Annotated in this window: 133 protein-coding genes, 6 pseudogenes and 1 riboswitch (2 of these 140 only partly in view); of the genes and pseudogenes, 107 read left to right on the forward strand and 32 right to left on the reverse strand. The window is 38.9% G+C overall.

Annotation, left to right across the window (positions count from 1 at the left end):
- The 4 genes in view from SPPN_RS13100 to sdaAB are tightly spaced (at most 49 nt apart) and all read right to left on the reverse strand, a layout consistent with a single transcriptional unit that may run on beyond the window.
- Positions 1–154: the start of a hypothetical protein gene (locus SPPN_RS13100; RefSeq protein ID WP_000693201.1), read on the reverse strand. The gene continues 239 nt to the left of window position 1, outside the view; 154 of the gene's 393 nt are visible here — the first part of the coding sequence; its start codon is at positions 152–154; its stop codon lies beyond the left edge, outside the window.
- 49 nt (positions 155–203) lie between these two features.
- The gene (locus tag SPPN_RS00990) at positions 204–836 is read right to left on the reverse strand and encodes an HAD hydrolase-like protein (RefSeq protein ID WP_000200873.1); all 633 of its coding nucleotides are present in this window, start codon (positions 834–836) and stop codon (positions 204–206) included.
- A gap of 21 nt (positions 837–857) precedes the next feature.
- Positions 858–1,730, reverse strand: coding sequence for an L-serine ammonia-lyase, iron-sulfur-dependent, subunit alpha (gene sdaAA / locus SPPN_RS00995; RefSeq protein WP_000500037.1), 873 nt, complete (start codon positions 1,728–1,730; stop codon positions 858–860).
- An 8-nt stretch (positions 1,731–1,738) separates the two neighbouring features.
- Positions 1,739–2,410, reverse strand: a complete 672-nt coding sequence (gene sdaAB / locus SPPN_RS01000; RefSeq protein WP_000838912.1) for an L-serine ammonia-lyase, iron-sulfur-dependent subunit beta — start codon at positions 2,408–2,410, stop codon at positions 1,739–1,741.
- A 241-nt stretch (positions 2,411–2,651) separates the two neighbouring features.
- Between sdaAB and apf the strand changes: the two genes are divergently transcribed.
- Positions 2,652–3,239: an aggregation-promoting factor gene (gene apf / locus SPPN_RS01005; RefSeq protein WP_000836442.1), complete on the forward strand. Its 588-nt coding sequence runs from the start codon at positions 2,652–2,654 to the stop codon at positions 3,237–3,239.
- A 50-nt stretch (positions 3,240–3,289) separates the two neighbouring features.
- On the opposite strand, the gene SPPN_RS01010 is transcribed toward apf, so the two are convergent.
- Positions 3,290–4,153 (reverse strand): helix-turn-helix domain-containing protein, encoded by an 864-nt coding sequence (locus SPPN_RS01010; protein ID WP_001268181.1) that lies wholly within the window; start codon positions 4,151–4,153, stop codon positions 3,290–3,292.
- A gap of 527 nt (positions 4,154–4,680) precedes the next feature.
- On the opposite strand from SPPN_RS01010, the gene SPPN_RS01015 reads away from it, so the two are divergent.
- The 11 genes from SPPN_RS01015 to argH all read left to right on the forward strand — a co-directional run bounded on the left by SPPN_RS01015 (position 4,681) and on the right by argH (position 15,315).
- On the forward strand, positions 4,681–5,082 hold the full coding sequence (locus SPPN_RS01015) for a hypothetical protein (protein ID WP_000732159.1): 402 nt from the start codon (positions 4,681–4,683) through the stop codon (positions 5,080–5,082).
- Positions 5,083–5,155: 73 nt separating this feature from the next.
- A complete protein-coding gene (locus SPPN_RS01020) occupies positions 5,156–5,947 on the forward strand; it encodes a hypothetical protein (protein WP_000385027.1) in 792 nt (263 codons plus the stop codon).
- On the forward strand, positions 5,934–6,740 hold the full coding sequence (locus SPPN_RS01025; RefSeq protein ID WP_000713604.1) for a hypothetical protein: 807 nt from the start codon (positions 5,934–5,936) through the stop codon (positions 6,738–6,740). Before SPPN_RS01020 ends, SPPN_RS01025 begins: the two co-directional genes overlap by 14 nt.
- Positions 6,741–6,753: 13 nt before the next feature.
- Positions 6,754–7,401: an ATP-binding cassette domain-containing protein gene (locus SPPN_RS01030; RefSeq protein ID WP_049779943.1), complete on the forward strand. Its 648-nt coding sequence runs from the start codon at positions 6,754–6,756 to the stop codon at positions 7,399–7,401.
- A gap of 296 nt (positions 7,402–7,697) precedes the next feature.
- Positions 7,698–8,285 (forward strand): hypothetical protein, encoded by a 588-nt coding sequence (locus SPPN_RS01035; protein WP_001108790.1) that lies wholly within the window; start codon positions 7,698–7,700, stop codon positions 8,283–8,285.
- A gap of 295 nt (positions 8,286–8,580) precedes the next feature.
- Positions 8,581–8,865, forward strand: coding sequence for a lactococcin 972 family bacteriocin (locus SPPN_RS01040; protein ID WP_001230167.1), 285 nt, complete (start codon positions 8,581–8,583; stop codon positions 8,863–8,865).
- Positions 8,866–8,919: 54 nt separating this feature from the next.
- Positions 8,920–11,028 carry an amino acid ABC transporter permease gene (locus SPPN_RS01045; RefSeq protein WP_014017180.1) on the forward strand — a complete coding sequence of 703 codons (2,109 nt, stop codon included), beginning with the start codon at positions 8,920–8,922 and terminating at the stop codon, positions 11,026–11,028.
- Entirely contained in the window at positions 11,025–11,666 is a 642-nt protein-coding gene (locus tag SPPN_RS01050) for an ABC transporter ATP-binding protein (protein WP_000571325.1), read from the forward strand. The genes SPPN_RS01045 and SPPN_RS01050 overlap by 4 nt, the downstream gene beginning before the upstream one ends.
- Before the next feature lie 206 nt (positions 11,667–11,872).
- Positions 11,873–12,679 (forward strand): ABC transporter substrate-binding protein, encoded by an 807-nt coding sequence (locus SPPN_RS01055; RefSeq protein ID WP_001038474.1) that lies wholly within the window; start codon positions 11,873–11,875, stop codon positions 12,677–12,679.
- A 16-nt stretch (positions 12,680–12,695) separates the two neighbouring features.
- Positions 12,696–13,892: an argininosuccinate synthase gene (locus SPPN_RS01060; RefSeq protein ID WP_014017181.1), complete on the forward strand. Its 1,197-nt coding sequence runs from the start codon at positions 12,696–12,698 to the stop codon at positions 13,890–13,892.
- A gap of 28 nt (positions 13,893–13,920) precedes the next feature.
- Positions 13,921–15,315, forward strand: a complete 1,395-nt coding sequence (gene argH, locus SPPN_RS01065) for an argininosuccinate lyase (protein WP_000164984.1) — start codon at positions 13,921–13,923, stop codon at positions 15,313–15,315.
- Positions 15,316–15,600: 285 nt separating this feature from the next.
- Here the strand turns inward: argH and SPPN_RS01070 are convergent, their stop codons facing one another.
- On the reverse strand, positions 15,601–16,464 hold the full coding sequence (locus SPPN_RS01070; protein ID WP_001268175.1) for a helix-turn-helix domain-containing protein: 864 nt from the start codon (positions 16,462–16,464) through the stop codon (positions 15,601–15,603).
- Between the two features lie 649 nt (positions 16,465–17,113).
- On the opposite strand from SPPN_RS01070, the gene SPPN_RS01075 reads away from it, so the two are divergent.
- The 7 genes from SPPN_RS01075 to SPPN_RS01100 all read left to right on the forward strand — a co-directional run bounded on the left by SPPN_RS01075 (position 17,114) and on the right by SPPN_RS01100 (position 20,722).
- Positions 17,114–17,725, forward strand: coding sequence for a hypothetical protein (locus SPPN_RS01075; protein WP_000733992.1), 612 nt, complete (start codon positions 17,114–17,116; stop codon positions 17,723–17,725).
- 411 nt (positions 17,726–18,136) lie between these two features.
- Entirely contained in the window at positions 18,137–18,346 is a 210-nt protein-coding gene (locus SPPN_RS13695) for a hypothetical protein (RefSeq protein ID WP_000680079.1), read from the forward strand.
- The gene (locus tag SPPN_RS13105; protein ID WP_153299949.1) at positions 18,336–18,488 is read left to right on the forward strand and encodes a hypothetical protein; all 153 of its coding nucleotides are present in this window, start codon (positions 18,336–18,338) and stop codon (positions 18,486–18,488) included. The genes SPPN_RS13695 and SPPN_RS13105 overlap by 11 nt, the downstream gene beginning before the upstream one ends.
- Before the next feature lie 7 nt (positions 18,489–18,495).
- Complete coding sequence (locus tag SPPN_RS01085) at positions 18,496–18,699, forward strand: hypothetical protein (RefSeq protein WP_000525455.1); 204 nt, start codon at positions 18,496–18,498, stop codon at positions 18,697–18,699.
- The gene (locus tag SPPN_RS01090) at positions 18,696–19,598 is read left to right on the forward strand and encodes a hypothetical protein (protein ID WP_000984724.1); all 903 of its coding nucleotides are present in this window, start codon (positions 18,696–18,698) and stop codon (positions 19,596–19,598) included. The genes SPPN_RS01085 and SPPN_RS01090 overlap by 4 nt, the downstream gene beginning before the upstream one ends.
- 183 nt (positions 19,599–19,781) lie before the next feature.
- Positions 19,782–20,087, forward strand: coding sequence for an SPAR17_0115 family bacteriocin-like peptide (locus SPPN_RS01095; protein WP_000424423.1), 306 nt, complete (start codon positions 19,782–19,784; stop codon positions 20,085–20,087).
- A 332-nt stretch (positions 20,088–20,419) separates the two neighbouring features.
- Positions 20,420–20,722 (forward strand): hypothetical protein, encoded by a 303-nt coding sequence (locus tag SPPN_RS01100; protein WP_000424403.1) that lies wholly within the window; start codon positions 20,420–20,422, stop codon positions 20,720–20,722.
- A gap of 245 nt (positions 20,723–20,967) precedes the next feature.
- On the opposite strand, the gene SPPN_RS01110 is transcribed toward SPPN_RS01100, so the two are convergent.
- Positions 20,968–22,134 (reverse strand): tyrosine-type recombinase/integrase, encoded by a 1,167-nt coding sequence (locus tag SPPN_RS01110; protein WP_000704674.1) that lies wholly within the window; start codon positions 22,132–22,134, stop codon positions 20,968–20,970.
- Between the two features lie 354 nt (positions 22,135–22,488).
- On the opposite strand from SPPN_RS01110, the gene SPPN_RS13700 reads away from it, so the two are divergent.
- Positions 22,489–22,635 carry an antA/AntB antirepressor family protein gene (locus tag SPPN_RS13700; RefSeq protein ID WP_001864274.1) on the forward strand — a complete coding sequence of 49 codons (147 nt, stop codon included), beginning with the start codon at positions 22,489–22,491 and terminating at the stop codon, positions 22,633–22,635.
- A gap of 435 nt (positions 22,636–23,070) precedes the next feature.
- On the opposite strand, the gene SPPN_RS01120 is transcribed toward SPPN_RS13700, so the two are convergent.
- Positions 23,071–23,739 (reverse strand): Fic family protein, encoded by a 669-nt coding sequence (locus tag SPPN_RS01120; protein WP_000222520.1) that lies wholly within the window; start codon positions 23,737–23,739, stop codon positions 23,071–23,073.
- Positions 23,740–23,875: 136 nt separating this feature from the next.
- Positions 23,876–24,391, reverse strand: a complete 516-nt coding sequence (locus SPPN_RS01125) for a helix-turn-helix domain-containing protein (RefSeq protein WP_001080843.1) — start codon at positions 24,389–24,391, stop codon at positions 23,876–23,878.
- A 206-nt stretch (positions 24,392–24,597) separates the two neighbouring features.
- Between SPPN_RS01125 and SPPN_RS01130 the strand changes: the two genes are divergently transcribed.
- The 24 genes from SPPN_RS01130 to SPPN_RS11575 all read left to right on the forward strand — a co-directional run bounded on the left by SPPN_RS01130 (position 24,598) and on the right by SPPN_RS11575 (position 38,390).
- On the forward strand, positions 24,598–24,798 hold the full coding sequence (locus SPPN_RS01130) for a helix-turn-helix transcriptional regulator (protein WP_000040967.1): 201 nt from the start codon (positions 24,598–24,600) through the stop codon (positions 24,796–24,798).
- A gap of 14 nt (positions 24,799–24,812) precedes the next feature.
- Positions 24,813–25,442, forward strand: a complete 630-nt coding sequence (locus SPPN_RS01135; RefSeq protein ID WP_000424673.1) for a Rha family transcriptional regulator — start codon at positions 24,813–24,815, stop codon at positions 25,440–25,442.
- A gap of 274 nt (positions 25,443–25,716) precedes the next feature.
- Positions 25,717–25,890, forward strand: coding sequence for a hypothetical protein (locus SPPN_RS01140; protein ID WP_000075008.1), 174 nt, complete (start codon positions 25,717–25,719; stop codon positions 25,888–25,890).
- A 154-nt stretch (positions 25,891–26,044) separates the two neighbouring features.
- The gene (locus SPPN_RS01145; protein ID WP_000517976.1) at positions 26,045–26,452 is read left to right on the forward strand and encodes a hypothetical protein; all 408 of its coding nucleotides are present in this window, start codon (positions 26,045–26,047) and stop codon (positions 26,450–26,452) included.
- Positions 26,453–26,632: 180 nt separating this feature from the next.
- The gene (locus SPPN_RS01150; RefSeq protein WP_000559698.1) at positions 26,633–27,142 is read left to right on the forward strand and encodes a hypothetical protein; all 510 of its coding nucleotides are present in this window, start codon (positions 26,633–26,635) and stop codon (positions 27,140–27,142) included.
- A gap of 1 nt (position 27,143) precedes the next feature.
- The gene (locus SPPN_RS01155; RefSeq protein ID WP_001003765.1) at positions 27,144–27,359 is read left to right on the forward strand and encodes a hypothetical protein; all 216 of its coding nucleotides are present in this window, start codon (positions 27,144–27,146) and stop codon (positions 27,357–27,359) included.
- Complete coding sequence (locus SPPN_RS01160; protein WP_000122740.1) at positions 27,356–27,652, forward strand: hypothetical protein; 297 nt, start codon at positions 27,356–27,358, stop codon at positions 27,650–27,652. Before SPPN_RS01155 ends, SPPN_RS01160 begins: the two co-directional genes overlap by 4 nt.
- Positions 27,630–27,971, forward strand: a complete 342-nt coding sequence (locus SPPN_RS01165) for a hypothetical protein (protein ID WP_000058847.1) — start codon at positions 27,630–27,632, stop codon at positions 27,969–27,971. The genes SPPN_RS01160 and SPPN_RS01165 overlap by 23 nt, the downstream gene beginning before the upstream one ends.
- Complete coding sequence (locus SPPN_RS01170) at positions 27,964–28,236, forward strand: hypothetical protein (protein WP_000492134.1); 273 nt, start codon at positions 27,964–27,966, stop codon at positions 28,234–28,236. Before SPPN_RS01165 ends, SPPN_RS01170 begins: the two co-directional genes overlap by 8 nt.
- The gene (locus SPPN_RS01175; protein ID WP_001264266.1) at positions 28,233–28,748 is read left to right on the forward strand and encodes a hypothetical protein; all 516 of its coding nucleotides are present in this window, start codon (positions 28,233–28,235) and stop codon (positions 28,746–28,748) included. Before SPPN_RS01170 ends, SPPN_RS01175 begins: the two co-directional genes overlap by 4 nt.
- Positions 28,741–30,264 (forward strand): DNA primase family protein, encoded by a 1,524-nt coding sequence (locus SPPN_RS01180; RefSeq protein WP_001087516.1) that lies wholly within the window; start codon positions 28,741–28,743, stop codon positions 30,262–30,264. Before SPPN_RS01175 ends, SPPN_RS01180 begins: the two co-directional genes overlap by 8 nt.
- A gap of 328 nt (positions 30,265–30,592) precedes the next feature.
- Entirely contained in the window at positions 30,593–30,760 is a 168-nt protein-coding gene (locus SPPN_RS13350) for a hypothetical protein (protein ID WP_000865232.1), read from the forward strand.
- 81 nt (positions 30,761–30,841) lie between these two features.
- Positions 30,842–31,000, forward strand: coding sequence for a DUF2292 domain-containing protein (locus SPPN_RS11570; RefSeq protein ID WP_014017183.1), 159 nt, complete (start codon positions 30,842–30,844; stop codon positions 30,998–31,000).
- Positions 31,001–31,083: 83 nt separating this feature from the next.
- Positions 31,084–31,683: a hypothetical protein gene (locus tag SPPN_RS01185; RefSeq protein ID WP_049779946.1), complete on the forward strand. Its 600-nt coding sequence runs from the start codon at positions 31,084–31,086 to the stop codon at positions 31,681–31,683.
- Positions 31,683–31,913: a hypothetical protein gene (locus SPPN_RS01190; RefSeq protein WP_000650801.1), complete on the forward strand. Its 231-nt coding sequence runs from the start codon at positions 31,683–31,685 to the stop codon at positions 31,911–31,913. Before SPPN_RS01185 ends, SPPN_RS01190 begins: the two co-directional genes overlap by 1 nt.
- 63 nt (positions 31,914–31,976) lie before the next feature.
- Positions 31,977–32,243 carry a hypothetical protein gene (locus SPPN_RS01195; RefSeq protein WP_000252561.1) on the forward strand — a complete coding sequence of 89 codons (267 nt, stop codon included), beginning with the start codon at positions 31,977–31,979 and terminating at the stop codon, positions 32,241–32,243.
- 50 nt (positions 32,244–32,293) lie between these two features.
- Positions 32,294–32,635: a hypothetical protein gene (locus SPPN_RS01200; protein WP_000035040.1), complete on the forward strand. Its 342-nt coding sequence runs from the start codon at positions 32,294–32,296 to the stop codon at positions 32,633–32,635.
- Entirely contained in the window at positions 32,622–32,870 is a 249-nt protein-coding gene (locus SPPN_RS01205) for a hypothetical protein (protein ID WP_000644290.1), read from the forward strand. The genes SPPN_RS01200 and SPPN_RS01205 overlap by 14 nt, the downstream gene beginning before the upstream one ends.
- A gap of 126 nt (positions 32,871–32,996) precedes the next feature.
- The gene (locus tag SPPN_RS01210) at positions 32,997–33,389 is read left to right on the forward strand and encodes a hypothetical protein (RefSeq protein ID WP_000417884.1); all 393 of its coding nucleotides are present in this window, start codon (positions 32,997–32,999) and stop codon (positions 33,387–33,389) included.
- 303 nt (positions 33,390–33,692) lie between these two features.
- A complete protein-coding gene (locus tag SPPN_RS13705; protein ID WP_044011930.1) occupies positions 33,693–33,842 on the forward strand; it encodes a hypothetical protein in 150 nt (49 codons plus the stop codon).
- Positions 33,843–34,339: 497 nt separating this feature from the next.
- The gene (mnmA, locus tag SPPN_RS01220) at positions 34,340–35,461 is read left to right on the forward strand and encodes a tRNA 2-thiouridine(34) synthase MnmA (RefSeq protein WP_001282951.1); all 1,122 of its coding nucleotides are present in this window, start codon (positions 34,340–34,342) and stop codon (positions 35,459–35,461) included.
- A gap of 140 nt (positions 35,462–35,601) precedes the next feature.
- Entirely contained in the window at positions 35,602–36,057 is a 456-nt protein-coding gene (locus SPPN_RS01225; protein WP_000193612.1) for an NUDIX hydrolase, read from the forward strand.
- A 9-nt stretch (positions 36,058–36,066) separates the two neighbouring features.
- Entirely contained in the window at positions 36,067–37,980 is a 1,914-nt protein-coding gene (mnmG, locus tag SPPN_RS01230; RefSeq protein WP_000220961.1) for a tRNA uridine-5-carboxymethylaminomethyl(34) synthesis enzyme MnmG, read from the forward strand.
- Between the two features lie 203 nt (positions 37,981–38,183).
- Positions 38,184–38,390 (forward strand): hypothetical protein, encoded by a 207-nt coding sequence (locus SPPN_RS11575; protein ID WP_080564645.1) that lies wholly within the window; start codon positions 38,184–38,186, stop codon positions 38,388–38,390.
- On the opposite strand, the gene rnjA is transcribed toward SPPN_RS11575, so the two are convergent.
- Together rnjA and SPPN_RS01240 are read right to left on the reverse strand one after the other, a co-directional pair.
- Positions 38,327–40,006, reverse strand: coding sequence for a ribonuclease J1 (rnjA, locus tag SPPN_RS01235; protein ID WP_000331962.1), 1,680 nt, complete (start codon positions 40,004–40,006; stop codon positions 38,327–38,329). The genes SPPN_RS11575 and rnjA overlap by 64 nt on opposite strands.
- 1 nt (position 40,007) lies before the next feature.
- Positions 40,008–40,241 carry a DNA-dependent RNA polymerase subunit epsilon gene (locus SPPN_RS01240; RefSeq protein WP_000639571.1) on the reverse strand — a complete coding sequence of 78 codons (234 nt, stop codon included), beginning with the start codon at positions 40,239–40,241 and terminating at the stop codon, positions 40,008–40,010.
- 184 nt (positions 40,242–40,425) lie between these two features.
- Between SPPN_RS01240 and SPPN_RS01245 the strand changes: the two genes are divergently transcribed.
- The 3 genes from SPPN_RS01245 to SPPN_RS01255 all read left to right on the forward strand — a co-directional run bounded on the left by SPPN_RS01245 (position 40,426) and on the right by SPPN_RS01255 (position 41,426).
- Entirely contained in the window at positions 40,426–40,659 is a 234-nt protein-coding gene (locus SPPN_RS01245) for a hypothetical protein (protein ID WP_001200005.1), read from the forward strand.
- An 84-nt stretch (positions 40,660–40,743) separates the two neighbouring features.
- Positions 40,744–40,977, forward strand: coding sequence for a hypothetical protein (locus SPPN_RS14380; protein WP_000234806.1), 234 nt, complete (start codon positions 40,744–40,746; stop codon positions 40,975–40,977).
- A 233-nt stretch (positions 40,978–41,210) separates the two neighbouring features.
- Positions 41,211–41,426, forward strand: a complete 216-nt coding sequence (locus SPPN_RS01255; protein ID WP_000282480.1) for a hypothetical protein — start codon at positions 41,211–41,213, stop codon at positions 41,424–41,426.
- A gap of 322 nt (positions 41,427–41,748) precedes the next feature.
- Here SPPN_RS01255 and cibB read toward each other — a convergent pair whose 3' ends face one another.
- Together cibB and cibA are read right to left on the reverse strand one after the other, a co-directional pair.
- Positions 41,749–41,901: a fratricide two-peptide bacteriocin subunit CibB gene (gene cibB / locus SPPN_RS01260; RefSeq protein WP_000974045.1), complete on the reverse strand. Its 153-nt coding sequence runs from the start codon at positions 41,899–41,901 to the stop codon at positions 41,749–41,751.
- Position 41,902: 1 nt separating this feature from the next.
- The gene (cibA, locus tag SPPN_RS01265) at positions 41,903–42,088 is read right to left on the reverse strand and encodes a fratricide two-peptide bacteriocin subunit CibA (protein ID WP_000180841.1); all 186 of its coding nucleotides are present in this window, start codon (positions 42,086–42,088) and stop codon (positions 41,903–41,905) included.
- 177 nt (positions 42,089–42,265) lie between these two features.
- Here cibA and tsaB point away from each other — a divergent pair, with 177 nt between their 5' ends.
- The 9 genes from tsaB (at position 42,266) to SPPN_RS01305 (ending at position 49,085) form a co-directional block, all read left to right on the forward strand.
- Entirely contained in the window at positions 42,266–42,949 is a 684-nt protein-coding gene (gene tsaB, locus SPPN_RS01270) for a tRNA (adenosine(37)-N6)-threonylcarbamoyltransferase complex dimerization subunit type 1 TsaB (RefSeq protein ID WP_000865700.1), read from the forward strand.
- The gene (gene rimI, locus SPPN_RS01275) at positions 42,946–43,383 is read left to right on the forward strand and encodes a ribosomal protein S18-alanine N-acetyltransferase (RefSeq protein WP_000569846.1); all 438 of its coding nucleotides are present in this window, start codon (positions 42,946–42,948) and stop codon (positions 43,381–43,383) included. The genes tsaB and rimI overlap by 4 nt, the downstream gene beginning before the upstream one ends.
- Complete coding sequence (tsaD, locus tag SPPN_RS01280; RefSeq protein WP_000655057.1) at positions 43,373–44,383, forward strand: tRNA (adenosine(37)-N6)-threonylcarbamoyltransferase complex transferase subunit TsaD; 1,011 nt, start codon at positions 43,373–43,375, stop codon at positions 44,381–44,383. Before rimI ends, tsaD begins: the two co-directional genes overlap by 11 nt.
- A 104-nt stretch (positions 44,384–44,487) precedes the next feature.
- The gene (locus SPPN_RS01285; protein WP_000570718.1) at positions 44,488–45,351 is read left to right on the forward strand and encodes an XRE/MutR family transcriptional regulator; all 864 of its coding nucleotides are present in this window, start codon (positions 44,488–44,490) and stop codon (positions 45,349–45,351) included.
- A gap of 289 nt (positions 45,352–45,640) precedes the next feature.
- Positions 45,641–45,808, forward strand: coding sequence for a hypothetical protein (locus SPPN_RS14280; RefSeq protein ID WP_014017185.1), 168 nt, complete (start codon positions 45,641–45,643; stop codon positions 45,806–45,808).
- A gap of 66 nt (positions 45,809–45,874) precedes the next feature.
- A complete protein-coding gene (locus SPPN_RS01290; RefSeq protein WP_000516539.1) occupies positions 45,875–46,543 on the forward strand; it encodes a CPBP family intramembrane glutamic endopeptidase in 669 nt (222 codons plus the stop codon).
- A gap of 148 nt (positions 46,544–46,691) precedes the next feature.
- The gene (locus SPPN_RS01295) at positions 46,692–47,918 is read left to right on the forward strand and encodes an MFS transporter (protein ID WP_000862438.1); all 1,227 of its coding nucleotides are present in this window, start codon (positions 46,692–46,694) and stop codon (positions 47,916–47,918) included.
- Between the two features lie 158 nt (positions 47,919–48,076).
- Positions 48,077–48,772, forward strand: coding sequence for an AzlC family ABC transporter permease (locus tag SPPN_RS01300; protein ID WP_000659732.1), 696 nt, complete (start codon positions 48,077–48,079; stop codon positions 48,770–48,772).
- The gene (locus SPPN_RS01305; RefSeq protein WP_000253927.1) at positions 48,762–49,085 is read left to right on the forward strand and encodes an AzlD domain-containing protein; all 324 of its coding nucleotides are present in this window, start codon (positions 48,762–48,764) and stop codon (positions 49,083–49,085) included. Before SPPN_RS01300 ends, SPPN_RS01305 begins: the two co-directional genes overlap by 11 nt.
- An 18-nt stretch (positions 49,086–49,103) precedes the next feature.
- On the opposite strand, the gene SPPN_RS14125 is transcribed toward SPPN_RS01305, so the two are convergent.
- Positions 49,104–49,229, reverse strand: coding sequence for a hypothetical protein (locus tag SPPN_RS14125; RefSeq protein WP_054394526.1), 126 nt, complete (start codon positions 49,227–49,229; stop codon positions 49,104–49,106).
- A gap of 112 nt (positions 49,230–49,341) precedes the next feature.
- Here SPPN_RS14125 and SPPN_RS01310 point away from each other — a divergent pair, with 112 nt between their 5' ends.
- The 19 genes from SPPN_RS01310 (at position 49,342) to SPPN_RS11600 (ending at position 69,641) form a co-directional block, all read left to right on the forward strand.
- Complete coding sequence (locus tag SPPN_RS01310) at positions 49,342–50,172, forward strand: amino acid ABC transporter substrate-binding protein (RefSeq protein WP_000724930.1); 831 nt, start codon at positions 49,342–49,344, stop codon at positions 50,170–50,172.
- A 153-nt stretch (positions 50,173–50,325) separates the two neighbouring features.
- Positions 50,326–51,180 (forward strand): MetQ/NlpA family ABC transporter substrate-binding protein, encoded by an 855-nt coding sequence (locus tag SPPN_RS01315; protein ID WP_000694496.1) that lies wholly within the window; start codon positions 50,326–50,328, stop codon positions 51,178–51,180.
- Between the two features lie 99 nt (positions 51,181–51,279).
- Positions 51,280–52,653, forward strand: a complete 1,374-nt coding sequence (locus SPPN_RS01320) for a M20 family metallopeptidase (RefSeq protein WP_000231812.1) — start codon at positions 51,280–51,282, stop codon at positions 52,651–52,653.
- Positions 52,646–53,707 (forward strand): methionine ABC transporter ATP-binding protein, encoded by a 1,062-nt coding sequence (locus SPPN_RS01325; protein ID WP_000085649.1) that lies wholly within the window; start codon positions 52,646–52,648, stop codon positions 53,705–53,707. Before SPPN_RS01320 ends, SPPN_RS01325 begins: the two co-directional genes overlap by 8 nt.
- A gap of 1 nt (position 53,708) precedes the next feature.
- Positions 53,709–54,401, forward strand: a complete 693-nt coding sequence (locus tag SPPN_RS01330) for a methionine ABC transporter permease (RefSeq protein ID WP_000444649.1) — start codon at positions 53,709–53,711, stop codon at positions 54,399–54,401.
- 130 nt (positions 54,402–54,531) lie between these two features.
- The gene (locus SPPN_RS01335; protein WP_001180344.1) at positions 54,532–55,299 is read left to right on the forward strand and encodes a helix-turn-helix domain-containing protein; all 768 of its coding nucleotides are present in this window, start codon (positions 54,532–54,534) and stop codon (positions 55,297–55,299) included.
- Positions 55,300–55,614: 315 nt separating this feature from the next.
- Positions 55,615–55,929, forward strand: coding sequence for a YdcP family protein (locus SPPN_RS01340; RefSeq protein WP_000420682.1), 315 nt, complete (start codon positions 55,615–55,617; stop codon positions 55,927–55,929).
- A 15-nt stretch (positions 55,930–55,944) separates the two neighbouring features.
- Positions 55,945–56,331, forward strand: a complete 387-nt coding sequence (locus tag SPPN_RS01345; protein ID WP_000985015.1) for a YdcP family protein — start codon at positions 55,945–55,947, stop codon at positions 56,329–56,331.
- A 28-nt stretch (positions 56,332–56,359) separates the two neighbouring features.
- Complete coding sequence (locus tag SPPN_RS01350; protein ID WP_000813488.1) at positions 56,360–57,745, forward strand: FtsK/SpoIIIE domain-containing protein; 1,386 nt, start codon at positions 56,360–56,362, stop codon at positions 57,743–57,745.
- Positions 57,746–57,922: 177 nt separating this feature from the next.
- Positions 57,923–59,128, forward strand: coding sequence for a MobT family relaxase (mobT, locus tag SPPN_RS01355; protein ID WP_000398284.1), 1,206 nt, complete (start codon positions 57,923–57,925; stop codon positions 59,126–59,128).
- Positions 59,129–59,170: 42 nt separating this feature from the next.
- Positions 59,171–59,392 (forward strand): hypothetical protein, encoded by a 222-nt coding sequence (locus SPPN_RS01360; RefSeq protein WP_001009056.1) that lies wholly within the window; start codon positions 59,171–59,173, stop codon positions 59,390–59,392.
- A gap of 116 nt (positions 59,393–59,508) precedes the next feature.
- A complete protein-coding gene (locus SPPN_RS01365) occupies positions 59,509–60,006 on the forward strand; it encodes an antirestriction protein ArdA (RefSeq protein WP_000342539.1) in 498 nt (165 codons plus the stop codon).
- Positions 60,007–60,094: 88 nt separating this feature from the next.
- On the forward strand, positions 60,095–60,487 hold the full coding sequence (locus tag SPPN_RS01370; RefSeq protein WP_000723888.1) for a conjugal transfer protein: 393 nt from the start codon (positions 60,095–60,097) through the stop codon (positions 60,485–60,487).
- Positions 60,471–62,918, forward strand: a complete 2,448-nt coding sequence (gene tcpF, locus SPPN_RS01375) for a conjugal transfer ATPase TcpF (protein ID WP_000331160.1) — start codon at positions 60,471–60,473, stop codon at positions 62,916–62,918. Before SPPN_RS01370 ends, tcpF begins: the two co-directional genes overlap by 17 nt.
- A gap of 2 nt (positions 62,919–62,920) precedes the next feature.
- A complete protein-coding gene (locus SPPN_RS01380; protein ID WP_014017187.1) occupies positions 62,921–65,098 on the forward strand; it encodes a CD3337/EF1877 family mobilome membrane protein in 2,178 nt (725 codons plus the stop codon).
- Entirely contained in the window at positions 65,095–66,096 is a 1,002-nt protein-coding gene (locus tag SPPN_RS01385; protein ID WP_000769868.1) for a bifunctional lytic transglycosylase/C40 family peptidase, read from the forward strand. Before SPPN_RS01380 ends, SPPN_RS01385 begins: the two co-directional genes overlap by 4 nt.
- Positions 66,093–67,028, forward strand: coding sequence for a conjugal transfer protein (locus tag SPPN_RS01390; RefSeq protein WP_001224320.1), 936 nt, complete (start codon positions 66,093–66,095; stop codon positions 67,026–67,028). Before SPPN_RS01385 ends, SPPN_RS01390 begins: the two co-directional genes overlap by 4 nt.
- Before the next feature lie 407 nt (positions 67,029–67,435).
- On the forward strand, positions 67,436–69,355 hold the full coding sequence (gene tet(M), locus SPPN_RS01395; RefSeq protein WP_000691743.1) for a tetracycline resistance ribosomal protection protein Tet(M): 1,920 nt from the start codon (positions 67,436–67,438) through the stop codon (positions 69,353–69,355).
- 118 nt (positions 69,356–69,473) lie between these two features.
- Positions 69,474–69,641 (forward strand): cysteine-rich KTR domain-containing protein, encoded by a 168-nt coding sequence (locus SPPN_RS11600; protein WP_000336323.1) that lies wholly within the window; start codon positions 69,474–69,476, stop codon positions 69,639–69,641.
- A gap of 59 nt (positions 69,642–69,700) precedes the next feature.
- Here SPPN_RS11600 and SPPN_RS01405 read toward each other — a convergent pair.
- A pseudogene (locus SPPN_RS01405) lies at positions 69,701–69,838 on the reverse strand (XRE family transcriptional regulator); the annotation flags it as partial.
- Between the two features lie 283 nt (positions 69,839–70,121).
- On the opposite strand from SPPN_RS01405, the pseudogene SPPN_RS14285 reads away from it, so the two are divergent.
- From SPPN_RS14285 to SPPN_RS01425, 5 genes and pseudogenes are all read left to right on the forward strand, one after another.
- Positions 70,122–70,205, forward strand: a pseudogene (locus SPPN_RS14285) (MLS leader peptide); the annotation flags it as partial.
- A 48-nt stretch (positions 70,206–70,253) separates the two neighbouring features.
- Entirely contained in the window at positions 70,254–70,337 is an 84-nt protein-coding gene (locus SPPN_RS01410) for a 23S rRNA methyltransferase attenuation leader peptide (protein ID WP_001814874.1), read from the forward strand.
- Between the two features lie 124 nt (positions 70,338–70,461).
- Positions 70,462–71,199 (forward strand): 23S rRNA (adenine(2058)-N(6))-methyltransferase Erm(B), encoded by a 738-nt coding sequence (gene erm(B) / locus SPPN_RS01415; protein WP_001038796.1) that lies wholly within the window; start codon positions 70,462–70,464, stop codon positions 71,197–71,199.
- 354 nt (positions 71,200–71,553) lie between these two features.
- On the forward strand, positions 71,554–72,108 hold the full coding sequence (locus SPPN_RS01420) for a recombinase family protein (RefSeq protein WP_000576157.1): 555 nt from the start codon (positions 71,554–71,556) through the stop codon (positions 72,106–72,108).
- A gap of 3 nt (positions 72,109–72,111) precedes the next feature.
- The gene (locus tag SPPN_RS01425; protein WP_001240982.1) at positions 72,112–75,030 is read left to right on the forward strand and encodes a Tn3 family transposase; all 2,919 of its coding nucleotides are present in this window, start codon (positions 72,112–72,114) and stop codon (positions 75,028–75,030) included.
- Positions 75,031–75,103: 73 nt separating this feature from the next.
- Here the strand turns inward: SPPN_RS01425 and SPPN_RS01430 are convergent.
- A pseudogene (locus SPPN_RS01430) lies at positions 75,104–75,325 on the reverse strand (helix-turn-helix domain-containing protein); the annotation flags it as partial.
- A 504-nt stretch (positions 75,326–75,829) separates the two neighbouring features.
- Here SPPN_RS01430 and SPPN_RS01435 point away from each other — a divergent pair.
- The 7 genes and pseudogenes from SPPN_RS01435 to SPPN_RS14130 all read left to right on the forward strand — a co-directional run bounded on the left by SPPN_RS01435 (position 75,830) and on the right by SPPN_RS14130 (position 80,518).
- A complete protein-coding gene (locus SPPN_RS01435) occupies positions 75,830–76,252 on the forward strand; it encodes a sigma-70 family RNA polymerase sigma factor (protein WP_000804885.1) in 423 nt (140 codons plus the stop codon).
- Positions 76,249–76,479 carry a helix-turn-helix domain-containing protein gene (locus SPPN_RS01440; RefSeq protein ID WP_000857133.1) on the forward strand — a complete coding sequence of 77 codons (231 nt, stop codon included), beginning with the start codon at positions 76,249–76,251 and terminating at the stop codon, positions 76,477–76,479. The genes SPPN_RS01435 and SPPN_RS01440 overlap by 4 nt, the downstream gene beginning before the upstream one ends.
- A gap of 460 nt (positions 76,480–76,939) precedes the next feature.
- On the forward strand, positions 76,940–77,143 hold the full coding sequence (locus tag SPPN_RS01445; protein ID WP_000814511.1) for an excisionase: 204 nt from the start codon (positions 76,940–76,942) through the stop codon (positions 77,141–77,143).
- A gap of 81 nt (positions 77,144–77,224) precedes the next feature.
- Positions 77,225–78,442 (forward strand): tyrosine-type recombinase/integrase, encoded by a 1,218-nt coding sequence (locus tag SPPN_RS01450; protein WP_001291561.1) that lies wholly within the window; start codon positions 77,225–77,227, stop codon positions 78,440–78,442.
- Positions 78,443–78,929: 487 nt separating this feature from the next.
- Positions 78,930–80,174 (forward strand): MFS transporter, encoded by a 1,245-nt coding sequence (locus SPPN_RS01455; protein WP_044011931.1) that lies wholly within the window; start codon positions 78,930–78,932, stop codon positions 80,172–80,174.
- A gap of 16 nt (positions 80,175–80,190) precedes the next feature.
- A pseudogene (locus SPPN_RS01460) lies at positions 80,191–80,415 on the forward strand (hypothetical protein); the annotation flags it as partial.
- The gene (locus SPPN_RS14130; RefSeq protein ID WP_257379697.1) at positions 80,393–80,518 is read left to right on the forward strand and encodes a hypothetical protein; all 126 of its coding nucleotides are present in this window, start codon (positions 80,393–80,395) and stop codon (positions 80,516–80,518) included. The pseudogene SPPN_RS01460 and the gene SPPN_RS14130, both read left to right, overlap by 23 nt.
- A gap of 92 nt (positions 80,519–80,610) precedes the next feature.
- Here SPPN_RS14130 and SPPN_RS01465 read toward each other — a convergent pair whose 3' ends face one another.
- Positions 80,611–81,180, reverse strand: coding sequence for an MptD family putative ECF transporter S component (locus SPPN_RS01465; RefSeq protein ID WP_000415697.1), 570 nt, complete (start codon positions 81,178–81,180; stop codon positions 80,611–80,613).
- 134 nt (positions 81,181–81,314) lie between these two features.
- Here SPPN_RS01465 and SPPN_RS01470 point away from each other — a divergent pair, with 134 nt between their 5' ends.
- From SPPN_RS01470 to nrdI, 5 genes are all read left to right on the forward strand, one after another.
- The gene (locus SPPN_RS01470; protein ID WP_000532349.1) at positions 81,315–81,929 is read left to right on the forward strand and encodes a YesL family protein; all 615 of its coding nucleotides are present in this window, start codon (positions 81,315–81,317) and stop codon (positions 81,927–81,929) included.
- Positions 81,907–83,577 carry a histidine kinase gene (locus tag SPPN_RS01475; protein ID WP_080564646.1) on the forward strand — a complete coding sequence of 557 codons (1,671 nt, stop codon included), beginning with the start codon at positions 81,907–81,909 and terminating at the stop codon, positions 83,575–83,577. The genes SPPN_RS01470 and SPPN_RS01475 overlap by 23 nt, the downstream gene beginning before the upstream one ends.
- A gap of 11 nt (positions 83,578–83,588) precedes the next feature.
- The gene (locus SPPN_RS01480; protein ID WP_000278885.1) at positions 83,589–84,875 is read left to right on the forward strand and encodes a response regulator transcription factor; all 1,287 of its coding nucleotides are present in this window, start codon (positions 83,589–83,591) and stop codon (positions 84,873–84,875) included.
- Positions 84,876–84,935: 60 nt separating this feature from the next.
- On the forward strand, positions 84,936–85,469 hold the full coding sequence (locus tag SPPN_RS01485) for an ABC transporter permease (protein ID WP_000729016.1): 534 nt from the start codon (positions 84,936–84,938) through the stop codon (positions 85,467–85,469).
- Between the two features lie 77 nt (positions 85,470–85,546).
- The gene (nrdI, locus tag SPPN_RS01490) at positions 85,547–86,017 is read left to right on the forward strand and encodes a class Ib ribonucleoside-diphosphate reductase assembly flavoprotein NrdI (RefSeq protein ID WP_014017189.1); all 471 of its coding nucleotides are present in this window, start codon (positions 85,547–85,549) and stop codon (positions 86,015–86,017) included.
- 285 nt (positions 86,018–86,302) lie between these two features.
- On the opposite strand, the gene SPPN_RS01495 is transcribed toward nrdI, so the two are convergent.
- The 4 genes from SPPN_RS01495 to SPPN_RS01510 all read right to left on the reverse strand — a co-directional run bounded on the left by SPPN_RS01495 (position 86,303) and on the right by SPPN_RS01510 (position 88,908).
- Positions 86,303–87,565 (reverse strand): NRAMP family divalent metal transporter, encoded by a 1,263-nt coding sequence (locus SPPN_RS01495; protein ID WP_000075792.1) that lies wholly within the window; start codon positions 87,563–87,565, stop codon positions 86,303–86,305.
- Between the two features lie 46 nt (positions 87,566–87,611).
- Positions 87,612–87,941 carry a hypothetical protein gene (locus SPPN_RS13715; protein ID WP_049779867.1) on the reverse strand — a complete coding sequence of 110 codons (330 nt, stop codon included), beginning with the start codon at positions 87,939–87,941 and terminating at the stop codon, positions 87,612–87,614.
- A 71-nt stretch (positions 87,942–88,012) separates the two neighbouring features.
- Positions 88,013–88,471, reverse strand: coding sequence for a DUF3021 domain-containing protein (locus SPPN_RS01505; RefSeq protein WP_000743999.1), 459 nt, complete (start codon positions 88,469–88,471; stop codon positions 88,013–88,015).
- On the reverse strand, positions 88,468–88,908 hold the full coding sequence (locus SPPN_RS01510; protein ID WP_007284769.1) for a LytTR family DNA-binding domain-containing protein: 441 nt from the start codon (positions 88,906–88,908) through the stop codon (positions 88,468–88,470). Before SPPN_RS01510 ends, SPPN_RS01505 begins: the two co-directional genes overlap by 4 nt.
- 205 nt (positions 88,909–89,113) lie before the next feature.
- Here SPPN_RS01510 and mutL point away from each other — a divergent pair, with 205 nt between their 5' ends.
- Positions 89,114–91,063 (forward strand): DNA mismatch repair endonuclease MutL, encoded by a 1,950-nt coding sequence (mutL, locus tag SPPN_RS01515; protein WP_000018207.1) that lies wholly within the window; start codon positions 89,114–89,116, stop codon positions 91,061–91,063.
- 324 nt (positions 91,064–91,387) lie between these two features.
- Here mutL and ribH read toward each other — a convergent pair whose 3' ends face one another.
- From ribH to ribD, 4 genes are read right to left on the reverse strand one after another with little or no spacing between them, the layout of a single operon-like run.
- On the reverse strand, positions 91,388–91,855 hold the full coding sequence (gene ribH, locus SPPN_RS01520) for a 6,7-dimethyl-8-ribityllumazine synthase (RefSeq protein ID WP_001099497.1): 468 nt from the start codon (positions 91,853–91,855) through the stop codon (positions 91,388–91,390).
- Positions 91,856–93,061, reverse strand: a complete 1,206-nt coding sequence (locus tag SPPN_RS01525; RefSeq protein WP_007284770.1) for a bifunctional 3,4-dihydroxy-2-butanone-4-phosphate synthase/GTP cyclohydrolase II — start codon at positions 93,059–93,061, stop codon at positions 91,856–91,858. It lies immediately after the preceding gene.
- A gap of 19 nt (positions 93,062–93,080) precedes the next feature.
- The gene (gene ribE / locus SPPN_RS01530; protein WP_000493848.1) at positions 93,081–93,716 is read right to left on the reverse strand and encodes a riboflavin synthase; all 636 of its coding nucleotides are present in this window, start codon (positions 93,714–93,716) and stop codon (positions 93,081–93,083) included.
- Entirely contained in the window at positions 93,701–94,801 is a 1,101-nt protein-coding gene (ribD, locus tag SPPN_RS01535) for a bifunctional diaminohydroxyphosphoribosylaminopyrimidine deaminase/5-amino-6-(5-phosphoribosylamino)uracil reductase RibD (protein WP_001284090.1), read from the reverse strand. The genes ribE and ribD overlap by 16 nt, the downstream gene beginning before the upstream one ends.
- A 133-nt stretch (positions 94,802–94,934) precedes the next feature.
- Positions 94,935–95,049, reverse strand: a riboswitch (FMN riboswitch).
- A 156-nt stretch (positions 95,050–95,205) separates the two neighbouring features.
- Here ribD and ruvA point away from each other — a divergent pair.
- The 6 genes and pseudogenes from ruvA to SPPN_RS01570 all read left to right on the forward strand — a co-directional run bounded on the left by ruvA (position 95,206) and on the right by SPPN_RS01570 (position 97,426).
- Positions 95,206–95,799, forward strand: coding sequence for a Holliday junction branch migration protein RuvA (ruvA, locus tag SPPN_RS01540; RefSeq protein WP_000273402.1), 594 nt, complete (start codon positions 95,206–95,208; stop codon positions 95,797–95,799).
- Positions 95,800–95,808: 9 nt separating this feature from the next.
- Positions 95,809–95,994: pseudogene (locus SPPN_RS01545) on the forward strand (DNA-3-methyladenine glycosylase I); the annotation flags it as partial.
- 187 nt (positions 95,995–96,181) lie between these two features.
- Positions 96,182–96,427, forward strand: a complete 246-nt coding sequence (locus SPPN_RS01555) for a hypothetical protein (protein WP_001813542.1) — start codon at positions 96,182–96,184, stop codon at positions 96,425–96,427.
- A complete protein-coding gene (locus tag SPPN_RS01560) occupies positions 96,424–96,759 on the forward strand; it encodes a DinB/UmuC family translesion DNA polymerase (RefSeq protein WP_000806926.1) in 336 nt (111 codons plus the stop codon). Before SPPN_RS01555 ends, SPPN_RS01560 begins: the two co-directional genes overlap by 4 nt.
- 12 nt (positions 96,760–96,771) lie before the next feature.
- A complete protein-coding gene (locus SPPN_RS01565) occupies positions 96,772–97,140 on the forward strand; it encodes a hypothetical protein (protein ID WP_000567222.1) in 369 nt (122 codons plus the stop codon).
- The gene (locus SPPN_RS01570) at positions 97,127–97,426 is read left to right on the forward strand and encodes a DUF5960 family protein (protein ID WP_001072467.1); all 300 of its coding nucleotides are present in this window, start codon (positions 97,127–97,129) and stop codon (positions 97,424–97,426) included. The genes SPPN_RS01565 and SPPN_RS01570 overlap by 14 nt, the downstream gene beginning before the upstream one ends.
- A 117-nt stretch (positions 97,427–97,543) precedes the next feature.
- On the opposite strand, the gene msr(D) is transcribed toward SPPN_RS01570, so the two are convergent.
- The 3 genes from msr(D) to SPPN_RS01585 all read right to left on the reverse strand — a co-directional run bounded on the left by msr(D) (position 97,544) and on the right by SPPN_RS01585 (position 100,801).
- Positions 97,544–99,007 carry an ABC-F type ribosomal protection protein Msr(D) gene (gene msr(D) / locus SPPN_RS01575; RefSeq protein ID WP_000420314.1) on the reverse strand — a complete coding sequence of 488 codons (1,464 nt, stop codon included), beginning with the start codon at positions 99,005–99,007 and terminating at the stop codon, positions 97,544–97,546.
- 20 nt (positions 99,008–99,027) lie between these two features.
- Complete coding sequence (mef(A), locus tag SPPN_RS01580; protein ID WP_000417519.1) at positions 99,028–100,245, reverse strand: macrolide efflux MFS transporter Mef(A); 1,218 nt, start codon at positions 100,243–100,245, stop codon at positions 99,028–99,030.
- Between the two features lie 385 nt (positions 100,246–100,630).
- The gene (locus tag SPPN_RS01585) at positions 100,631–100,801 is read right to left on the reverse strand and encodes a hypothetical protein (protein WP_000873143.1); all 171 of its coding nucleotides are present in this window, start codon (positions 100,799–100,801) and stop codon (positions 100,631–100,633) included.
- 543 nt (positions 100,802–101,344) lie between these two features.
- Between SPPN_RS01585 and SPPN_RS01590 the strand changes: the two are divergent.
- Positions 101,345–101,782 (forward strand): annotated as a pseudogene (locus SPPN_RS01590) (DNA-3-methyladenine glycosylase I); the annotation flags it as partial.
- A gap of 84 nt (positions 101,783–101,866) precedes the next feature.
- On the opposite strand, the gene SPPN_RS01595 reads toward SPPN_RS01590, so the two are convergent.
- From SPPN_RS01595 to SPPN_RS01610, 4 genes are all read right to left on the reverse strand, one after another.
- Positions 101,867–102,130, reverse strand: a complete 264-nt coding sequence (locus SPPN_RS01595; RefSeq protein ID WP_000166114.1) for a SemiSWEET family transporter — start codon at positions 102,128–102,130, stop codon at positions 101,867–101,869.
- Positions 102,131–102,235: 105 nt separating this feature from the next.
- Entirely contained in the window at positions 102,236–103,270 is a 1,035-nt protein-coding gene (locus SPPN_RS01600; RefSeq protein ID WP_000626028.1) for a S66 family peptidase, read from the reverse strand.
- A gap of 313 nt (positions 103,271–103,583) precedes the next feature.
- Complete coding sequence (locus tag SPPN_RS01605; RefSeq protein WP_000078022.1) at positions 103,584–104,267, reverse strand: DUF1129 domain-containing protein; 684 nt, start codon at positions 104,265–104,267, stop codon at positions 103,584–103,586.
- A gap of 11 nt (positions 104,268–104,278) precedes the next feature.
- Positions 104,279–105,223, reverse strand: a complete 945-nt coding sequence (locus SPPN_RS01610; RefSeq protein WP_000815629.1) for a magnesium transporter CorA family protein — start codon at positions 105,221–105,223, stop codon at positions 104,279–104,281.
- Positions 105,224–105,354: 131 nt separating this feature from the next.
- Between SPPN_RS01610 and uvrA the strand changes: the two genes are divergently transcribed.
- The 7 genes from uvrA to SPPN_RS01645 form a co-directional block, all read left to right on the forward strand.
- A complete protein-coding gene (uvrA, locus tag SPPN_RS01615; protein ID WP_001152847.1) occupies positions 105,355–108,186 on the forward strand; it encodes an excinuclease ABC subunit UvrA in 2,832 nt (943 codons plus the stop codon).
- A complete protein-coding gene (locus tag SPPN_RS01620) occupies positions 108,179–109,240 on the forward strand; it encodes a M24 family metallopeptidase (protein WP_001042864.1) in 1,062 nt (353 codons plus the stop codon). Before uvrA ends, SPPN_RS01620 begins: the two co-directional genes overlap by 8 nt.
- A 131-nt stretch (positions 109,241–109,371) precedes the next feature.
- On the forward strand, positions 109,372–109,770 hold the full coding sequence (gene spx, locus SPPN_RS01625) for a transcriptional regulator Spx (protein WP_000591165.1): 399 nt from the start codon (positions 109,372–109,374) through the stop codon (positions 109,768–109,770).
- 65 nt (positions 109,771–109,835) lie between these two features.
- Positions 109,836–110,405, forward strand: coding sequence for an SP0191 family lipoprotein (locus SPPN_RS01630; RefSeq protein ID WP_000725131.1), 570 nt, complete (start codon positions 109,836–109,838; stop codon positions 110,403–110,405).
- Positions 110,406–110,491: 86 nt separating this feature from the next.
- Complete coding sequence (locus SPPN_RS01635) at positions 110,492–110,758, forward strand: IreB family regulatory phosphoprotein (RefSeq protein WP_000507059.1); 267 nt, start codon at positions 110,492–110,494, stop codon at positions 110,756–110,758.
- Between the two features lie 3 nt (positions 110,759–110,761).
- Positions 110,762–111,181 (forward strand): Holliday junction resolvase RuvX, encoded by a 420-nt coding sequence (gene ruvX / locus SPPN_RS01640; RefSeq protein WP_001808830.1) that lies wholly within the window; start codon positions 110,762–110,764, stop codon positions 111,179–111,181.
- 15 nt (positions 111,182–111,196) lie between these two features.
- Positions 111,197–111,484: the 5' portion of a DUF1292 domain-containing protein gene (locus SPPN_RS01645; RefSeq protein ID WP_000017620.1), read on the forward strand. The gene runs 18 nt beyond the window's last position; the window shows 288 of its 306 coding nt (coding positions 1–288); the start codon lies at positions 111,197–111,199; its stop codon lies off the right edge, out of view.

Consider the following 111,484-nt stretch of genomic DNA (forward strand, 5'->3'; position numbering starts at 1 on the left):
CCACCTCAAAACGGTGTTTTGAGCTGACTTCGTCAGTTCTATCCACAACCTTAAAACAGTGTTTTGAGCTAACTTCGTCAGTTCTATCCACAACCTTAAAACAGTGTTTTGAGCAGCCCGCAGCTAGTTTCCTAGTTTGCTCTTTGATTTTCATTGAGTATTACTTCATTTTCTTCTGAAATGGAGTTGTTACCCAGTCTATGCTATTGAAAATACGCCAAAACTTCTAAGGGTTTGTGGGCGATATAATCAGGCTGATAGTTGAGCAAATCTGCTTGCTCTCCAAATCCCCAAGTGACGGCCAATTTCTGAATGCCTGTTTCTTGAGCTCCAAGCATATCAAACTTGGTATCTCCGATGATGATGGCTTGTTGAGGGACTAGTTGATGTGTCTGCAAGGCCTGGCGAATGACATCTGCCTTATGAGGTGCTTCAGGGCTGGAACCATAGATGCCATCAAAGAAATGATGGATTCCCAAGTTTTTAGTCATGTCTTGAGCGATTGGAGTATTTTTTGTCGTGGTGATGTAGAGTGGATAACTGCTTGATAACTCCTCAAGCAAGTCTATAATCTGAGGAAAGAGTTGAGCTTCATAGATGCCTTTTGCCTTATAGTAAGAACGATATATCTGCACGGCTTCAGAAATTTGGTCTTTGGACAGGCAGGTCGCAAAACTACTTTCGAGAGGTGGTCCCATAAAACCACGAATCGTTTTGGCATCAGGGCTAGGCACCTCCAGCTCTTTAAAGGTATGGGTAAAGGCATTGTGAATCCCGATAGAACTGTCAACGAGGGTTCCATCCAGATCGAAAAAGATAGCTGTGATAGAGGTCATGGTTTCTCCTATTTGATAAGCTTATTCTCCGAAAATTTCTTTTTGGAGGCGACGACCAGTTGGGGTAGCAGCTAGTCCACCTTCAGCTGTTTCACGGAAGGCAGTTGGCATGCTTGCTCCTACTTGGTACATGGCATCGATCACTTCATCCACAGGGATTTTAGATTCGATACCTGCCAAGGCCATGTCTGCTGCGATGAAAGCAAAGCTAGCTCCCATGGCATTACGTTTGACACAGGGAACTTCGACCAAACCTGCAACAGGGTCACAGATGAGGCCTAGCATATTTTTAATGACAAAGGCAATAGCTTGACTGGCCTGATAAGGTGTTCCACCTGCAGCCAGAGTCAAGGCGGCAGCACTCATAGCAGAGGCTGAACCAACTTCAGCTTGACACCCACCCTCAGCACCTGAGATGGAGGCATTGTTTGCGATGACTAGTCCAAAGGCACCAGCAGCAAAGAGGAAATCCAATTGTTGCTCGTGGCTGAGGTCTAATTTTTCAATAGCAGCAGTGAGAACGGATGGCAGACAACCAGCACTTCCAGCGGTTGGAGTGGCACAGACCAAGCCCATTTTGGCATTGTGTTCATTGACTGCGATGGCATTTCGGGCAGCCGAGAGAATCGTATAATCTGACAGAGTTTTTCCGTTTTCGATGTAGTGATCCAATTTGGCAGCATCTCCACCTGTCAGGCCACTACGAGATTTATTTTCATTGAGGCCAAGTTGGACAGAGGCTTTCATAACTTCCAGATTGCGTTCCATGAGAAGGAAGACTTCTTCACGTTCGCGACCGGTCAATTCAAACTCTGTTGTAATCATGAGTTCTGCGACATTTCCTTGAAAGTCCAGATCTGCTTGCTCGACCAATTCTTTGATAGAATAAAACATGCTTCCTCCTATTTAAAGAAATTGACATTGTGGAGATGAGGGATTTTTCGAATTTCTTCGATAGCCTCATCACAGTTGCGACTGTCAACTTCGATAATCATAATGGCTTTTTCACCAGCTTTTTCACGAGTGACATTCATCTGGGCGATATTGATACCATAGCGGGAAAGCGCCTCTGTAACAAGGGCAATCATACCTGGAATATCTTGATGAACGATGATGATAGTCGGTGTATTCATATTGAGAGAGACGGCAAAACCATTGAGTTCGGTTACCTGAATATTTCCTCCACCGATAGAAATACCAGTTACGCTGATGGTCTTGTGAGCATTTTTGACGGTAATTTTAGTGGTGTTTGGATGAGGAGCATTGCTGTCTTTCTGAATGGTCCAGACAATCTTGATACCGCGCTTGTGGGCAATCTCCAGACTATTTGGGATTTCAGGATCATCTGTATCCATGCCTAAAATACCTGCAACAAGGGCTAGGTCTGTTCCGTGACCACGATAGGTCTTGGCAAATGAGTTAAAAAGTTGGAATTCAACTTCTGTCGGAGTATCATCAAAAATGGAAGAGACAATCTTCCCAATACGAACAGCACCAGCGGTATGGCTACTAGATGGGCCAATCATAACTGGTCCGATGATATCAAAGACAGATTGAAAACGAAGTGATTTCATCAGTTTCCCCTTATAAAAATTCTTATCTCTATTATATCAAAGAATGAGGGTCTTGACTTTAATTGTGGATGAAAACCTTTCTAATACCTCAAATAGCATAAAAATAGTATCTTTTATGACAAAAAACACCTTATTTAGGGAAATAAAAAATAATTTTGTAATATTTCTACATAAAAGTGTCAAGAAACGGTAATATTTAAAGGGTATGATAGAACTATAGAAAGAAGGAGAATTTTCGAATATGAAATCAATAACTAAAAAGATTAAAGCAACTCTTGCAGGAGTAGCTGCCTTGTTTGCAGTATTTGCTCCATCATTTGTATCTGCTCAAGAATCATCAACTTACACTGTTAAAGAAGGTGATACACTTTCAGAAATCGCTGAAACTCACAACACAACAGTTGAAAAATTGGCAGAAAACAACCACATTGATAACATTCATTTGATTTATGTTGATCAAGAGTTGGTTATCGATGGCCCTGTAGCGCCTGTTGCAACACCAGCGCCAGCTACTTATGCGGCACCAGCCGCTCAAGATGAAACTGTTTCAGCTCCAGTAGCAGAAACTCCAGTAGTAAGTGAAACAGTTGTTTCAACTGTAAGCGGATCTGAAGCAGAAGCCAAAGAATGGATCGCTCAAAAAGAATCAGGTGGTAGCTATACAGCTACAAATGGACGTTATATCGGACGTTACCAATTAACAGATTCATACCTGAACGGTGACTACTCAGCTGAAAACCAAGAACGTGTAGCAGATGCCTACGTTGCAGGACGTTACGGTTCATGGACTGCTGCTAAAAACTTCTGGCTTAACAACGGCTGGTATTAAGAAATAACGAACAGAATAATATGAAAAGGTCGAGGAAATCCCTCGACTTTTTATATTTCCTTCGGTTGAGAATAGATCTCTACTTCTTTTTTGAGATGAGACAGCATAGAAGTTTCCTCGGTCAGCTCTAGAAGTGAGAAACCTTTTTGGATAAGTCTAGCGTCATCCCTACAAATCCCGATACGGACATAGCAGATAGCAAGTCTATCGTAGTGCTTCTTTTTCTTGGCATCCTCTAGTAAAGTATAGCAGATTTGTTGACACATGTTTTTGTCTTGATGGTATAAGTAAATGGTGGACAGATTGAGTAGGATTGCCATTCGTAAGTCATATAAATGTTGGTAGTTTTTATAGACTTCCAAGCGTTGCAAGATTTTTCCAGTGATGAGATGGAGGTGTTCAATGGGAAAGCTGAAAAGAATGGTATTGAGGATTTTTAGGTCATTTTCATACCATGTATCTTGTTTTTCAATTTTTTCCCAAAGCTTTTTGATAGTCTGTTTTACTTGGTCTGACAGTTGCTCTGTACCATGTTGACGGATATGAATGACAACTTCCAGCATATCCCTGATCTCTTCTATAGAGAGGTCATGATGGGTCTTGAGATAGTTTTGGCATTTTTGAAATAGTTTTTCGAGTTCACTAGTCCCTAGGATTGAGCTCATATTGAGATAGGTTTGCATGATTTCTGTTCGTTGGCTTGGTTGATAGAGATGGCAGATATAGTCAAACTCTTCAAAACTCATATTGATTTGCTGGAGAAGAAACTCCATATTTTCATATTTGGGAGTTGCTTTACCGCCTTCAATCTTTGATAGGCTGGTTCTTGAGAGGACATTTCCACAGACCTCTTCTTGGGTCAAGCCTTTTGACTCGCGTATTTCTTTATAGACCTTTCCGAAATCATAACGCATAATTTTCTCCTTTTCGTGAAAAAAGTTAACAAATAATAAAATCTAGTTAAAAATATTGTATCATAGTAACAGGAATAGTAAAAAAGAAAACTAAAATAATGTGTGAAAAAAGTTAACTAATTTTAAAATAGAATAAAGAAGAGGTATACTATAGATACAAAATATGGATAGGAGGGAAAAAGTATGAATAAAAAAGTTTTTCGCTTTTTAGTTGTTCTTGCTTTCTTATTTAGCATTGCTACGGTTTTCCCATGGAAATGGCCGATATAATGCGCTAGTTGCAAAAATGAAAGGAAGATGAGTCCAATGGATTATTTAGTAATTACATAAGATTTTCTGTGAATGTTAATTTCGTTTTAAGGTAGTTATTCTATAAATTTGAATTCATTATAATTTTGATTTTTAGTTTATCATATTTGGTTTCACAGGAAGTATATCATATCCCAAATTAAAGAAAACAACACAATACAACATGTTTTTCATTTTGTATTGTGTCGTAAGTGGAGCGAAAGGATTGGATTGTAATAATGAAAAAACTAGATACTAAAACAAAGTTATTTGCAAGTATATGTGCTACGTTAATGATTGGTGCAATGGCTGTCTCTGCTAGAGAAATTTCGGACTACGATATGATTATGCCGAGATTCGGAGGTCGTACAGTGACTGACTCATTATATAAAACAAATCAATCAAGAGGAGTAAATAATAATACATCAATCGGTGGTGGTTATACAATGCACTGTGCTATTTTTAGAGGTGACGCTCAAATGACACGTACATATTCTTCAGGCAGTGGAGATAGGATTTATTTGAATTATAATAGTCCATCAGATGCAGAAGGATCTAATCTTAGATTGGGTGGATGGACAGGGTTCGCAACATATGTTAAAGTTCAAACCAGCGGTTCGTGGAGTCCTGATGAGTATTAAGAGCTAGAATATAGGTTTGTATATTTGGGGGTGAGCATGTTCGCTCATCCCATTTGTTTTATAGGAGAGAAGTATGGATTACAAGGTCAGTATATTTTTAAAAGGGATGAAAAATAAGCAATTCTTTTTAGCAATATTAATTATTTTAACTTCTATGATATTTTCTGTAAGTGCATTTATTGAAGAGGGGATGGAGTATTTTTTTAATCATGATTATATTGTGGTATTTTTACAAGGTTATAATGGTGATAGGTCGTTGTTAATAGTTTTGGCACCTCTTATTGCAACAATTCCTTTTGCGTCACAGCATATCGAAAATAGAAAAAGTGGAATAATGAAATATATTATATCAAGGATGGGATATAAACAGTATTTTAATTCTATTTTTATAATCAATGGATTCATATCATTTACAACATTTATTTTTGGAATGTTATTATTCTTGATAATGTCAATTTTATTTTTTAATAGAAGTATAAATATGGATGCTTATTATGCAATAACAAAAGTTTCTATTTATGAATCAGCAGTGAGGACATCCCCGTTATTTTATGTAGTAATAATCATTTTACATTGTTCCTTTGTTGGCGTTGCATATAGTAGTGTTGGATTGGCGATGTCATATTTTATTAAGAGCAAATTTGTTGCATGGTTATCCCCATTTATTTTAACGACAATAGGATCATTGTTTGCTATGTTTTTAGGTCTTACTAAAATTGAACCAATGGCAATTTTTGATGTTTCAAGAGTAAAAGGAATAAGCATAATATTTGTTTTTGTATATTTGATACTTGTAGTAGTAATATCATATTGGATGTCGTATAAAAAATTTAAAAGGGATATAGAAACTGATGAAGAAATTTAAAGAATTAAAAAATAAAGAAGATTTTTATATAGGTTTTATATATTTATTAGTGGCTTTTGCTATATTAGCAAATTTTAGTCAGCTGATAGTATTGAAATATAAATTTGGGAATTTTCATTTTGGTGAGCTGATTCTTATCATGTTTAATGATTCCTATACTGGATATTTCACATTTCCGTTTTTATTAGCTTTCATAATGATGCTACAAAGCCCAGTTGAACAAAATATATTTTTTGTACTAAGTAGGTATTCAAGTAGAAATGATTTTTATAGAAATAAGCATTTCAAAATTTTGAAAAGTGTGATTTATTATGTGGTTAGTATTTGTATATTTTCCACTATAGTAGGAATAGGAGATTCTAACTTTGGCATCGGCATTTCAACAGCCACAAAAAAATTTTCAGAAACGTATTTATTTGGAAATTTTGAAACGAATATCGTAATTTATGAGATAGGGAAGATAATAATTTTACAAGGATTGTTGCTATATTTCTTTTCCCTGCTCCATGCACTTTTAACACAGTTTAGAATATCACAATCGTTAGTATTTGTTATCTATACGGGCACTTTGATTGTAATGGCGGGTTCAACATTGGGCTTGTTAGGAGAACATCTGAGACCATTTTCATTGTTTTCTATTTCCGGTTCAGTATATGGTTACGGTATAAATTTCATTGGTAGATGTGGGATATTGGTATTTGTTGATGCAATGTTAGTTCTATTAAATTTTAAAATATTTGAAAATAAAGATATTACATTACCTAAAGGAAGTAAGCAGTATCAAGATGAGTAAGGAGTTGAAACGTATGGATTGTATAAAAGTAGATCATCTTTCAAAAACATTTGGGAAAAAGTGTGTTATAGATGATGTTAGTTATGTTTTTGAATCAGGTAAAATATATGGAATTATAGGAACCAATGGATGCGGGAAAAGTGTATTATTTAAAATGATTTCAGGACTAATGAAACCTACTACGGGTAAGATTACAGTTGGAAGTGTAATTGTTGGTGAAAATGGCTCTATGCCACTTGATGTAGGCTTACTTATTGAACATCCAGGATTTTTGTCTAGTCTAACTGCATTAGAGAATTTAGAGCAATTAGCTACAATCAAAAATAAAATTACTAAGAAAGAGATTGAGGAAGTATTGAATAAGGTAGATTTATATCAGGATAAAGATGTAAGAGTAAAAAATTATTCATTAGGTATGTTACAAAGGTTAGGGATTGCCCAAGCATTGATGGAAAATCCTAAGATTTTACTCCTAGATGAACCATTTAATAGTATGGACTATGAAGGTGTAGAAGAACTTAGAAAAATAATTAAGAGTTATGCTCGAAAGAATCATATTACTATGTTGGTCACATCTCACAATAAAGAGGATATTGAAGTATTATCTGATATTGTTCTTGAATTGAAAAATGGTAAATTAGTTGAGATATCTAACTTTTAGTAATGGTAGGTGGCTAACTTTATTATAGACCTTCCCGAAATCATAACGCATGATGTACTCCTTTTTGTGAAAAAAGTTAACAAATAATAAAATCTTAGCAAAAATATTGTATAATAGTAATATAGAAAGTAAGGGAGAAAACTAAAATAAGTTTAAGTAGTACTATGATGTAGCTAGAAAAGAAAGAATTCTAGCTTGATACAATATTACCAGTCTTATTTAAAGTTGTTATGGAACTATTTTCAAAATAGATAGGCCTCTTCTTTAGGCAGAAGCGTGAATCAGGAGGTTAAGTGATGAACTACAATTTAAAATATCTTTTATCAGGAATATTTGTCCTAGCCTTTATAGGTTTCCTAGTCTGGATGCGTTATTTTAATCAGAAGAAGGAAGAAGAGCATTCGGATGTGTCTTTTGAAGCGAGGTTAGATAGTGAGGTCAAGGACTTATATAAACAACTAGGATTGGGTGAGGAGCCTCATTATTTCTTAGCGTATCGCTACCTACATCCTTGGTTTGATTTGGCGATTTTACCACCAACAGTTGAAATTTTCTTAACTAAAATAGCGCTGGTGATGGTAACTCCAGATGAACTACTGATAAGAAATCTTGGGAATGGGATGACTTTCACAAGTGAGCATCATCGTGATTTGCGGCAAGGACTTATCCGCATTCCAAAATCAGAGATGAAAGAATTTGAGATTCGTAACTGGAAAAAATTTTTTGTATTTGGCGATTTTTTGACAATTAAAACAAGCCAACATAGCTATTATTTACAGGTTAGAGATGATGGACTTCAAAAAGGAAGTCTTTCTACCAAACATTTCTCAGACTTGAAACGACAAGATTTTCTAGGATTATTAACAGATAAAAGAACATTCTGATCGACAATTGCCCTAGTTGTTTATTGTAAACTTTACAAATTTGGCTTGTAATTTTTTTATAAAATTCACTTCAATTACTTGACAGTTATTATATTTTCGCTTATAATAATATAGATAAAAGGATGGGATAGGAGTTTAAAAATTTGAAAACGCTATCCATGTTGTTTATTGGGCTGATTCTTGAGTAATAGTTAGAGTGTGCTTAATACTACTCTGGTTGTTCAAAGACCTGATACAGAAGAGAACCATTCTCCTAGTTAAGAGTAAGTTCGTTGTTTAAAAATGAAATGAGATAGTGAGAAAATTAGTTAAAATTGGTGTTGCATCTTTAATGGTATGTAGTATACTTGCTTCTACAAGTGTTTTGGCAGTATGGGTTGATGGTGGTCAATGGAACTATGGAGTAGGATGGTCAGGAAATTTTGGTTATTCTGATTATTTACATTCTACTCGCTCTCATACAGCAACTGTTAAAGATGGAAATAAATTCTCTAAGGATCGTGCAGAAGCTGAGGCATGGGCTCGGGCTTCAATCTTCAAATTCCCACCAACGGGAATGGAATATTTCTATGGATTTTAATTAAAATTCTCCCTCCCCTTTTGGAGAGGGAGTTTCTTTACGGGAGGTATCTCTATGAAAAAAATCAGTCATCTTTGTATGCTCTTGCTCTTGCTGTGTACTACGTTTTTTGCCCTGAATGTAAATGTTACACGAGAAATAGTGCGGATTCAGGAGATGGGCAAGACAACTTATTCATTTGACTTGTACTTGAAAGATGTCACTAAACCGACAGAAACGATTCTCCAATTTTTTGAAGAGGTTGCAAGTCAAGACAAGGTCTCTATTATCAAAGTAGATAATGGCGATGAGGCCGTTAAGGCTGGTGTTTTTGATAAGGAAACCTTCCCCTATCAGGAGTTCGGTCTGACTTCTCTTGATTTTTCAAAGAATGAGAAGGGAGTCTACAGTAACCAGAACCTTCCCAATAATCTAGGAACCATTCCCACCTTTTTAAAGGTGAAACTCATTCGACTCCAGACCTTCCAATCTTATATTGAGGATAAATCCCATACTGTAAATGGGCGCTACATGATTACCTCCAGCAAAGAGATAGATCGCGATACCATTCTACAAAAGTGGAGTGATTTTTTCCAGATAGATAAGACGATTTTATTAGAACCCACTTACCGAAGTCAGGTTGGAGTGCTAAATCAAGAGTTGTTACTATCTATCATTATCTTTTTCTTGGCAATCTTGCTTGTGATTTTAATGACAGTTTATCAGCCGATGATGGAGATGAAACGAGTGGGGGTTCAAAAGTTACTTGGTTTCCAAAGTAGAGCGATTTTAGCTGGTTTTGTAAAGACTAATTTTTATCTTCTCTTGGGTGGAAGTCTTATCATTGACTTGGGACTATTTTTAGTGCTGGACTACAGACCAAAACTTCTGTTTCCAAGTTTACTCTTATCCCAATTTCTGCTTTTACAGTTGTATTTGTTCATCAGTTGGCTGACCTACCTGATGATTCAGAAAATGACAGTCAGCTCCATGTTGAAAGGTTTTTCATCTGTCAAACTTGGTCTCATCTTCAATTATGTGATGAAAATAGGGACAACTATTTTACTGACGGCCTTACTGATTGGGGTAGGTAGAAGTCTAGAACAAGAAAACAAAGAACTTGCTTATCAGCAACAGTGGGTAAGCCAAGGCAATTACCTGACCTTAGAAACCTTCAAACTCAATGATAATCTGTGGCAAGAAGAGCTAGCAGGGTCAGGGAAATCTACAGATTATTTCTACCAATTTTATCAAGATTTGCTAGCAAAAACACAAGTAAACTATGTGCGAAGTACGAGTCTTCCTATCAAACCAGTCATCAAAGCTGAACAAGTACAGCAGTACCAACTGCCTGATAAGGTAGATGTTTACTATGCAAACCGTCAATTTTTAGAGAGTAAGGGCTTCAAGTTACCAGATACCGGCACTAAAAAGGTGATTTTGTTGCCAATCAGTGACAAAGGACAAGAAGGCAAGAATCAGTTCTTGGGAAAATCCATCGCCTATCTTTCTATGAGGTATGAAGATCAGCAAAAGCAAAGGGTAGAAGATATGGATGTAGAAATTGCCTACTATGAAGGAGATTGGTCTTTCTTCCCTTATAATAATGAGCGAAAGGAAAATCTCCACAATCCAATCATTAGTCTGGTAAATGATCAAGACATGATGTGGGAAGAAAAGACTCACTTGTCAACGACAGGTTTAAACAACCTGATGAAAGTTGAAAATACAGAACAAAATCAAAAAGTGATTACAGAGTTAGTCGATAACTTATCTGATGGTAGCTATTTAAAATTTTCATCGATTCAAGCAATTCAAGAGGGGATGGTTGATACCTATCGGGATTCTGTTCGTAATTTTAACGTTCTTTTTGCCTTATTTGCTCTTCTCAGTATGATTGTCTCCTACTTCTTACTAGTAACAACTTTCTTATTGAAGCGCAGGGATATCATTACCAAGAAGTTTATGGGGTGGAAACTAGTCGATCGCTACCGTCCTCTCTTAGTTCTGCTCTTGCTGGGCTATAGTCTGCCTCTTCTAGTCTTGATTTTCTTTGCCCATGCGCTCTTGTCACTCCTACTTTTTGCAGGTTTTACATGTTTGGATATACTATTTGTGCTAGGCTTGGCTTCTAGGATGGAGAAAAGAAGTCTAGTAGAATTATTGAAAGGGGGCATCTTATGATTGAGTTGAAAAATATTACCAAAACCATTGGAGGAAAAGTGATTTTGGATAACTTATCTCTCAGGATTGATCAGGGGGATTTGGTAGCCATTGTTGGAAAAAGTGGTAGTGGTAAGTCGACCTTGTTAAATTTATTAGGTTTGATAGATGATGATTATAGCGGACGGTATGAGATTTTTGGTCAGACAAATCTAGCGGTCAATTCTGCCAAGTCACAAACAATAATCCGTGAACATATCTCTTATCTATTTCAAAATTTTGCCCTGATTGATGATGAAACGGTCGAGTACAATCTCATGCTGGCGCTGAAATATGTGAAATTGTCTAAGAAAGACAAACTCAAAAAGGTGGAAGAGATTTTAGAGAGAGTAGGTTTGTCAGCTACTTTGCATCAAAAGGTCTCCGAGTTGTCTGGTGGCGAACAACAACGAATTGCAGTTGCTAGAGCCATCTTAAAACCCAGCCAGCTGATTTTAGCCGATGAGCCGACAGGTTCGCTGGATCCTGAAAATAGAGATTTGGTCTTGAAGTTTCTCTTAGAGATGAATCGAGAAGGGAAAACAGTCATTATCGTGACCCACGATGCTTATGTAGCCCAACAATGTCATCGTATCATTGAATTGGGCGAGGGAAAATGAGTTCGTTCAGCTTCTTTTGACTGGCTGAATACTCATGTTTTTCAGAGAGAAATAGCATAAATACGCCTAGGAATGACATTTTTATGTAGTATTTCTAGGTTTTTTTGTTTCAAATTGAAAAAATTTTCAATTTAGGCTTGACAAATGATGAGTATGGGAGTATTATTTATACAACCAAAAAGAATAAACATAAAGGAGGCTTTGTTATGAATAAGATGAAGAAGGTGTTGATGACGATGTTTGGTTTAGTGATGCTCCCCCTACTATTTGCTTGTAGTAACAATCAATCGGCTGGAATTGAAGCTATCAAGTCCAAAGGAAAATTGGTTGTAGCCCTCAATCCAGATTTTGCTCCATTTGAATACCAAAAAGTGGTTGATGGGAAAAATCAGATTGTGGGTTCAGATATCGAATTAGCCAAGGCTATCGCAACAGAACTAGGTGTCGAATTGGAACTATCTCCCATGAGTTTTGACAATGTACTGGCTAGTGTTCAATCAGGAAAAGCCGATCTTGCCATATCTGGTGTTTCTAAGACAGATGAACGGAGCAAGGTGTTCGATTTTTCAACTCCCTACTATACTGCAAAAAATAAGCTCATTGTCAAAAAATCTGATTTAGCCACTTATCAGTCTGTAAACGACTTGGCGCAGAAAAAGGTCGGAGCGCAGAAAGGTTCGATTCAAGAGACGATGGCGAAAGATTTGCTACAAAATTCATCCCTCGTATCTCTGCCTAAAAATGGGAATTTAATCACAGATTTAAAATCAGGGCAAGTGGATGCCGTCATCTTTGAAGAACCAGTTGCCAAGGGATTTGTGGAAAATAATCCTGATTTAGCAATCGCAGACCTCAATTTTGAAAAAGAGCAAGATGATTCCTACGCGGTCGCCATGAAAAAAGATAGCAAGGAATTAAAAGAGGCAGTCGATAAAACCATTCAAAAGTTGAAGGAGTCTGGAGAATTAGACAAACTCATTGAGGATGCCTTTAAAGCGTCCATTGAAAAATAGAAAGAAGGAAAAGAATATGAGTAAAGAAAAAGTAATTTTGGCCTATTCTGGCGGTTTAGACACATCAGTTGCTATTACCTGGTTAAAGAAAGATTATGATGTTGTTGCAGTCTGTATGGATGTGGGTGAAGGGAAAGACTTAGATTTCATCCATGATAAGGCTCTTAAGGTTGGGGCAGTAGAATCTTATGTCATTGATGTTAAGGACGAATTTGCTACAGATTATGTGCTAGTGGCTCTTCAGTCACATGCCTACTATGAACAAAAGTACCCCTTAGTATCTGCCTTGAGCCGCCCTCTTATTTCTAAAAAATTGGTTGAAATCGCGCATCAGACAGGAGCGACTACAATTGCTCATGGTTGTACAGGTAAGGGGAATGACCAAGTACGTTTTGAAGTATCGATTGCAGCCTTGGATCCCAATTTAAAAGTGATTGCGCCAGTTCGTGAATGGAAATGGTCTCGGGAGGAAGAAATTCATTATGCCAAGGAAAATGGGGTGCCTGTTCCTGCTGACCTTGACAATCCCTACTCTGTCGACCAAAATCTTTGGGGACGTGCCAATGAGTGTGGTATTTTGGAAAATCCATGGAATCAGGCTCCAGAAGAAGCCTTTGGTATCACAACTTCTCCAGAGCAAGCTCCAGATACGCCAGAGTACATTGATATTGAGTTTAGTGAAGGCGTTCCAGTTTCCCTTAATGGAGAAGGGTTAAAATTGGCAGATTTGATTCAAAAACTCAATGAAATAGCTGGGAAACATGGGGTCGGACGGATTGATCACGTGGAAAATCGTTTGGTTGGGATTAAATCAAGAGAAATCTATGAGTGCCCAGGGGCAGTGACCCTGCTGACAGCTCATAAGGAAATTGAGGACTTGACGCTTGTGAGAGAAGTAGCTCATTTTAAACCAATTATAGAAAATGAATTATCAAATCTCATTTATAATGCTTTGTGGTTTAGTCCGGCTACGCAAGCCTTGATTGCTTATATTAAAGAAACTCAAAAAGTTGTCAATGGGACTGCAAAAGTTAAACTCTATAAGGGGAGCGCTCAGGTCGTGGCTCGGAAATCACCAAATTCTCTTTACGATGAAAATTTGGCGACGTATACCAGTGCAGATACCTTTGACCAAGATGCGGCTGTTGGCTTTATTAAGTTGTGGGGACTTCCAACCAAGGTTTATTCTGAGGTTCAAAAAAGCGCCAAATAGGGCGATTGGATAGAGAGGTGGATGTGATATGACTAAGAATACAAAATTATGGGGTGGTCGCTTTGAAGGTACTGTCGAAGACTGGGTAGAGCGCTTTGGTGCGAGTATATCTTTTGACCAGAAATTAGCAAAATTTGATGTGATTGGTTCCTTAGCCCACGTTCAGATGTTGGGTCAGACGGGCATTTTGAGTTTGAATGAGTCAGAAAAGATTCAAGAAGGCTTGAAAGAGCTTTTAGAAGAGCTAGAGGCAGGCCAACTTGACTTTGATATCGGAAACGAAGATATTCATATGAATATGGAAGTGTTACTGACAGAAAAAATTGGTCCCCTTGCAGGGAAGCTACATACAGCTCGTTCTCGAAATGACCAAGTTGCGACAGATATGCACTTGTATCTCAAGGAGCAACTAGGTCATGTCCTAGATAAACTGGCTCATCTCAAGGGTGTTTTATTAGACTTGGCGGAAAATCATGTGGAGACGATTATGCCGGGCTATACCCATCTGCAACATGCCCAGCCTATTAGTTTTGCCCATCATCTGATGGCTTACTACAATATGTTTCAAAGAGACAGTGAACGTTTTGGATTTAACCAGAAGCATACAGATCTATGCCCTCTAGGTGCGGCAGCTTTGGCAGGGACGACTTTCCCCATTGATCGCCAATTGTCTAGCGATTTGCTGGAGTTTAAGCAACCTTATACAAATTCTTTGGATGCTGTTAGTGACCGCGATTTTATCTTAGAATTTCTATCAAATGCCAGCATACTCATGATGCATATGAGCCGTTTTTGCGAAGAAATGATCAATTGGTGTAGCTTTGAGTACCAATTCATTACCTTGTCAGATACGTTTACAACAGGTTCCTCTATTATGCCCCAAAAGAAAAATCCAGATATGGCTGAGTTGATTCGAGGAAAGACTGGTCGAGTTTATGGGAATCTGTTTGGACTATTGACAGTCATGAAGTCCTTGCCTTTAGCTTATAATAAGGATTTGCAAGAGGATAAGGAAGGAATGTTTGACACGGTCGAAACGATTTTAAATTCCCTTGATGTATTGGCAGGTATGTTATCTAGCTTACAGGTAAATAAGGAAAAAATGCAAGAGTCTACAGAGAAGGACTTTTCAAATGCGACTGAGTTGGCAGATTATTTGGCAGGGAAAGGTTTGCCATTTAGAGAAGCTCATGAGGTTGTGGGAAGATTAGTGTTAGACTCTATCAAGTCTGCTAAAAATATTCAAGATTGGAGTCTGGAGGAATTGCAAACCTATCATTCCCTCATTGCTGAGGATATCTATGTCTACTTGCAACCTAAAACTGCTGTTCAAAGACGAAATTCCTTGGGAGGTACAGGGTTTGACCAAGTGAAATACCAAATTGCAGTCGCTAAGAAAGCGAATGAAGCTAAAAAGTGCTAGATTGATAGGTTCAGAATAAGAGGTTGGTCGATTGACAGCCTCTTTCTTGTCGTTAAAAAAGTGAGATATATTGACTTTTGAAAAAAATGTCATAATTGAGTTGGGATAAACGTAAAAGTCATACTTTCTCGTTAAATCGTTCGGCGATTCATGGTGACATGGACACGTAGTAGTAAGCAAACTATGTGGCTTGGCAGAGCTAAAAACTTCGGGATTAACAATGGCTGGTATTAAGAACTAACGAACAAATAATATGTAAAGAGTCGAGGAAATCCCTCGGCTTTTTTATCTTTCCTTCGCTTGGTAATAGATCTCTACTTCTTTTTCGAGATGAGACAGTATAGAAGTTTCCTCGGTTAGCTCCAGAAGGGAGAACCCTTTTTGGATAAGTTTAGCATTATCTGTACAAATCCCAATACGGACATAGCAGATAGCCAGCCTATCGTAGCTTTTCTTATTCTTGGCGTCCTCTAGTAAAGTGTAGCAGATTTGCTTACACATGTTTTTATCTTGAGTGTATAGATAGAGTGTGGAAAGGTTTAATAGAATTGTCATTCGCAAGTCATATAAATGTTGATAGTTTTTATAGACTTCTAGGCGTTGCAATATTTTTCCAGTGATGAGATGGAGGTATTCAATGGGAAAACTGAAAAGAATGGTATTGAGGATTTTTAGGTCACTCTCATACCATGTATCTTGTTTTTCAATTTTTCTCCAAAGTTTTTTGACAACCTGTTCTGCGTGATCTGATAGTTCACCTGCCCCGTGTTGACGGATATAAATGACAACTTCAAGCATATCTCTGATTTCTTCTATAGGGAGATCGTGGTGGGTCTTGAGGTAGTCTTGGAATTTTTGAAATAAATTGACAAGATCGCTGGTCCCGATAATGGAACGCATATTGAGATAGGTTTGCATAATCTCTGTGCGTTGACTTGGTTGATAAAGTTGACAGATATATTCAAACTCTTCAAAACTCATATTGATTTGACGGAGAAGAAATTCCATATTTTCATATTTTGGGGTTGTCTTGCCACTTTCGATTTTTGATAAGCTGGTTCTTGAGAGAACACCCCCACAGACCTCTTCTTGGGTCAGCCCCTTTGACTCACGTATTTCTTTATAGACCTTTCCGAAATCATAACGCATGATTTTCTCCTTTCTGTGAAAAAAGTTAACAAATAATAAAATCCTATTAAAAATATTGTATCATAATAACAGGAATAGTAAAAAAGAAAACTAAAATAATGTGTGAAAAAAGTTAACGTAATTTTAAAATAGAGTAAAGAAGAGGTATACTATAGATATAAAATAAAGATAGGAGGAAAAAGTATGAATAAAAAAGTTTTTCGCTTTTTAGTTGTTCTTGCTTTCTTATTCAGCATTGCTACGGTTTTCCCATGGAAATGGCCGATGTGATGAGTTCGTTTTTAATAAAGAAGGAAGGTGAGTCCAATGGATAATTTAGTGATTGCATAAGATTTTCTGTGAATGTTAATTTTGTTTTAAAGTAGTTATTCGATAAATTTGAATTAATTATAATTTTGATTTTTAGTTTATTACATTATTTCATAGAAGTTTTAATAAATAATAATATTAAAATATGTGTATTGTAAATGGGATAATAAAGACGATATTAGTTATAGTAGATTAACTCTATAAAGTAAATTACCATAAATAACTGAAATCAATCGTTTTCAATATTCGATTTGAATAATACTTGTTTCTTGTTTTGATACACAATATAAACTTAGCGTTGCTTATTTTGTTAGATTTTTTAAGAATTATGGAGAATAACATGAAAAAATTAATAACATCATCTATAGTAGCATTATCATTATTTGGAGCAGTGGCTCCAAATAATGATAATGCATCTACGATTTCTAATATAAGTAGTTCAGATAAGGTGGATGAATTTACTTCCGCAGATATAAATATAATTACAAATTACGGACAGTATTCATATGATAAAAAATTGACAGAAGTTGCTTTGAAATTAGAAAATTATTTTTCGAAAAATGAATATGGAGATCCAGTTTTATACGCAACTAAAGAACAGTTAATGGAAGACTTAGAGATTACTGAGCAGGAAGCTGAAGATATATTATCTATTGCAGAATTAGATGTGAGAAAAACTCAATTTAGAGGATTTGTCGGTTTGTATATTAATCTTGGTCCTAAAATTAGAAGTATGAATGGATGGGCTGCTGCGGCTTTTGCAGGTGGCTATTTTGGTTGGTATGCTAAGGAATTAGCAGCGGCAGGACCGTGGGGAGCTGGTGTTGCTGCGCTTGTAACAGCTTCTGCTGCAGCATTAGCTAAATGGGGTGTTGAAAATGGTGTAACTGTCTTGCATCTAGGAGATCACATACCTGGCATTAGTTTGTCTTATAACGTGTATATCCCATAATATGACTCATTTAAAATTTTATATCAAATCTGTTCTTAGTTCATTGGTATTTTTTATCCTTTTAATTTTTTTTATTAAAAATATATATTATCCTGCTTTAAAGATAACTATTGAAGTTATTCTGACATTTTCGATAGGTAGTCTTTGTTATTCTATTTTTTGTAAAACAAATCATGCTGCTTTTCTGCCAATCTCGGTTGTTTTATTTCTGCTGACTCTCTATTTGCTGGGAGGATAGTGTTTTAGTAGGAACTTTGTCAGTTTGCATTTTTCTCTTGTGGGAATGCTACCATTGAAATCTTAGTAGCATTAAGTGGAGTAAATTTGCTGTCAAGATTTTTCAAAAAAAAGAGAAGTAAATAGATTTGTTAGTGGATTGTTAAGACGAAAGGTAAAATTGGGATATTTAAAATGAAACATTTTTTTGCTGGAATTGGTGAAATTCATTTTTTGTCATTTTTATTATATCCAATCACTAGTCCAATAATTGGACTAGTGATTGGATATACTAAAATAAATCTAATAAATTCTATTATTATAGCTCTTGGTATGATATTGACATTAATTTTGGTATTATCAAGAGTGTATAGAAAATATTTTTATAGAGACGATGATGACTAAAGTTGTTATCAATAAAGCAGGTTTTGCAACTTCTGCTATTAACAGATTTGCAACTTGGATGTCAATTGGTGATGCAATCACAACAATTTGGGCAAATAATGATATTCATCGCAGAGATCTAAACTTAAACGACTTAAGGTGATTGTAAAATGGGTATGAAAATTGAAAAAATTTTTGTTATTGTATTTTTGGCATTTCTACTAATTTCCTCTGTAACTTTTTTAGCATATGATCATGTTGATGAGGAACTAAAGAAATTAATCATTATGATTAATTTAATATTTTTGATTTTAACCATAGCAATGATAGTTTATGCAAAATTAAAAAAAGATAAGGGTGCTGTAAAATTATGATGCGTAAACTAATTGTTTTCTTACTAATGCTTCCTTTTTTAGGCTTGTGGTTAGAGTTGCATGTCTTAGTGAATAACTTGCCATTGAATTTAGAAATTCCCCTTGATTTTGTTATCAGTATGGGTCTTACTTTCTGTAGCTTGATTTTCTCAAAAATAGTTTTAGACCTAGTATATGCATTGAAAGATGTATACAAGAAAGAAGGTCTTATTACAATTTTTCCTTTTATTTTTACAGGAAAGAAGAAAGTAAATGTGCGATTCTCACCCTATTTTTCATTCCACCGTAAAAGTTTGTCTGCTGATGATTTAAAATCGAGGATTATATGGAGTTTTATTCTTGAAATAGCTATTATTCTAGTATTTATTTTAAAAATTCCTTCTGCCCTCATCGTGCTTACTACAATATTTTTTTGGAATATAATGGATATCAACCATATCGTTTTTAATAAGACGGAATTTCTTTTCAATCAAAATAAATGGCAAAAAGAAGATTCGTTTGACAGGGATTTGAGCAATACTTTAAAGGATAAAATACAAAAATCAGAGCTAAATTATTCTGACTTAATGTGTATTCTGCTGTATGATGCGATTAACCAATCTACCTTTTTAACGGATAGCGAGATCTTTGAGGATATTTTGAAAAAAATCGAAGATTCTCAGAACACCCTTCTGTGTACAGGTCTTGCCGAGTTACTGCTGTATGAGATTTCTATTAGTAACAATAATAACTGGCAAGAAAAGATTGATAAAATTAGAATACGGCTCATCAGAATCAATCAACTAGATTTTTTCTATTATACAAGTTGGTTAAGAAATAATTTTAATTTCTGTATGAATAGAGAGTATGATAAGATAAAATCACGAAGGATATTGATTAGTAATAAGAAGATAATCTAGATTCATACTGTTCGTACAACAAATGAAATAATTTCAACTAATTAGGTTTGCAAATCTGTTCATCTATAGAATATGATTAGGCAAAAAAGTATCTTATCTAGGTAACTAAGTGCTATAAACAAAGTCGATGCTCACTTGTTAGGAAACTATCCTAACCATGCTTAATAAAAAAGGAGAAAACAAATGGAACTCGTATTGCCAAATAATTATGTTGATCTTGAACAAGAAGAGATGATGTATCTTGATGGCGGAGAACCAATGTCAATTTCGGCCATTGTTGCCTTGGCTATCACAATTGGTGGCGCATCGTATAGCACAGGATATGTGTTAGGAGAAAGAGTCTACTATTCAGGATATAAAAACTCTGATTATCAAAAAAATAAGTGGGGTATTAGGGGAGCAATGCTGGTTGCATTTGGAGCAATAGGTGCAATAGTTATGCTCGGTTTTGAAAATAGATACTATGCTTTGGTTACTGGTAGAGGATAAAATGTTAAGAGTAATAGTAGTTATTCAATCTTTAGTAATAATACTGCTTGCTGTTGCTTTATTATTATCTCGGAAAAACTTTGATTCGTTAAATGTTGTTCTTATAATGATGATCGTATCACAATTGTTGTTATTAGTATATTTGATAAAATTAGGGAATCAGTGATTAGCTGTTATTTGAATTAAGTAAACTGTTAAGCTTCAAGCAGTAACTGGTTTTAAATATTTAAAATAAGATAAAGGAAGGAAGTCTAATTTAGGTAACTAAACAAAGCCTGCGATCACTTGTTAGGAAACTATCCTAACCATGATTAATAAAAAAGAGAATTTTGATGGAACTCGTATTACCAAACAACTATGTTGCTATTGAGCAAGAAGAGATGATGTATCTTGATGGTGAAGGGTGGCTTGCCTTGCTTTGTGGAGGTGTAGGTGGTGTCGCAAGCGGAATAGCAGGAGCTATAACTGGAGCGGCAGCTGGTGCAGCACTAGGGACAATAACCTTACCAGTTATTGGTACAGTTAGCTATGCATTCATTTTAGCTACTTGTGGTGCAGCAACAGGTTATATGTCAGGCTATATTACCGGCTATAATTTCGGTAGGATATTGGAAAGTAATTTAGGCTGGGACTAGTTATGAAAGATAAAAAAGTACAACTATTTGCGACTATAGTATTTATTATGAATCTATTATTAGCTATCGTGAGTTTATTTGATACTAGTATTTTTAAGCATGTTTTCCTTATAGTGAGCTATCTGGTAATCATGTTTGCCTTTCTTATGAGAAATGTGCTTTATTTCAAGTATGACGTGCAAAGCCTTTGATATAGCTACTTTTCACAATTGAGCTAATGGATTTTTAAACTTTTTGTGGACTTTTTAAGAACTTTTTAATTTTTCAATGGCTTTTTCATAAAATGAAGTAGCGTTTTTCTTGTTGTCTTTGGACAAGTGGCTATAAGTATCCATGGTTATTGATATTTGAGAATGCCCTAGCCTTGTTTGTATTTCTTTGTAAGGCAGTCCAGCATTGAGTAAGATACTAGCGTGAGTATGGCGGAAGGCGTGGAACGTTAAACGAGGGCACTCAGAAAGTTTTAAATGTTTCTCAAGTCTTGACCTAAGCGCCCTAGCGTCTCTATATTCGTCAAAGGAATTAGAAAATACTTTTTTATAAGTCAAGCCTATTTCTCTACCAACTTGCGCTTGTCTATTTTTGTAAAGCCGCAGCATGAGCACCGTCTTATTATCCAAGTCAATCATTCTAACGCTTGATTTTGTTTTAGGGGTAGTGACTTCTTTTTCACAGTTTAGAGTCTTATTTACGTCTAGTGTACCGTTTTGTAAGTCAATATCAGACCATTTGAGGGCTAAACATTCACGAATGCGCAAACCAGTCGCTAAAAGCGTCTTATACAGCACTGTATCGTAGAAATTTTTGTAAGTATTAGGCAACCGATCCAGATAATTTAAGAATTTTTTTAAGTTATCATCATCCAGATATTTTAGTTTTTGCCCTTCTTTTGCCTTACGACGTGGGACGATAATATCACGGGCAGGATTGAAAGGGATAACTTGCAAGGATACGGCGTATTTAAGTATGCGTTTATTTAACGAGTTAAGTTGCGGATATTCTTGGTAGCCTTTTCCTAGTTGATTGTACTCTTTTGCCCATTGATTAACTTGCTTTTGAATAACTGGGGGTGTTAGCTTATCTAGTTTGTAGTCTCCAAAGGCTGGAAGTAGATAGTTTTTTAGTCTACTCTTGATTATTGTAAGGGTTGCCTTTTTGACCGTATGGCAGTATGTTTCCAGCCAATTCTCCACCAGTTCGGCGTAAGTCTTTATCTCAACTGCTTTATATACTGTAGAACCGTCTTTTTCAAAGTCGATTTGAGCCTGTAGCGCTTTGGCTTTGAGTTCTCTCTTGGTTCGCCCTGATATAGTCGTCTTGACTTTCTTACCTGTTACGGTATCGATACCAAGGTAGACGCTAGAGCGATAGACTGTAGACCCGTCTTTTTTGGTGTATTCTGTTATTTTCATGGTTTTACTCCTTTTTCCATCAGCAGGCAAGCAATTAGAAAAGATTTTGAGTTTATACCATGCGAGGGACTACGAGAATGCCCCTATTTTCGATTTTAAGCAGTCAGATGGTAAATTGTACCAGAATATGAAACAAGGCGGATATGGGGCTTATATGAGCTTGTTTGTGATGGGTGTTTTTGATATAATGTTTTCGCCCCCTCAATTTAGAGAAGGGAGGTGTTATATATGCTAGAGTTGTTTTCCCTTTTTCTAGCTCCGTTACTTGTTAACGTCTTATCTGAGCTTTTCAAGTTATAGATAAAGAGACGTAGCAAGTAGCATTTAACCCTTTAAACAGAAAATCAAGATTTTTTGCATCTCAAAAATGAGCAGCAAACAGGACGAGGGGGTCACAACAAAGTTGACCACATCATCAAGCTAGACATGGCCAAGGAAATTGCTATGATCCAGTGGGAGAGTAGCAAAAAACCCCATCGCTGTAACGGTGGGGCTTTTTAGTTACATATGCTAGAAGCACTGTTTTTCCCTTTATGCTTTCATTCTAGCATACAAGCCCCAATATTTCAAGAGTTTTATTTTTTTTGATATTGTTTAGAGCGCTTTAAGCGTTCCTAAAATGCCGAAGTGTTGAAAATCGTCTAAATTATACCGCATTATACTGCATTAGAGAGTTATAGCCTAATGAGCGTGAGAAATGCCGTCATTCGCTTTTTAAATGCAAGAGTGGTATAATAATAGCGTAGACTAAGAGGTTTGAAAAAGTCCAAGTTCTTAAAATCTAGCATGATTTTCATCCCCAAACCTCAATTACTAAGCGTTTTTGGTGGTTTATTTAGTCTTATTCTCGGTATTATCGCCTGAATCTTTCCCGTTATTTCAGTTCAGGCGATATTAGACAAGTTGTCAGTAGCTAGCTTGTCTTTTTTTGTTGCTTTAAAACTGTTTTTTTCGTATTCTTTCGTAGTCCAGTGACTTTTTGAAGAGGTCAGCTAGTCCAGTTACGTCTTGATTTGCGAGGAGTTCCATATAATGCGCCCTTGAGTCTTTTGGGATGATGATAGGAGCGTTTAGATACTTCATAGCCAAGTACATAAGTATCAGGCGACCGGTACGACCGTTACCATCGCTAAATGGGTGAATCCGTTCAATCTGGATATGGGTGTCTGCTAAAATCTTTAATACTTCTTTTTCATTCTGAGCATGCTCCAAACGATAAGCAGTATTATCCGCCCATTGTGTCATCAAGTAGGGCGTTTCTGCTGGGCTAGCCGTTTGAAATTCCGCCCCGATAATGGCATTTTGAACTTGCTTAAATTGTCCGCGATCATGTTGCAGCCTATCCACTAATAAGGCGTGAAAATCTTGAACCAGCCCCACAGTAAGGGCTTGATGGTTTGCCAATGAGTCCAAGAGATAAGAAAAGGCTTGTTTATGGTTTTCAATCTCATAAAACTCACGAATACTTTTGCCGTTGCGTGGTAAGGTGCTTTCTAAGATAATGCTGACGGTTTCGGGTAGAGAGATAGTATTCCCTTCGATACCGCTAGAATGGTAGGCCATGCGTACCAGTATATCGTCCAGATAGTTTTGTGAGTAGGTCATAATTCTCCTTTCTATTTGTCACTTTTGCCCATTTTTGCGCTTTAGTCTGTAAATCGGCTTTCTATTCTTCAAATTTCCCCGTTTTTGCACAATAGACCCATGGGATGGGGTTGCTATTGGCGAATGTGGGGGAGTTTTATTTTCCTCTCATAGCTAATAATTCAATAGTTTTACCTATATTTTCTTGCTCAGTTTCTGTTAGTATGCTCCATAAAGCTATAAATTTTTGTAATCTAGCAGGGAGAAATAGAAACGAGCTATAAAAGTCTTCACGGTGCTTTACAACTATTTCGGGAGGTACGGCAGTATTTTTATAGCTTTCACAAAATTGTTTATCAATATACTCATAAAAATCTTTTGTTCTTTCTCCGATTAGCTCTTTTATCTCTTGAGTGAGGAATGTTTCAACATCAGGATAGTTTGAAAAAATTGTTTTATCCAATGCTTTTTCTAATTCTCTATACTCACTATACCCCAACAGATATCCAACGCTTACCCCGAAGAAGTCAGCTAGTTGCTGAGCTTTTTCTGGTTTTATTTGGCGTTCCTCGTTTTCCCACCGCAATATGGTGATTTTAGATATAGAAATTTTATCAGCTAATCCTTGTTGGGTTAGCCCTTTTTGTTTTCTCAGTTCTTTCAATCTATTCATAATTTATCACACCTTTCAAAGATGATTATATCTGATTTTTAGAAAAGTATCAAGAAATGATACAAAAAAATCTAAAAAACAGTTGACAATTAACCAAAATGGATATATAATAAAACACAAGTTATCCAAATCGGATACCACCTCCTCCAGCCTTTCACACTTTCAATCTATTCATGGAGGGGGATTTTTTAGAAAGGGGGAAACCTATGAGCAAACTACGAGGCTATCGAGTTATGTTAGGACTAACTCAGCAACAAATGGCGGACAAGCTAAAAATTTCTTTGCAGTCGTACAACAACAAAGAATTAGGTAAAACGCCATTCAATGACAAAGAACGTTTAGCGATTAAGTCAATGGTTGCAGAAATCAAATCAGATATAACCATAGATGGACTATTTTATAGCTAGAAAGGAGCAAAAACATGGAACTGGTTTACATGGACGGCAAGAAAGAGCCGTATACTACGAGTGCAATCATAGCTGAATGTGCTGAAGTTAAACACGATACAGTGCAAAGCTTAATAAGAAATCATCAAGAGGATTTTGAAAGCTACGGAATAATCGGATTTGAAATCCGTAAATTAGATGGGCGAGGGCGACCAATGAAAATCTATCGCTTGAATGAGCAACAAGCGACCTTGCTGATCACTTATCTAAAGAATACTGAACCTGTACGGCAATTCAAAATGAACCTAGTCAAAGCATTTTTTGAAATGCGTGAGGAACTTTCTAAGTTCCGTATGCAGAGGGCGCTAGAAAAGCCAAAAAGAAAAACACTGCATGACAGCATTGAGAATTGGGAACAAGCCCCAAAGCACGCGCATAGCACCATGAACAACCTGCTACTAAAAGCAGTAACCGACAGGAACGCTAAGCAGTTAAGGGAAGAACGTGGGGGCTATAATGGCATTGATAGCTTGACCAGTGACGAGCTGGAGCAATACCAGGCTTTTGAGGATATGGTAATAGCTATGATTGGCTTGAATATGAGTTACCAAGAAATCAAGGCTATGGCATTCAGAAATAAAAATACACGCCAAAGAAGCGCGTGAGAGCAACAAAAAAAGGCTTAGCAATAACCACACCGCAGAGCCTTTAACACTAACACTAAAACGAATTTAACAAAAAGCAGGCAAGCTATTATCAAAGAGGTTTTAGTAAGATTTATACCTAGATTATAGCATAATACAGCGGTTTCCGCTAGTACATTGAAAATAAAATAAGGTACGCTGGGAAGATTTTAAATTTTTTTCGGTTTAGGGGTTGACATTATACCGTGCATAAGTATATAATAAAAAGCACGGGCAAAAGTAAAGGAGTGATATAATGAGCCCAAGAACAGGAAGACCTATAAAGGGGAATGCTAAGCGTGATAAACGATTAGAGGTTAGACTGACAGCAGACGAATATAACGAAATTCAAGAAGTTGCTGACAGTTTGAATATTTCTAAAGCTGACACGATAGTTAAAGGCATTCAACTTTTAAAGTCACAAAAATAAAAGAAGCCTGCTACGTTCTCAACCGACCAAAGCGATAACGTAACAGACTCAGCCCCCACGAATGAGGTACGTAAATATCTTATCATGCGTACTCTTATTTGTCAAACACAGAAATAGAGTGCGCTTTTTGCGTACCCAAAAAATGAGGGAAACAATGGGAAAACAAGTATTTACACAAGAAATACTAAGAAACATACAAGAAGAAAATGGAATCATCACAGTAGACTTAATACTAGACGCTTTACCAACTTGGTCAGAAAAAGCCATCAAGGGACGTTTATCAAATTGGCGTTACCGTAAAGTTATTGACTACAGGGTAGAAGATGGGGAATTTAGTGAGATTTTCCTACTAAAAAGCAAGCAGGAGACAAAACAAGAGATCAGCGCCGAGCAACGTTTGAAGATGGATTTATATTTCAGACAAGTTTTAGCCTTAACTGGAATCATTGAGTCAAACACCAGTAAGGACAACGACAAGACCAAGGCGATTGAATTGCAACAGAAAGCAATGCGAGCAATACCAGATGACATCTATAAAGAGTTGTCAGAGATTTATGAGTAAATAGCAAAACTAAGAAAAACTAATAAAACCGAAGAGCAGGCAAGCAATTAGAAAAGGTTTTGAAAAGCATAGAGCGCCAACTCTTTAAACTGGTACTTTCTCACGCTTTCAACTTGGCGACTCTGAGTGTGAGGATATCCTGTATAAGAAACGATAATTAAAAGGTCAACGGAGGAAAATATGATAGCAGATAAATTAGAAGCTATTTCAACAAATTTAGAAGAAATACAAGAAATTCTTGTAGGAAATGGAACTGCATTAGCTAAAAGGGAAATCAGTAAAGTATTGAACGACTTAGACGATATTTATAATGAACTAACTAGCACAGAATACCATGAACAACAGGAAACACTCAAGGAACAGACGGAAAGGATGAAACAGAGAGTAGTATCTGAGGTAATAGGAGAATTAGAGTGGAGAGAATATTCATATTATAAAAATTTTTGGGGGGATATGGATCTTTTAAAATGCCTTTCTAATTTTGATGGATTTCTTTTCATAAGCACATACCTAGCGGAAATAACCAAAGAGAATGACTATCCTATGGATAAAAACCAAGTATTAAATTACGTCTGGGAACTTTTGGCAATTGATATTGCAAAGAAAAAACGAGATAAAAAGAACCTCTTGGGCTTATGGACAAGTTCGATTGAGTACACCCGTGGAATGATGATTTATGAGGAACACTGACATGAACGAACTAGATTTGACCAATACACAGGCTGCTGTCTTAATCGTGGTATTGATTGGCTTACTACTTTATCTAAACCACCGAGACCGTAAAAAAAGCGCCCAAATAGAGCGAGAAAACCAACAGACGATAGAAACACCTAGCGAGGATTTAAACCCTGATTATGGGCGATATATCCAGCTTGCAGGGGTAAGAGTTTACGGAGGGATGAAATGAGTTACACAGTGAAGATATACCTTGATAGTGAAAAAATACCAGATGAACCTTATTTTACAAAAGATATTTTTCTAGCTACGTGTATGGACAATGCAACAAAGTTAGCTGTAACTATGGGCTTGTTGACAAAACAAGCGTTGGATTCAGAGGCTGAGACAGCTATCTTGAAAACCTTGGATACAATCATAGAGACTCAAAAAGCTATTTTGCAAGGGGTAGCGAGCGGACAAATAACCTTTGTAAATAAAAGTAAAGGAGAGGAGGAACTGGATGAGCCTATCAGAGAACGATAAACGAGTATTAAGATTAATCAAGGTAGGGGCTGAGAACTCCATAACAGGGTCAGAAATTAGCCTGACAACCAAGCTAACAGAAAGAACTGTACGTGACATTATCAAGCGTCTAGTAGTTAAGCACAACATCCCTATTGTAGGGGTTAGATGCGGCGTTTTTAGTGGGTACTTTATTCCAGCGAATAAAGGCGAGTTACTAGATGGCGCTAAGGCTTTTTACAACCAAGTACAGGAGGAGAGCAAGCGCCTAGCGGTGTTGATGAATAGCGACCTAGAAAGCTACAAAGAAACCTTGAAGGAGGTGGGCGGATATGTTTAGCCTAAGCCGAGAAAGCGAGCAAGACCTAGCGCATGGCATTCTGGAGGTAGTGGAAAGATACCTGGAAGCGCATGAGAAAGCACCGCCAAGATTGACCAAGTTAATAAATAGGATTGAACTCAAAGAAGAGTTAAAAATTAGTGACAACACGCTGAATAAGTGGGAAAGTCAGGGTTTAAGACGCTATCAACCGCCAGACGATGGTTCAAGAATGATTTACTATTTAGTGACCGACATCTGGAAGTTTCTGGGGGTGGATGAATGAGAGTGCTTGAGTTAATTCTATCCGCTGAAAAATTACCTTTGTTTGGCTTTCTCAAGTCTAGCCCAACCCAAGTTTGGAAGAATGGCAATCACTATAAATTTATCTATTTTGAGCCAATAGGCGAGGGTTTGACGGCTTTTCACTACAAAGGCTTGTATGTGGTAGTTAAAGACGAAAGCGAGGAAGTAAAGGGCTGGGAATTGGCCAGAGATTTAGAGATAGGTTTGTCCAGTCCTAACTTGCTGACGATCCTGAAAGATTTAGAGGTAAACAAATTGACCGAGCAACGGCAGGGGCTTGGAGTGGAGTTAAAGGGTTGGATTTTTGACCTGATTTGTAACGGGATTTATACCAGATATGAGACTTCGCTTTTTGTCCGACTGCTATTTGTGAATGGCTACAGTTTTAGCCAGTTAGTGGACTTGTTTTCTGCAATCGTTAAACGCAAAGACCTAGCAAGCTATTTCCTAGAAGTAGCAACAAAATTCTATAAGGAGGTGGCTTTTGAATAGCAATGACATTGTAAATAAAATCATTGAAGAGAATCAGCAGCATGAACCCACTAAGGCAATAGAAGAATCAGAAAGCTATCTGAAAACCTTTAAAGGGGTACAAGGCTTTTTATTCAACGTATGTAAGAATCTTGGGGAAGATAGACCATCTAAATCTTTGGGGGTTGCTGACTTTCTTAGAAAGTATATCCGATTTGTGAGAATCAGACCAGAAGCGCAGGGACAGAAAGCGCCCTTATATTTTTATCATCCTGATAAGGGAATCTGGATAGAAGATAACGAGTTACTTCAAGATTTAATTTCAACCATTCAACCAGATACGACAGAAAAACAAGCCTTTGATACGATTTACAAAATCGCTAGACGTAGCCCGTTAAAGTCTATTCAAAATGATTATACGGTTATCGGAAATCAGCTATATAACGCTAGTAAAGAAACATTTGAACCTTTAACACCTAGCATTATTGTAACTAGAAAAATCCGTACAAGGTACGACCCAGAAGCCTATGAGCCTACTTTATACGGTTGGAAGCCCAGCAAGTGGCTTGCTGAATTGTTTGATAACGACCAAGAATTATATGATCTGGCTATTCAGATTATTAAAGCAACTATCACAGGTAGAACCCTAAAAAATATCTTTTGGCTTTATGGCGAGGGTGGAACTGGTAAAGGAACCTTTCAGCAGCTGCTTATTAACTTGGTAGGCATGGAGAACGTCGCAAGTCTCAAGATGACTGAGTTTGACAAAAGCCGTTTTTCTACCTCCATTCTGTTAGGTAAGAGTTTGGTTATTGGGGACGATGTACAAAAGGACGCAGTTATCAAAGATACGTCAAACATGTTTAGTCTTGCGACTGGTGACATTATGACTATAGAGGATAAAGGAAAACGCCCTTACAGTCTACGCTTGAATATGACTATTATCCAGTCATCCAACGGCTTACCAAGAATGAACGGGGACAGGTCAGCGATTGACAGGCGGTTTAAGATTCTACCATTTACCAAGGTCTTTAAAGGGAAACCAAACAAGGCAATTAAAGACGACTACATCAACAGGAAGGAAGTATTGGAGTATTTCACACGCCTAGCCCTTGAGACACCGACAAAGGACATCACACCAGAGAAATCAAAGGAGATTTTGCAAGAATACCATGAGGATAACAATCCAGTTATTGCTTTTGTATCTTCATTCTTTACTGATGATCTATCAAGTGAGTTTTTACCTAATGATTTTGTTTTCCATAATTGGAAAGGATTCATAGAATATTATGGAGTGAAGCTACACAAGACAGAAATGGGGTTGCATAGAGAAATTAAAAGCAATCTACCAAGCTGGATAACGGTAGGACAGAAAACAATACCAGCAGGGAGACAACTTCACATTGGTTTCTATCCGCACGAAGATTCAGCACCTTACGCACATCCATATTTTAATGGCAGGGAAAAACCTGAACAACGAAAAAAAGCTAAAAATGAACGGGGGTATTTTAATGGCAGAGCGAAAAGGAAGAAATAAGTTATACACTTTATACACTTGATAAAAAAGTGTGGGAGCTGAAACCCCTAGAGCGCCAAGGACTTTAGACGCTTATACACTTTATACGGTAGGTTTTTTCTTTTACAGTATTAAGCGCTAATTTCTCGTAAATTATATAAACTAGTGTATAAAGTGTATAAAGCGTATAAAACAGGACTTAAACCCTTGATATGACAGGCTTTTAATTTTATACACTTCGAAAATAAAGTGTCTAAAATTTTCGATAAGTGTATAAAAAACATAGATAAAAATGGCAAAAATAAGCTAGTTTACATAATTTATCTTAAAATAAAGAAAGGATAACAACATGAAAGTTAAACTATTTGAATATACTAGACGATGGGAAAAAGAAGACTTTGAGAAAGAGATCAATGACTTCATGGCAACTGTTGAAGTGCTGGACGTTAAATTTTCTGGTACATCATCTAGTGAACCTTTTAATTCAGTAGCTACCGTATTGGTATTATACAGATAATAAAATGGGGTAGATAGTACCGACCCCCTTGCAATGGTGTAACTACTAGTGACACCCTTAAAACAGATGAAAGGATAACGAATGGAGATACAAAATGGCTTTATTTATTTCAAAAGTTATGGTATAATAAAATTGTTAGAGATTCCAAGATTTGGGAGTATCACGCTTAAAATACAAGACGGCGAGATTGTCTCCAGCGTGGAATCTAAAACAATAATATTTAAAAAGAATACTGACTGAAAAAATCAGAGGTATAGCATAAAGTGGAGCAATCTATTTTGGCTATGTCTCTTTTGTTTTTGGGAAGATTGGAGGAAAAAGAAATGCCAACATTGCAAGAAGTGAAAAACCAGATGGACAAAGTACGGACTCAATTAGAGATTTTTGATCGCTTTGATGAGGAAATCAAGAAAGCAGAAAAAGAAGTTAAGGATATCAAATCCAAGAAAGCAGATGTACAAACATTTGAAGATTTTCAAGCTATTAACGTAAAAGAAAAGTATATTGCTGATATGAAAGAGCAAAGAACAAAACTTGAGAAAGAACGGATTGACTCAATCGTAGCAGACGCTAGAAAAATTAATGCATCAGGTTATTTAGGAACTGCATTAGAGCAAGATGAAACAGTGAAGCGCCAGCGCCAAGAAATCAAGCAGAAATCTATTGAGCTTTTGGAATTGATTGCAAATTATAACGAAAATTACAAAAATACTGCTGAAAGATTGGCGGATGAGGTAAGAGAAACAGGTATCGAAGAGTTATTTGACCGCCTGAATACATCCCCAGAATATAGTGGAGTAAGTAAGCCTTACATTTATAGTGGTGTAGCTGGTTATATGGGAAGCCAATACCGCTATTTAGATCCGAGTGATGATTTGGCGTATTTTGTGAATCGTATTAACTATTTTGAAGGAGAACAATAATGAAAGATGAACATAAACAACTATTTCAAGAAATCGAAGAAGAGAAGAGACAAGCTGACTTACTGCAAGGACTTGCCAAGAACGTAGAAAGTATTTCAAAATCTTATGAAGAGGAAGCTGTGACCCTTGAAGAGTTTAAAGCTATGGGCTACAAGCGTAGACATGAACTATTTGAGAAAGATAAAGCCCTGTATGATAAGCTACTAGGCAAGGAAAAACGCGGTTTGTGATGTGGAGGGGAGCAATCCCCTTTTTTTACATAAATCAGACAGAATTACACACGAGGTAGGGGAATGGTTAGAAGTTCAAAAGCAAGACTAGAAAAGTTAGAAGAGTATGCTGGAAAGATGGAATATGCAACAACTGATGAATGTATATCTTTATATGTGGATTGTTTAAGATTTGCTTTTCAGCAAGATGAAATAAAGATAGATATGGATGATTTTATTAAAACACCATTTAAAGATATTAAGCTAGCAGACTATAAGAAATCAAAAAAACGTATGGATGAACTTAGGGAAATGACTGGGATAAGTGAGTTTTCAGAATTAGAGCAATAAAGCGAGGTGAACAGTATTTGACAGGATTAAGCAGAAAAAAAGAAATATTTATGGCCAATTATCTCATGACTGGGAATGTAAAAAAAGCTAGTGAATTAAGTGAGATTACCAGAAAGACGGCTTACAATTACTTGAACGATGCAACCTTTAAGAGAATTTACCGTGAAAGACGTAGCGAACAACTTAAAGAAGCGACTACACTTTTACAGAATGCAAGCGTTGAGGCGGTAAACGTGTTGAGGGAAATCATGCTTGATAAGACAGTAAGCCCGTATGCTAGACAACAGAGCGCCCAGAGCGTTTTAAACATGGCTTATAAAGCAGTTGAAATGGTTGAGGTAGTGGAGCAATTAGAAGTATTAGAGGCTAAGATACTAAATGAAGGCGATTAAAAACCGTTTAAATAAGTTGAATAAGTTAGCTGTGATTGATGAAGTCGATACCGTGTTTTTGACGCAGATTGATACCGGACATTTTGAGGTAAGATATAGGATAGGTGGAAAAAATTCCAAAGATATTATAGAAGTCTATCCGACAAAAGAAGCAGCAGAAGAAGGTATTTCACGAATTAAAGATACAAAAGGATTGCGGATATTCTGGGATAATATAGGTTTTTGTGATGATTAGAGCTTTTCAGTTATCAATCAGATAAGGAGAATATCCTTGAACGCCGAGAAAACGCAAAAAAAGCCAGCACAGCTGACTCCTTTGTGATATTCCGATAAAAATATTATATCATAAAGGAGCGAACTAATGGAGCTGGATAAGTTTAAAACGATGATGAACGTAAGAGAGCGGATGACTTACTTTCTACGTTTCCAGAGGATGGCAGGAAGTGAAAACCAAGTTACGATAGATGAAGAGGCTTGGAAACTTGTCTTACCTGATCAGTGGCATTTGAGCGGCGAGCATGAAAAAGCAATCCGTGAGGGATTGGAAATATTCGCCAACGACATCAATAAGATAGAGAACAAGCGAGCCAGAAAATACTTTATTATCCATTATTGCTACATGAGAAAGAAAACTATAAGCGAATGCGTAGAGATGGCAGGTACTAGCTCCACTAGCTACCACCGATACAAACAGATAGCCGTCTTAAACTTTGCGAGAATCCACCAGAACGGAGAGCTAGAAGTGTATAAGTAAGTGTATATCATCTTGATAGGATATTTTGCCCTATCGTCTTTATCGTGTTATAATATACCTATCAGCAATCAGCAATAAAAAAAGCACGTTTGACCGTGCTAGTTTCTTGCCTGCTGAACTCGTCATTTATTGCCCTTTTTGAGGGGCTTTTTTTGTGGACTTTTTGAGAATTTTTAAGACCTTTTAATGATATTTAATCAAATGTGATTTTTCAAAAAATCAGTAATATCAAGGGTTTAGACACTTTAATGAATCTTAAAAATTTGTCATCTCTATTTTTATCTATATTGTTGCTAATACTCAATGAAAATCAAAAAGCAAACTAGGAAGCTAGCCGCAGGTTGCTCAAAGCACTGCTTTGAGGTTGTAGATGAAACTGACGAAGTCAGTAACCATACCTACGGCAAGGTGAAGCTGACGTGGTTTGAAGAGATTTTCGAAGAGTATCTTTAGTCCAGTATAAATACATTCAATCACGGAATAATGGAAGGTAAGTATAGGATATTTTATGTGCCTATTCAATCATGGGCATCTTTATCGATTACCATTTCATTTTCGGCTTAGAAAAGAAAGGACAAGGTTAAAACAATTTCTTCAATAAAGGAGTCAAGATTGGCTCCTTTCCTTGTCTTCTCTAACCAAGCATGTTATAATGAATACTGCTCAAGCGACCTTCAATCGTTAAAGCACACACGACCTTCAATCGTGAACTAGTCATTTCGTTTATCTTTTATTACGTCGTTAACTCGAAATGAGATTCAAGCTGAGCTTGTCTGATTTATAACCTCAATCAGTCTCCCAGACTAATTGAGCGAACTCAAGTTATGCCTGCGACTCGTTGCCTAGTCCTAAAAGCAAACGAAAAGACTATACTCGAAGAAATTCTATTGAAAGTCATAGTAAATAGAATTTTGAGGGGTATAAATAAACGAATAGATGGGAGACTTACCATGAGTGATAACTCTAAAACACGTGTTGTTGTGGGGATGAGTGGTGGTGTTGATTCGTCGGTGACGGCTCTTTTGCTCAAGGAGCAGGGCTACGATGTGATCGGTATCTTCATGAAGAACTGGGATGACACAGATGAAAACGGCGTCTGTACGGCGACCGAAGATTATAAGGATGTGGCTGCGGTGGCAGACCAGATTGGTATTCCTTACTACTCTGTCAATTTTGAAAAAGAGTACTGGGACCGCGTTTTTGAGTATTTCCTAGCGGAATACCGTGCAGGGCGCACGCCAAATCCGGACGTTATGTGCAACAAGGAAATCAAGTTCAAGGCCTTTTTGGACTATGCCATGACCTTGGGGGCAGACTATGTAGCGACTGGGCATTATGCTCGAGTGGCGCGTGATGAGGACGGCACTGTTCACATGCTTCGTGGCGTGGACAATGGCAAGGACCAGACCTATTTCCTCAGCCAACTTTCGCAAGAACAACTTCAAAAAACCATGTTCCCACTAGGACATTTGGAAAAGCCTGAAGTTCGAAAACTAGCAGAAGAAGCAGGCCTTTCGACTGCTAAGAAGAAAGACTCGACAGGGATTTGCTTTATCGGAGAAAAGAACTTTAAAAACTTCCTCAGCAACTACCTGCCAGCTCAGCCTGGTCGCATGATGACTGTGGATGGTCGCGATATGGGCGAGCATGCAGGTCTTATGTACTATACAATCGGTCAGCGTGGCGGACTCGGTATCGGTGGGCAACACGGCGGTGACAATGCCCCTTGGTTCGTTGTCGGAAAAGATCTAAGCAAGAATATTCTCTATGTAGGACAAGGATTCTACCATGATTCGCTCATGTCAACTAGCCTAGAAGCCAGTCAAGTCCACTTTACTCGTGAAATGCCAGAAGAGTTTACGCTAGAATGTACGGCTAAATTCCGTTACCGTCAGCCTGACTCTAAGGTGACCGTCCATGTCAAAGGAGACAAGGCAGAGGTCATCTTTGCGGAACCACAACGCGCGATTACACCAGGACAGGCAGTTGTCTTTTACGATGGCGAAGAGTGTCTAGGTGGTGGTTTGATTGACAATGCTTACCGCGATGGACAAGTTTGTCAGTACATTTAGATTGACAAATTTTCTCAATTTGCTACAATAATAACAGCAATAGAAATGATGGTCAAAGCTCATGGATGTTGCAGGCTTTTTTGTCCTGCACTTCTTTGTAGTTTTGACTGTTTTTGTGTCGTTTAAGGGAAAGGACAAGAATGACTCAACAAGACTTTCGGACAAAAGTAGACAATACGGTTTTTGGTGTTCGGGCGACAGCTTTGATTCTTCAAAATCGCAAGCTTCTAGTCACCAAAGACAAGGGCAAGTATTACATTATCGGCGGTGCGATTCAAGTTAACGAAAAAACGGAAGACGCGGTAGTCCGTGAAGTGAAGGAAGAACTGGGTGTTAAATCTCAAGCTGGGCAGCTAGCTTTTGTGGTTGAAAATCGTTTTGAAGTGGACGGCGTTTCCTATCACAATATCGAGTTTCATTATCTGGTGGATTTGCTTGAAGATGCCCCGTTGACCATGCAGGAAGATGAGAAAAGGCAGCCCTGTGAGTGGATTGACTTGGATAAGCTCCAGAATATCCAGCTAGTTCCAGCCTTTTTAAAAACAGCCCTACCAGATTGGGAAGGCCAACTAAGACACATTCATCTTGAGGAATAGGAGAGAAACATGACTTATCATTTTACTGAAGAATACGATATTATTGTAATTGGTGCGGGACACGCTGGGGTTGAGGCTTCCTTGGCCGCTAGCCGTATGGGCTGTAAGGTCCTGCTTGCGACCATCAATATTGAAATGCTGGCTTTCATGCCTTGTAATCCCTCTATCGGTGGTTCTGCCAAGGGGATTGTCGTGCGTGAAGTCGATGCCCTCGGTGGCGAGATGGCCAAAACCATTGACAAGACTTACATCCAGATGAAGATGCTTAACACAGGGAAGGGGCCAGCCGTCCGTGCCCTTCGTGCGCAGGCTGATAAGGAACTTTACTCTAAGGAAATGCGCAAGACGGTTGAAAATCAAGAAAATCTGACCCTTCGTCAAACCATGATTGATGAGATTTTAGTGGAAGACGGCAAGGTTGTCGGTGTGCGTACAGCTACCCATCAAGAATATGCTGCTAAGGCTGTTATCGTGACGACAGGGACGGCCCTTCGTGGGGAAATTATCATCGGAGATCTCAAGTACTCATCAGGCCCTAACCACAGCCTAGCTTCTATTAACCTTGCTGATAATCTCAAGGAACTGGGACTCGAAATTGGTCGTTTCAAGACAGGGACGCCTCCACGTGTCAAGGCTTCTTCTATCAATTATGATGTGACAGAGATTCAGCCAGGAGACGAAGCGCCAAATCACTTCTCATATACTTCACGTGATGAGGACTATGTCAAGGATCAAGTGCCATGCTGGTTGACCTATACCAATGGTACCAGTCATGAGATTATCCAAAACAACCTCCACCGTGCGCCTATGTTTACAGGTGTGGTCAAGGGAGTGGGCCCTCGTTACTGTCCGTCGATTGAGGACAAGATTGTGCGCTTTGCAGACAAGGAACGCCACCAACTTTTCCTAGAGCCAGAAGGGCGCAATACAGAGGAAGTCTATGTCCAAGGCCTCTCAACCAGTTTACCTGAAGATGTGCAACGTGAGCTGGTTCATTCTATCAAAGGTTTGGAAAATGCAGAGATGATGCGAACAGGTTATGCCATCGAGTACGATATGGTCTTGCCACACCAGTTGCGTGCGACTCTGGAAACCAAGAAAATCTCCGGACTTTTCACTGCTGGTCAGACTAATGGAACGTCAGGTTATGAAGAGGCAGCAGGCCAAGGGATTATCGCTGGGATCAATGCGGCTCTGAAAATCCAAGGTAAACCTGAGTTGATTTTGAAGCGCAGTGACGGTTATATCGGGGTGATGATTGATGACTTGGTGACCAAGGGAACGATTGAGCCTTATCGCCTTTTGACCAGTCGTGCTGAATACCGCCTCATTCTCCGCCATGACAATGCTGATATGCGTTTGACTGAGATGGGCCGTGAGATTGGTCTTGTGGATGATGAACGCTGGACTCGCTTTGAAATCAAGAAAAATCAATTTGAAAATGAGATGAAACGCCTAGACAGCATCAAACTCAAGCCAGTCAAGGAAACCAATGCCAAGGTTGAGGAGATGGGCTTCAAGCCGTTGACAGATGCAGTGACAGCCAAGGAGTTCCTTCGCCGTCCAGAAGTTTCTTACCAAGATGTGGTGGCCTTCATCGGACCAGCTGCAGAGGACTTGGATGACAAGATTATCGAATTGATTGAAACAGAAATCAAGTACGAAGGCTATATTTCCAAAGCCATGGACCAGGTTGCTAAGATGAAACGTATGGAAGAAAAACGCATTCCAGCCAATATTGATTGGGATGATATTGATTCTATCGCAACCGAAGCTCGTCAGAAGTTCAAACTCATCAATCCAGAAACCATCGGTCAAGCCAGCCGTATTTCGGGAGTAAACCCAGCAGATATTTCTATTTTGATGGTGTATCTGGAAGGTAAAAATCGTAGTATTTCTAAAACTCTTCAAAAATCAAAATGATACGTCGTCGGCTTCTTACGAATGAGTTCAAAGCTTGGCTTTGATTCATCTCCGACCTCCCATAGTTCCCCGAACTATGGGAGCTAACTCAAGTTATGCATTTTCCTAGCCTTCTGGTCTGATTTTCATTGAGTTTTAATCTCAAAAGAAAGCATAGAGAAAAACAGCTCCGAAGACGGGGCTGTTTTGTTGACTTGTACTCAATGAAAATCAAAGAGCAAACTAGGAAGCTAGCCGTAGGTTGCTCAAAGCACTGCTTTGAGGTTGTGGATAGAATTGACGAAGTCAGTAACCATATATACGGCAAGGCGAAGCTGACGTGGTTTGAAGAGATTTTCGAAGAGTATTATTCTTCATCTGGTGTGAGGATCATCGGGATGATAATCGGTTCACGTTCGGTATTTTCATAGAGGAAGGGGCGAATAGCGTTGACAATGGCACCATTGACAGATTGCACGCTAGCATCCTTGTTTTTCAGTGCGATACGAATGGCATTGAAGAGGATACGCTGGCTTTGGCGAATCAGGTCGCCAGACTCTCTCATGTAGACAAAGCCTCGGCTGAGGATGTCTGGACCAGATAGAATCATCTGCGACTTGAAGTCAACAGTTGCGACTGCTAAAACGACACCGTCTTCAGATAGATCACGACGGTCTTTGAGGACAGCTGCGCCGATTTCACCGATACGATTTCCATCGACATAGATGTCTTGGGCGTTGAAATGACCTGCAATACGAGCTGAGTCAGCAGTAAGGGCAAGCACATCACCATTACTCATGATAAAGATATTGTCCTTCTCAACACCAGTATCCACTGCTAGTCCAGCATGGACTTTTTGCATGCGGTATTCACCGTGGACAGGCATGAAGTATTTTGGCTTAATCAAGCGGAGCATGAGTTTTTGCTCTTGCTGGCCACCGTGTCCAGATGTATGGATATTGTTCACTTTACCGTGGATAACTTCGACACCAGCTTCAGAAATGATGTTAATCAGCTTGTTGACGCTAGTCGTATTTCCAGGGATTGGGCTTGAAGAGAAGATAACGGTATCACCGGGTTGGAGTTGTACCTGACGGTGGGTTCCGTTGGCGATACGAGAGAGGGCTGCCATAGGCTCGCCCTGACTACCTGTACAGAGGATCAGAACCTCGCCAGCAGGGTAGTCTTTGATTTCATTTGGCTCGATAAAGGTTCCCTTAGGAGCTTTGATGTAGCCAAGGTCGATTCCGTTGACAATGGCCTTTTCCATAGAACGACCAAAGACCGCAATCTTACGTCCAGTCTTAACAGCAGCTTCAGTTGCTTGCTGGAGACGGAAGATATTTGAGGCAAAGGATGCAAAGATGATACGTCCTTCAATGCCTTGGATAATCTTCATGATGGACTGACCAACGACTTTTTCAGAGTTGGTAAAGGTTGGCACTTCTGCATTTGTTGAGTCAGACAGAAGACAAAGCACGCCTTCTTCACCAAGGGCAGCCATACGATGCAAGTCTGCAGGTTCTCCAACTGGAGTAAAGTCGAACTTGAAGTCGCCCGTACAGATGATTTTTCCTTGCGGAGTATGAATGACAATTCCCAAAGGCTCTGGAATAGAGTGAGTCGTTCTAAAGAAAGTTGCCTTGAGATTTTTAAAGGTCAACTCAGTGTTGTGGTTTATTTCGTAAAGTTTGGCGTTGCGCAAGAGGCCGTGTTCTTCGAGTTTCCCACGGATCAAAGCCAAGGCAAGTGGTCCAGCATAGATAGGGACATTTGCTTGCTTGAGCAGGAACGGAATCCCACCAATGTGGTCCTCGTGTCCGTGTGTGATTAAAACAGCCTTGACGCGGTCGATATTGTCCACGATGTATGAGTAGTCAGGAATGACATAGTCGATACCCAGCAAGTCATCTTCTGGGAATTTAATCCCAGCATCGACGATGATAATCTCATCTTGGTATTCAATTCCGTATGTATTTTTCCCGATTTCTCCCAGACCACCGATGGCAAAAACGCCGACTTCTTCAGGTTTAAGAGTGTAGGCCATATTAGAACTCCGTAATTTCGAAGGCGCCAGTTTCTTTTTCGTAATCTAGCAATTTGTCAGACAAGAGTTCGATATACTCGATATTGTACTCTGGGCGATTTTCTTCGACAAGTTGGCGAGCAGCGATACGGCCCTCAAGTTCTGAGTTGGCATCGATGTCTAGGTATAGTGCGCGTGTTGTTTCACGACGTGGGCTACGTTCTTTTGTTTCTTGATAAAAAACTTTGTAAATCATATAGTTCCTTTCTATTTTACAGGTCAGCTTATTCCAAACTTTTAGCATAGATTTGCTTGATTTCATTCCATTTTGTGTCTAGATTGACCTTGATTCGTTACAATTATTTCAATTATACCACAAAATGAAAAATTAGTAAAAGACGGAAACGAGAAAGTCATGGGACGATTTCTTTGGTAAACGCTTGCAATATCAAAAAGTATATGCTATAATAATAGAAAGAAATAGTATAAGCTGGAAAGGAAATAATTCGGAAACTATATTGTTTAGTGCTATTGATATTATGTTTAACTTTATAGATACTTCTGAATTGGATAAAGTTACCGAATTGAATGAACATGCTTTCCCTGTAGTTAGATTAGATAAAGCAGAGGAGCTTGGTTTAGATAATGAAGCTTTGGAGGTAGGCGTGTTTTAAACGAAATCGTAACGGATATAGAGACTAACGGAGAGTCAACTGATTTGGCTAGAATGGATCGCTCTCTTTTTCCTATAGGCTCTTATGGTAATTATTGTGGTTATGGGAAATAATGGATATTCTATTCCAGCTATTGATGATTTAGATATGGCTTGTTTCTATCATGATAAGTGTTTTAAGGGATTTTTAGCAGATAATAGAAGTTGCAATGCCGCATTCCTAATAAGATTATCTCCTATTGTAGCAAATAATGCTTGGAATACAACTAAAGGAGCATATGCAAGAGCAGCTGTGGTTCTATTTTCTAGATTCGTATAAGACCAAGTTTTTGTAAAATATGAGTTGTTACGTAAAAGTGTTGATATGAGTATTGGTGTCTATGAACAGAATCTTATCTTATAAGTTTTAACTTATCTTTTAAGGTTTCTGTTTATAGGCGCTTGTAGATGTGTTTATGTCTTTAAAAAATATATTTGCGATATTAAAAATGGATACTTATGCAATATTTCACTTTACTTATTAAGATAAATTTAAACTAAGGAGGTTGCTCTATGTATAACTTATTTGCTTTTGCTATCGGAGCTCGCTTGGTAGCTTTTATTGTTTTTGTTGCTTGCGTTTATGCGGGTAATCTTCTATTTACCAAACTGGAACGACGACAAACCAAGTTCTTGTGGAAAATTACCTTTGTGACTCTCTACTCGCTTTTTCTTCTCCTCGTAACCTATGTCGTTTGGTTTGTATTTTACTTTGGATTAAATGCTTAGATGCCCTGCTCATGCTGGGGCGTTTTTGTTTGGTGGCAAAAGATAGTAAATTTATGACACGAAAATTCCACCCCATCTATCAAGATGAGGTGGTCTTTGCATTTTTCTAAAATGACATGACAATGGAATTTTCAGAGCTTATTATTTTTATGGGAGTCATTGTTCTGCTCAAAAATAGAGTTGAAGCATAAAAATAAAACAATACAAACAGATAGATCAATTGGTAAAGGGATAGTAGTCATGTTTAAATCATTGAGAATGCTGAGTAAACTGTAAGAGATGAAGACAATAAAATTTATCCTTCTAAAAATGTGTTTCTTATCTAGCATGACTTACCAAACTTTTTACGAAGGTCTTTTCCAATGGTATAAGCTGCCATAAATAAAGCGATACCAACACCTACACCAAAGCCACCCTTTATTTCTTGCAATTCCTTAGTAGAAATTTCACAATAGTTGTTCAAATCTTTCATCATATTAATCTCCTCCTAAAAAATAACCAGCTGCCAAACCAGAACCTATAAGTGCTGTTCCACCTGCAATAGCTTTCCAAGATACTGCTACTCCAAAGATAACCAAGGGAGCGAGACCGCCATCAATATCTGATAATTCATTTTCAGATAAGGATAAAAATTGATTGTCAAGAACGTCAAAATTTGTCATTGAACTTTCCTCCTTTTTTCTTGTTCACTTTTATATTCGTAAAAGAAAAGGAAAAGTGAACATTTTTTTAAATTATTTTTAGTTAAGTGAGGGCACTCTTGTTTGGGGATAAAGAAAATTCCCATGTGCCAGCTTTTGTAGTATAATAGTAAGCAGACAAAAAGATAGGAATGTGTTATGAAAGTATTAGCTTTTGATACGTCTAGCAAGGCTCTTTCTCTGGCTATTTTAGAGGACAAGCAGGTTCTTGCCGAGACGACGATTAATATCAAGAAAAATCACAGCATTACCCTTATGCCTGCCATCGATTTTTTGATGGCAAGTTTGGATTGGACACCCAAGGATTTAGACCGAATCGTGGTGGCGGAAGGACCAGGTAGCTATACAGGCTTGCGAATTGCGGTAGCAACTGCCAAGACCTTAGCTCATACCCTGAACATCGAGTTGGTTGGTATGTCGAGTCTCTTGGCTCTGGTGCCCTACCAACAAGAAGGTTTGTTTGTCCCCTTGATGGATGCGCGTCGCAATAATGTTTATGCAGGATTTTATGAAAATGCCAAACCTGTCATGCCAGAAGCGCACTTACCCTTTGAGCGAGTGATTGAGTTAATCAAGGGCGCTAGTCAGGTAACCTTTGTCGGAGAAGTTGTCCCCTTTGTTGAGCAGATTCAAAAACACTTGCCAAGGACTAATTTCAAAGAAACCCTGCCTAATGCAGCCAATCTTGCTCTTTTGGCCTGGGACAAGGAAGCAGACTCCTTACACGACTTTGTGCCTAACTACCTCAAGCGTGTCGAGGCTGAGGAAAACTGGCTCAAGAACCATACCGAGTCTGGCGAGTCTTACATTAAACGCCTATGATAGAAATCAAACGAATCCAACAGCAGCCTAATCTAGCTAAAGCCATCTACGCTGTTATGATAGCTGTTTACCCAGTCAGTCCTTGGACGCTGGAACAAATCCAAGCTGACCTATTCCAAGACCAGACTTGGTATGCTCTGGCCTATGATGGGGCAGAAGTGATTGGATTTCTAGCTGTGCAGGAAAATATCTTTGAGGCAGAAGTCTTGCAAATCGCTGTTAAAGGAGACTATCAGGGTCAGGGGATTGCGTCAGCCTTGTTTGCTCAATTGCCGACAGACAAGGAGATTTTCCTCGAAGTCAGAAAGTCAAATCAACGAGCGCAAGCATTTTACAAGAAAGAAAAAATGGCGGTCATCGCTGAGCGAAAAGCCTACTACCATGACCCAGTCGAAGACGCCATCATCATGAAGAGAGAAATAGATGAAGGATAGATATATTTTAGCATTTGAGACATCCTGTGATGAGACCAGTGTCGCCGTCTTGAAAAACGACGATGAGCTCTTGTCCAATGTCATTGCTAGTCAAATTGAGAGTCACAAACGTTTTGGTGGCGTAGTGCCCGAAGTAGCCAGTCGTCACCATGTCGAGGTCATTACAGCCTGTATCGAGGAGGCATTGGCAGAAGCAGGGATTACCGAAGAGGACGTGACAGCTGTTGCGGTTACCTACGGACCAGGCTTGGTCGGAGCCTTGCTAGTTGGTTTGTCAGCTGCCAAGGCCTTTGCTTGGGCTCACGGACTTCCACTGATTCCTGTTAATCACATGGCTGGGCACCTCATGGCAGCTCAGAGTGTGGAGCCTTTGGAGTTTCCCTTGCTAGCCCTTTTAGTCAGTGGTGGGCACACAGAGTTGGTCTATGTTTCTGAGGCTGGCGATTACAAGATTGTTGGGGAGACACGAGATGACGCGGTTGGTGAGGCATATGATAAGGTCGGCCGCGTCATGGGCTTGACCTATCCTGCAGGTCGTGAGATTGACGAGTTGTCTCATCAGGGGCAGGATATTTATGATTTCCCTCGTGCCATGATTAAGGAGGATAATCTGGAGTTTTCATTCTCAGGTTTGAAATCTGCCTTTATCAATCTTCACCACAATGCCGAGCAAAAGGGAGAAAGTCTGTCTACAGAGGATTTGTGTGCTTCCTTCCAAGCAGCTGTACTGGATATTCTCATGGCTAAAACCAAGAAGGCTTTGGAGAAATACCCTGTTAAAACCCTTGTCGTGGCAGGTGGCGTGGCAGCCAATAAAGGTCTCAGAGAACGCCTAGCAACTGAAATCACAGATGTCAATGTCATCATTCCACCTCTGCGTCTCTGCGGAGACAATGCAGGTATGATTGCTTATGCCAGTGTCAGCGAGTGGAACAAAGAAAACTTTGCAAACTTGGACCTCAATGCCAAACCAAGCCTCGCTTTTGATACCATAGAATAAAGAGTCAGCTTAAGGCTGGCTTTTTTATTTTTTCTAACTATCAGAATATTTTGACAAATGAACACAAATAATGATATAATATGCAAAAGCTAGGAGGTGGTAGGATGATTGAAAAAATGGAATTGGGGGAATTTTACAAGGAACTGCGCCTGGCTAGAAAGCTCAAGCAGTCAGATGTGGCTTGTGACGGGCTAACAGCTTCTCAGTTGTCCAAGTTTGAGCTAGGGCAGTCCATGTTGTCTGCTGATAAGCTCATATTAGCCATTCAAGGGATCAATATGAATTTTGATGAGTTTGGGCACAAGCTCAACAACTATCAAGAATCTCCACATATGCGAATCGGTCGAAAGGTTGTGGATCGCTTTGCCCACCAAGATATCGCTGGCTTAGAGCAACTATTGGAGAAAATCAAGCAAGAACAGATGGCAGAGACCTATCGTCGTTTGAATGCCATTGTGATTAAAAATGCCATCCATTCCTTAAATAAGAGCTATCTGCTAACAGAGGAGGATAGCGAATTTTTGACCAGCTATCTCTATGCTATCGAGTCTTGGACCTGGTTTGAACTCTATCTCTTTTGCAATACCATGCCCTTCTTGAGCAATCAAGATTTGATCTTTTTATCGACCGCTTTAATTGAGAAGTCTAAAGAATTTAAGGAGTTGGTACATAATCGGTTGTATATGAAGCAAGGACTCTTAAATATCTTATCAGAACTCATGGAGCGAAAACTTTTCTCATACATCCCAATCTTCGAAGCCGAGTTGGAGAGCATGTTGCGTCCGTACGATGTTTTTGAGAAAGTATCGTGGCAATTTTTAAAGAAAATGAGTGTCTTTCTTCAAACCAAAGGAAGCAATCAAAAAGAGATTGAACACTTTATCCAATCTCTGCAAGTATTAGAAAATCCACAATTGCTAGCCCTCTTCGAATTGCGTTTTCAGCAATACAAAGAACTTATCGATTAATTAGAAACGGGAAGACGATAACCCACTCCGAAATAAGCAGGAGTATCAGTTGGATTTTTCTTTTTTTCATCATTATATCCCTCCTTGTTAGTAATAACTTTATTATACCAGGGAAATAATCAAATCTACCAAAATCGCAAATCTGAAATTTCTATAAGAAAAAATATCAAATATGCGATTTTCTAAAATAAGTCAATTTCCGTGTTATACTGTCCTTGTAAAACATTTGAAGCAAATCCTAGGTCGCAGAAGTGGTTTACAAATGAAGATAATTGAAGGAGTGTAAAAGATGTTAAATTTACAATTTGCAGAAACAATGGAATTGACAGAAGCTGAGTTGGAGACAGTTTATGGAGGAAGGTCATATCCTCCATTGGGATCTGGTGGAATGGGCGGTCTATGGCAAAACTACTTTAACTTTGCTCCTCCAGCTCCTGAGACTAGACGTCGTTATTGATGTTTAAAGCCCTTGCCTTTTTCTTGGGTAGGGGCTATTTTTATTTCATATATAGGAGAAAATAAAATGGGAAAGATAACTTCAAGATACTATTTTTTTATAGCGATTCTACTCGTCCTTGCTTATCAGTACCTTAGTGGTCTGGTTTTATCTAGCGACTTTGCTCTTAGGCTATCTGACTTTGGCTATTATTTGTCGGATATGATGTTGCATTTTCTTGTCGTTTTTATTGCTTTTTTTGCTATGGTTAAGTCAGGAAAATGGCAAGGAATTAACAGTAAGAAGTTTCGCTGGTCTTATTTGTTTTATTGTGTCTTAGCTTTTCTTTTGTTGTTCCTTTGGAATAGGGTTACCTTTTCTCTTTTTCCACCTACTCGAAATGCAATTTCTTATCAACATGCTACTCCTACTTTTACAGGAGATACGGCATTTTTGATGTATTTTTTTTATCCTGTGATTGCAGGTCCCATTTTTGAAGACATGATTTATCGTGGATTAGTGATGACTGCTCTGGAAAAAGGGAAGAAATGGGGATTGGATGTACTTGGATCAGCTATATTATTTGGAATTTTGCACATTAGTAGTCATGGTTGGGTCTTGACAGACTTTTTCGTATATATGGGTGGCGGTCTCATATTTGCAGTCTTGTTTAGAGTAACCAAGTCCATTTATTGGCCTATTGGACTGCACATAGTCTACAATGGTATTGGTCAGATTTTGATGTTATTGCACTAGGATCTGGTTAGTAGCTAAAGACATGATGAGGTGTGCAGTGAAAAAGGCTGTGTAGGCTATCTATATGATATGGGATAGACTGGGCATACAGGATTTATTAGGATGTTTTGGAATAAAAATTCTAACTGGAATTTAAAAAGGAGTTATAATGAAAGTATTTCTTCAAAATAGAGATTTTAGGCAATTAACTGTCAACCAGTGGATTTCAACGGTTGGGGATACGATTTTTTATCTGGCCTTTTTGAATTATGTGGCAGATGCCTCTTTTGCCCCTCTGGCGATTTTACTCATCACGATTTCAGAAACTCTTCCCCAAGTTCTACAAATCTTTCTGGGAGTTTTGGCGGATTTTCAACATCATCGTGTCCTAAAATATACAATTATTAGTTTTGCAAAATTTTTGCTTTACTCTATAGTGTCTTTATCACTTTCAGGGCAGTCTTTCTCCTTGTTGCTAGTAGCATTTATTTGTCTGATTAACCTCTTGTCTGACACATTGAGTTATTTTTCAGGCGCCATGCTTACTCCGATTTTCATTAGAATTATTGGGCAAGACCATTTGGCAGAAGCTATTGGGTTTAAACAATCAACTGTTAGTTTAGTGAAAACAATCAGTAATATTCTAGGAGGAGTCTTACTAGGTATTCTATCTATCCAGTTTATTTCCTTACTGAACGCTCTTACCTTTTTAATCGCATTTTTAGGTATCATTTTCATAAAAACTGACCTCTTGAAAGTAGAAAAAACGATTAGCTATCAAGAAGGACTCTCTGTAAAATCCTTTTGCCAGCATTTGCTCCAATCATCGAAATTGATATGGAATATGAATAAGGTGCTCTTGGTTTTGTTTATTATTTCTATTAGTCAAGCAGTGATAAATGTTACAGTTCCTGTTTCTACTCTATTTTTGAGGAATCAACCCTTTTTGAATTTACAAACAGGTCAATCTCTTGCCTTGCTATCCACTTTTGAACTGTCAGCCCTGATTGTCGGAAGCCTTGTAAGTGGCTATCTGAAAAATATGATTTCTATAAAAACAGCTCTCTATGCCTCACTCGTCATCCAGTTGCTTCTTCTAGTAGGATTTGCCACAGTTCGTTTTGACTGGATTCTCATCTTTAGTACCTTGGATGCCTTTTTCGCAGGTGTTCTCTCTCCTAGATTGCAAGAACTCGTCTTTAAACAAATACCTGAGGAGTCAATGGGAGCAGTTCAATCTTCTATCGGTGCTATTACGGTTGTTTTACCTAGCTTATTTACAATAGCTTTGGTAACCATTGCTACTAGCTTTGGAACTCTGGCAGTTAGCTTTGTTTTATTGCTATTTCTTCTAGTTGCCTTTGTCATGCTTCTGAATATCCGTGAAAGTATTTAGCGGAGAATTTGTTTAATATATGTTTGAGACTGGATTGCCAGTCTTTTTATGATGGTCAAAATCAGCAGACTTTTTTCTCTTTCCTGAATGTGTTATAATAGTCCATGCTGTGGCTGGAGCCTTTTCAGCCCATTTATTAAGACAATATGAGGAGAAAGATGAAAGAAAAAGGATTTTGGGAGGGGGCGCAGGCAGCCATGCCAACGGCCCTTGGTTATGTCAGTATCGGCCTGGCCTGTGGGATTATTGGTGCGCCCTATGTGACACCTGTAGAGATGGCCTTGATGAGCCTCTTTGTTTATGCTGGGAGTGCCCAGTTTGCCATGTTGGCACTGATTGCGGTTCAAGCTCCTGTGGCAGCTATTGCTATGACGGTTTTTCTAATCAATTTGCGTCTCTTTTTGTTGAGTTTGCATGCGTCGACCTATTTTCGTCATACCAGTCTTTGGCACAATATCGGTATGTCTAGTATCTTGACAGATGAGACCTATGGTGTTTTGATGGGAGAATTGGCCCATACAGACAAGGTCAATCCTATGTGGATGCACGGAAACAATCTCAACAGCTATGTGGCTTGGTTTGTGGGGACAGTAGTCGGAACGGCTCTGGGTGGTCTGTTACCAAATCCAGAAATCTTTGGTTTAGATTTTGCCCTAGTTGGGATGTTTATCGGTATTTTTGCTTCGCAATTTCAGATTATGCAAAGACGGATTCCTGTCCGCAATCTGCTCATTATCCTAGCAGTTGTTGCGGTGTCCTTCTTTTTACTCTTGACAGTGGTGTCTCAGTCGCTAGCTGTTCTCTTTGCGACGCTACTTGGTTGTAGCATGGGGGTGGTTTTAGATGGTCAGTAAGTATCTTTTATTAGCAGTTATTTTCTCTGGTCTTGTGACCTGGATTCCCCGTATGATTCCCTTCATCTTGGTCAAGTATAAGGGCTTGCCTGCGATCGTTGAGCGTTTTTTGAAGTTCTTGCCCGTCTCTATTATTTTTGCCTTGATTCTTTCAAGCGTAGTGGCAGGTAAGGTTGGAAGTTTGCCTCAAATCAAATGGCTGGACTTCTTAGCCGTCTTTCCAACAGCTTGGGTAGCCTTTCGCTACCGCAATCTAGTCGGAACAGTTCTCTTTGGAGTGGTCTTGATTGCCGTCTTGCGTTTGGTCTTTTAATACTCTCCGAAAATCTCTTCAAACCACGTCAGCTTTGCCTTTCCGTAGGTATATGTAACTGACTTCGTCAGTCTTATCTCCAACCTCAAAACAGTGTTTTGAGCAACCTGTGGCTAGCTTTCTAGTTTGCTCTTTGATTTTCATTGAGTATAAATCAGCCATAAAGAAAACTTATCACAGAGATAGATATCATATAATGGCGTAAATGGTCTTTTTCTGTTAAGATTATAAGGTATTCTATTTTGGAGGAAATGACATGAAAAAAATCGTTAAATACTCATCTCTTGCGGCCCTTGCTCTTGTTGCTGCAGGTGTGTTAGCAGCTTGCTCAGGTGGTGCTAAGAAAGAAGGAGAAGCAGCTAGCAAGAAAGAAATCATCGTTGCAACCAATGGATCACCAAAGCCATTTATCTATGAAGAAAATGGCGAATTGACTGGTTACGAGATTGAAGTCGTTCGCGCTATCTTTAAAGATTCTGACAAATATGATGTCAAGTTTGAAAAGACAGAATGGTCAGGTGTCTTTGCAGGTCTTGACGCTGACCGTTACAATATGGCTGTCAACAATCTTAGCTACACTAAAGAACGTGCGGAGAAATACCTTTATGCCGCACCAATTGCCCAAAACCCTAATGTCCTTGTAGTGAAGAAAGATGACTCTAGTATCAAGTCTCTCGCTGATATCGGTGGAAAATCGACGGAAGTCGTTCAAGCCACTACATCAGCTAAGCAGTTAGAAGCATACAACGCTGAACACCCGGATAACCCAACTATCCTTAACTATACTAAGGCAGACTTCCAACAAATCATGGTACGTTTGAGCGATGGCCAATTTGACTATAAGATTTTTGATAAAATCGGTGTTGAAACAGTGATCAAGAACCAAGGTTTGGATAACTTGAAAGTCATTGAACTTCCAAGTGACCAACAACCGTACGTTTACCCACTTCTTGCTCAAGGTCAAGATGAGTTGAAATCATTTGTAGACAAACGCATCAAAGAACTCTACAAAGACGGAACGCTTGAAAAATTGTCTAAACAATTCTTCGGAGACACTTACCTACCAGCAGAGGCTGATATTAAATAATTTCTTGAAATCATCCATTCTGAATAAGATGGGTGATTTCTCAGTTCTCAGATATATAGTTTTAAACTATATATCTGACTATCTAATAACAATTTGTGAAATAAAACAAAGTATGAGATACTAGTACGGTATTATTTTTAAGGAGAAAGAATCATGAAAATCAAAAAATGGCTTGGCCTAGCAGCCCTTGCTACAGTCGCAGGTTTGGCTCTTGCAGCTTGCGGAAACTCAGAAAAGAAAGCAGACAATGCAACAACTATCAAAATCGCAACTGTCAACCGTAGCGGTTCTGAAGAAGCTCGTTGGGATAAAGTTCAAGAATTGGTTAAGAAAGACGGAATCACTTTGGAATTTACAGAGTTCACAGACTACTCACAACCAAACAAGGCAACTGCTGATGGCGAAGTAGACTTGAACGCTTTCCAACACTATAACTTCTTGAACAACTGGAACAAAGAAAACGGGAAAGACCTTGTAGCGATTGCTGATACTTACATCTCTCCAATCCGCCTTTACTCAGGTTTGAATGGAAGTGACAACAAGTACACTAAAGTAGAAGACATCCCAGCAAACGGAGAAATCGCTGTACCGAACGATGCTACAAACGAAAGCCGTGCGCTTTACTTGCTTCAATCAGCTGGCTTGATTAAATTGGACGTTTCAGGAACTGCTCTTGCAACAGTTGCTAACATCAAAGAAAATCCAAAGAACTTGAAAATCACTGAATTGGATGCTAGCCAAACAGCTCGTTCATTGTCATCAGTTGACGCTGCTGTTGTAAACAATACCTTCGTTACAGAAGCAAAATTGGACTACAAGAAAGCACTTTTCAAAGAACAAGCTGATGAAAATTCAAAACAATGGTACAACATCATCGTTGCGAAAAAAGATTGGGAAACATCACCAAAAGCTGATGCTATCAAGAAAGTGATCGCAGCTTACCATACAGATGAAGTGAAAAAAGTTATCGAAGAAACATCAGACGGTTTGGATCAACCAGTTTGGTAATAAGAAACAGGGAGGTGGGAGAGAGAATTCCACCTCTTGCTTTTGTATAGAGCATGGATTGTAAAGAAGACTATAGTTTCATAGAAAGGTAGAGAGAATATGGTTTTTCCTAGTGAACAAGAACAGATTGAAAAATTTGAAAAGGATCATGTAGCCCAGCATTATTTTGAGGTTTTGCGTACCTTGATTTCTAAGAAGTCGGTCTTTGCCCAGCAGGTTGGACTTAAGGAAGTCGCAAACTATCTGGGTGAGATTTTCAAGCGTGTGGGGGCTGAAGTGGAGATTGATGAGACTTACACGGCGCCTTTTGTCATGGCGCATTTCAAGAGTTCACGTCCAGATGCCAAGACCCTGATTTTCTATAACCACTATGACACTGTGCCAGCGGACGGAGATCAGGTCTGGACAGAGGATCCCTTTACGCTTTCGGTGCGCAATGGTTTCATGTATGGACGTGGGGTTGATGACGACAAGGGTCATATCACAGCTCGTTTGAGTGCTTTGAGAAAATACATGCAGCACCACGATGACCTGCCTGTCAATATCAGTTTTATCATGGAGGGAGCGGAGGAATCGGCTTCGACAGACCTGGATAAGTATTTGGAAAAGCATGCGGATAAACTCCGTGGGGCGGATTTGTTGGTCTGGGAACAAGGAACCAAAAATGCCTTGGAACAGCTGGAAATTTCTGGTGGAAATAAGGGGATTGTGACCTTTGATGCCAAGGTGAAAAGTGCTGATGTGGATATCCACTCGAGTTATGGTGGGGTTGTGGAATCAGCTCCTTGGTATCTCCTCCAAGCCTTACAGTCTCTTCGTGCTGCGGATGGCCGTATCTTGGTTGAAGGTTTGTACGAAGAAGTACAAGAGCCAAATGAACGAGAAATGTCCTTGGTGGACACTTACGCTCAACGCAATCCAGGGGAAGTCAGTCGGATTTATGGCTTGGAGTTGCCTCTCTTACAGGAGGAGCGGATGGCCTTTCTAAAACGTTTCTTTTTCGAGCCAGCCCTTAATATCGAAGGGATTCAGTCAGGTTATCAAGGACAAGGAGTTAAAACGATTTTGCCAGCAGAAGCCAGTGCCAAGCTAGAGGTTCGTCTGGTTCCGGGCTTAGAACCGCATGATGTTCTGGAAAAAATTCGGAAACAGCTAGACAAAAATGGCTTTGATAAGGTAGAATTATACTATACCTTGGGAGAGATGAGCTATCGAAGCGATATGAGCGCGCCAGCCATTCTCAATGTAATCGAGTTGGCCAAGAAATTCTATCCACAGGGCGTTTCAGTCTTGCCGACTACAGCTGGGACAGGGCCTATGCATACGGTCTTTGATGCCCTAGAGGTACCAATGGTGGCCTTCGGTCTAGGAAACGCTAATAGCCGAGATCACGGTGGAGATGAAAATGTGCGAATCGCCGATTATTACACCCATATTGAATTAGTAGAGGAGCTGATTAGAAGCTATGAGTAGAGATATTATCAAGTTAGATCAGATCGATGTGACTTTTCACCAAAAGAAGAGAACTATCACAGCGGTCAAGGATGTGACCATTCATATCCAAGAAGGGGATATCTACGGAATCGTTGGATATTCTGGAGCAGGGAAATCAACCCTTGTACGGGTGATTAACCTCTTGCAAAAACCATCTGCAGGAAAAATTACCATTGACGACGATGTGATTTTTGATGATAAGGTGATCTTGACGGCCGAGCAGTTGCGTCGTAAACGTCAAGATATCGGGATGATTTTCCAGCATTTTAACCTGATGAGCCAAAAGACAGCAGAGGAGAATGTAGCCTTTGCCCTCAAACACTCTGGACTCAGCAAGGAAGAAAAGAAGGCTAAAGTAGCTAAGTTGTTGGACTTGGTTGGCTTGGCAGACCGTGCTGAAAACTACCCTTCACAATTATCTGGAGGGCAAAAACAGCGTGTGGCCATTGCGCGTGCCTTGGCAAATGACCCAAAAATCTTGATTTCAGATGAGTCAACGTCTGCCCTTGACCCTAAGACAACCAAGCAGATTTTGGCTTTGTTGCAAGATTTGAACCAAAAATTAGGCTTGACTGTTGTCTTGATTACGCATGAAATGCAGATTGTCAAAGATATTGCCAACCGTGTGGCGGTTATGCAGGACGGGCATTTGATTGAAGAGGGTAGTGTGCTTGAAATCTTCTCAGACCCTAAACAACCTTTAACTCAAGACTTTATCTCAACAGCTACAGGTATTGACGAAGCCATGGTCAAAATCGAGAAACAAGAAATTGTGGAACACTTGTCTGAAAACAGCCTTTTGGTGCAACTCAAGTATGCAGGTGCTTCAACAGACGAGCCGCTTTTGAATGAATTGTACAAGCGTTACCAAGTAACGGCTAATATTCTCTATGGGAATATCGAAATCCTCGATGGTACTCCTGTTGGAGAATTGGTGGTGGTTTTGTCAGGTGAAAAAGCAGCGCTAGCAGGTGCTCAAGAAGCCATTCGTCAAGCAGGCGTACAACTAAAAGTATTGAAGGGAGGACAGTAAGATGGAATCATTGATTCAAACCTATTTACCAAATGTCTATAAAATGGGTTGGGCTGGCCAAGCAGGCTGGGGAACAGCCATCTACCTAACTCTTTATATGACAGTTCTGTCCTTTATCATCGGAGGTTTCTTGGGGCTAGTGGCAGGCCTTTTCCTTGTCTTGACAGCTCCAGGTGGGGTCTTGGAAAATAAGGTCGTCTTCTGGATTTTAGATAAGATTACCTCTATTTTCCGTGCGGTTCCTTTCATCATTCTCTTGGCAGTCTTGTCACCCTTCTCTCATCTAATCGTAGGAACAAGCATTGGTCCAAATGCGGCTATCGTACCGCTATCTTTTGCAGTCTTTGCCTTCTTTGCCCGTCAAGTGCAGGTTGTCTTGGCTGAGCTAGATGGTGGTGTCATTGAGGCGGCTCAAGCGAGCGGAGCGACTTTCTGGGACATCGTGGGTGTTTACCTATCAGAAGGTCTTCCAGATTTGATTCGCGTGACGACTGTGACCTTGATTTCCCTTGTTGGGGAAACAGCTATGGCTGGTGCGGTTGGAGCTGGTGGTATCGGTAACGTAGCCATCGCTTATGGATTTAACCGCTACAATCACGATGTGACCATCTTGGCAACCATCATTATCATTTTGATTATCTTTACAATCCAATTCTTGGGAGATTTCTTGACTAAGAAATTGAGCCATAAATAAAAAAGATCTAGGCAATCTGTACATCATTCATAGGAGTTGTCGTTATAGTTAAGACTTGAAATTTTCTGTACTGATTGCTATCAACCGTTACTTTTATGAGTAAGAGAGTTGAGAATTGTGGGGAGTCAATATGCAAAATCTGGGAGAAGTTTTTAAAGAATTGAGAAAGAGTCGGAATGTATCTCTACAGGAGGCGACGGGAGGAGAGTTTACTTATTCCATGCTGAGCAAATTTGAGCGTGGAGAAGCAGACCTATCGTCTATGAAATTGATTACTGCCTTAGATAACATACACTCTGATTTGAATGAATTTATGTACTTGGTACGTGGTTTTTCTCAGAAAAAGGCTTTGGCTTTTCAAGAAAATCTTTGGGATTTATATGATAGAGAAGGGATTGATTCTCTCCACGCCTTGTATGAAGAGACGACTCAAAAGTATAGATCAAGTGGTGAAACAAGCTATCTTTTACAAATGATTCGTATCAAAAGCCTTCTTGTGTTTTTTGATTCAAAAATAAGGGCAACGGATGAAGAACTGACTTTTCTCTATGACTATTTTTTTACTATTGATATCTGGGGAAATTATGAATTGGAACTATTTTCAACGATTTCTACTTTGTTTCCTCTGCCCCTCTATTTTAAATATTCTAGGGAGATGTTACAAAAGACGGATTTATTAGGCTCTTTACCTAGTAACAAAGTCGGTATCGATACCATTTTGATGAATGGACTTTTTAAAGCGATAGAGGAAAAGGATAAATTAAAAGCAGACTATTTTGTTTTTCAGATTGAAAAACGAGAATTGCCAGAATCTCAAGCTTATCTTAAAATCATTTATATGATTGCTAAAGGGTATTATGATACTATTTTTAAAGCGAAAAATAGCATAAAAATCTAGTTATCCGCATAAAAACTGGACTTATCACACTTTATCAAGGTCAAAACCACTCAATTTACTACTAATTTACTACTTATGAATGAGCTTTGATACGACGATTTATCCTTGAAAAGTGAAGATATAAAGATACTTCCAATAAAATTTGAATATTTAATAGGTAGACACTTCAAAAAATGAGGTGTCTATTTTTTTACCCGATTTTGAAAGGAAGTGAACTTATGAAAACAAAAAATCAAGAATCAAAAGGTCGTTCCCCACTCTTTAAGACCATCAAACATTCATTCAGCCAATAAAAAAGAAAGGATAGGTAAAAATATGGAACTTAAATTTGTGATTCCCAACATGGAAAAAACATTCGGCAATTTAGAATTTGCTGGCGAGGATAAAGTCGTTCAGCGAAGAATCAACGGACGGCTAACTGTCTTATCAAGAAGCTATAATCTCTATTCTGATGTTCAAAGAGCAGATGATATTGTGGTGGTGCTTCCTGCTGAAGCTGGCGAAAAACATTTCGGCTTTGAGGAACGTGTGAAGTTAGTCAATCCACGTATTACCGCAGAGGGCTACAAAATCGGCACTCGTGGTTTTACAAATTACCTTTTACATGCTGACGACATGATAAAAGAATAAAGAAAGAGAGGAAAAATGATGAGATTAGCAAATGGCATTGTATTAGATAAAGACACGACTTTTGGAGAATTGAAATTCTCTGCTCTACGTCGTGAAGTGAGAATCCAAAATGAAGACGGGTCGGTTTCAGATGAAATCAAGGAACGTACCTATGACTTAAAATCCAAAGGACAAGGACGCATGATTCAAGTAAGTATTCCTGCCAGCGTGCCTTTGAAAGAGTTTGATTATAACGCACGGGTGGAACTTATCAATCCCATTGCGGACACCGTTGCTACTGCCACCTATCAAGGAGCAGATGTTGACTGGTATATCAAGGCAGACGATATTGTGCTGACAAAGGATTCTAGTTCATTCAAAGCTCAACCACAAGCAAAGAAAGAACCGACACAAGACAAATAGTCGCTAGGTAGAAAGGAGACTTTTTCGCATGAAACAGCGTGGTAAAAGGATTCGCCCATCTGGTAAAGATTTAGTCTTTCATTTTACGATAGCGTCACTCCTGCCTGTTTTCCTGCTGGTTGTCGGACTGTTTCATGTGAAGACAATCCAGCAGATCAACTGGCAGGATTTTAACCTATCACAAGCAGATAAGATTGACATTCCCTATTTAATTATCAGTTTCAGTGTCGCAATTCTTATCTGCTTGCTGGTAGCGTTTGTATTCAAACGGGTTCGCTATGATACGGTTAAACAACTTTACCACCGTCAAAAACTGGCAAAGATGATACTTGAAAACAAGTGGTATGAATCTGAACAGGTCAAAACAGAGGGTTTCTTTAAAGATAGTGCTGGTCGTACAAAGGAAAAGATAACCTACTTCCCTAAAATGTATTATCGACTTAAAAATGGCTTGATACAGATACGGGTGGAAATCACGCTGGGAAAATATCAAGACCAACTCTTACACTTGGAAAAGAAATTAGAGAGTGGCTTGTACTGTGAGCTGACGGATAAAGAGTTAAAGGATTCCTATGTGGAATATACTTTGCTCTATGACACCATAGCCAGTCGTATTTCTATTGATGAAGTAGAAGCTAAAGATGGTAAACTTCGCTTAATGAAAAACGTATGGTGGGAATATGATAAGCTCCCTCATATGTTGATTGCTGGTGGTACAGGTGGCGGTAAAACTTACTTTATACTGACACTGATTGAAGCCTTGCTTCATACAGATTCAAAACTGTATATTCTTGACCCGAAAAATGCTGATCTTGCGGACTTAGGTTCTGTGATGGCAAATGTCTACTATAGAAAAGAAGACTTGCTTTCTTGCATTGAAACATTCTATGAAGAAATGATGAAACGTAGTGAGGAAATGAAGCAGATGAAGAACTATAAGACTGGCAAAAATTATGCTTACTTAGGTCTCCCGGCACACTTCTTAATCTTTGATGAATACGTCGCTTTCATGGAAATGCTGGGAACAAAAGAAAACACCGCAGTTATGAATAAGCTGAAACAGATTGTCATGTTAGGTCGTCAAGCTGGCTTCTTTCTAATACTGGCTTGTCAACGTCCAGACGCAAAATATTTAGGCGACGGAATCCGTGATCAGTTTAATTTCAGAGTGGCTTTAGGTCGTATGTCTGAAATGGGCTATGGCATGATGTTTGGCAGTGACGTACAAAAGGATTTCTTCTTAAAGCGAATCAAAGGTCGTGGCTATGTTGATGTAGGAACAAGTGTCATATCAGAGTTTTATACTCCCCTTGTACCAAAAGGATATGATTTCTTGGAGGAAATTAAAAAGTTATCCAACAGCAGACAGTCCACGCAGGCGACGTGCGAAGCGGAAGTCGCAGGTGTGGACTGATCTTGCTGGCTGGTGTGGCAATAGCCACGCCAGCACTTAACCCCCCGTATCTAACAGGGGGGTACAAATCGACAGGAAACAGTCAAAAAAACATTAGAAAATCCTTTGGTTACAAGGGATTTACAAAATTTCAGCGTATGTCAAATGGGCTTTAAAAGTTGACATACGCCTTTTTGATTGGAGGGATTTTTACTGAATGAACAAACTTGGTTACAGCATTTAAAAGAAAAACGCTTGGCTTATGGACTATCTCAAAACCGTTTAGCTGTTGCGACTGGTATTACAAGGCAGTATCTAAGCGATATTGAAACAGGAAAAGTCAAGCCATCAGAGGATTTACAGCAGTCCCTTTGGGAAGCTCTGGAACGCTTCAATCCCGACGCTCCCCTTGAAATGCTGTTTGATTATGTAAGAATTCGCTTTCCGACAACAGACGTACAGCAGGTGGTCGAAAACATCTTACAACTGAAACTGTCCTATTTTCTTCATGAGGACTATGGTTTCTATTCTTATTCAGAGCATTATGCTTTAGGCGACATATTCGTCCTTTGCTCCCATGAACTGGACAAAGGAGTTCTGGTGGAATTGAAAGGTCGTGGGTGCAGACAATTTGAAAGCTATCTTCTGGCACAACAAAGAAGCTGGTATGAGTTCTTTATGGACGTTTTGGTGGCTGGCGGTGTGATGAAACGCCTTGACCTTGCCATTAACGATAAGACAGGGATTTTAAATATCCCTGTACTCACTGAAAAGTGCCAACAGGAAGAATGTATCTCCGTCTTCCGCAGTTTTAAAAGCTATCGCAGTGGCGAACTGGTACGCAAAGAGGAAAAGGAATGTATGGGAAACACCCTCTATATCGGTTCATTACAAAGTGAAGTTTATTTCTGTATCTATGAAAAGGACTACGAGCAGTACAAGAAAAATGATATTCCCATTGAAGACGCAGAAGTAAAAAACCGTTTTGAGATTCGATTGAAAAATGAGCGTGCCTATTATGCAGTCCGTGATTTACTCGTCTATGACAATCCAGAGCATACCGCCTTTAAAATTATCAATCGGTATATCCGTTTTGTAGATAAAGACGATTCCAAACCTCGTTCTGATTGGAAACTGAATGAAGAATGGGCTTGGTTTATTGGGAACAATCGTGAACGATTAAAACTAACCACAAAACCAGAGCCTTACTCCTTCCAAAGGACGCTGAACTGGCTATCTCATCAAGTTGCCCCGACCTTAAAGGTTGCGATTAAACTTGATGAAATCAACCAGACGCAGGTTGTAAAAGACATTCTCGACCATGCGAAACTGACAGACCGACACAAGCAGATTTTGAAGCAACAGTCAGTAAAAGAACAGGACGTGATAACAACAAAAAAATAACTCAAATACAAATTCATTGAATATAGAGAGGAGAACATTTTTATGAATTTTGGACAAAACCTTTATAACTGGTTTCTATCAAACGCTCAATCACTGGTGCTTTTAGCAATCGTTGTGATTGGCTTGTATCTTGGCTTCAAGCGTGAGTTTAGCAAACTGATTGGCTTTTTAATTATTGCGATTATTGCGGTTGGCTTAGTCTTCAACGCTGCTGGAGTAAAAGACATTTTACTAGAGCTATTCAATCGCATTATTGGTGCTTAAATAAAACCGTTCTTTTGTGGAATATAAGTGGTTTTCTTATGTTCCGCAAAGGAATGGTACACCAAACGAAGTGCGGTAGGGATTTTTGAATCTCTACAAAGAAAGGACGTGAATATATGGACGATATGCAAGTCTATATTGCGAATTTAGGCAAATACAATGAGGGCGAATTGGTCGGTGCGTGGTTTACCTTTCCCATTGACTTTGAGGAAGTCAAAGAGAAAATCGGCTTGAATGATGAATATGAGGAATACGCCATTCATGACTACGAGTTACCCTTTACGGTTGACGAATACACTTCCATTGGCGAACTCAATCGACTATGGGAAATGGTATCGGAATTACCCGAAGAATTACAATCGGAGCTATCTGCTCTGCTCACTCATTTTTCAAGCATTGAAGAACTAAGCGAACATCAAGAGGATATTATCATTCATTCCGATTGTGATGATATGTATGACGTGGCACGCTACTACATTGAAGAAACGGGTGCTTTAGGCGAAGTACCAGCTAGTCTTCAAAACTATATTGATTATCAAGCCTATGGTCGGGATTTAGACCTTTCAGGAACGTTTATCTCAACCAATCATGGGATTTTTGAAATCGTCTATTAAATCTGTCGGTACATTACTACTGGCAGATTTTCTATTTTACGGGGTGGCTCAATCAGCTACCCCTATTTTTTATGAAAGGATTGATTACATGAAGAAAATACGAAGCTATACCAGTATCTGGTCTGTGGAAAAGGTACTGTATTCTATCAATGATTTTAGACTTCCGTTTCCCATAACCTTTACGCAAATGACATGGTTTGTCGTGTCACTCTTTGCAGTGATGATACTTGGCAACTTGCCCCCTCTTTCCATGATAGAGGGAGCATTTCTCAAATACTTTGGGATTCCTGTGGCTTTCACATGGTTTATGTCTACAAAAACTTTTGATGGTAAAAAGCCTTATGGATTTTTGAAGTCTGTCATTGCTTATGCACTGCGACCAAAGCTGACCTATGCAGGAAAAAAAGTAACGCTTGGCAGAAACCAGCCACAAGAAGCCATTACAGCAGTTAGGAGTGAATTTTATGGCATATCCAATTAAATACATTGAAAACAATCTCGTCTGGAATAAAGACGGGGAATGTTATGCTTACTATGAGCTTGTTCCTTACAATTACTCATTTCTAAGTCCAGAACAGAAAATACAAGTGCATGATTCTTTCAGACAGCTTATCGCACAAAATCGTGATGGCAAAATTCATGCTTTACAAATCAGTACAGAATCCAGCATACGTTCTGCACAAGAGCGTTCCAAAAATGAAGTCACTGGCAAGCTCAAAGCGGTTGCCTATGACAAAATCGACCAACAGACAGACGCTTTAATATCCATGATTGGCGAAAATCAAGTGAACTACCGTTTCTTTATCGGCTTTAAGTTGCTTCTCAACGATCAGGAGTTTTCTATGAAAAGTCTTACCGTTGAAGCAAAAAATGCTTTGTCTGATTTTGTCTATGATGTGAACCATAAGCTGATGGGCGATTTTGTTAGTATGAGTAATGATGAAATCCTGCGTTTTCAGAAGATGGAAAAGCTCTTAGAAAATAAAATCTCTCGTCGTTTCAAAATCCGCAGGTTAGATAAGGACGACTTCGGCTATCTGATTGAACACCTTTACGGACAGACAGGCACTGCCTATGAAGAGTATGAGTACCATCTATCAAAGAAAAAGCTGGATAATGAAACGCTGATTAAATACTATGACTTGATTAAGCCTACTCGCTGTTTGGTGGAAGAAAAACAGCGATATTTGAAAATCCAGCAGGAAGATGAAACCGTCTATGTAGCTTACTTTACCATTAACAGCATTGTCGGAGAACTGGACTTCCCGTCCTCTGAAATCTTCTACTACCAGCAACAGCAATTTACATTCCCGATTGATACGTCAATGAATGTGGAAATTGTAGCGAATCGTAAAGCCCTATCTACTGTCCGCAATAAAAAGAAAGAACTGAAAGACTTGGATAACCACGCTTGGCAAAGTGATAATGAAACCAGCTCCAATGTGGCGGAAGCTCTGGAAAGTGTGAATGAGCTGGAAACCAATTTAGACCAAAGCAAGGAATCTATGTACAAGCTGTCTTATGTGGTAAGGGTATCAGCAAATGATCTTGACGAACTCAAACGTCGTTGTAATGAAGTGAAAGATTTTTATGACGATTTAAGCGTAAAACTGGTACGACCATTTGGGGATATGCTCGGCTTACATGAAGAATTTTTACCTGCCAGCAAGCGTTATATGAATGATTATATTCAATACGTGACCTCTGATTTCCTCGCTGGTTTAGGTTTTGGTGCTACTCAAATGCTGGGGGAAAATGAGGGGATTTATGTTGGCTACAGCTTAGATACTGGACGCAATGTCTATCTGAAACCTGCTCTTGCCAGTCAAGGGGTTAAGGGTTCAGTAACCAATGCGTTAGCGTCGGCTTTTGTTGGTTCGCTGGGTGGTGGTAAATCCTTTGCGAATAACCTTATCGTCTATTATGCGGTGCTTTATGGGGCACAAGCAGTGATTGTAGACCCAAAAGCAGAACGTGGCAGATGGAAAGAAACCTTGCCAGAGATTTCCCATGAAATCAATATCGTCACTCTGACTTCTGATGAGAAAAACAAAGGCTTACTTGACCCTTATGTGATTATGAAAAATCCCAAAGATTCTGAATCACTGGCTATTGATATTCTGACATTCCTTACGGGGATTTCCTCTCGTGATGGGGAACGCTTCCCAATCCTTAGAAAAGCCATTCGTGCAGTAACCAATAGTGAAGTACGAGGGTTGATGAAAGTGATTGAGGAATTACGGGTTGAGAATACGCCACTAAGTACCAGTATAGCCGACCATATCGAAAGTTTTACAGACTATGACTTTGCACATTTATTATTCAGTAATGGTTATGTGGAGCAGTCTATCAGCTTAGAAAAACAACTGAACATTATACAGGTTGCGGACTTGGTACTTCCCGACAAGGAAACTTCCTTTGAGGAATATACCACTATGGAGCTTTTATCCGTTGCTATGCTGATTGTCATTAGTACCTTTGCTTTAGACTTTATCCATACAGACCGAAGCATTTTCAAGATTGTAGATTTAGACGAAGCATGGAGCTTTTTACAGGTAGCACAAGGAAAAACACTATCTATGAAGCTGGTTCGGGCTGGTCGTGCTATGAACGCTGGGGTATATTTCGTGACCCAAAATACAGACGACCTCTTAGATGAAAAACTGAAAAATAACCTCGGCTTAAAATTTGCATTTCGTTCCACTGACCTTAACGAGATTAAAAAGACCTTAGCCTTTTTTGGTGTAGACCCAGAGGACGAAAACAATCAGAAGCGATTGCGTGATTTGGAAAACGGGCAATGCCTTATCAGTGATTTATATGGTCGTGTCGGTGTGATACAGTTCCACCCTGTATTTGAAGAACTGCTCCATGCCTTTGATACCAGACCACCTGTGCGAAAAGAGGTGTAAATGTGAAACCATCAATAGTAAACAGAATAAAATCAAACTGGACGCTGAAACGTCTAGGTAAAGTGGCAATGACAGTGGCTTTCACACTTGTGATTGCCATTTTTCTTTTAGCCATGCTGGGAACGGTGGTTCAAGCTGCGGGCTTGGTAGATGATACGGTCAATGTGGCAAATGAATACAGCCGATACCCACTTGAAAACTATCAACTGGATTTTTATGTGGATAATAGCTGGGGCTGGCTTCCGTGGAACTGGTCGGACGGGATTGGAAAACAGGTCATGTATGGACTATATGCCATTACCAATTTTATTTGGACAATCAGTTTGTATGTTTCCAATGCGACAGGTTACTTAGTACAGGAAGCCTATTCCTTAGACTTCATTTCCGCTACAGCAGATTCCATTGGTAAGAATATGCAGACCTTAGCTGGTGTGAGTGCAAACGGATTTTCAACAGAGGGTTTCTATGTTGGATTCCTCTTACTCTTGATTTTGGTTCTTGGGGTTTATGTTGCCTATACGGGACTGATAAAGAGAGAAACCACAAAGGCAATTCATGCCATTATGAATTTTGTGCTGGTGTTTATCCTATCGGCTTCCTTTATTGCCTACGCTCCCGACTACATTAAAAAAATCAATGACTTTTCATCAGACATCAGTAATGCCAGTTTATCACTTGGCACGAAGATTGTCATGCCCCATTCCGATAGTCAAGGCAAGGACAGCGTGGACTTAATCAGAGATAGCCTGTTTTCCATACAGGTTCAGCAACCGTGGCTACTGCTTCAATACAACAGTTCAGACATTGAAAGTATCGGTATTGACCGTGTGGAAAGCCTGCTCTCCACCAGCCCAGATTCCAACAATGGCGAAGACAGAGAAAAAATTGTTGCGGAAGAAATTGAAGACAGAAGCAATACCAATCTAACCATTACAAAGACCATTAACCGTTTAGGTACAGTCTTCTTCCTATTTGTCTTCAATATTGGGATTTCCATATTTGTATTCCTATTAACAGGAATCATGATTTTCTCGCAGGTACTTTTTATCATCTATGCTATGTTTCTGCCTGTGAGCTTTATTTTAAGCATGATTCCATCATTTGATGGTATGTCAAAACGAGCCATAACAAAGCTCTTTAATACCATTTTGACACGAGCTGGAATCACATTGATTATTACGACAGCATTTAGTATTTCAACCATGCTCTATACCTTATCGGCTGGTTATCCGTTCTTTTTGATTGCTTTTCTACAGATTGTGACCTTTGCAGGAATCTACTTCAAGCTGGGCGATTTAATGAGTATGTTTTCTCTACAGAGTAACGATTCTCAAAGTGTGGGAAGTCGTGTGATGAGAAAACCTCGTATGCTTATGCACGCTCACATGCACCGTCTACAGCGGAAACTTGGACGTTCCATGACTACTCTAGGGGCTGGGTCTGCCATTGTTACAGGTAAAAAAGGACAGTCGGGTTCGGGGAGTTCTGCAAGGACACAAGCAGATCACTCCCGACCAGACGGAAAGGAAAAATCAACACTTGGAAAACGTATCGGTCAAACCATCGGTACAGTAGCTGATACCAAAGACAGAATGGTAGACACTGCTAGTGGTTTGAAAGAACAGGTTAAAGATTTGCCGACCAATGCAAGATATGCAGTATATCAAGGAAAATCCAAAGTAAAAGAGAATGTCCGTGATTTAACCAGTAGTATTTCTCAAACCAAAGCGGACAGAGCCAGTGGACGCAAGGAACAGCAGGAACAAAGGCGAAAAACCATTGCGAAGCGTCGCTCTGAAATGGAACAGGTCAAACAGAAAAAACAGCCTGCTTCTTCTGTTCATGAAAGACCGACTACAAGACAAGAACAATATCATGATGAACAGACCTCAAAACAGTCTAATATTCAGACTTCATATAAGGAATCTCAACAAGCCAAACAAGAGCGTCCAGCAGTTAAGTCCGATTTTTCAAGTCCAAAAGTGGAACGCCAAGGCAATACCGTTCAAGAAAGAACGGTTCAAAAGCCAGTAACTTCAACTGCACCAACAGATAGAGCTTCACAACGTTCAATCACAAAAGAACGTCAGTCTACTGTTCAAAGAGTACCACTACAAAATACAAAAAGTAGACCACCAATCAAAACCGCCACCATTAAGAAAGGCAGTAAGAAACCATGAAGCTGAAAACTTTAGTGATTGGTGGTTCTGGATTATTCTTGATGGTCTTCTCACTGCTTCTGTTTGTTGCCATTTTATTTTCAGATGAACAGGACAGCGGAATTTCCAATATTCATTATGGAGGTGTGAATGTTTCCGCAGAAGTGCTGGCTCATAAGCCTATGGTAGAAAAATATGCCAAAGAATATGGCGTTGAAGAATATGTCAACATACTTCTTGCGATTATACAGGTGGAATCGGGCGGTACTGCGGAAGATGTTATGCAGTCCTCGGAATCCCTCGGTCTTCCACCTAATTCATTGAGTACAGAAGAATCCATTAAGCAAGGTGTGAAGTATTTCAGTGAATTATTAGCCAGTAGCGAAAGGCTCAGTGTAGATTTAGAATCGGTTATCCAGTCCTACAATTATGGTGGTGGTTTCTTAGGGTATGTGGCTAATCGTGGAAATAAATATACCTTTGAACTGGCTCAAAGTTTCTCAAAAGAGTATTCAGGTGGCGAAAAAGTGTCTTACCCCAATCCCATAGCCATACCTATCAATGGGGGCTGGCGATACAACTATGGCAATATGTTTTATGTGCAACTGGTAACGCAGTATCTTGTCACAACAGAGTTTGATGATGATACGGTACAAGCCATCATGGACGAAGCACTGAAATATGAGGGCTGGCGATACGTTTACGGTGGAGCTTCCCCGACTACTTCTTTTGATTGTAGCGGACTGACACAATGGACGTATGGAAAAGCTGGAATTAACTTACCACGAACCGCACAACAGCAATATGATGTGACCCAGCATATCCCACTATCGGAAGCACAAGCTGGCGATTTGGTTTTCTTTCATTCTACCTATAACGCTGGCTCTTATATTACTCATGTTGGGATATACCTTGGCAATAACCGTATGTTTCATGCAGGCGACCCAATCGGTTATGCCGACTTAACAAGCCCCTACTGGCAACAGCATTTAGTGGGAGCAGGACGAATCAAACAATGAGAAAGGAAGATTTAATGATGAAATTTAGAAAAAATCAGAATAAAGAAAAACAGATACCAAAGGAAAAGAAACCTCGTGTCTACTATAAGGTCAATCCTCATAAAAAGGTTGTGATTGCCTTGTGGGTACTTTTAGGGCTTAGTTTCAGCTTTGCGATATTCAAGCACTTTACAGCTATAGATACTCATACTATTCACGAAACAACTATCATAGAAAAGGAATACGTTGATACTCATCATGTAGAAAATTTTGTAGAGAACTTTGCGAAAGTCTACTATTCATGGGAGCAATCCGATAAGTCCATTGATAATCGAATGGAAAGTCTAAAAGGCTATCTGACAGATGAACTTCAAGCTCTCAATGTTGATACAGTACGCAAAGATATTCCTGTATCGTCTTCTGTAAGAGGATTTCAGATATGGACGGTAGAGCCAACTGGCGACAATGAGTTTAATGTAACCTACAGTGTAGACCAGCTCATTACAGAGGGAGAAAATACAAAGACCGTCCACTCTGCTTATATAGTGAGTGTCTATGTAGATGGTTCTGGAAATATGGTACTGGTTAAGAATCCGACCATTACCAACATACCTAAGAAATCAAGTTATAAACCAAAAGCCATTGAAAGTGAGGGGACGGTTGATTCCATTACAACCAATGAAATCAATGAGTTTTTAACGACGTTCTTCAAGCTCTATCCTACAGCGACAGCCAGTGAACTTTCCTACTATGTGAATGACGGGATATTAAAACCAATCGGAAAAGAGTACATCTTTCAAGAACTGGTAAATCCTATTCACAATCGTAAGGATAATCAAGTCACGGTATCGCTGACAGTGGAGTATATCGACCAGCAGACCAAAGCAACGCAGGTATCTCAATTTGATTTGGTACTTGAAAAGAACGGGAGTAATTGGAAGATTATAGAATAACAAATATTGGTACATTATTACAGCTATTTTGTAATCACGTACTCTCTTTGATAAAAAATTGGAGATTCCTTGACAAATATGCTCTTACGTGCTATTATTTAAGTATCTATTTAAAAGGAGTTAATAAATATGCGGCAAGGTATTCTTAAATAAACTGTCAATTTGATAGTGGGAACAAATAATTGGATGTCCTTTTTTAGGAGGGCTTAGTTTTTTGTACCCAGTTTAAGAATACCTTTATCATGTGATTCTAAAGTATCCGGAGAATATCTGTATGCTTTGTATGCCTATGGTTATGCATAAAAAATCCCAGTGATAAAAGTAATTTAATTCACTGGAGTTTTATTGTCCGTATTTATCACTGGGATTTTTATGCCCTTTTGGGTTTTTGAATGGAGGAAAATCACATGAAAATTATTAATATTGGAGTTTTAGCTCATGTTGATGCAGGAAAAACTACCTTAACAGAAAGCTTATTATATAACAGTGGAGCGATTACAGAATTAGGAAGCGTGGACAAAGGTACAACGAGGACGGATAATACGCTTTTAGAACGTCAGAGAGGAATTACAATTCAGACAGGAATAACCTCTTTTCAGTGGGAAAATACGAAGGTGAACATCATAGACACGCCAGGACATATGGATTTCTTAGCAGAAGTATATCGTTCATTATCAGTTTTAGATGGGGCAATTCTACTGATTTCTGCAAAAGATGGCGTACAAGCACAAACTCGTATATTATTTCATGCACTTAGGAAAATGGGGATTCCCACAATCTTTTTTATCAATAAGATTGACCAAAATGGAATTGATTTATCAACGGTTTATCAGGATATTAAAGAGAAACTTTCTGCCGAAATTGTAATCAAACAGAAGGTAGAACTGTATCCTAATATGTGTGTGACGAACTTTACCGAATCTGAACAATGGGATACGGTAATAGAGGGAAACGATGACCTTTTAGAGAAATATATGTCCGGTAAATCATTAGAAGCATTGGAACTCGAACAAGAGGAAAGCATAAGATTTCAGAATTGTTCTCTGTTCCCTGTTTATCACGGAAGTGCAAAAAACAATATAGGGATTGATAACCTTATAGAAGTGATTACGAATAAATTTTATTCATCAACACATCGAGGTCAGTCTGAACTTTGCGGAAAAGTTTTCAAAATTGAGTATTCGGAAAAAAGACAGCGTCTTGCATATATACGTCTTTATAGTGGCGTACTGCATTTGCGAGATTCGGTTAGAATATCGGAAAAGGAAAAAATAAAAATTACAGAAATGTATACTTCAATAAATGGTGAATTATGTAAAATTGATAAGGCTTATTCCGGGGAAATTGTTATTTTGCAGAATGAGTTTTTGAAGTTAAATAGTGTTCTTGGAGATACAAAGCTATTGCCACAGAGAGAGAGAATTGAAAATCCCCTCCCTCTGCTGCAAACGACTGTTGAACCGAGCAAACCTCAACAAAGGGAAATGTTACTTGATGCACTTTTAGAAATCTCCGACAGTGACCCGCTTCTGCGATATTATGTGGATTCTGCGACACATGAAATCATACTTTCTTTCTTAGGGAAAGTACAAATGGAAGTGACTTGTGCTCTGCTGCAAGAAAAGTATCATGTGGAGATAGAAATAAAAGAGCCTACAGTCATTTATATGGAAAGACCGTTAAAAAAAGCAGAGTATACCATTCACATCGAAGTTCCACCGAATCCTTTCTGGGCTTCCATTGGTCTATCTGTAGCACAGCTTCCATTAGGGAGCGGAGTACAGTATGAGAGCTCGGTTTCTCTTGGATACTTAAATCAATCATTTCAAAATGCAGTTATGGAAGGGATACGCTATGGTTGCGAACAAGGATTATATGGTTGGAATGTGACGGACTGTAAAATCTGTTTTAAGTATGGCTTATACTATAGCCCTGTTAGTACCCCAGCAGATTTTCGGATGCTTGCTCCTATTGTATTGGAACAAGTCTTAAAAAAAGCTGGAACAGAATTGTTAGAGCCATATCTTAGTTTTAAAATTTATGCGCCACAGGAATATCTTTCACGAGCATACAACGATGCTCCTAAATATTGTGCGAACATCGTAGACACTCAATTGAAAAATAATGAGGTCATTCTTAGTGGAGAAATCCCTGCTCGGTGTATTCAAGAATATCGTAGTGATTTAACTTTCTTTACAAATGGACGTAGTGTTTGTTTAACAGAGTTAAAAGGGTACCATGTTACTACCGGTGAACCTGTTTGCCAGCCCCGTCGTCCAAATAGTCGGATAGATAAAGTACGATATATGTTCAATAAAATAACTTAGTGTATTTTATGTTGTTATATAAATATGGTTTCTTGTTAAATAAGATGAAATATTTTTTAATAAAGATTTGAATTAAAGTGTAAAGGAGGAGATAGTTATTATAAACTACAAGTGGATATTGTGTCCTGTATGTGGAAATAAAACACGATTAAAGATAAGGGAAGATACTGAATTAAAAAAATTCCCCCTCTATTGTCCGAAATGCAGACAAGAAAATTTAATTGAAATAAAGCAGTTCAAAGTAACTGTGATTACAGAGCCAGACGCAAAGACGCAGAGCCGATAAAATGAGATTAATACAATCTCATTTTATCGGCTCTTTCCGTTATGTATGGATTCTTTTAATTAGTCTTCGATGTTTCTTGCTTCGTTGATACCGCTGGCTAAAGATTCCATTAAGGATAGTTCTTTGTCTGTAAAGCTATCCATGTATTTCTCTATCTGTAATCGTCGGGTGCTTTTTACCAAGTTATTAGCAGGTAGGGGTCCCGAGCGCCTACGAGGAATTTGTATCGATAAGAAATAGATTTAAAAATTTCGCTGTTATTTTGTACATTTAACTTGACGGTGACATCTCTCTATTGTGAGTTATTAGTGGTACAGTTTTCAACCGTTTTAATTATAAAAAAGTGGTGCATTTTTAAATTGGCACAAACAGGTAACGGTTATTGCAGGTGTATTTCTTATCTATGGGTTTAACATGGATTTTATCATTAAAATCATGAGTATTGTCCGAGAGTGATTGGTCTTGCGTATGGTTAACCCTAAAGTTATGGAAATAAGACTTAGAAGCAAACTTAAGAGTGTGTTGATTGTGCATTATCTTAAAATTTTGTATAATAGGAATTGAAGTTAAATTAGATGCTAAAAATTTGTAATTAAGAAGGAGGGATTCGTCATGTTGGTATTCCAAATGCGTAATGTAGATAAAACATCTACTGTTTTGAAACAGACTAAAAACAGTGATTACGCAGATAAATAAATACGTTAGATTAATTCCTACCAGTGACTAATCTTATGACTTTTTAAACAGATAACTAAAATTACAAACAAATCGTTTAACTTCTGTATTTGTTTATAGATGTAATCACTTCAGGAGAGATTACATGAACAAAAATATAAAATATTCTCAAAACTTTTTAACGAGTGAAAAAGTACTCAACCAAATAATAAAACAATTGAATTTAAAAGAAACCGATACCGTTTACGAAATTGGAACAGGTAAAGGGCATTTAACGACGAAACTGGCTAAAATAAGTAAACAGGTAACGTCTATTGAATTAGACAGTCATCTATTCAACTTATCGTCAGAAAAATTAAAACTGAATACTCGTGTCACTTTAATTCACCAAGATATTCTACAGTTTCAATTCCCTAACAAACAGAGGTATAAAATTGTTGGGAATATTCCTTACCATTTAAGCACACAAATTATTAAAAAAGTGGTTTTTGAAAGCCGTGCGTCTGACATCTATCTGATTGTTGAAGAAGGATTCTACAAGCGTACCTTGGATATTCACCGAACACTAGGGTTGCTCTTGCACACTCAAGTCTCGATTCAGCAATTGCTTAAGCTGCCAGCGGAATGCTTTCATCCTAAACCAAAAGTAAACAGTGTCTTAATAAAACTTACCCGCCATACCACAGATGTTCCAGATAAATATTGGAAGCTATATACGTACTTTGTTTCAAAATGGGTCAATCGAGAATATCGTCAACTGTTTACTAAAAATCAGTTTCATCAAGCAATGAAACACGCCAAAGTAAACAATTTAAGTACCGTTACTTATGAGCAAGTATTGTCTATTTTTAATAGTTATCTATTATTTAACGGGAGGAAATAATTCTATGAGTCGCTTTTGTAAATTTGGAAAGTTACACGTTACTAAAGGGAATGTAGATAAATTATTAGGTATACTACTGACAGCTTCCAAGAAGCTAAAGAGGTCCCTAGCGCCTACGGGGAATTTGTATCGATAAGGAATAGATTTAAAAATTTCGCTGTTATTTTGTACAATAAGGATAAATTTGAATGGTACCATAAACGACCGTTTATGGTACCTTTTCATTTTCCTGCTTTTTCTAAATGTTTTTTAAGTAAATCAAGTACCAAAATCCGTTCCTTTTTCATAGTTCCTATATAGTTATACTTAATGAGTTATGGTACATTTAAATTATAAAATTAAGGAGGTTTTTTTATGATTTTTGGCTATGCTCGAGTGAGTACGGATGATCAAAATCTTAGTTTACAAATTGATGCACTTACTCATTATGGAATTGATAAATTATTTCAAGAAAAAGTAACTGGTACGAAAAAAGACCGACCGCAATTAGAAGAAATGATCAACCTACTACGTGAAGGAGATTCTGTTGTCATTTACAAGTTAGATCGAATTTCACGATCAACTAAACATTTGATTGAACTTTCTGAATTATTTGAAGAACTTAGTGTCAATTTTATATCTATTCAAGATAACGTAGATACTTCAACGTCTATGGGAAGATTCTTTTTCCGAGTTATGGCTAGTTTAGCAGAACTGGAACGGGATATTATTATTGAACGAACTAACTCTGGTCTTAAGGCAGCCAGAGTCCGAGGAAAAAAAGGGGGCCGTCCAAGTAAAGGTAAGCTATCAATTGATTTAGCTTTAAAAATGTATGACAGCAAAGAGTATTCTATTCGTCAAATTCTTGATGCCTCTAAATTAAGCAAAACAACCTTTTACCGTTACCTCAATAAAAGGAATGCTTAAGATATGGCTATGAAAAGAATTTTAACTACTTCACAGCGTGAACAACTTCTTTCTGTAGACCACTTATCAGAAGAGGATTTTAAAGCGTATTTTAGTTTTTCTGATTATGATCTGGAGGTTATTAATCAACACCGTGGAAAGGTCAATAAACTAGGATTTGCGATACAACTTTGTTTGGCCCGGTATCCTGGGTGTTCTTTAAGTAATTGGCCGATTAAATCAACCAGACTAACTTCTTATGTGAGTCGACAGCTCCATCTTGATGCAATTGATTTAAATTCATATGATCATAGAAATACACGTGCAAATCACTTCAACGAGATCTTAGAAGTATTCAACTATCATCGATTCGGTAGTGCTAATACACAAAAACAGTTAATAGAATATTTAATTGAACTAGCTTTAGAAAATGATGACTCTATCTATCTAATGAAAAAAACAATTGATTTCTTAACTCGAAAAAGAATTATTTTTCCATCTATAGCTACACTTGAAGACATTATAAGCCGCTGTCGAGATAAAGCAGAAAACAACTTATTTTCAATATTACTCTGTTCATTAACAGATATACAAATTGAAAAACTAGAGAGTTTGTTTCAAATTTATGAAGAGACGAAAATAACTAAACTCGCTTGGCTAAAAGACATTCCAGGTAAGGCAAATCCAGAAAGCTTTATGAGTATTTGTAAAAAAGTGGAAGTGATTGCTTCCATGGGACTCGGGACAATTAATGTCTCCCATATTAATCGGAACAGGTTTCTTCAGCTAGCTAGACTAGGGGAAAATTATGATGCATATGACTTCTCCCGTTTTGAGCTTGAAAAAAGATACTCTTTACTTATTGCTTTTTTAGTCAATCATCATCAATATCTGATCGATCAACTGATTGAGATTAATGACCGCATTTTAGCAAGTATTAAACGCAAAGGGACACGTGATTCACAAGAACAGTTAAAAGAAAAAGGAAAATTGGCTACTAAAAAATTGGAACATTATGCTTCTTTAATTGATGCTCTTCACTTTGCAAAAGATAATGATAGTAATCCTTTTGACGAAATTGAACGAATCATGCCTTGGGAAGATTTAGTACAAGATGGAGAAGAAGCTAAAAAAATTACAGGTAATAAAAATCATGGCTATTTAGAAATGGTTCGAAATAAAGCTAATTACCTCCGAAGATACACGCCAATGTTATTGAGGACCCTTTCGTTCAAAGCAACTCCGGCAGCAAATCCAGTCCTCATGGCCCTAACTCAACTAACTGATTTACACAATAGTGGTAAAAGAAAAATACCGGCAGATACTTCTACTGATTTTGTGAGTAAAAAATGGAAAAGCCTTGTTCGGCCAGAAGAGGGGAAAATAGATCGGTCTTACTATGAGTTAGTAGCTTTCACCGAGCTAAAGAACAATATTCGATCAGGAGATATTTCAGTTGAAGGAAGTATGATCCATCGAAATATTGATGATTACTTAGTTGATTTATCTGCTTGTATTGATTCAGAAACTATTCCAGACACGTTTGAGGACTATTTAAAGGATCGGGAAATAATTTTAGATTTACAGCTTCAATTTTATTCGACAGTTGATAAGAGAATTTCAAGAGCAAACCTTAAAAAGTTGGAAAAAGTTACACCTAGCGAAGCAGAAATATATAGAAAAAAACTTTATTCAATAATTCCTAAGATAAGGCTTAGTGATCTTTTAATTGAGGTGGACAGTTGGACCAACTTTTCACAAGAATTTAGTCATGATTCTACAGGGAAACCGCCGAGTGAACAAGAAAGAAAAATTATTTTTGCTGCTTTGCTGGGTTTAGGGATGAATATTGGTCTTGAAAAAATGGCCCAATCAACTCCTGGAATTTCTTATTCTCAGTTAGCCAATGCCAAACAATGGCGCTTTTATAAAGAAGCTCTGACTCGTGCTCAATCTGTTTTGGTTAATTATCAGTTAAAGCTTCCTGTTGCAGACTTTTGGGGTGAAGGAAAAACCACTGCTTCAGACGGAATGCGCGTCCCAGTGGGCGTCTCAGCTCTAAAATCCGATGTTAATCCACATTACAAAAGTATGGAAAAAGGAGCTACAATGATTCGATCAATAAATGATAGGCATACGACTCATCATATCGAGGTTGCTTCAACTAATACAAGGGAAGCTACTCATACCCTTGATGGCCTACTTTATCATGAAACAGATCTAGATATTGAGGAACATTTTACTGATACAAATGGGTATTCTGATCAGGTGTTTGGAATGACCGCATTACTAGGCTTTGATTTTGAACCTCGCATCAGAAATATAAAAAAATCACAATTATTTTCTATCAAATCACCTTCCTACTACCCTAACTTATCAGAAGATATAAGCGGAAAAATCAATGTAAAAATTATTGAAGAAAACTATGATGAAATTAAACGAATCGCCTATTCGATTCAAACAGGAAAAGTATCTAGTTCTTTACTATTAGGAAAGCTAGGCTCATACGCACGTAAGAATAGAGTAGCTCTTGCACTGAGAGAACTAGGTCGCATTGAAAAGAGCATTTTTATGATAGATTATATTACAGATAGTGAGCTACGGCGAAGGATCACTCATGGACTAAATAAGACAGAAGCGATTAATGCTTTAGCTAGAGAACTATTTTTTGGGCGACGCGGAAAATTTATGGAGCGCGATATTCGCCGACAACTTCAAAGTGCTAGTGCGCTTAATGTGTTAATAAATGCAATAAGTATATGGAACGCCGTCTACTTACAAGCAGCTTATAATTATCTCGTCAAAATAGATCCCGAAGTAACTAAGTATATGAAGCATGTATCTCCTATTAATTGGGAGCATATCACTTTTCTTGGAGAGTATAAATTTGACTTGTTATCTATTCCTAAACACTTAAGAGAATTGAATATAAAAAATAAATAGGCCTTGAAACATTGGTTTAGTGGGAATTTGTACCCCTTATCGATACAAATTCCCACTAAGCGCTCGGGACCCCAGGTAAGAAAAATTCATCAACGGAAACATGAAGTAACGATACAAGGTCATAAAGAACTTGTATGCTGGGGTGTTGCCCTTTATTTTCAATATTAGTTAAGTACCGTGGGTCAATTTCAATCAATGCTCCCACTTGTTCACGAGTTAAACCTCGTTTCAATCGAGCTTCTTTAATGGCTAAACCAAAGGCTCTAAAATCATATTTATCTTCTTTTTTACGCATAGTAGACCACCTCTATACATTTTATTGTTCCTACTGAATTAAAAACAGGTATAGAAAAACGTGTTATATGGTTTATAGGTTTATATTTAATAAAAAGCACTACTAAACGCCAATAAAAAAAACCGTTATATGGTAGTGCTATTTACGCTGTTAAAATATTGTATATTACTTCCAAATGGCGGTTTGTTGGAGGTCAACGTCGCCATGAAGTACATCATATACAATAAATTTCCTTACATTGGGTTCTTGTCAAAAAAAGTCGTCTATCTGCAATAGATAAGTACGTCCACCAATGTGGTTTTATAAATCATATAGATAGAATAACAGAAGCATGTAAACAGAGAAATAAATCTGTTTATATGCTTTTTTGGCTATTCAGAACTTTTTTACAAAGTTTATTTATCAGTAATGCAACAAATCCCCCTTTCACATTGGGACTAAGAGTGAAAGGAGATAAACGAGCAAGGCTCACTTCCTTTCCTAGACAGAAAGGGGGTGAGAAACATGAAACCATCTTCTTTTCAGACCACAATAGAAAATCAGTTTGACTATATCTGTAAACGTGCTATGGAAGACGAGCGAAAGAATTATATGCTTTATCTTTCAAGGATTGCAAAGCGTGAGGTGTCCTTTTCGGATGTTGGCGATTATCTTGTTAGCCAGTTTGCGACAACAGATAACTATTCAACTGACTTTCAGATTTTTACACTCAATGGGTTATCAGTAGGCGTTGAAAATGATTTGTTGAGTGAAGCATTACGTGAGTTGCCAGACAAGAAACGTGAAATTCTACTGCTGTTTTACTTTATGGACATGAGCGATTCAGAAATTGCAGACCTGTTGAAATTGAACCGTTCTACTGTCTATCGGCATAGAACCAGTGGACTAGCCTTAATTAAAAAGTTTATGGAGGAATTTGAAGAATGAAAACACAATATCCTATGATTCCCTTTCCTCTCATTGTAAAGGCAACAGATGGCGATACCGAAGCGATTAACCAGATTCTACATCATTACAGAGGGTACATAACGAAGCGTTCCCTACGACTTATGAAAGATGAATATGGCAATCAAAGTATGGTCGTTGATGAAGTCTTACGTGGAAGAATGGAAACCAGACTGATTACAAAGATTTTGTCATTTGAAATTAAGTAATATCCTCTCTCCTTTCGTGGAAGCGTGCTAAACCATTCCACGCTTCCCGAACAGGGAGGTTTGTTATTCCACCAAAGCATATTGAGCTTTCAATGTGTTTTGATAGGCTAACGAGCCATTGTTCTTTGAAAACTGAATAAAAGTAATCGAATACGTTTCGATAAGAAAAGAGCCAACGGAACTAACCGCCATGACCTATCTTATAAAGATAGCGAGCGATTCATGTTAGTGATCCGAGAAGCAATCTTTAGCAGGATTGCCTGCAACGACATTCTTATCGTGATAATGATACTCCCATACAGTCAATAGTCCGAGCGTGATAAAACCGTCGCAGGCAATGAGTATGGCTACATGAGAACCATGCAGGGGTGGAACTCCCGTGAGCTTTGCTAAAGCTGTTCGATTGCTGGTAAAACAACTTTTATGAAATCCAAATAAGTGATTTGGAAAGGAGGATTTTATGAAGCAGACTGACATTCCTATTTGGGAACGTTATACCCTAACCATTGAAGAAGCGTCAAAATATTTTCGTATTGGCGAAAACAAGCTACGACGCTTGGCAGAGGAAAATAAAAATGCAAATTGGCTGATTATGAATGGCAATCGTATTCAGATTAAACGAAAACAATTTGAAAAAATTATAGATACATTGGACGCAATCTAGCGTCGCCAAAGGGTCTTGTATATGATAAAATAGTATTAAGTCGTATCAAGGCTCTTTCCATAAAGGAAAGGAGCAAATGCCATGTCAGAAAAAAGACGTGACAATAAAGGTCGAATCTTAAAGACTGGAGAGAGCCAACGAAAAGACGGAAGATACTTATACAAATATATAGATTCATTTGGAGAACCGCAATTTGTTTACTCGTGGAAACTTGTGGCTACAGACCGAGTACCAGCAGGAAAGCGTGATTGTATCTCACTTAGAGAGAAAATCGCAGAGTTACAGAAAGACATTCATGATGGTATTGATGTTGTAGGAAAGAAAATGACACTCTGCCAGCTTTACGCAAAACAGAACGCTCAAAGACCAAAGGTTAGAAAAAACACTGAAACTGGACGCAAATATCTTATGGATATTTTGAAGAAAGACAAGTTAGGTGTAAGAAGTATTGACAGTATTAAGCCATCAGACGCTAAAGAATGGGCTATTAGAATGAGTGAAAATGGTTATGCTTATCAAACCATCAATAACTACAAACGTTCTTTAAAGGCTTCATTCTATATTGCTATACAAGATGATTGTGTTCGGAAGAATCCATTTGACTTTCAACTGAAAGCAGTTCTTGATGATGATACTGTCCCTAAGACCGTACTAACAGAAGAACAGGAAGAAAAACTGTTAGCCTTTGCAAAAGCTGATAAAACCTACAGCAAAAATTATGATGAAATTCTGATACTCTTAAAAACAGGTCTTCGTATTTCAGAGTTTGGTGGTTTGACACTTCCAGATTTAGATTTTGAGAATCGTCTTGTCAATATAGACCATCAGCTATTGAGAGATACTGAAATTGGGTACTACATTGAAACACCAAAGACCAAAAGTGGCGAACGTCAAGTTCCTATGGTTGAAGAAGCCTATCAAGCATTTAAGCGAGTGTTAGCGAATCGAAAGAATGATAAGCGTGTTGAGATTGATGGATATAGTGATTTCCTCTTTCTTAATAGAAAGAACTATCCAAAAGTGGCAAGTGATTACAACGGCATGATGAAAGGTCTTGTTAAGAAATACAATAAGTATAACGAGGATAAATTGCCACACATCACTCCACATAGTTTGCGACATACATTCTGTACCAACTATGCAAATGCAGGAATGAATCCAAAGGCATTACAGTACATTATGGGACATGCTAATATAGCCATGACGCTGAACTATTACGCACATGCAACATTCGATTCTGCAATGGCAGAAATGAAACGCTTGAATAAAGAGAAGCAACAGGAGCGTCTTGTTGCTTAGTAGTACAAATGAATTTACTACTTATTTACCACTTCTGACAGCTAAGACATGAGGAAATATGCAAAGAAACGTGAAGTATCTTCCTACAGTAAAAATACTCGAAAGCACATAGAATAAGGCTTTACGAGCATTTAAGAAAATATAAAAAGATAATTAGAAATTTATACTTTGTTTAATGTAAAAAATAAGGGTCTTGAAAAAATCCAGAGAGGCATTACAATCTTACAAGATTTAGAGTATATAGATGGTGCAAGATATTATGAAAACTATTTTGCAAATCAGCTTTCAAATAAAGATTTGTAATATATTCTCATTACATCGACTGATGAAAAATAAATGGGCTTGTAGATGGAGTGATAAATAGCAGTATCTAGGAGCTAGAGTTCTTATTTTCAGAAAAAATATATTACAAAAAAGTGGGGAGCCCCGCTTTTTTTGTTAGACTGGTTTCAATAGAATACTCTTTGAAATGTGAGAAAGGCCTGTTATGAAACTATTCTTAAAACATCATTTATTTAGAATACTGACCTTATCAAGGTTTTTGAGCTCAAGTGGAGCTTATATTTATAATCTGGTATTTATCGTTTATGCTGCGAGTCTACCCTTTAAAAATATAGCTGTATTTATGGCGAATATGATTACGATTTTACCTTTCCTATTTACTTTTTATGTTGGGATTAAGGCGGATCATACTCGGAATAAAGCAGGGACAATTATCTGGGTTGGTTGTGTGCAAAGTCTCCTATTTCTTTTGATTGCTAGTGTGATTCATGATCAGAACTTCGTAACGTTTGCTGTTATCTGTATGGTTAATATCTGTTCGGATATTTTATCAGATTATACAGCAGGCCTTCGTATGCCGATTATCCAGCATAATATTTCGGAAGATAAGCTCTATGAAGCTTATTCCTTTACTCAGTTTGTCTCCTATTTATCAAATCTAGGAGGTCAAGCCTTAGGAGTGTGGTTACTCACAACCAGCAATCAAAATTTTTCTTTTGTTGCAATTGTGAATGCTGGCTTCTTTTTACTATCTTCTCTTATTTTGTTCAAAAATAGAAGAGAATTGACGTATTTGTCTGTAACGGTAGAGAATGAGTCGATTAGTTTACTTCAACAAGTTAAGGCAATCTATGCGGACATGGATGATATCTTTAGGCAAAGAGAAAGTAAATCTTTGTTTAAAATGATCCTTGTCATTTTGGTAATGAATACTTTGGGAGGAGCTGTTGGAGGTATTTATCACTTTTACTTATTAGACCATACTATCTATCATCTCAGCTATGCTCAAGCCCTATTTTTAATTGAATGTGTTAGCTTGGGAGGAGCTATTCTTGGTAGCCTAACCCCCAATGATTATTTTGGGAAATTGTCGTTTTCAAGTTTGCTATCGCTCAATGCAAGTCTGTTTGTCTTGCTTGCTACTGCTAATATTTTAGATTTTTCTCCTCTAGTAGGTGTTGCCTGCTTAACCTTTGTCATGTATTTGATGTCGAAATCAATGCCTAAATTAGATACTCTGTTATTGTCTAATTTGAGTGCGGATGTATTAGCTAGAAGTAATAATCTCTTGAGTATGATTTTTTCCCTAACATTACCCTTGGGGATGTCTGTATTTTCCTTCTTAGCTTTGCAAGATATCAGGCTTTGTTGGTGGGTATTTTTGGTAGTGAGTGTGATAGGGTTGATTTTATCACTAGAAAAAAGAAGTTTTTCAGGTAAAAAAGTTTAACCTAGGCAAATCAGGCTTACTAGAAGGTCTTCCAGATTTGATTCGTGTGACGACTGTAACCTTGATTTCCCTTGTTGGTGAAACAGCTATGGCTGGTGCGGTTGGAGCTGGCGGTATTGGTAACGTAGTCATCGCTTATGGATTTAACCGCTACAATCACGATAAAACTATCTTGGCAACCATCATTATCATTTTGATTATCTTTAAATTCATACTCAATGAAAATCAAAGAGCAAAGTAGGAAACTAGCCGCAGGTTGCTCAAAACACTGTTTTGAGGTTGGAGATAAGACTGACGAAGTCAGTTACATATACCTACGGCAAGGCGACGTTGACGTGGTTTGAAGAGATTTTCGAAGAGTATCAATTCTTGGGAGACTTCTTGACCAAGTCTTGAGCCATAAATAAAAAAGAGCCGCCTGGCTCTTTTTAACTAATCAGATTTTCTGTGCAAATTTTTTACTCAAGGCTTGTCCAATCAAGGCACCCACTAGGGCTCCGATGACAATACTTGCGATAAATAGAAGGACAGTTCCAGGGTTTGGCGCAACCATGATACGGTCGATATATTCTTGCGATTTTCCTCTTGCTAGAAGGGTTGCCATATAGGCTTGGGGTGCAATCCACATGAGTAAGATTGGTCCTGCTGTGCTAAAGGCAAAGAGTATGAAAGAAAGGAAATTCTTAGTTTGGTTCTTGTATTTTCCGAGGTTAGCTACTCCATCTGCTAGCAGCCCACAGATAATTCCAGGAAGGAAGGCACCGGCACCGTGTTTAGTTCCCAAGAAAAAGAGAGCAATAACAAGACCGATAGTGGTAACGGCTCCAAAGCGCGGAACTTTTGCGACTAGAATCATATAGACGCTACCGCCGACAAGGGCAGTAAAAGCAGGCGCATAAAACATGTTTCCAGTCTGATCAAAGAGATTGCCCAAAAGAACACCAATCCCCATGCAGAGGAAGTAAAGAACTGCAAAAAGCAGTGTAGTTAAGATAGATTTTTCCATGAATTGTCTCCTGATCATTTTTTCACAATTCTCATTGTACCACGGTTTGCTGGGATTGTAAATGGGTACTAGAAGTTTTTGAAAACGCTTGAAATATGATATAATGGTTTCATAGTTATTTTTAGGGGGATATCATGGGTAGATTTTTAGACTTTGTCTTTAATCGTTTCTTTTTAGGGATGATTGCGACAGCCTTCTTTTGGCTATTAACCTTGGCAGGAGGAATTATCCTTGGTCTAGCGCCGGCTAGTGCCACCTTGATGAGCTTGTATGCAGAACATGGTTATAGCTTTCGGGAATACAGTTTGAAGGAGGCCTGGTCTCTTTATAAGCAAAATTTCGTCTCAAGCAACCTGATTTTCTATAGCTTTTTAGGAGTGGATTTAGTTTTGGTCTATGGCTTGTATCTCTTGGTGCAATTGCCTCATCAGACTATTATTCATTTGATTGCGACCTTTTTGAATGTTCTAGTAGTTGCCCTGTTGTTTTTGGCCTATACAGTATCTTTGAAATTACAAGTTTATTTTGACTTGTCCTATCGAAATAGCCTCAAACTATCCTTGATTGGCATCTTTATGAGTTTAGCAGCTGTGGCCAAGGTTCTCCTTGGGACAGTGCTACTTGTGGCAATTGGTTACTATATGCCTGCCCTGCTATTTTTTGTAGGAATTGGGATGTGGCATTTCTTTATCAGTGATATGTTGGAACCGGTCTATGAAAGTATCCATGAAAAATTGGCGACAAAGTAGGATGAAGCAGTTTTGGCTACATACGCTTCTAAGAACCTACAGTTCAGTGATGATCATTATTATTGCGAGTTTTGCAATCTTATTCTCTTACGCTGACTGGGATTCACGGGAAAAGGAAGCCCAGAGAGTAGCCCAGCGTGTAACTGCTAGAACAGTGAGTGAAATTGAATATTACCATAGAGAGTCAACCCAGATAGCTCAGGCTTTAGTTGAAAATCAAGCTCGTATTGAGGGAATCTATAAATACTTTAGCCTCAGCATGCCAGACTATTTTTACTGGCAATTAGAGCGGAAAGCTTCGCCTTATGTATCAGTCTCTCTGCATGAAAATGTTGATGACCTCTATGTTCGAAATGATTTTGTAACTGGAGTGGCTATTGCTTTTCAAGATTACAAGGAAGTCTATGTTTCTACTAAAGACAAACGTAGTGGAGAAAAAATCAGGGCTGAGGATTTCAAACCAGCAGGAAATAGTTTTGCCATTCCAGTGTCAGATCCAGTGTCAGATCAAGATTTAGGAGTGATTTACATCTCCTTGGATCCTGCTGTTTTATACCATGCCATTGATAATACTAGAGGTCATACTCCGATGGCAGTAACAGTGACCTCACCTTTTGATACGGAGATTTTTCATATTGGTGAAACAGTTGATAAGGAGAGTGAAAATTGGCTTGTTGGCTTAACTTCTCATGGCTATCAGGTTCAGGTGGCAGTTCCCAAAAACTTTGTTTTACAAGGAACGGTGACCAGCTCTGCTTTGATTGTGAGCTTGAGCCTTCTCTTTATTGTCATTCTTTATCTGACTTTGAGGCAGACTTTTGCTAACTACCAAAAGCAGGTAGTGGATTTGGTGGATTCTATTCAAGCTATTGCCCAAGGAGAGGAAGGTCTTCGTATTGACACACTTGAAAAGGATCAGGAATTGCTCCTAATCGCGGAGACGACCAATGATATGTTAGATCGTTTGGAAAAGAATATCCATGATATTTATCAGCTAGAGCTTAGTCAAAAAGATGCCAATATGCGGGCCTTGCAGGCACAAATCAATCCTCATTTTATGTATAATACGCTAGAGTTTTTGCGTATGTACGCAGTCATGCAAAGTCAAGACGAGTTGGCAGATATCATTTATGAATTCAGTAGTCTCTTGCGTAACAATATTTCCGACGAAAGAGAAACTCTTCTAAAACAGGAATTAGAATTTTGCCGTAAATACAGCTATCTCTGCATGGTTCGCTATCCCAAGTCCATTGCCTATGGTTTCAAGATAGATCCAGAGTTAGAGAATATGAAGATTCCCAAGTTTACCTTGCAACCGCTGGTAGAAAATTATTTCGCGCATGGTGTTGACCACAGACGGACAGATAATGTGATTAGCATCAAAGCTCTTAAACAGGATGGTTTTGTAGAAATTTTGGTGGTCGATAATGGCCGTGGAATGTCGGCTGAAAAACTGGCAAGTATTCGAGAAAAATTAAGTCAGAGACATTTTGAACACCAAGCCAGTTACAGTGATCAAAAGCAATCTATCGGGATTGTCAATGTCCATGAGCGTTTTGTGCTCTATTTTGGGGACCGCTATGCTATTACTATAGATTCTGCAGAGCAAGCCGGTGTTCAGTATCGTATTACAATTCAAGATGAGTAGAAAGGGAGAAAATGTATAAAGTATTATTAGTAGATGATGAGTACATGGTGACAGAAGGTCTGAAACGTTTGATTCCCTTTGATAAGTGGGATATGGAGGTCGTCGCAACAGCCAGTCATGCCGATGAAGCCCTAGAATATGTTCAGAACAATCCCGTTGATGTCATCATTTCAGATGTCAATATGCCCGACAAAACAGGGCTTGATATGATTCGGGAGATGAAAGAAATCTTACCAGATGTAGCCTATATCCTGCTTTCAGGTTATCAGGAGTTTGATTATGTAAAAAGAGCAATGAACCTTAGTGTGGTGGACTATCTGGTCAAGCCTGTTGATAAGGTAGAGTTAGGAAATCTGCTGGAGAAGATTGCAGATCAGCTCGGCGAGAGAGGGAAGAAAAGTCAGACTCTCAGTCAAGAATTAGACGAGGCTGGATTTGTCAGTTATTTAGGAGGTAAGGAGAATTGGTGGATAGGTCTATCCAAGGAAAAGCAAGGTTCCTTCACCATTCCCTACTATGTATTGGGTCAAGACTGGCAGATTTTCATTTCTGACCAACCCCTAGATGGTTTAGTCGTTACTCCCTTTGAAGCTCCCTATCAAGAACACTTTGAACGCTGGAAGCTGAATGCTGAGAAAGCCCTCTTTTACGGCTCTGTAAATCTACAACAGTCTCAGAGTCTCTTTGCCTATTACGAACCGATTTATAGGGTTATCATTCAGGGGAATCTCAATCAAATCGTGGAAGAGTTGAATCTTTTGGAAAAGGTGGTTCTTGAAAATACACCTCGTGTTCCGATTACTAAACAGCTTTTTATCCAGTTTGTCATGGATGTCTTTCACTTGTTTGAACATCTCAAAGCTGATGATATGACGGACATTGTCAAAACCATTCATGCTATTCAATCCTTCGATGAATTGGTTTCTTATATCAAGGAAACTCTGACCAGCTTTTTCGGTCAATACCGTATGAATGAAAATGTGGTCAGTGTTCTGGAAGTCATTGGTCGTGATTACCAAAAGGAGCTTTCCCTCAAGGATATCAGTAAGGCCCTCTTTATCAATCCTGTCTATCTAGGGCAGTTGATTAAGCGAGAAACCGATTCGACCTTTGCAGAGCTTTTAAACAAACAACGTATTAAGGCTGCCCAACAGCTCTTGCTTTCAACTAGTGACAGTATCGAAGATATTTGTTATGCTGTTGGTTACAGTAACCTTGGATATTTCTATAAAGTTTTCCGAAAATTGTGCGGAAAATCGCCAAAAGCCTACCGAAAACAGGTAGAAACGATACTATAAGATTTGTATTCCTTTACAAAATGTGCTATAATATGAATAATATTATTAGGAGGTTCTATCATGAAAAAGAAACCGATTTATCTATGGGTCTTGTTAATCTTGTCTGCCCTTATTTCAGCTATGTCTCTGTTTGGAATGTTGAGTCCCTTACCTAGCAAAGAAGCCCTTCGTGCTGCTCAGAAACAAGTTGCAGGGGTCAGTGCTCAGCAATTAGAAGACCAGCTTAATTACAACTATGGAGTAGCAGAAGCGTATCATTCTATTTTTAATATGGCCTTGATTGTGCTATCTGCTATTTTAGTGGTCGTAGCGATTGTCTTCCTTATTCGTAAGAATTTGCAATATGCAAACTATACTTACGTTGGCTATGTTTTGTTAGCTATTATCGGTTCGATTTATGGCTATGTTGGTTTACAGGACGCTGTGCAGTTGGTTCAAGATGAGAGCATGCGTTTGACAATGAGTATTGGTTCAAAAGCTGTTAGCATTTTCTATATCGTCATCAATGTTCTCTTCCTAGCCCTTGTCTTCTATAAGATGTGGCGTCAGCAGAAAGCCTTGGCAGAAGAAGAGGGAGCAGAAAATCTTGCCTAAGTATTGACAAAAAAGAACTATCAAGATACAATCTTGGTAGTTCTTTTTCGATTAAAAATAAAATCATGGAGGAAAATATGAAGACAATTTCTTTAGTTTATATCAGTTTGAGCGGCAATACTGAGAGTTTTGTGACACGCTTGAAAGACTATCTCTTGTCCCAGTACGAGGGAATTGAGGTTCAAAAGATTCATATCAAGGATTTGGTCAAGGAAGGTAAAAATTTCTATGAGATGGACCATCCCTATGTCGCTTTTTTGCCGACCTATCTCGAAGGTGGGAATGGCGTGGATAACGGAGATGTTGAGATCTTGACGACACCCGTTGGGGATTTTATCGCCTATGGTGACAATGCTAGCAAGTGTTTTGGTGTGGTTGGTTCAGGAAATCGTAACTTTAATAATCAATACTGTCTGACAGCCAAGCAATACAGTCAACGTTTTGGTTTCCCTGTATTGGCTGATTTTGAAATGCGAGGCATGCTGGAAGATATCAAACATGTCGCAGCTATTATCGCAGATTTGTATGAGTTGGAAAAGGAGAATTAAAGTCAATATAAGAGGCGTTTGGGATTTTTCAACTGTTTTTTTGAGTATAAACAGTCTTTAAGAACGTAAAAAAGCATAAGTTCAGGTCTTCAAAACCTTGTTCTTATGCTTTTTATCATAGAAATATTTGCTGCATTTTCTCTTGAAATGAAACCTTATACTCAATGAAAATCAAAGAGCAAACTAGGAAACTAGCCGCAGGCTGTACTTGAGTACGGCAAGGCGACGTTGACGTGGTTTGAATTTGATTTGCGAAGAGTATTATCTTCATCTCGCGCTTGTCAGTTATCCTGCTTTTCCGATTGCGAGTGCGTAGATAAAGAAGATGGCGAAGCCAAAGAGGAAAAGCAATCCCGCAATGGCAAGGTGTTTGAGCCAAGAAGGAAGATTTTTGTTTTCACGTGTTACCAAGGCGTAATTCAAAAGAGCAAAGAAAGGTGTTGTCAGGAAAGAGCCAATCATGGCAAAGCGGAGCATGGTTGAAACCTGACCAGCGAAGAACTTGATAATGACGATACCGATGATAGCAGTGATGGTCATCCAGATGTTCAAAGATTTACGATTGTCCTCTTTTTGACTGATTAGCAGTCGGAGAGATTCCTGATTAACGCGAGAATAGCCATCGATAACAGTTATAACTGTTCCAAAGATACAGAGGAAGGCAATAAAAGTAATCAAGTAACGGGACCATTCGCCAAGAACAGAGGCATACATGCCCACGAATTGAGAGATGTATTTGACTGAAGCAGCTTCAACCGCCTGCCCTGTAGGATACTGAATCAGTGCTCCCAGTGCTACAAAGAAGACGGCTAGGATAGCTGTTCCAATATAACCAGTGTTAAAGTCAAACAGAGCGTCTTCTGTGTTAAAGTTGACGGTCTTTCTCTTTTCAGCTGACCAAAGCGAATTGATAGCTGAAATTTCAATAGGAGCCGGCATCCATCCTAGGAGGGAGACGATGAAGGGCAGAGCTGCCATTTGCCAAGGTGTCTTCTCGACAAAATCAGAACTGTATTCTGGATGCTTGACCGCTGCGATGATAACTGCAAGAACAGTTGCAATGGTTAAGGCAGACATAATCCATTTGACCATGCCGTCTAAAAGTTTGTAGCCTCCAAAGAGTAGCATAGCCCAAATGATTGCAACGAGAATGAGGGACCACTGAGTAATGCTAAGTCCAATCATTGGGAAGGCACTGGCGATGATAGCTGAGCACAGAATGGCAACACCAGCCGTGTTGACCATAGCCGAAAAGACATTGAGGATAAAGAAAATCCAGAGATAGAGTTTTCCTTTTTCGGCATAACCTTCAACCAAAGTCTTTCCAGTATCAGCTGTGTATTCAGCACCAAAACGGAAAAATGGATATTTAAAGACATTGGCTAAGATGACCAAGAGAAGTAGAGACCAACCGTAAGAACCGCCAGCTTGAGTTGAGGATACAATGTGGGAACCTCCAACAGCGGCAGTTGCCATTAGGATTCCAGGTCCCATTGCTTTTAGCTTGCTTGCCCAGGTTGATTGATTTAAGGAAATAGCTTGCGACATGATAAATACTCCTTTTTGAATTTTCAGAATAATCTGTATATGTAATCTATATTCTACAAAAAATTTTTGGAAAATGCAAGAATATTTTGAAAAAAGATAGAAAATTTACAAAGAAGATCTGAAAATAACTGTTATGATAGTGATACTCTTCGAAAATCTCTTCAAACCACGTCAGCATCGCCTTACCGTAGGTATGGTTACTGACTTCGTCAGTTCTATCCACAACCTCAAAACAGTGTTTTGAGCTGACTTCGTCAGTTCTATCCACAACCTCAAAACAGTGTTTTGAGCTGACTTCGTCAGTCTTATCTGCAACCTCAAAACAATGTTTTGAGCAACCTGCGGCTAGCTTCCTAGTTTGCTCTTTGATTTTCATTGAGTATAAGGTGCAGCAGGATAAAGAAAAACCGAGAAGTTTCTTTCTCGGATTTGCTTATTATGAGTTTCTTACTTTCTATGCTCCAAGAGTTGATTGATGTGATCTACTTTTTTAGCCTCTCTTTTATAGAGAATAGCCCAGATGATGAGATAAACAATCGCAAACTCAAGGATGAGCTGGAGATAGAAGAACCAGTGGAAAGGGAACCAACCTGCTAGAGTTGCTAGTGGGACAAAGCCAGCCAGCATAAGGAAGAAATGAGTCAGAGTGGCACGAAGCATGCTCCAGTCACGGCTGAATAAGCGGTTGCCAAAGTTGAAGAGCATACCGATGGCTGCCCAGATAAGAGTACAGTAGAGCAAGACCAGGGCACCGTGAACCTGATGTTGAGCCATCACTTGGCCGATGATAGAGTAGGGATTTAGTGGTGCGTAGGTATTTGGTGCATAAATGAGTGAAAAGAGGATAGAGAGGATGAGGCCGATAAGAACACCGGTGGCTGCGTCGTAGAAGATTTGTTTTTTCATAGTTCTAATTTCTCCTTGATGGTTTTTAGGTAACGGCGTGAAGAGTAGGTGAAGCTTTCGTTTTTCAAGAAAATTTCAACCAGACCGTTGGGCGTGAGCTTGAGGTGAGAGATGGAATCGATATTGATGATTTCTGATTGGGAAATTTGGATAAAATTGCTTGGCAAGAGTTCAAGGATCTGATAGAGTCGTAAGTCAATGGTGTAGGTCTGACTCGCCGTTTCTGCTAGAACCTTCCGATTCTCAATATAGAAGCGCTGAATCTTGCCAATCTCAACTAGATAGACCTGATCATCGATTTTTCCTTTGATTTTTTCTGTTCGGTCAAGATTTTCTGCGAACTCGATGACTTTTTGGACTTTTTCGGTCTCTTGAGGTGCTTGGACAATCAGCTTTTCCTCTTCGTAAGTTTCACTAATCTGTAGTTCTACTTTCATAAATTTCTCTCCTTGTTTTTCATACAAAATTGTGATCACTTCTTGTACACCTTTATTAAACACTATTTTTCAGCCCCTTGCAAGGGACTTTGTCTATGTGGAGGGATTTGGCTCCTATGTGGTGGAGTTTTTCTGTCCTATCTGAAATATGGTATAATAGCACTAATCAATTTCTAGGAAAACAGATACAGAAAGGGGCTGAAAGATGTCTCATATTATTGAATTGCCAGAGGTGCTGGCAAACCAGATTGCAGCTGGAGAGGTTATCGAGCGTCCAGCTAGCGTTGTTAAGGAGCTGGTAGAAAATGCCATTGATGCGGGCTCTAGTCAGATTATCATTGAGATTGAGGAAGCTGGTCTCAAGAAAATCCAAATCACAGATAATGGTCATGGAATTGCCCACGATGAGGTGGAGCTGGCTCTGCGTCGTCATGCGACTAGTAAGATAAAAAATCAAGCAGACCTCTTTCGGATTCGGACGCTTGGTTTTCGTGGTGAAGCCTTGCCTTCTATTGCGTCCGTCAGCGTTTTAACTCTTTTGACAGCAGTTGAGGGCGCAAGTCACGGAACCAAGCTCGTCGCGCGTGGGGGTGAAGTTGAGGAAGTCATCCCAGCGACTAGTCCTGTGGGAACCAAGGTTTGTGTGGAGGATCTCTTTTTCAACACGCCTGCCCGTCTCAAGTATATGAAGAGCCAGCAAGCAGAGTTGTCTCATATCATTGATATCGTCAACCGTCTGGGCTTGGCCCATCCTGAGATTTCTTTTAGCTTGATTAGTGATGGCAAGGAAATGACGCGGACAGCAGGGACTGGTCAATTGCGCCAAGCAATCGCAGGAATTTACGGTTTGGCGAGTGCCAAGAAGATGATTGAAATTGAGAACTCTGACCTAGATTTCGAAATTTCAGGTTTTGTGTCCTTGCCTGAGTTGACTCGGGCTAACCGCAATTATATCAGCCTCTTCATCAATGGCCGTTATATCAAGAACTTCCTGCTCAATCGTGCAATTCTTGACGGCTATGGCAGTAAGCTCATGGTGGGGCGTTTTCCACTGGCTGTCGTTCACATTCATATCGACCCTTATCTAGCGGATGTCAATGTGCATCCAACCAAGCAAGAGGTGCGGATTTCCAAGGAAAAAGAACTGATGACCTTGGTCTCAGAAGCTATTACAAATAGTCTCAAGGAACAAACCTTGATTCCAGATGCCTTGGAAAATCTTGCCAAATCGACCGTGCGCAATCGTGAGAAGGTGGAGCAAACTATTCTCCCACTCAAAGAAAATACGCTCTACTATGAGAAAACTGAGCCGTCAAGACCTAGTCAAACTGAAGTAGCTGATTATCAGGTAGAATTGACTGATGAAGGGCAGGATTTGACCCTGTTTGCCAAGGAAACCTTGGACCGATTGACCAAGCCAGCAAAACTGCATTTTGCAGAGAGAAAGCCTGCTAACTACGACCAGCTAGACCATCCAGAGTTAGATCTTGCTAGCATCGATAAGGCTTATGACAAACTGGAGCGAGAAGAAGCATCCAGCTTCCCAGAGTTGGAGTTTTTCGGACAAATGCACGGGACTTATCTCTTTGCCCAAGGGCGAGATGGACTTTACATCATAGATCAGCACGCTGCTCAGGAACGGGTCAAGTACGAGGAGTACCGTGAAAGCATTGGCAATGTTGACCAGAGCCAGCAGCAACTCCTAGTGCCCTATATCTTTGAATTTCCTGCGGATGATGCCCTGCGTCTCAAGGAAAGAATGCCTCTCTTAGAGGAAGTGGGCGTCTTTCTAGCAGAGTACGGAGAAAATCAATTTATTCTACGTGAACATCCTATTTGGATGGCAGAAGAAGAGATTGAATCAGGCATCTATGAGATGTGCGACATGCTCCTTTTGACCAAGGAAGTTTCTATCAAGAAATACCGAGCAGAGCTGGCTATCATGATGTCTTGCAAGCGATCTATCAAGGCCAATCATCGTATTGATGATCATTCAGCTAGACAACTCCTCTATCAGCTTTCTCAATGTGACAATCCCTATAACTGTCCTCACGGACGTCCTGTTTTGGTGCATTTTACCAAGTCGGATATGGAAAAGATGTTCCGACGTATTCAGGAAAATCACACCAGTCTCCGTGAGTTGGGGAAATATTAAAAGTATAAAAAAGTCTGGGAAAAATGTTCAAAATCAGAAAAACGCATAAAATCAGGTGTTCAAAAACCTTGATTTTATGCGTTTTATCATAGAAATATTTACTTCATTTTTTCCTAATTCTTTTCGAAAATCTCTTCAAACCAGGTCAGTTTTATCAGTAATCTCAAAACAGTGTTTTGAGCTAATTTTGCTAGTTTTGTCTGTAACATCGAAGTTGTGTTTTACCACTCTGCGACTGGTTTCCTAGTTTGCTCTATGATTTTCACAGAGTATTAAATTGCGATTTTGCCAAGTTTCTTTATTCGTCTAAAAGTAGAGTCTGTTCTATGCGTCTAATGTACGAATTAGGTTGACCATTTCAATAGCGCCTTGTGCACACTCAGAACCCTTATTTCCTGCTTTAGTGCCAGCTCGTTCTATGGCTTGTTCAATTGTATCTGTCGTTAGCACACCAAACATAACTGGGATTTCGCTATTTAAACTGATTTGGGCGATTCCCTTAGATACCTCGCTACATACATAATCATAATGACTTGTATTCCCTCTAATGACAGCTCCTAAGCAGATAATTGCATCATATTTTTTACTTTTTGCCATTTTTGATGCAATCAGAGGTATTTCAAAAGCTCCTGGAACCCAGGCCACCTCGATATCTTTCTCGTTTACATTCTCTCTTTTGAGATTATCCAGTGCTCCAGATAATAATTTTGAAGTTATAAATTCATTAAATCTCGCTACAACAATACCGATTTTAATATCGTTCGCTACTAAATTACCTTCATAAGTGTTCATTTATTTTTCCTCCATATTTAAAATGTGACCCATTCGATTTTTCTTTGTTTCTAAATAAAAACTATCGTAAGGATTGGCTTCTATTTCGATTGGTATTCTACTGGAAATGGTAATTCCATATTTTTCTAACTGTTCAACTTTGTCAGGATTATTTGTCAGTAAATGTAGTGACTGTAGTCCTAGGTCTTTAAGCATTTGTGCTCCAATATGATATTCTCTTAAATCACCTTCAAAGCCTAATGCAAGATTGGCATCAAGCGTATCCATGCCTTGATCTTGTAAATGATAGGCTTTTAATTTATTGATAAGTCCAATTCCTCGTCCCTCCTGTCGCAAGTAAAGTAAGACACCCGAACCATTCTCAACAATCATTTTCATAGCTTTATCGAATTGCTGTCCACAATCGCAACGTAAAGAGCCTAAAACATCTCCTGTTAAACATTCGGAGTGGACCCGACATAATACATTGGCTTCATCCTCTATGTTTCCCATAATAAGAGCAAGATGATGTTCCCCATTTAGTTTATCTATATAGCTAATTGCTTTGAAATTACCGTATCTAGTAGGCATATTGACAGTTGAAACTCGTTCTACCAGCTGATCATATACTTTTCTATATTCTTGTAATTCTTTGATGGTAATTAGTGGAATCTTGTGTTTCTTCGAGAACTGAATTAAATCATCTGTTCTCATCATTTTGCCATCATGATTCATTATTTCACAACATAGGCCACACTCTTTTAGTCCAGCTAATTTTAATAAATCAACAGTTGCTTCTGTGTGTCCATTTCTTTCTAGAACACCACCTTTTTTTGCAATTAAAGGAAACATGTGTCCTGGCCTGCGAAAATCAGAGGGTATTATATCTTCAGCTACACACATACGTGCGGTCAGTCCTCTTTCCTCGGCAGAAATACCTGTGGTCGTTTCTTTATAATCAATTGAAACTGTAAAAGCAGTCTTATGATTATCTGTATTGTTTTCAACCATAGGTGAAAGCATTAATTGATTAGCTAAACTTTCGCTCATAGGCATACAAATTAATCCTTTGGCATAAGTAGCCATAAAATTAACATTTTCTGTTGTAGCTGCTTGTGCAGAACAAATTAAGTCTCCTTCATTTTCTCTATCCTTATCGTCTATAACAAGAACAAGTCGTCCCTTCTGCAATGCTTCTAATGCTTCTTGTATTTTTCGATATTCCATTGACTGATTATCCTTTCTGCTAAAATCCATTTTGATATAATAGTTCCTTAGATATTTCTGATTTTGGAGAATTATCCATCAGTTTTTGCACATATTTACCTAAGATATCATTTTCAAGATTTACTGTACTCCCGACTTGTTTACTCTTAAGAATGGTTTGTTCCAAGGTATGAGGGATAACAGATACTGAAAAGTTTACTTTGGAGACTTTAGCGACAGTCAGACTAATGCCGTCAATTGTAATAGATCCTTTTTCAACTATTAAATCTAAAATTTCTTTTTGTGTGTTGATTTGATACCATACAGCATTATTATCTTTTTTTATTGACGAGATTTTTCCTGTACCATCAATGTGTCCTGTAACGACGTGACCCCCAAGTCGACCGTTGACAGATAAGGCTCTTTCTAGATTCACCTCACTTCCATGTTTTAATAGAGTAAGAGCTGTTCGACTCCATGTTTCATTCATTACATCAACTGTAAAGGATTGATGATTGAAATGAGTAACTGTAAGACAGATACCATTTACTGCTATACTATCGCCTAAATGGATATCCGTTAATATTTTTGAGGCTTTAATTGATAGTTTACAATTACGAGAGTCTTTCTGTATTCTTTCAACTTTTCCGATTTCTTCAATTATTCCTGTGAACATGGATAAATCACTTCACTTTCTATGAGATAGTCATTTCCTATTTGAGAAAAAGCATAAGGTTTCAATCTAATAGCGTCATTTGGCAAAGAAATGCCTTCACCTCCGACAGGAAACTTGGCACTGCCTCCAAAAATTTTTGGTGCAATATATATTTTCAGCTCATCAACAATTTGTTGTTCCAAAGCACTCCAATTCATTAGACTGCCCCCTTCTAGAACTAGGCTATCAATCTGCATGTTTCCTAGATGTTGCATTAAACTCGATAAGTCTATATGATTGCCTTTTTTCTTTATGGAAAGTATTTCACAGCCATGATTTTGATATAGCTTCATTTTATTTTTGTCTTCAGAGGAAGTGGCAATGTAAGTTTTAATATCATTTGCTGTTTTTACGATTTTAGAGGTAAGAGGAGTTCGTAAATGTGTATCGCATATGATACGGATAGGATTTTTCCCTTCCTCCAATCTACATGTCAGCAAAGGATCGTCTTGAATAACAGTATTGACTCCCACCATAATTGCACTAACATGGTGTCGTAATTGATGCACATGCTTTCTTGCTTCTTCTTCAGTAATCCATTTGGATTGATTTGTTTTAGTGGCTATTTTTCCATCCATTGACATTGCATATTTCATAAAAACATAGGGTACATGCTGGGTAATATACTTTCTAAAACTTTTTATTAAGTTAAGACACTCATTTTCTAAAATTCCAACAGTAACTTGAAGATTATTTTCCTCAAGTATCTTTACTCCTTTTCCAGATACAATAGGATTACAGTCTAGGCTTCCAATGACTACTCTTGTAATACCACTATCGATTATAGCATCTATACAGGGAGGTGTTTTCCCGAAGTGACAACAGGGTTCAAGTGTTACATAAAGCGTCGCTCCGACAGGGGATTTTCTACAGTTTTTAAGAGCATTTCTCTCAGCATGTGGGCCACCAAAAAACTCATGATAACCTTGTCCGATAATGTGATTATCTTTTACAATAATTGCGCCAACCATAGGATTGGGATTGACGTAACCAGCCCCTTTTTGTGCCAGTTTTATTGCTAATTTCATATATTTTGAATCGCTCATCTCACTACCTCCAAAAAAATATACCTTGAATAGGGGACTACTCAAGGCATACAAAAGAAAACTTATGCGATTAACAAAAATGCTCTGAAATGACAAGTAATCATTTCAGAGCACGCAAAAAGCACAAATATACTTTTATCTTCTTTCATCCAGACTATACTGTCGGCTTTGGAATTTCACCAAATCATGCCTTTCGGCTCGTGGGCTATACCACCGGTAGGGAATTGCACCCTGCCCTGAAGATAGTTATTCAATTACAGATGATTATAGTACTTAATTTTGAATATGTCAACAGATAAATACCGATTGTTTTTGATATACTGTATTTGTGATAATCGATTCTCGCTCCTCGGATAAAGAAAATATGATATACTAGATAAACGAAATAAGAGAGAAGGAACACTATGTACGAATATTTAAAAGGAATCATTACCAAAATCACTGCCAAATACATTGTTATTGAAATCAATGGTATCGGTTATATCCTGCATGTGGCTAATCCCTATGCTTACTCAGGACAGGTCAACCAAGAAACTCAAATTTATGTGCATCAAGTCGTGCGTGAGGACGCTCATCTGCTTTATGGATTTCGCTCAGAAGACGAGAAAAAGCTCTTTCTCAGTCTGATTTCGGTCTCTGGGATTGGTCCTGTATCAGCTCTTGCTATTATCGCTGCTGATGACAATGCTGGCTTGGTTCAAGCCATCGAAACCAAGAATATTACCTACTTGACCAAGTTCCCTAAAATTGGCAAGAAAACAGCCCAGCAGATGGTGCTGGACTTGGAAGGCAAGGTAGTAGTTGCTGGAGATGACCTTCCTGCTAAGGTCGCAGTGCAAGCAAGCGCTGAAAACCAAGAATTGGAAGAAGCCATGGAAGCCATGTTGGCACTGGGATACAAGGCGACCGAACTCAAGAAAATCAAGAAATTCTTTGAAGGAACGACAGATACAGCTGAGAACTATATCAAGTCGGCCCTTAAAATGTTGGTCAAATAGGAGCAGAGCATGACAAAACGTTGTTCGTGGGTCAAGGTGACCAATCCGCTCTACATTGCCTATCATGATGAGGAGTGGGGTCAACCCCTCCATGATGACCAAGCATTGTTTGAGTTGTTGTGTATGGAAACCTATCAGGCTGTGCTGAGAGCTTTCTTCTATACTAATAGACGAAAGGGTGTGAAAATGATTTTTAAATGATACTGTGGAACGGAACAGTAGCCCTAGTATTGACTACTGTCGTTTCTATTCATATTGGCTATTCTAGGACTGAGATGAAAAAATCTATAAATGCTCAGAATAAAATTGAACCCGCAAATCTCCCCAAAACAATGGTGAGTCATGTACTTGTATTATTCCGAAAAAATACACCTCTGGTGCAGTGAGACAAATTGGTGTATCTTATAGTGGCTTCGTAGATGAAAGCTATACTCTACTATCACTCTTTGATGATGTAGAACAAATTGAAAAAGATAATAGACTTCAGACAGCTATTGATGTTGTCAGAGAACAGTTTGGTTTTTTAGCCATACAAAAAGGAACCGTCCTAACTGAAGGTTCCAGAAATATTGAACGCAGTAAACTTATCGGTGGTCATTCCGCGGGTGGATTGGAGGGATTAAAATGAAACAAGAAAAAAATACAGTACAATTTTCAGAAATCCGTAGCAAAGGATGTAATGATATTGAAATGCTTGAAAGATTTTTACATGGAATCGTTGAAACAGCAACTTCAAAACTTCGTCAGAGAAAACTCAAAACAACTGAAATATCGATACGACTAGTACATGCTAAATCTGAAAACCGATTACCATTGGAATTTACATTTAGCATTAAGCCAACAAGCTCATCTGTGATAATCTATACTGAGGTAATCAATCGCTTTAAAGAATGTTACACAGGTGGGGGAATTCAAGGTTTTACGATTCAATTTGATAAAAATACCCTTGCCTCTGCATAGAAAGGATTTGATATGATTGACCGTTCATATTTACCATTTCAATCAGCAAGAGAGTACCAGGATACAAAGATGCAAAAATGGATGGGCTTTTTCCTATCTGAACATGCATCAGCACTCTCTGATGATACAAACAAAGTAACGTACATGTCTGACTTATCACTAGAGAAGAAATTATTACTCCTCAGTCAAGTATACGCCGGGCAGCTACGCACACGCATTCAAGTGATTGAAAAAAACAAGCGTGTTTCCTACACTGGAACAATACCAAGTCTGACCAAAGATTTCATTTTGATAAAAACTACAACAGGTCACATCAATTTGAAATTAAAAGACATTATTAGTATTGAACTTGTCGAGGAGGTGCTCTATGAATCAGCTTGAGTTTCAGCGTAATCACCTACAAATGGACTATTATAGCGAGAGCTACCAAGATTTTGAACGTGACTTCTACCGCTACTCTAACATGAATATTCCATTGACCTTCCTAACTGATGATATCCTAAAAACAATGGCGACTTCACGTAAGAATTACTTTGTCCTCAATAAGGAAAAGTCCAGAGATAACCGCGATCACTTCTTCATATTTGAAGTAAGTACCGTAGATGAGAATCCGCTAATCTATCATTATACATATAAGAAAACTACAATATATTTAGCAGAAAAATAGGAGCAGTTCAATTGACTGTTCCTATTTTTAATATTCATAAAATCTAAAGTCTTTATACTCTTTAACAATGGAGTCGCCAACCAGAACAGACTATACTGACCAGCGACTACCTTAAATTTAATGTTTCAGATTTATTTTCTTATCTCTAATTTCATAAACTACATCTGCTACATTTTCGAGTAATCGTTTATCGTGGGTGATAAACACGATAGTTCCGGTGTACTCCTTCATTAGTATTTCCAAAGCCTCTAAACTTGGTATGTCAAGGAAGTTACTGGGTTCATCCATTATTAGGATGTTATATCTACCCATGAGCATTTTAGCAAGCAACAATTTTATAATTTCTCCACCGCTTAAAACAGATAAACTTTTTCCAATATCGTTCTGTTTGAACCCCATAGATGCTAGCACTGAACGAATTTCTGATATATTGTAGTCACAATCCTTCTGCATAAACTCCATAACATTCTGATTACTGTTGTACTTGTAACCATTCTGTGCAAAGTAACCTATTTTTGCCTTAGGCGAAATAGAAATTCCTTCTTCATGGTTTAAGATCATTTGGATTAAAGTTGTTTTTCCGATTCCATTACCACCAGTTAACGCCACTTTTGCTCCTAACGGAATTTGAAAAGATGCATTTTCAAACAGAGCCTTATCCCCAAATACTTTATTAATTTCTGCACCGACTATAGGGTATGGATTATGGAGCTCCAATGCTTTACTTTGCCTGAAACGAATTCTGCGAATGCCTTCCGGAGCTTCTACTTTTCCTAAGGCCGCAATCCTGTGCTCTAGGGTTTTAGCAGCATTATACATCTTTTTTTCCTTACTTCCTATTGATTTTTGATGAGCTAAACGCCCTCCGTCTTTAGTACTTTTTTTCTTTGAAGAACCTTTTGCCTTCTGTTCTATTTTACGAGCCTGTTTTCGCTTTTCCTCCGCAGCCCTTTCCAATCGGGCACGTTCCGCAATAAATTGTTCGTATTCTGCAGCTTGGCTCTTACGTTCTTCCTCTTTCTGACGAAGATAATCAGAATAGTTTCCCCAATACTCAGTGATTTTGCCATCTTTCAGTTCCCATATTTTATCTACTATTTCATCAAGAAAATAGCGGTCATGGCTAATAACTAACAGTGCACCTGTAAAATATTTTAGCTGTCCTATTAGAAAATCAATTCCTTCACGGTCTAAATGGCTCGTAGGTTCATCCGCTAAAATACCATGAACCTGTGCCGATAAGGCCTGTGCTATTTTAAGCCTTGTTTCTTCACCACCGCTCATAGTCTGTATATTTAATTGCTCAACACCTAGCTTGCCTACAAGTGCAAAATCTTTTTCCTCCTGCAGAGTTACTTCGTCCAACTGGGGAATATAGGCAAGTTCACCCAGACGATTCATTTTACATCCTGGGGGAGTTAATTCTCCTAAAAGTACCCTGAGTAAAGTGCTTTTTCCAGCACCATTTGCTCCTACTAAACCAATACGGTCATAATCATATACTTCTAATTCATTTATATCTAAAACATCGCGTCCTTTGAATTCCACACGAATGTCTTTTGCTTTTAATATTAATTCCATAACATTTCCTCCAATATTGTTTATTTTAAATCTAATTTTCTAACCTCAGTTATCATTTGGCAAACTATAGCAATGCCAATAATTAAAATACCTGATAGTAAAAACCAATGATTTACACCGATTTTATCAGCAAAGAATCCAGAAAGAATTAACCCAATTGGCATAGCAAGTGACATGATACTTCCGATCAAAGAAAATACACGTCCTAAATATTCAGGCTTAATTTTCTCCTGAAAAAGAGCTGTTTGCACACCGCTATAAAATGGCACCGAAAGCCCCATTATTGCACAGCAAACTACGAATATTACAAATCCATTTGGAGGAAGTATTCCCGAAACGGCTAAACTGGTCCCCATTATAAAAAATGAACTTGTTATTAGTAATACATGCTTTTCGAAGCCCCCTAATCTTCCTAATAATAAGCCTCCTGCTAGCATCCCAAATGCAAAGGAAATTTCCGTAATAGAAATATGCACAGGCGTTCCATTAAAGTGTTCCATGCTTATTAAAGGAAATAGTGCATTGATTGGCATATAAACAAAAGTATATAGTGTTCCTAAGAGTAATAAGGCAAACAATCCTTTGTTTTGTCTCAGAACCACAACTCCTTCTTTCATCTCCCTTATGAAATTTGGTTCTAAACTTTGCACTTGATTACCCAGCTTAGGTATACGTACAATTGCTACCGTAATAGATGCAATCACAGCACCCAATACGTCGATGGCAATAATAGCATTTAAATCCCAAACGGAGTATAAGAGTGCTGCAACTGCCGGACTAACAATATAGCTTATAGACTGCAAAGACTGACTATAGCCTGCGCATTTCGTTAGCTGTTCTTCTGGTACTAAAAGTGGTGTAACCGCATTGAGTGCTGGGGTATGAAAAGCTGTTCCAATGCTACGGATAAACAATACTATCATAATCATCCAGACAGGTAGCTCCATACAGAATGCAACAATAGCAAGCACTGCACCAGCTGCTGCGATAATTAAATCGGCACCAATCATTATCTTCTTCCTATCATGACGATCCACTAGCACACCAATGGCAGGTCCCAAAATCGCATAGGGTAAAAAACCTACTAATGAAGCCATAGACAAGACCATCGCAGATCCTGTTTTTTCTGTAAGGTAAAAAATAATCGCCATTTGCAGGATGGCACTAGTGATTAATGATACTGCTTGCCCTGCCCATATTGCATAAAATTTTCGTTTCCAATTGTTGTATTTTTCCATTTATATTATCTCCTGCATATTATTTTGCTTGAATTTCTATTTTGAATAGCATTCTAGGCAATAAAAAATGCAGGCCAAACCCCACAATGTGGCTTTTGGTCTGCATACATACAATTTGGAAACATTCATATTAAAGACATAGTTAAATAAAGGTATAGTTAAATAACCAATATCCTCACCGTAACTAATGAATGCTCAATATCGTATAAATAAGCACAACAAAAAAGCCTATCATCGGGTATAGATTCTGCTTTTTTTATTGCCAGCTTATCTTAAACGCATTGAGGCTGTCATAGTTTCGGTTCCTCCTACATCTTTGTTTATATCAATTTATAGTATAACACAACAAGATGATATGTTCAATATAAAAGTTATGGAATGAGACTCATACTTCCAATTCGATGCCAGATTTAAAGGATATGACGAAGTTTTCTTCATAGACTGTAACGCTCTGGATTATCTTCCTTAGTAGCAAGCGATTAGCTTTCACAAAATCTTCTGTTTGTAGTTTTAAAAATTCATCAGGATTTTCTAACTCAACCTCAAAATATTTCATTTTACATTCCCTCATTTCATTTATTGATAAATTGAGTTTGCAAAAAAGAGTGGACAATTTTTGTCTACTCTTAACCTTTAAAATAGTTTTTTTTAATCGATTTGAAGTTGCCTAAATTATTACTTATTCGGTAAAATGAAGTATTGCTTTCAACAGATTTCCTTCAACTACACTTCACTTGATTCAAACAAGGTGGGTACATTTCTATTCCCACAAACTCCTTGTCAATGGAAACAAACACGTACCCACAGGGTAAATGGAAATAGAAACTGATAATTTCTAGCTATCACTTCTACTCATTCCAAAAATTTTCTCACTCTGATACTTACCCACCATAAAGCAAAAAGCCTTGCAATCAAGGCTTTCATTATCCCTTTCGTTCAAAGGTTTCTAAGCTTTTACGAGCAGAGCGACACACTCAGCGGTTCGCTATCTCCGTTCTGTCTGCGTGCTAGCACTTGTCAATCACGGACAGCTATCGCATGGGCGGAAGTAAATGCTAATCTTCGTCGTTTTACTCCTTGACTAGCAAACTTACCGCCTCAACATGGTCTGTCTTGGGAAACGGTGCTCAACAAACGTCAAGCTTTCCGAGAAGCATTTTATGGCTATCAAATTCAAGCGGTCGCAGAAATGACCGATACTGAATTGGAAGACTTGCTGGATAATCCAGCCATCATCCGAAATAGAGCCAAGATTTTTGCTACACGCGCTAACGCCCAAGCCTTTCTACGACTACAGGAAGACCATGGCTCTTTTGATGCCTATCTTTGGTCTTTTGTTGAGGGGAAAACGATTGTTAACGATGTTCCCGATTACCGCCAAGCCCCAGCTAAAACACCTTTGTCTGAGAAATTAGCCAAAGATCTCAAAAAACGAGGCTTCAAGTTCACAGGACCAGTCGCTGTCTTGTCTTTTCTACAGGCTGCAGGGCTAGTTGATGACCACGAGAATGATTGTGAATGGAAAAGCAGGAATTAGTGTGTACAGGTAACTAGCATATCTGAGAATATAGAAAAAAGCTGAGAAATTTTTCCCAGCTTTTTATATATACTATTAGATTTGTTAGAGTGAAGTCAAAAAAGTGATTCCACCTAAAATAACACCAGCTGAATTTGGAATGATTAGTATCCAATCCTTCTTAGGTTCCTTTGTCCATCCATAAATAACCCAGATTAAGCAAGATATAGCAGCTGATAAAGGTTGAAATGGTTGAGCTTTATTTCCTTGTAAATTAGCGATAATTTGAGGTATGTAGGCAATAAATACTATAATTCCAATAAAGGCACCAATAGAACCTACGATTCGATTAATTTTTTGTTTTGTCATATACACCTCCTTCAAAAGGATACCATAGAAATTAGCGAAATGCAATAAATTCAGATACAAATTGTAACGAAAACCAATACAAAAGCACAAAAATAGAGAAACTATTTATTTTTTGTTATAGTCAAAGCGAATGACTTGTTCCTGTGCATCTACATAGGCGTGAACGCCAAAGGGAACAATGGCTCTTGGAGTTGCGTGGCCGACATTCAGATTATAGACAATCGGGATATTGCTGTCAATGATATCCAATAGTGCCTCTTTATAGTCGTCATGGAAAGTTTCATCCATAGGTTTTCCGACCAAGAGTCCATTGATGACCGCGAATATGCCAGTGTCCTTTAAAGTTAGCAACATCTTTTTGAAGTCTTCTGGCTTAGGCTTTTCTTCGCTTGTTTCGAGCAAGAGGATTTTCCCTTCCCAGTCTGACAAGTCAGGGAAAAGTTTGTATTTTTGGCAGAGCTCCGTGCTATCTGCGTATCGAGAGTTGTCAAAGATATCGTAGAGGGATTCGAGGCAACCACCGAGGATTTTCCCCTCGAACTGAGCACTTCCTTGCAACAAGTCAAAACCTGTATTTGTATGACTGACACGAGGTGTTTCCAGGGCCGTGGGACTAAAATCAGTTCGTTCCTCATACCAAACGTCACTAGGGCGGATTTCTGAAATTCTTCCCGTCTCAATCAATTCTTTAAAGTAGTGAAGGCTATAGGCTAGCATTTCTTTGTCTAATTCACAAATGTCTGCTAAAAAGGATTGACCATAAAAAGTCTTGATTCCTAATTTATGCAACATGAGGTGGTTCATGGTTGTATCCGAGAAGCCAAGAAAAATTTTTTGTTTGATAACCTTTTGGAGTTGGTCATTTTCAAAAAGATAAGGTAGCAAGCGATAGGTATCGTCTCCACCGATGGCACATAGGATCATGTCGATGCTATCATCAGAAAAGGCATGAATCAAATCCTCTGCACGAGCTTCAGGATGGTCCTTGATAAAGTCTAATCCTTTTAACGAATGGGGCAAAAAGATAGGATTGAGTCCCAGATCCTTGAGACGTTGGATACCCAAGTCTACTTCGTGTTTGACAAAGTCCTCTCCGATAATGCCACTAGATAAACTAACAATACCAATAGTAGAAATCATATCTGATCCTCCTAGAAATAGATTGAGCCTATTTTATCACAAAATATAAGAGAAAGCTATGTGGGATTTCAGAAGAATACTTTTAATACTCTTCGAAAATCTCTTCAAACCACGTCAGTTTTATTTGCAACCTCAAAGCTGTGCTTTGAGCAACCTGCAGCTAGCTTCCTAGTTTGCTCTTTGATTTTCATTGAGTATGAGCCTATTTTATCACAAAAGATTAGATGGAGCTATGTGGATGTCAGAAGAATACTTTAAAATCAAAAAAGTAAGTGAAAAAGCAACCGCACCTGCAGTTGCTTTTATCGTTTTCTTATTCTTGATAGCGTGTTGGTCCTGCACTTGCACTACGGATATTCAAGCGTTTCTTGAGATAGAAGCGAAGGGCTAGGAGGGCTGCTCCAATAATAGCTAGTGGCAATGGATCCAGTACTGGGTTAAGGCTAGCTGGTAGGAAGCTTGTTGCAAAGAAGACAAGCAACCAAAGGAACATAGAAGCTAGGATAACTAGTACAGATTTCCAGAAAGGTGGACGTTGACTGCGATCCATATCTGGTCCATAGTATTGGTAAACAAAGTAGTACATCAAGTAGAAGGCAAATCCACCAACCAGTCCAACTAATAGAAGAGTAATCAATCCATAGCCGAAAGCTTGATCTGCCGCAAAGAAGGTTGTGAGGGCGCTGACAAGGGCAAAGAGGCTAGTGATGAAAAGAGCTGAGTCCATAATCATCAGTTTTGGATCATCATTTTCTTTTGGATGCTCTTTTTCGTACTGCTCTTTGACAGTGAAGCTATGAGCCCAATGAGTTGGTGCGCCGTATAGGGAACGGGCAGTTGTACCTTTAGATTGCTCCTCAAGGATTTGGGGAATGACTTCCTCAAAAATAGTCTGGATTTCAGCGTCTGTTTTCCCATCTTTGATGAATTGTTGGGTAGCAATGTGGACAAACTCTTGGTTTTTCTTAGTTAATTTTTGTAGATCAATTTGAGACATAGGAACTCCTCTTAGAACCATTTTTTATGGATGAGATAGAGAGTGAGCGAGACACTCATAGCAAAGGCGATAAAGACGATTAACCAGAAGGCATTTGGCTCTCCGTTTAGGGGGATTTCATTATCCTTAAAGTTCATACCGTAGGCAGAAAAGACCATGGTTGGGATGGACATGACGATGGTCACAAGGGCCAAGGTTTTCATGATGTTGTTCTGGTTGTTAGAAATGATAGAGGCAAAGGTCTCTGTCATAGAATGCAAGACGTTTCCATAAATGTCTGCCATCTCGATGGCCTGTTGGGTTTCAATCAGGGTGTCTTCAAGCAGGTCTTCGTCCTCAAGGTATTTCTTGATATTGCTGGTTGAACTGGTCAATTTCTTAATCACGCGCTCATTTGTTTTGAGGGAGGCTTTGAAATAGACGATAGTTTTTTCCAATTCCATGAGCTCAATCAATTCTTCATTACGAGTTGATTGATGCAGTTGACTTTCGATTTGTTCACTCTTGCGGTCGATTGAACGAAGGGCTGTTAGGTAAAGCTCTGCATTGCGATAGAGAATCTGGAAGATAAAACGTGAGCGCATGAAGGTATAGAAATTACGCAAACGACGGTTGATAAAGACATCAAGGACAGGTAGTGGTTCCAAACACGTAGTGATAATGGTTTCCTCAGTGATGATAATACCAAGCGGTATGGTTACGTAGTAGGTGCGGTTATTTCTTTCCTCCGTGACCGGCACGTCTACGATAATCAGGGTATACTCGTCTTCAATGGTAATACGAGACATTTCTTCCGCATCGAGCGGTGCTCGAAGGTCGGCAATATCAATATCGAAGGTGTTGGCGATTTCGAGTGATTCATTTTGAGTCGGATTGACGAGATTGATCCAAGTACCCGGTTCAAGCGTATCGATCTCTTTAAATTCAGTTGTTGTAGAGAGAAAAACTTGTTTCATATCCCTTATCCTTTCTCATTTTTCAGATTTTTTCACACCGTACTATTATACTACAAAATCGGCCTTTTGGGTAATAGAATCTCACTTTTTTTGGTATAATGGTAAGCAATAATGGACTAGAAAGAACAAAGATGCAAGATAAAATTGTCATTCATGGGGCGCGTGCCCATAATTTAAAAAATATTGATGTGGAGATTCCGCGAGACAAGTTGGTTGTCGTGACTGGCTTGTCAGGTTCAGGGAAGTCCAGTCTGGCTTTTGATACCCTCTATGCGGAGGGACAACGTCGCTATGTAGAGAGTTTGTCCGCCTACGCTCGTCAGTTCTTGGGAAATATGGAAAAACCAGATGTAGATGCTATTGATGGTCTCAGCCCAGCTATTTCCATCGACCAGAAAACGACTAGCAAAAACCCTCGTTCGACGGTGGGAACAACGACTGAAATCAATGACTATCTGCGTCTTCTCTACGCACGTGTGGGGACGCCTTACTGTATCAAGGGGCATGGAGCTATCAAGGCTTCTTCGGTGGAGCAAATCGTTGATAAGGTTTTGGAGTTACCTGAACGCCAGCGCTTGCAGATTTTGGCCCCTGTCATCCGCAAGAAAAAAGGTCAACATAAGAGTGTTATCGAGAAGGTTCAGAAAGATGGGTATGTCCGTGTCCGTGTGGATGGGGAAGTCTATGATGTGACCGAAGTGCCAGACTTGTCCAAGAGCAAGCAACACAATATCGATGTCGTGGTTGACCGTATTGTCATCAAGGAGGGCATTCGTAGTCGTCTCTTTGATTCCATTGAGGCTGCCCTTCGTATCGCAGAAGGCTATGTCATTATCGACACTATGGACGATTCGGAGTTGCTCTTCTCTGAGCATTATGCCTGCCCAGTTTGTGGATTTACTGTTCCAGAGTTAGAGCCACGTCTCTTCTCCTTCAATGCTCCTTTTGGCTCTTGTAGTGAGTGTGACGGTTTGGGCATCAAGTTGGAGGTGGATACTGATTTGGTAGTGCCAGACGCCAGCAAGACCTTACGTGAGGGAGCGCTAGCACCTTGGAATCCTATCTCATCCAACTACTATCCAAACATGCTAGAGCAGGCTATGACGACCTTTGGAGTGGATATGGATAAGCCTTTTGAGGACTTGTCAGAAGAAGATAAAAACTTGATTCTCTACGGCTCAGATGGCAAGGAATTCCATTTCCACTATGAGAATGAATTTGGTGGTGTGCGCGATATTGACATTCCTTTTGAGGGAGTTATCAATAATATCAAGCGTCGTTATCACGAGACAAACAGCGATTATACCCGCACCCAGATGCGTCTCTACATGAATGAGCTGACCTGCGGAACCTGTCACGGCTATCGTCTCAATGACCAGGCCTTGTCTGTTCGTGTGGGTGGCGAGCAAGGGCCGCATATCGGAGACATTTCAGACCTATCTATCGCAGACCACTTGGACTTGGTGAGCCAGCTGACCTTGTCTGAAAATGAAGCCATCATTGCTCGTCCCATTCTCAAGGAAATCAAGGATCGTTTGACCTTCCTTAATAATGTGGGTCTTAATTATCTGACTCTGTCACGTTCAGCAGGAACCCTTTCAGGTGGGGAAAGCCAGCGTATTCGTTTGGCAACCCAGATTGGTTCCAATCTATCTGGCGTCCTCTATATCCTAGATGAGCCGTCAATCGGTCTCCACCAGAGGGATAATGACCGTCTGATTGCTAGTCTCAAAAAGATGCGTGACTTGGGCAATACTCTCATAGTAGTGGAACACGACGAAGATACCATGCGTGAGGCTGATTATCTGATTGACGTTGGTCCCGGTGCCGGTGTTTTTGGTGGAGAGATTGTTGCTGCAGGTACGCCCAAGCAGGTAGCTCGTAACAGTAAGTCTATCACAGGCCAGTACTTGTCAGGTAAACGTGCCATTCCAGTACCAGAAGAGCGCCGTGTCGGAAATGGTCGTTTTATCGAGGTGACAGGAGCGCGTGAGAACAACTTGCAAAATGTTACTGCTCGCTTCCCACTAGGAAAATTCATCGCAGTGACAGGGGTGTCGGGCTCAGGCAAGTCTACCTTGATCAACAGCATCCTCAAAAAAGCCATTGCCCAGAAGCTCAACCGTAATTCAGACAAGCCTGGTAAATTTAAGACTATTACAGGGATTGAGCATGTAGACCGATTGATTGACATTGACCAGAGCCCTATCGGACGAACGCCAAGGTCTAACCCTGCTACCTATACAGGAGTTTTTGACGATATACGTGACCTTTTTGCCCAGACAAACGAAGCCAAGATTCGAGGCTACAAGAAGGGCCGTTTCAGTTTCAACGTCAAGGGTGGTCGCTGTGAAGCCTGTTCAGGCGATGGGATCATCAAGATTGAGATGCACTTCTTGCCAGATGTTTATGTGGCTTGTGAAGTATGCCACGGAACCCGCTACAATAGTGAAACCCTAGAAGTTCATTACAAGGAAAAAAATATCTCGCAGGTCTTGGATATGACCGTCAATGATGCGGTGGAGTTTTTCCAACACATTCCGAAAATTCAGCGTAAACTTCAGACTATCAAGGATGTGGGACTGGGCTATGTGACGCTAGGGCAACCAGCTACCACCCTTTCTGGGGGAGAAGCCCAGCGTATGAAGCTGGCTAGTGAACTCCACAAACGATCGACAGGAAAATCTTTCTACATTCTGGATGAGCCGACGACAGGACTCCATACCGAGGATATCGCTCACTTGCTCAAGGTTTTAGCTCGCTTTGTCGATGATGGCAATACAGTTCTTGTCATTGAGCACAATCTGGATGTTATCAAGACGGCAGACCATATTATTGACTTGGGACCTGAGGGCGGTGTCGGTGGTGGAACCATCATCGCAACAGGAACTCCAGAAGAAGTAGCGGCCAAGGAAGCCAGCTACACAGGACATTATTTGAAAGGAAAATTACATCATGAATAAACGCGTACAAGCATTTCTAGCTAAAATGCAAGAAAAAGAACTAGATGGTATCATCATCAATAATCTTAAAAACGTCTACTACTTGACTGGTTTTTGGGGCTCAAACGGAACAGTCTTTATCAGCCGCGACCGTCAGGTCTTGGTGACAGACTCTCGCTATATCATTGCAGCTAAGCAAGAAACCAGTGGCTTTGAGATTGTGGCTGACCGTGATGAATTGGCTGTCATTACAGGAATTGTTAAGGACATGGGCTTATCTCGAATCGGTTTTGAAGATGAGATTTCAGTCTCTTATTATCACCGTATGCAGGCCGCCTTTGAAGGAATTGACTTGCTTCCACAAACTCAGTTTGTCGAAGGTCTTCGAATGATTAAGGATGAAGCGGAGATTGCAGCTATTCGTAAGGCTTGTTCTATCTCAGACCAAGCTTTCCGCGATGCGCTTGACTTTATCAAACCAGGAAAGACAGAGATTGAAATAGCCAACTTCCTTGACTTCCGTATGCGTGAGTTGGGAGCATCTGGCTTGTCTTTTGACACTATCCTAGCTAGCGGTATCAACTCTTCCAAACCCCATGCCCATCCTATGCACAAACCAGTGGAGCTAGGAGAAGCTATTACCATGGACTTCGGTTGCCTCTACGACCACTATGTCAGTGATATGACACGGACTATCTATCTGGGGCATGTCAGCGACGAGCAAGCAGAGATTTACAATACAGTTCTAAAAGCTAACCAAGCCTTGATTGAACAGGCTAAGGCTGGCTTAGGTTTCCGTGACTTTGACAAAATTCCTCGTGATATTATCATCGAGGCAGGCTATGGTGACTACTTTACCCACGGTATCGGACACGGTATTGGACTGGATATCCATGAAGAGCCTTACTTTAGCCAAACTTCTACAGAAACTATTAAGTCAGGTATGGCCTTGACCGATGAACCAGGTATCTATATCGAAGGCAAATATGGCGTTCGTATCGAGGATGATATCCTGATTACAGAGACAGGTTGTGAATTATTGACCCTAGCTCCAAAAGAGTTGATAGTCATTTAGTTGTTTGTCAAGAAAAAAGTACGAAAATGACGAAAAAAGTCAAAAAAAATTAAAAATAGGTCGCAAGTCGGATGTTTTTTATGGTATAATAGACTAAACTGATAGTAACGTGTAGCGAAAGGGGTAGGTACATGATTAAAATTTATACAGTCTCAAGTTGTACTAGCTGTAAAAAAGCAAAAACCTGGCTTAATGCCCACCAGTTAAGTTATAAAGAACAAAACCTTGGTAAAGAAGGAATTACGCGAGAAGAATTACTGGATATTCTAACCAAAACAGATAACGGAATAGCCAGTATCGTCTCATCTAAAAATCGCTATGCCAAAGCCCTTGGAGTGGATATTGAAGATTTGAGTGTTAACGAAGTCCTCAATCTGATTATGGAAACACCTAGAATTTTAAAGAGCCCAATCCTTGTAGATGAAAAACGTCTGCAAGTTGGCTATAAGGAAGACGATATTCGTGCCTTCCTACCACGCTCTGTCCGTAATGTAGAAAATGCAGAAGCACGTTTGCGTGCAGCTCTATAAACATCAAGGCTGGGAGCAATTCCCAGTCTTATTCTATTTTAATTTCAAAAAGAAAGAAGAAAGAAATGAAAAAAATAGTTCTTGTTAGTCTAGCTTTCCTTTTTGTCCTGGTTGGTTGCGGACAGAAAAAAGAAACTGGACCAGCTACAAAAACAGAAAAAGATACGCTTCAGTCGGCATTGCCAGTTATTGAAAATGCTGAGAAGAATACAGTTGTAACCAAGACTTTGGTCTTGCCCAAGTCAGATGATGGTAGCCAGCAGACCCAAACCATTACTTACAAAGACAAGATTTTTTTGAGTCTAACTATCCAACAAAAGCGTCCAGTCTCAGATGAGCTGAAGACCTACATTGACCAACATGGAGTGGAGGAAACTCAAAAAGCTCTTCTCGAGGCGGAAGAGAAAGACGACTCCATCATAGAAGCTCGTAAATTAGCAGGATTTAAGCTTGAAACAAAACTATTGAGTGCAACAGAACTTCAAACAACGACTGGTTTTGATTTTCAAGTTTTGGATGTCAAGAAGGCTTCTCAGTTAGAATATTTGAAGAATATTGGCTTAGAAAATCTTTTGAAGAATGAACCAAGCAAATATATTTCAGACAGATTGGCAAATGGTGCGACAGAACAATAGAAAATCCAAATAAATAAACTGCCTGAATTGTAGAAGGTAAGGAATTATGCTATAATGGTACTATTCTAAGGAAAGAGGGTGTTAGAATGGGATTTACTGAAGAAACAGTACGTTTTAAATTGGACGATTCCAATAAAAAAGAAATTAGCGAAACTTTGACTGATGTCTATGCTTCGTTGAACGATAAGGGCTACAACCCAATCAACCAAATCGTAGGTTACGTATTGAGTGGAGACCCTGCCTATGTTCCTCGTTATAATAATGCACGAAATCAAATCCGTAAGTATGAGCGTGATGAAATCGTTGAGGAATTGGTCCGCTACTACCTTAAAGGACAAGGAGTCGATCTATAACCTATGAGAATTATGGGATTGGACGTCGGTTCAAAAACGGTAGGGGTGGCCATTAGCGATCCGCTCGGTTTTACAGCTCAAGGGCTTGAAATCATCCAAATCAATGAGGAGCAAGGCCAATTTGGTTTTGACCGCGTTAAGGAGCTGGTTGATACTTACAAGGTGGAACGATTTGTAGTGGGCCTGCCTAAAAACATGAACAATACAAGCGGACCGCGCGTAGAAGCTAGTCAAGCCTACGGAGCAAAGCTAGAAGAGTTTTTTGGTTTACCAGTAGACTATCAGGATGAACGCTTGACAACAGTGGCTGCTGAGCGTATGTTGATTGAACAAGCAGATATCAGTCGCAATAAGCGCAAGAAAGTCATTGATAAGTTAGCAGCTCAGCTGATTTTACAAAATTATTTAGATAGAAAATTTTAATATAAAGGAGAGGATATGTCACACGATCATAACCACGACCACGAAGAACGTGAACTAATCACACTAGTAGATGAGCAAGGAAATGAAACCTTGTTTGAAATCCTTTTGACAATTGATGGAAAAGAAGAATTTGGTAAAAACTATGTTCTTCTAGTACCAGTTAACGCAGAAGAAGACGAAGACGGACAAGTTGAAATCCAAGCTTACTCATTCATCGAAAACGAAGATGGAACAGAAGGCGAATTGCAACCAATCCCAGAAGACTCAGAAGACGAATGGAACATGATTGAAGAAGTCTTTAAT

The sequence above is a fragment of the Streptococcus pseudopneumoniae IS7493 genome (assembly GCF_000221985.1).
GTDB lineage: Bacteria > Bacillota > Bacilli > Lactobacillales > Streptococcaceae > Streptococcus > Streptococcus pseudopneumoniae.

Coding starts and splice junctions, on each gene's coding strand:
- SPPN_RS01420 (WP_000576157.1), top strand. CDS start 71,554: ATGATTTTTGGCTATGCTCGAGTGAGTACGGATGATCAAAATCTTAGT.
- ruvA (WP_000273402.1), top strand. CDS start 95,206: ATGTACGAATATTTAAAAGGAATCATTACCAAAATCACTGCCAAATAC.
- SPPN_RS01300 (WP_000659732.1), top strand. CDS start 48,077: ATGAAAGAAAAAGGATTTTGGGAGGGGGCGCAGGCAGCCATGCCAACG.
- SPPN_RS01060 (WP_014017181.1), top strand. CDS start 12,696: ATGAGTAAAGAAAAAGTAATTTTGGCCTATTCTGGCGGTTTAGACACA.
- apf (WP_000836442.1), top strand. CDS start 2,652: ATGAAATCAATAACTAAAAAGATTAAAGCAACTCTTGCAGGAGTAGCT.
- SPPN_RS11575 (WP_080564645.1), top strand. CDS start 38,184: ATGAAAATCAAAGAGCAAACTAGGAAGCTAGCCGTAGGTTGCTCAAAG.
- SPPN_RS01335 (WP_001180344.1), top strand. CDS start 54,532: ATGCAAAATCTGGGAGAAGTTTTTAAAGAATTGAGAAAGAGTCGGAAT.
- SPPN_RS01170 (WP_000492134.1), top strand. CDS start 27,964: ATGTTTAGCCTAAGCCGAGAAAGCGAGCAAGACCTAGCGCATGGCATT.
- SPPN_RS01030 (WP_049779943.1), top strand. CDS start 6,754: ATGGATTGTATAAAAGTAGATCATCTTTCAAAAACATTTGGGAAAAAG.
- SPPN_RS01455 (WP_044011931.1), top strand. CDS start 78,930: ATGAAACTATTCTTAAAACATCATTTATTTAGAATACTGACCTTATCA.
- mutL (WP_000018207.1), top strand. CDS start 89,114: ATGTCTCATATTATTGAATTGCCAGAGGTGCTGGCAAACCAGATTGCA.
- SPPN_RS01465 (WP_000415697.1), bottom strand. CDS start 81,180: ATGGAAAAATCTATCTTAACTACACTGCTTTTTGCAGTTCTTTACTTC.
- rnjA (WP_000331962.1), bottom strand. CDS start 40,006: ATGGCCTACACTCTTAAACCTGAAGAAGTCGGCGTTTTTGCCATCGGT.
- SPPN_RS01035 (WP_001108790.1), top strand. CDS start 7,698: ATGAACTACAATTTAAAATATCTTTTATCAGGAATATTTGTCCTAGCC.
- SPPN_RS01010 (WP_001268181.1), bottom strand. CDS start 4,153: ATGCGTTATGATTTCGGAAAGGTCTATAAAGAAATACGCGAGTCAAAA.
- SPPN_RS01445 (WP_000814511.1), top strand. CDS start 76,940: ATGAAGCAGACTGACATTCCTATTTGGGAACGTTATACCCTAACCATT.
- SPPN_RS01100 (WP_000424403.1), top strand. CDS start 20,420: ATGGAACTCGTATTACCAAACAACTATGTTGCTATTGAGCAAGAAGAG.
- SPPN_RS01495 (WP_000075792.1), bottom strand. CDS start 87,565: ATGTCGCAAGCTATTTCCTTAAATCAATCAACCTGGGCAAGCAAGCTA.
- SPPN_RS01305 (WP_000253927.1), top strand. CDS start 48,762: ATGGTCAGTAAGTATCTTTTATTAGCAGTTATTTTCTCTGGTCTTGTG.
- SPPN_RS01085 (WP_000525455.1), top strand. CDS start 18,496: ATGGGTATGAAAATTGAAAAAATTTTTGTTATTGTATTTTTGGCATTT.
- SPPN_RS01315 (WP_000694496.1), top strand. CDS start 50,326: ATGAAAATCAAAAAATGGCTTGGCCTAGCAGCCCTTGCTACAGTCGCA.
- SPPN_RS01370 (WP_000723888.1), top strand. CDS start 60,095: ATGAAGAAAATACGAAGCTATACCAGTATCTGGTCTGTGGAAAAGGTA.
- tcpF (WP_000331160.1), top strand. CDS start 60,471: ATGGCATATCCAATTAAATACATTGAAAACAATCTCGTCTGGAATAAA.
- SPPN_RS01475 (WP_080564646.1), top strand. CDS start 81,907: ATGAAAAATTGGCGACAAAGTAGGATGAAGCAGTTTTGGCTACATACG.
- SPPN_RS01150 (WP_000559698.1), top strand. CDS start 26,633: ATGATAGCAGATAAATTAGAAGCTATTTCAACAAATTTAGAAGAAATA.
- SPPN_RS01205 (WP_000644290.1), top strand. CDS start 32,622: ATGAAGGCGATTAAAAACCGTTTAAATAAGTTGAATAAGTTAGCTGTG.
- cibA (WP_000180841.1), bottom strand. CDS start 42,088: ATGACAAATTTTGACGTTCTTGACAATCAATTTTTATCCTTATCTGAA.
- SPPN_RS01630 (WP_000725131.1), top strand. CDS start 109,836: ATGAAAAAAATAGTTCTTGTTAGTCTAGCTTTCCTTTTTGTCCTGGTT.
- SPPN_RS01410 (WP_001814874.1), top strand. CDS start 70,254: ATGTTGGTATTCCAAATGCGTAATGTAGATAAAACATCTACTGTTTTG.
- SPPN_RS01425 (WP_001240982.1), top strand. CDS start 72,112: ATGGCTATGAAAAGAATTTTAACTACTTCACAGCGTGAACAACTTCTT.
- SPPN_RS01620 (WP_001042864.1), top strand. CDS start 108,179: ATGAATAAACGCGTACAAGCATTTCTAGCTAAAATGCAAGAAAAAGAA.
- SPPN_RS01130 (WP_000040967.1), top strand. CDS start 24,598: ATGAGCAAACTACGAGGCTATCGAGTTATGTTAGGACTAACTCAGCAA.
- SPPN_RS01290 (WP_000516539.1), top strand. CDS start 45,875: ATGGGAAAGATAACTTCAAGATACTATTTTTTTATAGCGATTCTACTC.
- mnmG (WP_000220961.1), top strand. CDS start 36,067: ATGACTTATCATTTTACTGAAGAATACGATATTATTGTAATTGGTGCG.
- cibB (WP_000974045.1), bottom strand. CDS start 41,901: ATGATGAAAGATTTGAACAACTATTGTGAAATTTCTACTAAGGAATTG.
- ribH (WP_001099497.1), bottom strand. CDS start 91,855: ATGAACACTTATGAAGGTAATTTAGTAGCGAACGATATTAAAATCGGT.
- SPPN_RS01610 (WP_000815629.1), bottom strand. CDS start 105,223: ATGAAACAAGTTTTTCTCTCTACAACAACTGAATTTAAAGAGATCGAT.
- spx (WP_000591165.1), top strand. CDS start 109,372: ATGATTAAAATTTATACAGTCTCAAGTTGTACTAGCTGTAAAAAAGCA.
- SPPN_RS13705 (WP_044011930.1), top strand. CDS start 33,693: ATGAAAATCAAAAAGCAAACTAGGAAGCTAGCCGCAGGTTGCTCAAAG.
- SPPN_RS13350 (WP_000865232.1), top strand. CDS start 30,593: ATGAAAGTTAAACTATTTGAATATACTAGACGATGGGAAAAAGAAGAC.
- SPPN_RS01165 (WP_000058847.1), top strand. CDS start 27,630: ATGAGCCTATCAGAGAACGATAAACGAGTATTAAGATTAATCAAGGTA.
- SPPN_RS01310 (WP_000724930.1), top strand. CDS start 49,342: ATGAAAAAAATCGTTAAATACTCATCTCTTGCGGCCCTTGCTCTTGTT.
- SPPN_RS01605 (WP_000078022.1), bottom strand. CDS start 104,267: ATGTCTCAAATTGATCTACAAAAATTAACTAAGAAAAACCAAGAGTTT.
- SPPN_RS01450 (WP_001291561.1), top strand. CDS start 77,225: ATGTCAGAAAAAAGACGTGACAATAAAGGTCGAATCTTAAAGACTGGA.
- SPPN_RS01340 (WP_000420682.1), top strand. CDS start 55,615: ATGGAACTTAAATTTGTGATTCCCAACATGGAAAAAACATTCGGCAAT.
- SPPN_RS01325 (WP_000085649.1), top strand. CDS start 52,646: ATGAGTAGAGATATTATCAAGTTAGATCAGATCGATGTGACTTTTCAC.
- sdaAB (WP_000838912.1), bottom strand. CDS start 2,410: ATGAAATCACTTCGTTTTCAATCTGTCTTTGATATCATCGGACCAGTT.
- SPPN_RS01585 (WP_000873143.1), bottom strand. CDS start 100,801: ATGAAATATTTTGAGGTTGAGTTAGAAAATCCTGATGAATTTTTAAAA.
- SPPN_RS01560 (WP_000806926.1), top strand. CDS start 96,424: ATGAAACAAGAAAAAAATACAGTACAATTTTCAGAAATCCGTAGCAAA.
- argH (WP_000164984.1), top strand. CDS start 13,921: ATGACTAAGAATACAAAATTATGGGGTGGTCGCTTTGAAGGTACTGTC.
- SPPN_RS14130 (WP_257379697.1), top strand. CDS start 80,393: ATGAAAATCAAAGAGCAAAGTAGGAAACTAGCCGCAGGTTGCTCAAAA.
- SPPN_RS14380 (WP_000234806.1), top strand. CDS start 40,744: ATGGTAATTATTGTGGTTATGGGAAATAATGGATATTCTATTCCAGCT.
- mnmA (WP_001282951.1), top strand. CDS start 34,340: ATGAGTGATAACTCTAAAACACGTGTTGTTGTGGGGATGAGTGGTGGT.
- SPPN_RS01155 (WP_001003765.1), top strand. CDS start 27,144: ATGAACGAACTAGATTTGACCAATACACAGGCTGCTGTCTTAATCGTG.
- SPPN_RS01510 (WP_007284769.1), bottom strand. CDS start 88,908: ATGAAAGTAGAACTACAGATTAGTGAAACTTACGAAGAGGAAAAGCTG.
- SPPN_RS01055 (WP_001038474.1), top strand. CDS start 11,873: ATGAATAAGATGAAGAAGGTGTTGATGACGATGTTTGGTTTAGTGATG.
- SPPN_RS01485 (WP_000729016.1), top strand. CDS start 84,936: ATGAAAAAGAAACCGATTTATCTATGGGTCTTGTTAATCTTGTCTGCC.
- SPPN_RS01600 (WP_000626028.1), bottom strand. CDS start 103,270: ATGATTTCTACTATTGGTATTGTTAGTTTATCTAGTGGCATTATCGGA.
- SPPN_RS01110 (WP_000704674.1), bottom strand. CDS start 22,134: ATGAAAATAACAGAATACACCAAAAAAGACGGGTCTACAGTCTATCGC.
- SPPN_RS01020 (WP_000385027.1), top strand. CDS start 5,156: ATGGATTACAAGGTCAGTATATTTTTAAAAGGGATGAAAAATAAGCAA.
- SPPN_RS01075 (WP_000733992.1), top strand. CDS start 17,114: ATGAAAAAATTAATAACATCATCTATAGTAGCATTATCATTATTTGGA.
- SPPN_RS01135 (WP_000424673.1), top strand. CDS start 24,813: ATGGAACTGGTTTACATGGACGGCAAGAAAGAGCCGTATACTACGAGT.
- SPPN_RS01295 (WP_000862438.1), top strand. CDS start 46,692: ATGAAAGTATTTCTTCAAAATAGAGATTTTAGGCAATTAACTGTCAAC.
- SPPN_RS01190 (WP_000650801.1), top strand. CDS start 31,683: ATGAAAGATGAACATAAACAACTATTTCAAGAAATCGAAGAAGAGAAG.
- SPPN_RS13105 (WP_153299949.1), top strand. CDS start 18,336: ATGATGACTAAAGTTGTTATCAATAAAGCAGGTTTTGCAACTTCTGCT.
- uvrA (WP_001152847.1), top strand. CDS start 105,355: ATGCAAGATAAAATTGTCATTCATGGGGCGCGTGCCCATAATTTAAAA.
- SPPN_RS01195 (WP_000252561.1), top strand. CDS start 31,977: ATGGTTAGAAGTTCAAAAGCAAGACTAGAAAAGTTAGAAGAGTATGCT.
- SPPN_RS13715 (WP_049779867.1), bottom strand. CDS start 87,941: ATGAAAATCAAAGAGCAAACTAGGAAGCTAGCCGCAGGTTGCTCAAAA.
- tsaB (WP_000865700.1), top strand. CDS start 42,266: ATGAAAGTATTAGCTTTTGATACGTCTAGCAAGGCTCTTTCTCTGGCT.
- SPPN_RS01440 (WP_000857133.1), top strand. CDS start 76,249: ATGAAAACACAATATCCTATGATTCCCTTTCCTCTCATTGTAAAGGCA.
- SPPN_RS01140 (WP_000075008.1), top strand. CDS start 25,717: ATGAGCCCAAGAACAGGAAGACCTATAAAGGGGAATGCTAAGCGTGAT.
- tsaD (WP_000655057.1), top strand. CDS start 43,373: ATGAAGGATAGATATATTTTAGCATTTGAGACATCCTGTGATGAGACC.
- SPPN_RS01015 (WP_000732159.1), top strand. CDS start 4,681: ATGAAAAAACTAGATACTAAAACAAAGTTATTTGCAAGTATATGTGCT.
- SPPN_RS01385 (WP_000769868.1), top strand. CDS start 65,095: ATGAAGCTGAAAACTTTAGTGATTGGTGGTTCTGGATTATTCTTGATG.
- SPPN_RS01175 (WP_001264266.1), top strand. CDS start 28,233: ATGAGAGTGCTTGAGTTAATTCTATCCGCTGAAAAATTACCTTTGTTT.
- SPPN_RS01025 (WP_000713604.1), top strand. CDS start 5,934: ATGAAGAAATTTAAAGAATTAAAAAATAAAGAAGATTTTTATATAGGT.
- nrdI (WP_014017189.1), top strand. CDS start 85,547: ATGAAGACAATTTCTTTAGTTTATATCAGTTTGAGCGGCAATACTGAG.
- SPPN_RS01635 (WP_000507059.1), top strand. CDS start 110,492: ATGGGATTTACTGAAGAAACAGTACGTTTTAAATTGGACGATTCCAAT.
- SPPN_RS01225 (WP_000193612.1), top strand. CDS start 35,602: ATGACTCAACAAGACTTTCGGACAAAAGTAGACAATACGGTTTTTGGT.
- SPPN_RS01185 (WP_049779946.1), top strand. CDS start 31,084: ATGCCAACATTGCAAGAAGTGAAAAACCAGATGGACAAAGTACGGACT.
- SPPN_RS01350 (WP_000813488.1), top strand. CDS start 56,360: ATGAAACAGCGTGGTAAAAGGATTCGCCCATCTGGTAAAGATTTAGTC.
- ribE (WP_000493848.1), bottom strand. CDS start 93,716: ATGTTCACAGGAATAATTGAAGAAATCGGAAAAGTTGAAAGAATACAG.
- SPPN_RS01090 (WP_000984724.1), top strand. CDS start 18,696: ATGATGCGTAAACTAATTGTTTTCTTACTAATGCTTCCTTTTTTAGGC.
- SPPN_RS01210 (WP_000417884.1), top strand. CDS start 32,997: ATGGAGCTGGATAAGTTTAAAACGATGATGAACGTAAGAGAGCGGATG.
- rimI (WP_000569846.1), top strand. CDS start 42,946: ATGATAGAAATCAAACGAATCCAACAGCAGCCTAATCTAGCTAAAGCC.
- SPPN_RS01125 (WP_001080843.1), bottom strand. CDS start 24,391: ATGAATAGATTGAAAGAACTGAGAAAACAAAAAGGGCTAACCCAACAA.
- SPPN_RS01145 (WP_000517976.1), top strand. CDS start 26,045: ATGGGAAAACAAGTATTTACACAAGAAATACTAAGAAACATACAAGAA.
- SPPN_RS01570 (WP_001072467.1), top strand. CDS start 97,127: ATGAATCAGCTTGAGTTTCAGCGTAATCACCTACAAATGGACTATTAT.
- SPPN_RS01330 (WP_000444649.1), top strand. CDS start 53,709: ATGGAATCATTGATTCAAACCTATTTACCAAATGTCTATAAAATGGGT.
- ribD (WP_001284090.1), bottom strand. CDS start 94,801: ATGAGCGATTCAAAATATATGAAATTAGCAATAAAACTGGCACAAAAA.
- SPPN_RS01345 (WP_000985015.1), top strand. CDS start 55,945: ATGATGAGATTAGCAAATGGCATTGTATTAGATAAAGACACGACTTTT.
- SPPN_RS01200 (WP_000035040.1), top strand. CDS start 32,294: ATGGCCAATTATCTCATGACTGGGAATGTAAAAAAAGCTAGTGAATTA.
- SPPN_RS01160 (WP_000122740.1), top strand. CDS start 27,356: ATGAGTTACACAGTGAAGATATACCTTGATAGTGAAAAAATACCAGAT.
- SPPN_RS01120 (WP_000222520.1), bottom strand. CDS start 23,739: ATGACCTACTCACAAAACTATCTGGACGATATACTGGTACGCATGGCC.
- SPPN_RS01255 (WP_000282480.1), top strand. CDS start 41,211: ATGTATAACTTATTTGCTTTTGCTATCGGAGCTCGCTTGGTAGCTTTT.
- SPPN_RS01050 (WP_000571325.1), top strand. CDS start 11,025: ATGATTGAGTTGAAAAATATTACCAAAACCATTGGAGGAAAAGTGATT.
- SPPN_RS13695 (WP_000680079.1), top strand. CDS start 18,137: ATGAAACATTTTTTTGCTGGAATTGGTGAAATTCATTTTTTGTCATTT.
- SPPN_RS01285 (WP_000570718.1), top strand. CDS start 44,488: ATGATTGAAAAAATGGAATTGGGGGAATTTTACAAGGAACTGCGCCTG.
- SPPN_RS01595 (WP_000166114.1), bottom strand. CDS start 102,130: ATGACAAAACAAAAAATTAATCGAATCGTAGGTTCTATTGGTGCCTTT.
- SPPN_RS01470 (WP_000532349.1), top strand. CDS start 81,315: ATGGGTAGATTTTTAGACTTTGTCTTTAATCGTTTCTTTTTAGGGATG.
- SPPN_RS14125 (WP_054394526.1), bottom strand. CDS start 49,229: ATGAAAATCAAAGAGCAAACTAGAAAGCTAGCCACAGGTTGCTCAAAA.
- sdaAA (WP_000500037.1), bottom strand. CDS start 1,730: ATGTTTTATTCTATCAAAGAATTGGTCGAGCAAGCAGATCTGGACTTT.
- SPPN_RS00990 (WP_000200873.1), bottom strand. CDS start 836: ATGACCTCTATCACAGCTATCTTTTTCGATCTGGATGGAACCCTCGTT.
- SPPN_RS01320 (WP_000231812.1), top strand. CDS start 51,280: ATGGTTTTTCCTAGTGAACAAGAACAGATTGAAAAATTTGAAAAGGAT.
- SPPN_RS01045 (WP_014017180.1), top strand. CDS start 8,920: ATGAAAAAAATCAGTCATCTTTGTATGCTCTTGCTCTTGCTGTGTACT.
- ruvX (WP_001808830.1), top strand. CDS start 110,762: ATGAGAATTATGGGATTGGACGTCGGTTCAAAAACGGTAGGGGTGGCC.
- SPPN_RS01095 (WP_000424423.1), top strand. CDS start 19,782: ATGGAACTCGTATTGCCAAATAATTATGTTGATCTTGAACAAGAAGAG.
- SPPN_RS01435 (WP_000804885.1), top strand. CDS start 75,830: ATGAAACCATCTTCTTTTCAGACCACAATAGAAAATCAGTTTGACTAT.
- SPPN_RS01480 (WP_000278885.1), top strand. CDS start 83,589: ATGTATAAAGTATTATTAGTAGATGATGAGTACATGGTGACAGAAGGT.
- SPPN_RS11570 (WP_014017183.1), top strand. CDS start 30,842: ATGGAGATACAAAATGGCTTTATTTATTTCAAAAGTTATGGTATAATA.
- SPPN_RS01240 (WP_000639571.1), bottom strand. CDS start 40,241: ATGATTTACAAAGTTTTTTATCAAGAAACAAAAGAACGTAGCCCACGT.
- SPPN_RS14280 (WP_014017185.1), top strand. CDS start 45,641: ATGTTAAATTTACAATTTGCAGAAACAATGGAATTGACAGAAGCTGAG.
- SPPN_RS01360 (WP_001009056.1), top strand. CDS start 59,171: ATGAATTTTGGACAAAACCTTTATAACTGGTTTCTATCAAACGCTCAA.
- SPPN_RS01365 (WP_000342539.1), top strand. CDS start 59,509: ATGGACGATATGCAAGTCTATATTGCGAATTTAGGCAAATACAATGAG.
- SPPN_RS01565 (WP_000567222.1), top strand. CDS start 96,772: ATGATTGACCGTTCATATTTACCATTTCAATCAGCAAGAGAGTACCAG.
- SPPN_RS01505 (WP_000743999.1), bottom strand. CDS start 88,471: ATGAAAAAACAAATCTTCTACGACGCAGCCACCGGTGTTCTTATCGGC.
- SPPN_RS01070 (WP_001268175.1), bottom strand. CDS start 16,464: ATGCGTTATGATTTCGGAAAGGTCTATAAAGAAATACGTGAGTCAAAG.
- SPPN_RS01525 (WP_007284770.1), bottom strand. CDS start 93,061: ATGGAATATCGAAAAATACAAGAAGCATTAGAAGCATTGCAGAAGGGA.
- SPPN_RS01390 (WP_001224320.1), top strand. CDS start 66,093: ATGAGAAAGGAAGATTTAATGATGAAATTTAGAAAAAATCAGAATAAA.